We start from the raw sequence: 110,292 nt of genomic DNA, 5'->3' as shown, positions 1-110,292 counted from the left end.
CCGATGGGGGCGAGGAAGCCGCAGGTGCCGCAGGAGGCGGGGGCCGCCTGTGCCATGGGGGTCTTCGCGCCGAAGGAGTCCTCCCAGCGGTCGGCCGCGACATGCAGCCCGTACCGGGAGAGCACCCGCGCCCGGCGCATGCCGAGCTCCTCGGCGACGGCCGCGATCGAGCCGCGGGACGGCGCGACCGGCAGCGCCGCCACGGGTCCCTCGGTGACCTCGGCGTCCTCCGCCTCGACGAGCTCCGCCATGTCCTCGGACACGGGAGAGTTCGGCGGCGGCACGTCGTCGCCGGTGTAGCCGGGCTCCAGGCGCAGATCGTCGGCCTCGGTCGGCAGCAGATCGCCGGGCCCGAGGTCGCCGGGGCGCAGCCGCTCGCTCCACGGCACCCACTCGGGTGCGAGGAGGGCGTCGGGGCCGGGCAGCAGCACGACCTCGTCGAGCGTGACGTACTTGGCGCGGGAGGCGCGGGCCACGGTGGCGGCCCAGCGCCAACCCCGGTAGCCGAACTCCTTGCACTCGAAGAGGTGCGTGACGACGCGGTCGCCCTCGACCACCGTCTCGACGTGCTCGCCCACCACACCGGGTGCGGCAGCCTCCTCGGCCGCGGCCCGGGCGATGTCCACCGCCTCGGCGCACAGGCGGTCCGGGGTGCGGCTTCGCGTTGTCGCTGCGCTCACAGGTATCGCTTCTCTCCTACGCCGTCTCACGAGTGCGCCGTCCTGTGTGCGGGAGCGCGGACGGAGCGGACCGGAGGGCCGCGTCGACGTCCGCGCCCGAGCGTTCCGGGCGCACCTACGCCATCCATTCTGCGGGATGGCCGAGAGGCGCGCGGCCGAGAACAACCGCCGCGGGCGCGCTACGCACGCTACCTCCTCTGACGCCCTGCGCCCACACCGACGTACGAGCCGCACCTGGCCGGAAAGCCGACCGGCGTGTCCATATCGGCACTAGTTCGCCCGAACAAGGGGCACCATTGCTGCGTGGCTGCCGGTAGGTCGTCGTTCAAGTCGTCGTCGGGTGCGTCGTCGAGCGCGTCGGACGCGCCGAGCCGCCTTCGCAGAATCGGCCGCGCCCTGCACCTGCCTTTCACCGGCACCGCACGCGGCATCCGCAAGGCGACGCACGCGCACGGCGCGGGCGAGTCGGGGCTCGGGAAACTGATCGAGCTGCACGCGCTGAACGGCGCGGGCGACGTCATGATCACGGTCGCCCTGGCCTCTACGGTGTTCTTCTCCGTGCCGACGGACGAGGCGCGCGGCCGGGTCGCCCTGTACCTGGCGATCACCATGGCGCCGTTCACGCTCCTCGCGCCCGTCATCGGGCCGCTGCTCGACCGGGTGCCGCACGGGCGGCGCGCCGCGATGGCCGCGTCGATGCTGGCACGGGCACTGCTCGCCCTCGTACTCGCGGGCGCCGTGGCGGGCGGCGGGCTCCAGCTGTATCCGGCGGCGCTCGGCGTCCTCGTCGCGTCGAAGGCGTACGGGGTGGTGCGCTCGGCGGTCGTGCCGCGGCTGCTACCGCCCCGCTTCTCGCTGGTGAAGGCGAACTCGCGGGTCACGCTCGGCGGGCTCCTCGCCACGGGCGCGGCGGCCCCCGTCGGGGCGGGTCTCCAGGCGATCGGCCCGCGCTGGCCGCTGTACGGGGCCTTCGTGCTGTACGTGTGCGGGATCTTCCTGTCGTACTCGATGCCGCACAAGGTGGACTCGGCGCGGGGCGAGAGCAAGGCGCTGCTCGTGGCGGACAAGGAGCATCTGCACGGGCCGGCCCGGACCAAGGCGCGCAGGCCGGGCCTTCGGACGGTCGGCCCGGCCGTCACCCATGCCCTCGCCGCGAACGCCACGCTGCGCTGTCTGTCCGGGTTCCTGATCTTCTACCTGGCGTTCCTGCTGCGCGAGCATCCGCTGACCGGGCAGAGCGCGGCCGTCTCGCTCGGGCTCGTGGGCGTGTCGGCGGGGGCGGGGAACGCGCTGGGCACGGCGGTCGGGGCGTGGCTGAAGGCGCGGGCCCCCGAGGTCATCATCGTGACGGTGCTCGCGGTGGTGCTCGGGGTGGCCGTCCTGTCCGCCGTCTTCTTCAGCGCGCTCATGACGGCGTGTCTGGGCGCGGTCGCCGGGTTCGCGCAGGCGCTGGCCAAGCTGTCCCTCGACGCGACGATCCAGCGGGACGTCCCGGAGGCGGTGCGCACGTCGGCGTTCGCACGCTCGGAGACCTTGCTGCAGATGGCGTGGGTGGTCGGCGGGGCGATCGGGCTCGCGCTGCCGCTGAACGGGGTGCTCGGTCTGTGTGTCGCGGCCGCCATCGTGGCGGCGGGCTGGCTCTCCACGGTCCGCGGCCTGCTGGCGTCCGCGCGGCACTCGGGGCCGTCCGGCCGGGCACGAGTGGCGTAGGGCGCAAACGCGACACCAGCTCCCCCACTCGGAGCGGGAGCGGCGGGGCCAGATAGCCTTCCGCCATGACCTCCCAGCGTTTCGCCCAGCGCCACCGCCGCGCCGTTGCCGCCGTCGGTGTTGTCGGCGCCGGACTGCTCGTCCTCTCCGCCTGCGACAAGCCGACTCCGCTGGCCACCGTCACGGTGGACCGCAACTCGGTGAACTCTGAGGCCAGCTGCTACAACGACGGCGATCCCCTGAAGCCGACCGCTCTCCAGGGCTGCCTGAAGGACAAGGGCGCCAAGTCCATCAAGGTGGACCCGGACGCCACGGTCCGCTTCGGCGTCGACCCGGAGATCGCGGACAAGGGCTGGACGCTCCTGATGAACGGCCAGCCGCTCACGGACGCCAGCAAGAAGACGTACCGCACCGTTCCGGGCAGCGTCTTCTTCAACCAGCAGTACGGCGCCTCCGGTTCCGCGACCACCGTCACGATCCTGTCGGGCGGCAACTCCAAGGCGTACGGCCTGTGGTCGTTCAAGCTCGAGAAGGACAGCTGACGAATACCGCAGCCCCCGCACACGTACTGATCGCCACCGCCGTCCCGGCCGAACGGGACGCGGTGGCGGGCGCGCTGCACGATCACCCCTCGCTCGATGTCGTGGCGGTCGGGGTCGGCCCCGCCGCGGCGGCCGCCGGCACCGCGACCGCGCTCACCAGGGCCGAACTCGCGGGCACCCCGTACACGCTGGTCGTCTCGGCCGGCATCGGCGGCGGCTTCACGGCGGCGCCCGGCGCGGTCCTGATCGCGGACGCGATCACCGTCGCCGACCTGGGCGCCGAGACCGCCGAGGGCTTCGTCCCCGTCACCGAACTCGGCTTCGGCACCGTCACCCACACGCCACCGGAATCCCTCGTGCGGGACCTCGCGTCGGCCGCCGCCGCCACGGTCGGCACCGTGCTCACCGTCTCCACGGTCACCGGCACCGCCGACCGCGCCGCGCTGCTCGCGCAGCGCCACCCGGGCGCCGTGGCCGAGGCGATGGAGGGCTTCGGGGTCGCCGAGGCCGCCGCCGCGCACGGCGTGCCGACGGCCGAGATACGCGCCGTCTCCAACGCCGTCGGCCCCCGCGACCGCGACGCCTGGCGCATCGGTGACGCGCTCGCCGCGCTGGCCTCCGCCTTCGGGAAGACCGCGCCCGTACTGGAGAGTTGGAAGAACACATGACCGACACCGCAGCGGGGGCCGAGACCGCCCGCATCGCCTTCTCGCCCTGCCCGAACGACACGTTCGTCTTCGACGCCTGGGCCCACGGCCGCGTCCCCGGCGCCCCCGCGCTCGACGTGACCTTCGCCGACATCGACATCACCAACGGCGTCGCCGAACGCCGCGAGGACGCGTACGAACTCCTCAAGGTGTCGTACGCGGTCCTGCCGTACGTCCTCGACGACTACGCGCTGCTGCCGTGCGGCGGCGCGCTCGGGCGCGGCTGCGGCCCGCTGGTGCTGACCCGCGAGGCGGGCGTGGACCTGTCCGACAAGCGCGTCGCGGTGCCGAGCGAGACCTCGACCGCGTACCTGCTGTTCCGGCTGTGGGCGGCCGATGTCGTCCCCGGCGGCGGGGTCGGCGAGATCGTCGTCATGCCGTTCCACGAGATCATGCCCGCCGTGCGCGACGGCAAGATCGACGCCGGGCTCGTCATCCACGAGGCCCGCTTCACGTACCAGAACTACGGCCTGCACAAGCTCGCCGACATGGGCGAGCACTGGGAGGCCACGACGGGCCTGCCGATCCCGCTCGGCGCGATCATCGCCCGCCGCGACCTGGGCGCCGAGAAGCTGCGCTCCTACGCGGACGCCGTGCGCACGTCGGTCCGGATGGCCTGGGAGGACCCCGAGGCCAGCCGCCCGTACGTCATGGATCACGCGCAGGAGATGGACCCGGCCGTCGCCGACCAGCACATCGGCCTGTACGTCAACGAGTTCACGGCCGACCTCGGCGAGGACGGCTACGCGGCGATCCGCGGTCTGCTGACACGCGCTGCCGCCGAGGGGCTGGTCCCGGCGCTCGGCCCGGACGCGCTGTCCTTCCCGTAGCGCGTCGGACGTCGCGTCAGACGTCCAGTTGGTCCGCCACCGCCCGGAGCAGGCCGGCGATCTTCTTGCCCGCCGTCTTCTCCGGGTACCGGCCGCGCTCCAGCATCGGCGTGATGTTCTCGAGCAGCGTCGTCAGGTCCTGGACGATCGACGCCAGTTCGTCCGGCTTGCGGCGCTGCGCCGCCGCGATCGAGGGCGTCGGGTCGAGGATGGTGACCGAGAGCGCCTGGTCACCGCGCTGTCCTGCGACCACACCGAACTCGACGCGCTGGCCGGGCTTGAGGGCGTCGACGCCTGCGGGAAGTACGGAGGAATGCACGAAGACGTCACCGCCGTCGTCGCGGGAGAGGAAGCCGAAGCCCTTCTCGCTGTTGAACCACTTGACCTTGCCGGTAGGCACGTGAAGTCCTCGTCCTCGTACTAGAAGAAATCGCTGGATAAAGCGGCTGGATAGCAGGACAGCGGGCCGTGGTCCGACCCGCCGTCACCAAGACTATTGGTCTCGGGCCCGGTGACAAGATGTCGCCCGAGGGTTCGCCCGCCGGTCTCCGCCCGTCCGTCCTAGGCCCGTGTTTGTCTCTCTGCGCTGGGAACTACCCTGGTGGGGTGCGCGACAAAACCCAAGCCAATTCCGCGGTGGCCGAGACCGGTCCCGGCGACGGCCTCGTGAAAGCCGGCGGCATCGTCTTCGTCGTAGGAGCGATCGCCACCCTCGTCACGGTGGCGCCGCTGTTCCTCCACACCGACCCGTTCCCGCCGATCTCCTACGCGGTGTGCATGCTGATGGGCGTCGGGTTCATCGTCGCCGCGGCAGGCGTCCTGCGGGGCATCGCCGCGCAGCGCCGTCAGGCACGCTCCGCCACGTAACCCGCCAGCCAGGCCGGGAACCCGGTCAGGTCGTCGAGCACCACGTCGGCGCCCGCCTCCCGCAGTTCGGCGGCGTCGCACGGTCCCGTCGTCACGCCCACCGACAGCGCCCGCGCGGTGCGCGCGCCACGGACGTCGCCGACATGGTCGCCGACGTAGACGCTCGCACCGTGCTCGAGCAGCGCCCGGCCCTTGCCCTCGGCCCACAGGTCGCCGATGACGGCGTCCGCGTCGATGCCGAGGTGCGCCAGGTGCAGCTTGGCGTTCGGCTCGTACTTCGCGGTGACGACGATCGCCCGGCCGCCCGCCGCGTGCACGGCGGCGATGGTCTCGCGCACACCCGGCATCGGCAGCGTCGGCTCGATGGCGTATGTGGGATACATCTCACGGTAGCGGTCGGCCATGGCCGGGATCCGCTCCGGCGGGCACCAGTACGCCAACTCCTCGGTCAGCGGCGGCCCCAGGCGCGAGACGATCAGATCCGCGTCGATCCGCATCCCCGTCTCCTCGGACAGCGCGACCCAGGTGGCGCGGATGCCGGGCCGGGAGTCGATCAGCGTCATGTCGAGGTCGAAGCCGACGGTCGGGCCGGTGGGGCCGGCGGACGTGGGGTCTGCGTGGGGAGCCATGGGGCCCATTCTGCCTCTCCGGCCCCAGCTCCCCCGAAGCCGATCGTCGACGGGGACGGCTTCCCCACAGGCGATCCCAGGGGCACCATGGGCGCCCATGAACCACACCCGCCCCGCCCTCGGTGCCGCGCTCGCCCTCTCCCTCGCGCTCGCCCTCTCCGCCTGCGGCTCGGACGACGACGACAGCGCCGCCAAACCCGCCGCCAAGGCCTCCGGCAGCCACACGGTCGACACCGCCATGGGCGGCGTCAAGGTCAAGAACGGTCCCGAGCGCGTGGTCGTCCTGAACGCCGCCGGGCTCGACTCGGCGATCACCCTCGGCATACGCCCCGTGGGCGCCACCGGGTCGGGCGCCGAGCAGCCCTTCCTCTCCTACCTGCCCGCGGCGAAGACCAAGGGCATCACCGAGGTCGGCGAGCGGAACAGCCCCGACCTCAAGAAGATCGCCGGGCTGAAGCCCGACCTGATCATCGGCGACAAGGCCCACGACGGCCGGCGCTACAAGCAGCTCACCGCCATCGCGCCCACCGTCCTCACCGGGGCCGCCGACGACGCGTGGAAGCGGAACTTCCGCGTACACGCCGACGCGCTCGGCGAGAAGACGCGGGCGCGGGAGGTCGCGGCCACGTACAAGAAGCACGTCGCCGCCGTCACCAAGGCCGTCGGCGGGGCGGGCGCGGCGGCGCGGACCGAGGTCAACGTCGTCCGGTTCGTCGCGGGCTCCGACATCCGCATCTTCGGCGGGCGGACCCCCGCCGCCACGGTCCTGTCCGACGTGGGCCTCGGCCGCCCCGCGATCACCAGGCAGGCCAGGGGCGGACTCTCGTACGACGTGGGGCCCGAGCGGATCGGGCAGGCGGACGCGGACGCGATCTTCACGTCGACGTACGGGAACGCGGGCCTGGCCAAGGTCGCGGAGGCCACCACGAGCGGGCAGTGGCGCGGCATCAGGGCGGTGCGGGACAGCCGGGTCTACAACGTCAGCGACGAGCTGTGGGCCCAGGGCGTCGGCTACACGGCGGCCGAGCAGATCCTCTCCGAGGTGCGGTCGGATCTGGGGGTTTGAGGGCCGGCTCTAGAGCCTGGGGGAACGTGCCCGCCAGACCAGGTAGAGCGCGGAGGCGAACGCCGCGCACCGCAGCACCCACGGCCATGTCTCGTCGAGCGCGCCGCTGAACCGGCCGTCGGCTATCGGATCGCCCCACCGGCCGTCGCCGCGCCCCCACAACCAGACGATGCCGCCGAGCACGGCGACTGCCGGCAGGCCGAACACCGCCCACTTCTTCTGGCCCAGGGTCAGCTGCCGGGACAGGTAGACGACGGCCCAGCCGATCAACAGCACGAGGACGTTGCCGAGGACGGCGCCGACGACCAGGGCGACGGCGGCGAGCAGCAGGAAGGGCTGGGTGAAGGAGCGGCCGAAGGAGGCGCGGGGGGTGCGGGGGCCGCGGCGGGGCCGGATCAGGCGGCGGGCCCAGGAGGAGCCGGGGGCCGCGCCGTCGTCGACGCCGCCGTCCTCGTCCTCGTCTCCGTCGTCCGCGTCGTCCGCGTACTGCTCCTTGGTCCTGGCCGGTTCGGGGATGGGGCGCTTGCGGAGGTCGGGGCCGCGGTCGGCTCCCGGCGGCTTGAGTATGTCCGGGATCTCGATGCCTCCGACGAATCCCGGTACGTCGTCGACCTCGGCGCCCGGTACGCCGCTGCCTCCGGCGCGCCACCAGTCGGCGGTCTCGATCGTGCCCAGTTCGTCGGTGCCGGCGAGGTGGACGGGGGCGGGGCCGTCGTCGGCGTCCACGGGTGGCTCGTCCGGAACGGCCTTGCGGCGTACGCGGGGTGCACGAGAGGCGCGGGGAGCGCGGGTCTTCGGCACGATCCGGCCGAGGGTTCCCTTGCCCTGGTCGGGCTCGTCGCCGCCCGAGTCGCCGAAGTCATAGGTGCCGTCGCCGTCCTTCGCGCCGGCGACGATCTGGTCCGGGGTCCCGATCCGGCCGATCAACCTCCGTACGGCGGCGGGGCTTTCGGCACCGCCCGCCGCGCGGCGCCGGTCGATCTCGGTGCGGAGGTCCGCGACGAGGCGCATGCGGGCCGACGACGGCAGTTGCCGCGACTGGGCCAGGTCTCCGACCTTGCTCAGGTAGTCGAAGACGATCTGATCACTCTCGATCCCCACGAAGTCCCCTCCGGGGTGGCGCTGTTGACGTTCCGACGGTATCGCGAATGCATTCGGCGGACCGCTTCCCGGTCCCTGGTGGTCGCGGGTGGGGTGGGGGCGGTGGGGCCCGGGTGGTCGCGGGTGGGCCGGGGCGGCGGGTGCGGGGTGGGCCGGGGGCCGCGCCTGCGCCCGTGCCGGGAACCGGGAACCGGGCCAGTTTCCTCGCCCATCTCCCACCCCGGCGACCGCAACACGTCAAACGCGTCCACCCCGGCAAACCGCAACAAAGGGGCACGGCAACCGCACCCGCTACCGTGGGTGGGATGAGCAGCGACGAGCAGACGCCCGCGGCAGCACCCCGCTCCCTCGCGGAAGCGCTCCGCGCGCGCGACGACGGGTCCCTCGCGGCGCTCCTGCGCTCGCGCCCCGATCTGCTCGGCCCCGTGCCGAACGACATGACGCAGCTCGCCACCCGCGCCGGCACCCGCGCCTCGGTGATCCGCGCCCTCGACCGCCTGGACCGGTACACACAACAGGTGGCGCAGGCCCTCGCGGTGGCCCCGGACCCCACGACGTACGACACGCTGGAGACCCTCCTGCCCGGCGAGGACTCCGCCGCCGCGCTGCCCCGCGCCGTCGGCACGCTGCGCGGCCAGGCCCTCGCCTGGGGCGACGGCGACCAGCTGCGCCTCGTCCGCACCGCCCGCGAACTGCTCGCCCCCACCCCCCAGCACCCGTCCCCGACCGGCCTCGGCCCGACCGTCGCCGAGGCCACGTCCGGGATGTCGCCGGGCCGCGTGCAGGACATCGTCGCGGCGGCGGGCCTGCCGTCCACGCACGACCCCGTGTCGGCCATCGCCGCGCTCACCGCCCTGTTCACCGACCCGCCCCGGATGTCGGCGCTGCTCGACGAGGCGCCGGCCGAATCCGTCGACGTACTGAACCGGCTGGTGTGGGGCCCACCGTACGGCCAGGTCACGGCCCAACCGGCGGCGCATCTGCGGTGGTTGCTCGACCGCGGCCTGCTCGTACCGACCACCCCCGGCACCGTGGTGCTGCCCCGCGAGGCGGCCCTGCACCTGCGCGGCGGCCGGGCGCACCGCGAACTCCAGCCGCTCGCACCCCCCGTACGGGAAAAGGCGACGCACCGTCCACAGGTTGTGGACGCCACCGCCGCCGCCGAGGCGTACACGGCGGTGTCGACCGTCGAGGAGCTGCTGAAGGACTGGGACGAGGGGGGACCCGCCGTTCTACGCGCGGGCGGCCTCAGCGTCCGCGACCTCAAGCGCACCGCCGTCGCCCTCGACAGCCCCGAGCCGACCGCCGCCTTCTGGGTCGAACTCGCCTACGCCGCGGGCCTGCTGGCCTCCGACGGCGAGGCCGACGAGCGGTACGCCGCCACACCCGCGTACGACGAGTGGGTGCTGCTGCCGCCCGCCGAGCGCTGGGAGCGGCTGGTCGCGGCCTGGCTCCCGGCGACCCGCACCGCGGGACTCGTCGGCGGCCGCGACGGCAAGGACCGCACGCTGTCCGCCCTCGGCCCGCACCTGGACCGTTCGGCGGCCCCCGAGGTACGCAGCCGGGTCCTCGCCCTGCTGCTCGGTGAACTGCCGGAGGGCGCGTCCCCCGAGCCGGACTCCGTCGTCGAACGCCTCACCTGGGAGCGCCCCTCCCCCGCCACCCTCGACCTGCGCACCCGCCTCGCCCAGTGGACCCTCGCCGAGGCCGAACTCCTCGGCATCACCGGCCGCGGCGCCCTGTCCGCGCACGGCCGGGCGCTGCTCACCCATCAAGCCCCGCCACCTCAAGCCCCTGCGGCGATTGAGCAGCGGGGGCCGGGGCAGAGCCCCGCGACCTCAACCCCGGCCGACCCCACGTCAACGGCGGGCGCACACCACCACCCCCTCACCCCCGCGGAGGCGGCTGTCACCGCCGCCCGCGCCGCGAAGCTGCTCGCGCCGCTGCTCCCCGAACCGCTCGACCACGTCCTCCTCCAGGCCGACCTCACGGCGGTCGCGCCCGGCCCACTGGAGCGCCCGCTCGCGGACGCGCTCTCCGTGCTCGCGGACGTCGAGTCGAAGGGCGGCGCGACGGTCTACCGCTTCACGCCCGGCTCGGTGCGCCGCGCGCTCGACGCCGGCCGCACCGCATCCGACCTCCAGACCTTCCTCACCGAGCACTCCCGTACGCCCGTCCCGCAGCCCCTCGCGTACCTCATCGACGACGTCGCCCGCCGCCACGGCCACCTGCGGATCGGCGCGGCCTCCGCGTACGTGCGCTGCGACGACGACGCCGTGCTCGGCGAGATCCTCGCGGACAAGCGGTCCGCAACCCTGCGCCTGCGCCGCCTCGCGCCGACCGTCCTCGCGGCCCAGGCCGACCCCGGCACGCTCCTCGAAGGCCTGCGCTCCATGGGCTTCGCCCCGGCCGCCGAGACCCCCGAGGGCGACGTCCTGATCGCCCGCGCGCACGCCCACCGCACCCCGGCGCGCACCGCGCCCGACCCGGTCCCGGACGGCCCGCCGCTGCCCGACGACACGCTCATCGACGCGGCGCTGCGGGCGATCCGCGCGGGCGACGCCGCCTCCACCGCGCCGCGCAAGCAGGCCCCCGCCCACCCCGGCAACGGCGAGCTGCCGCGCACCGGCTCCGCCGAGACCCTCGCCACGATGCAGGCCGCGGTCCTCACCGGCGAGGCCCTCTGGATCGGCTACGTCAACGCGGAGGGCGCCGCGAGCCAGCGCGTCATCGCCCCCGTCCGCGTCGAGGGCGGCTTCGTCACGGCGTACGACCACACGGCCGACGAGGTCCGCACGTATCCGCTGCACCGCGTGACGGGGGTGGCGGAGCTCTCCGACCAGTGACGCCACCCGTCTGCCGGGATGCGGCACACTGGAGGTTTGGCCCGTGCGGAAGGAAGTGCGTACGTGAACGGTCCACTCATCGTCCAGAGCGACAAGACCCTGCTCCTCGAGGTCGACCACGAGCAGGCCGACGCCTGCCGCCGGGCCATCGCCTCGTTCGCCGAGCTGGAGCGGGCTCCCGAGCACATCCACACCTACCGGGTGACGCCGCTCGGGCTGTGGAACGCGCGGGCCGCCGGGCACGACGCGGAGCAGGTCGTGGACGCGCTGGTGGAGTTCTCCCGCTACCCCGTGCCGCACGCGCTGCTCGTCGACATCGCCGAGACGATGGACCGCTACGGCCGCCTCACGCTCAGCAAGCACCCGGCGCACGGGCTCGTCCTCACCAGCACCGACCGGCCGGTCCTTGAGGAGATCCTCCGCTCGAAGCGGATCCAGCCGCTGGTCGGCGCCCGGATCGACGCCGACACCGTCGCCGTGCACCCCTCCGAGCGCGGCCAGATCAAGCAGACGCTGCTGAAGCTGGGCTGGCCCGCCGAGGACCTCGCCGGGTACGTGGACGGGGAGGCGCACGAGATCGCGCTCGACGAGAGCGAATGGTCGCTGCGGCCCTACCAGAAGCAGGCCGTCGAGAACTTCTGGCACGGCGGGTCCGGTGTCGTCGTGCTGCCGTGCGGCGCCGGTAAGACGCTGGTCGGCGCCGGGGCCATGGCCGAGGCGAAGGCGACCACGCTGATCCTCGTCACGAACACCGTCTCCGCGCGGCAGTGGAAGCACGAGCTCGTGAAGCGGACCTCGCTCACCGAGGACGAGATCGGTGAGTACAGCGGTACGAAGAAGGAGATCCGGCCGGTCACCATCGCGACGTACCAGGTCCTCACGACGAAGCGGAAGGGTGTGTATCCGCACCTTGAGCTGTTCGACTCCCGTGACTGGGGGCTCGTCGTGTACGACGAGGTGCACCTGCTGCCCGCGCCGGTCTTCAAGTTCACGGCCGACCTTCAGGCGCGGCGGCGGCTGGGTCTTACGGCGACGCTCGTACGTGAGGACGGGCGCGAGTCCGACGTGTTCTCGCTGATCGGGCCGAAGCGGTTCGACGCTCCGTGGAAGGAGATCGAGGCGCAGGGGTACATCGCGCCGGCGGACTGTGTCGAGGTGCGGGTCAATCTGACGGACTCCGAGCGGCTCGCCTACGCGACCGCCGAGGCCGAGGAGAAGTACCGGTTCTGTGCGACGACGGCCACGAAGCAGAAGGTGACGGAGGCGCTGGTCCGCAAGCACGCGGGGGAGCAGACGCTCGTCATCGGGCAGTACATCGACCAGCTCGACGAGCTGGGCGAGCACCTGGACGCGCCGGTGATCAAGGGCGAGACGACGAACGCGGTGCGCGAAAAGCTGTTCGACGCGTTCCGGGAGGGCGAGATCTCGGTGCTGGTCGTCTCCAAGGTGGCCAACTTCTCGATCGACCTGCCGGAGGCGACGGTCGCGATCCAGGTGTCCGGCACGTTCGGCTCGCGGCAGGAGGAGGCGCAGCGGCTCGGGCGGGTGCTGCGGCCGAAGGCGGACGGGCACGAGGCGCGGTTCTACTCCGTCGTAGCCCGGGACACCATCGACCAGGACTTCGCGGCGCATCGGCAGCGGTTCTTGGCGGAGCAGGGGTACGCGTACCGGATCGTCGACGCGGACGACCTCCTCGCGGAGAGCTGACCCGTCGCTCCTGTTGCGGCCGACCGTTCCTACGCCACGGGGCTCCGCCCCGGACCCCGCGCCTCAATCGCCGGCGGGGCTTGATCCGCCCACCGCTTTGAGCGGCAGTGATGAGGGCGCTAGGCCCAGAGCACGGTGCAGGCGACCAGGGTGTACGGGGACGCCAAGGGTTGTTGCCACCACGGGAGGTGGAGGTCCAGGTTGCCCTCGTGGGGCAGGAGCCACATGGCCTACGACACCGGGCCTACGAAACCTGCCCCTTGAACCGGCGGAGCCGCAGGCTGTTGCCGACCACGAACACCGAGGAGAAGGCCATCGCCGCCCCCGCGATCATCGGGTTCAACAGACCCGCCGCGGCGAGCGGCAGCGCCGCCACGTTGTAGGCGAAGGCCCAGAACAGGTTGCTCTTGATGGTGTTCAGCGTCCGCCGCGACAGCCGGATCGCGTCGACCGCCGCCCGCAGGTCACCGCGTACGAGGGTGAGGTCGCCGGCCTCGATCGCCGCGTCCGTCCCCGTGCCCATCGCGAGCCCGAGGTCGGCTTGTGCGAGCGCCGCCGCGTCGTTGACGCCGTCGCCGACCATGGCCACCGAACGCCCCTCGCCCTGAAGGCGCTTGACGACGTCGACCTTGTCCTGCGGGAGCACCTCGGCGATGACGTCCGCCGGGTCCGTGATGCCGACCTCGGCGGCCACGGAGCGGGCCACGGCCTCGTTGTCCCCGGTCAGCAGCACCGGCCGGAGCCCGAGCCCGCGCAGCCGCTCGATCGCCTCGGCGCTGGTCTCCTTGACCGCGTCGGCGACCTCCAGGACCGCGCGCGCCTCACCGTCCCAGGCCACGGCGATCGCCGTCCGCCCGGCCGCCTCGGCCTCGGCCTTCGCCTTGGCGAGCGCCTCGGTGAGGTAAATCTCCCACTGCGTCAGCAGCTGCTCACGGCCGACCAGCACCGCGTGCCCGTCGACGACGCCCTGGACGCCGAGGCCCGCGACGTTCACGAAGTCCTCGGGCGTCGACAGCGTGCCGACCTCCGCGGCCGCGCCCGCCGCCACGGCCTGCGCGATCGGGTGCTCGGAGGCGTGCTCCAGGGCCCCGGCGAGGCGCAGCGCCTCGGCGCGCTCGACGCCCTCGGCGGTGTGCGCGTCGAGCAGGGTCATCCGGCCGGTGGTGACGGTTCCGGTCTTGTCGAGGACGATCGTGTCGACCTGACGGGTGGTCTCCAGGACCTCCGGGCCCTTGATCAGGATGCCGAGCTGGGCGCCGCGGCCCGTGCCGACCATGAGGGCGGTGGGCGTCGCGAGCCCGAGGGCGCAGGGGCAGGCGATGATCAGTACGGCGACGGCGGCGGTGAACGCGGCGGTCAGCCCCGCGCCGTTGCCGAGCCAGAAGCCGAGCGTGGCGACGGCGAGGGCGATGACGACCGGGACGAAGACCGCGGAGATCTTGTCGGCGAGCCGCTGGGCCGCGGCCTTCCCGTTCTGGGCGTCCTCGACCAGCTTGGCCATCCGGGCGAACTGGGTGTCGGCGCCGACGCGGGTGGCCTCGACGACGAGTCGGCCGCCGATGTTCAGGGTGGCTCCGGTGACGGGGCTGCCGGCCGCGACCTCGACCGGCACGGACTCGCCGGTGAGCATGGAGGCGTCGACTGCGGAGGAGCCCTCGACGACGGTGCCGTCCGTGGCGATCTTCTCGCCGGGCCGCACCAGGAAGCGGTCCCCGACCTTCAAGTCACCCACGGGGACGGTCTGTTCGTGGCCGCCTTCGTGGAGAACGGTGACGTCCTTGGCGCCCAGTTCGAGCAGGGACCTGAGCGCGGCGCCCGCCTTGCGCTTGGAGCGCGCCTCGAAGTAGCGGCCCGCGAGGATGAAGGCGGTGACTCCCGCGGCGGCCTCCAGGTAGATGTTCCCGGCGCCGTCGCTGCGCGCGATGGTCAGCTCGAAGGGGTGCGTCATGCCCGGCTCGCCGGCCGTGCCGAAGAACAGCGCCCACAGCGACCACAGGAACGCGGCCGAGGTGCCGACCGAGATCAGCGTGTCCATCGTCGCGGCGCCGTGCCGCGCGTTCGTGAACGCCGCCTTGTGGAAGGGCCAGGCCGCGTACGTGACGACGGGCGCGGCGAGGGTGAGCGACAGCCACTGCCAGTACTGGAACTGCAGGGCCGGGACCATCGCCATCGCGATCACGGGGACCGCGAGCACGACGGCGGTGATCAGGCGCTGGCGCAGCGGCCGCAGCTCGTCGTCCTCGGCGTCCGCGGACTCCCCGTCCTCCTGCGCGGCGGGGGGCGTGGGCTCGTGCGCCGTGTAGCCGGTCGCCTCGACGGTGGCGATGAGGTCCGCGACACCGACGCCGTCGTCGAAGGTGACCTTGGCCTTCTCGGTCGCGTAATTGACGGTCGCCTCGACGCCGTCCATGCGGTTCAGCTTCTTCTCGATGCGGGCGGCGCACGACGCGCAGGTCATGCCGCCGATGGCGAGTTCCACCTGTCCCGGTGGGGCGACGGTCTGCGCCGACATGGTGCCTCCTTGGTGAAAGAGTACCCGGGGCGGGTAACCCGTGACGAGATCCATTTATACCCCTAGGGGGTATCGATTCGCAAGGGCAGAGCCGACTTGACTTGATACCCCCTAGGGGTATCTTCGTGACTACGCCCGCCGGGTCGACCGGCAACCAGCAGCCGAGGAGCCGTCATGCACACCGGACTGAAGATCACCGCCTTCGCCGCCGCCGTCGCCGCCACCTTCGGCACCGCGTACGGGGTGGGCGCCGGGGTCGCCCCCGTCACCGCCGAGGACCGGCCGGCCCCGCGGCACGGCCACGAGGAGGAGCGGAAGGAGGCGACACCGGACGGCGGCCACGGCGAGCACGGCGGGGCGACCGCCCCGGCCTCGGACGTCACGCCCGGCGGGCTCCAGGTCTCCGAGCGCGGCCACACGCTCGACCTGGAGAAGGACCGACTGGCGGGGCGCACGGGCGAGATCCGGTTCACCGTCCGCAAGGACTCCACCGGCAAGCCTCTGACCTCGTACAAGAAGGAGCACGGCAAGGAGCTGCACCTGATCGTCGCTTCCCAGGACCTGACCGCCTACCGCCATCTGCATCCCGTACGGGCCACGGACGGCACCTGGTCCACGCCGGTCTCGCTCCCGAAGGCGGGCGACTACCGGGTCTTCGCGGACTTCACCCCGCGCGGCGAGAAGGAGGGGCTCACCCTCGGCGCGAACCTCGGGGTCGCCGGGGCGTACGCGCCGGCCCCGCTGCCGGAGCACGCGACGACGGCGAAGGTCACCGACGGCTACGAGGTGAAGGTCGACGGGGAGCTGAAGGCCGGCCGCGCGAGCGAGCTGACGCTGAGCGTCGCCAAGGACGGGAAGCCGGTCACCGATCTGGAGCCGTACCTCGGCGCGTACGGGCACCTCGTCGCCCTGCGCTCCGGTGACCTGGCGTATCTTCACGTTCACCCGCACGAAGGCAGGCCCGGCCCCGAGGTCTCCTTCACGGCGACCGCGCCGAGCGCCGGGACCTACCGGCTCTTCCTGGACTTCAAGCACGACGGAGAGGTCAGGACGGCTGCGTTCACTGTGCACGCGGCGTAGTCTGGGGACATTGGACTAGACCTATCTACACCGTGACAGGAGCCCCATGAGCGAGCGTGCACTCCTGGAGGTGATCGCCCTCGACGCCGAGGACGCGGTCGCCGCCCGGGCCGGAGGTGCGGACCGGCTCGAGCTGGTCACGGACATGGCCGCGGACGGGCTCACGCCGTCCGTCGAGACCTTCTCGGCGATCCGCGAGGCCGTGGACATCCGGCTGCGCGTGATGCTGCGGCTCACCGACGGGTTCGCGGCGGGCGACACCGGCGCGCTCGTACGGGCCGCGAAGGCGCTGCGGGCGGCGGGGGCGGACGAGTTCGTGCTCGGGTTCCTCGACGAGCAGGGCGGTCCGAACCTGGCGGCGGTGGAGGCGCTCGTGGCGGAGCTGGACGGCTGCCGCTGGACGTTCCACCGGGCGATCGACCGGGCCGCCGGCCGTGACGCGCTGCGCAAGCAGTTGGCCGATCTGCCGGGGCTCGACACGTACCTCACCGCCGGGTCGGCGGACGGGGTCGATGCGGGGCTCGACGTGCTGCTCGCGGAGGCGGGGCGCGCCGCGGCCGGGGAGCCGGGGTACGAGCAGCAGATCCTGGTGGGCGGGGGACTCCGTCTGGACCATGTGCCGGGGTTGCGGGCGGCGGGGGTGTCGGCGTTCCACATCGGCGGGGCGAGTCGCCCCGCGGGGTGGTCGGCTCCGGTTTCGGCGGATGCGGTGCGGGTGTGGCGGGAGGCGCTGGACGGCTAGGGGCTCCGCCCCGGACCCCGCGCCTCAATCGCCGGCGGGGCTTGATGTGCCGGTGCAGGCCGATGCCGTCTCGCCTTGGGCAATCTGCCGCCTTGGGCGGCAGGGTGGGCAAGGCGGCCCCCGGTGCCGCGCAACAGGGTGGGCGGCACCGGCCACGGTCAGCCCAGTTGCGGCGGCAGCGGAGTCGTGTGGGTTACCAAGAGGCCGGATACCGCGCGCGTGAGCGAGACGTAGAGGCGCCGCAGGCCCGTGCGTTCGTCCGGCTCGCCGTCGACCACGGCCGCCGGTTCGTCCAGGACCACGTAGTCGTACTCCAGGCCCTTGGCCAGCGACGCCGGGACCAGCGTCAGCCGGGCGTCCGCCGTCGTCTCCTCGCCGGGAGCGAGATACCCGAGCCCCGCCTCCGCCAAGGCCAGCGCCAGCGCCCCGCACCGCGCGTCCGCCGCGATCAGCCCGACCGACCCCTCGTTGCGCAGCGCCTCCACGCACGCCGCCACCACGTCCCCGTCCCCGCCCACCGGCCGCACCTCGAAGTCCCCGGGGTTCTCCCGGACCGAGGCCACGGGCGCGAGCCCCGGCGCGATGTCCGGCAGCAGCCGGGACGCGTACGCGATGACGTCCGTCGGCACGCGGAAGCCCGCCGTCAGCTCCTCCACGACCGCGTCCGCCTTCCCGAGGTGGGACAGCGCCTCGTCCCAGCTCCGCGTCGCCCACGGGGTCGTCCCCTGCGCGAGGTCCCCGAGCACCGTCACCGAACCCGTCGTCGCGCGCCGCCCCACCGCCCGGTACTGCATCGGCGACAGGTCCTGCGCCTCATCGAGCACCACGTGCCCCAGCGAGTGCGTCCGCCCGATCAGATCCATCGCCTCGTCGATCAACACCGCGTCGGCGGCAGCCCACTTGGCGCTCTTCACGCTCCGCGCGGGCTTCGCCCACAGCACGGTCTTCTGCTCGTCCTCGTCGAGCAGCCCGGCCGCGTGCTCGGCGAGGAAGTCCGCGTCCGACAGCAGCCGCAGCACCAGCTTCGCCGGATCGACCGCCGGCCACACCTCCTTGACCACGGCCTTCACGGCGGCATTGCGCGCCACCGCGTTCTGCACCCGGTCGTCCGGCGCCTCGCCCGCCCGCTCCATCTGCACGAGCACGGCGTGCGCGATCCGCTGCGGCAGCGCCTCGCGCGCCGCCCCGTACCGCATGTCGCGCGCCATCAACTCCCGTACGATCTCCTCCAGTTCGTAGGAAGCGACGCGCCAGCGGCGTGAACCGCGCACCACCACGAGCCCCTCGCCCGGCAGCGCGATGTGCGAGCGCAGCGACCGCCGCAGCACCTCGGCCATCCGCGCGTCGCCCTTCACGAGCGCGGCGGCGGGATCGTCGACGCCGCGCACCTCCACGTGCGCGACGAGGTCGTCTACCGTCGCCTGTTTGACCTCCAACTCGCCGAGTGCGGGCAGCACTTGCTCGATGTAGTGGAGGAAGGACGCGTTCGGCCCGATCACCAAGGTGCCCGTGCGGGCGAGACGTTCCCGGTGCGCGTAGAGGAGATACGCGACGCGGTGCAGGCCCACCGCCGTCTTTCCGGTGCCCGGACCGCCCTGCACGCACACGGATCCGGCGAGCCCGCTCCTGACGATCTCGTCCTGCTCCGGCTGAATGGTGGCAACGATGTCGCGCATCGGGCCGACACGCGGCCGCTCGATCTCCTGCTGGAGCAGCTTGCTGGTCTGCTCCGCCTCCGTCGGGTCGGTGAGGTGCTCGTCCTCGTACGCGGTGAGGTCGCCGCCCGTGTAACCGAAACGGCGGCGCAGCGCGACGTCCATCGGGTCCTTCTTGGAGGCCCGGTAGAAGGGCTGCGACACGGGCGCGCGCCAGTCGATGACCATCGGGTCGCCCTCGGCGTCGTGCACGTGCCGCCGCCCGATGTAGAACTTCTCGCCCTCCGCGCCCTCGGCGACGTCCGCGCCCGGGGCGTGCAGATAGTCGAGGCGGCCGAAGAACAGCGGGGTGTGGCTGAGGTCGGCGAGGGCCTTGATCCGCTCGTCGATCTGGTGCTGGAGCACCTCGGCGTTCACCCAGTTCGCGGTGACGTCGCGGATGTCGAGCGCCTCCGCGTCCTCGCGCATCGCGCGCAGCGCGGAACGGGACGAGACCAGGTGCGTGCGCTCGCGGTCGAGCGGCGAGGTCGAGGGTGCGGACGACGACGGTGACGTGCTCACGGGGTGCTGCCTCCGGTTCCGGGTACGCGTGTGCGAGGTCCCGGCCGGTTTCCGTCCGGTCGGCGGCGCTCCGGACTGCCGTCCGGGGGACGGACAGGGAGGCGGGCAGACGGGCGAGTGTACGGGACGGCTGCCGCCGGGATCCAACGGTTTTCTTCCGGTCGACCGGAGAGTGGCGGTCGACCGGCCGTCGGCCGCGGGGCTCTGCCCCGGGCCCCGCTGCTCAATCGCCACAGGGGCTTGATTCGGCGGTACTAAGGTCGATCCCATGACGGACGACGACCACACGGCCTTTCCGGAACTGCGTGAGCGCTGGGCCCGTGCCCTGCGGGCCGCGACCGCGGACGCGGAGCTCGACCCGTATCCGTACGCCGACAATCTCCTGGCCCGGTGGTCCGAGCCGCAGCGGAAGTACCACACGGTCGAGCATCTGGCGGCGGTGCTCGACCACATCGACGTGCTGGCGGAGCACGCGGAGCGGCCCGAGCTCGTACGGCTCGCGGCCTGGTTCCACGACGCGGTGTACCGGCCCGACCGCTCGGAGAACGAGGAGCGGTCCGCCGCCCTCGCCGAACGCGCCCTGACGGAGGCCGGGTTGGCGCCCGGGGCCGTCGCCGAGGTGGCCCGTCTCGTCCTGCTCACCGTCACCCACGACCCGGACGAGGACGACACCGACGGCGAGGCGCTGTGCGATGCCGACCTGGCGATCCTGGCCGCGCCCGCCCCCGCGTACGCCGCGTACACCAAGGCCGTCCGCGCGGAGTACGCCTTCGTGCCGGACGAGGCGTTCCGCGAGGGGCGCGCCGGGGTGCTGCGTCAGCTCCTCGGTCTGCCACGGCTGTTCCGCACGCCGCACGGCAGGTCCCACTGGGAGTCCGCCGCCCGCGAGAACCTGACCGCCGAGCTGGAGTTGCTCACTCCCTGAAGCAGTCACTGAAGCAGTCACTGAAGCAGTCACTGAAGCAGTACGTGCCGCGCTGCGTGTGAACGGCGTACGAACGGTTCTCGACGGGCCGCCGGTCCGGGAATGCCACCTGTCACGCCCAGGTTGGCTCCTTACATGTCCCCACAGCCCAGTCCAGACTCCCCCGACTCCCCAGCCCCCCGCTCGAACGCCCGGATGCCGCTGGCCGTCTACATCCTCGGCCTGAGCGTCTTCGCCCTCGGGACCAGCGAGTTCATGCTCTCCGGGATCCTCCCCGCGGTCGCCGACGACATGGACGTCACGATCCCGCAGGCCGGGCTGCTGATCTCGGCCTTCGCGATCGGCATGGTGGTGGGCGCCCCGCTGCTGGCCGTGGCGACGCTGCGGCTGCCCCGCCGGACCACCCTGATCTCGCTCATCACGGTGTTCGGCCTCGGCCAGGTCGCGGGTGCGCTCGCCCCGACCTACGCGGTCCTGTTCGCCTCCCGCGTCGTCTCCGCCCTCGCCTGCGCCGGCTTCTGGGCGGTCGGCGCGGCGGTCGCCATCGCGATGGTGCCGGTGAACCAGCGGGCCCGCGCCATGGCCGTGATGATCGGCGGCCTGTCGATCGCGAACGTGCTCGGCGTCCCCGCGGGCGCGTTCCTCGGCGACGGGCTCGGCTGGCGCGCCGCGTTCTGGGCGGTGGGCGTCGCCTCCGCCATCGCCCTCGTCGGCATCGTGACGCTCGTGCCGAAGATCCCGCTGCCCGCCGAGCGGCCGCGCCTGAAGCGGGAGTTGAGCATCTACGCCGACCGTCAGGTGTGGCTCTCGATCGCTGTCACCGCGCTCGCCGCAGGTGGCGTCTTCTGCGCGTTCAGCTATCTCTCGCCGCTGCTGACCGATGTCGCGGGGCTGGCCGAGAGCTGGGTCCCGGCCGTCCTCGCCCTGTTCGGGCTCGGCGCCCTCGCCGGTACGACGCTGGGCGGGCGGATCGCCGACGCGCACCTCTTCGGGGTGCTGCTGACCGGCATCACCGCCTCGACGGTGTTCCTCGCGGCGCTCGCCGTGCTCGGCCACTTCGCCGTGGCGGCGGTGCTGCTGTCGTTCCTGCTCGGCTTCTCCGCGTTCTACACGGCGCCGGCCCTCAACGCCCGGATGTTCAACGTCGCGGGCGCCGCGCCCACGCTGGCGGGTGCCACCACGACCGCCGCGTTCAACCTGGGCAACACGGGTGGGCCGTGGCTCGGCGGCACGGTCATCGACGCGGGGCTCGGGTATCCGGCCACGGCGTGGGCCGGCGGCGCGATGACGGTCGTGGCGCTCGCGGCGACGGTGGTGTCGTTGCGGCTGCACCGGCGGACGCGGTCGAAGGTCGTGACGGGGTCCGGGGCCGTGGCCGCGGCCGACACCGGGAGCGTGTCCGACGTCGCGGGGCTCCGCGCCTCAAGCGCCGGCGAGGCCTGACATCGCCGACGGGGCCCGAGGTCACCGGCCGACAGCCGGGATCACCCGCGTTTCCGCCTCCGCAGACCCGCCTCCGTGAGTCTGCGGACCAGTTCCTTCGAGCCGATCTCGACCGCCCCCGCGCGCACCGCGTCCGCGTACCGGTGCGACGGGATGTCGTAATGGTCGCGCTCGAAGGCGCGCGGCGGCACCCCCAACCGTTCGGCGAACGCGTGCAGTTCGTCGTAGGAGACATCGCTGACCAGGTGCGACCACATGCGGTCGTGCCCCGGCCAGTTCGGCGGGTCGATGTAGACCGTCACGAGCGCGTCACCCCGTCACCGAGCCGAGGCCGCCGATCGGCGCCACGCTCACGCCCGCCTCCGAGCACACCCAGTGCGGGTCCGCGCCCAGCTCCGGCTCGACGTCCAGCGCGTGCGGGGCCTCCGCGCCCGAGCCGGGGCCGCACACCGGGCACAGCGGCCAGCGGCCGTGCCGCTCCAGGATCCCGTCCTTGACGTCCTGGGCGACGAGACCGGTCACGAACTCCACCCCCTCCGGCCACTGCTCCACCCACCAGCGCCGCGAGACGATCGACTCCTCCACCAGCGAGACGATGTCCGGATCCGCGACGTCGCCCGCCTTCAGATCCGCGAGCACGAGCGCGCGGGCCGCGTGCAGGGCCTGCTCCAAGGGGCTGATGGTGTCCATACAACCAATTGTGTGCCATACGGCACGGCCGAAGGACTCTTGACCCCGGCCCCGCCCGAAAATATCTTTCAATACGTGAGCAATGATGTGAAGGAAAGTTTCGGCGGGGACGCGCCACCGGCACCCGCGGCCCTCGCCGCGAAGGTGCGCACCCTCGCGCCCTCCATGACCCGGTCCATGCAGCGGGTCGCCGAGGCGGTCGCCGGGGACCCGGCCGGTTGCGCCGCCCTGACTGTCACCGGACTCGCCGAGCTCACCGGCACCAGCGAGGCCACGGTGGTGCGCACCGCCCGCATCCTCGGGTACCCCGGCTACCGGGACCTGCGCCTCGCGCTCGCCGGGCTCGCCGCCCAGCAGCAGTCGGGGCGGGCGCCCGCCGTCACCGCGGACATCGCCGTCGACGACCCGCTGACCGACGTCGTCGCCAAGCTCGCCTACGACGAGCAGCAGACCCTCGCCGACACCGCCGCCGGACTCGACACCGCGCAGCTCGGCGCCGCCGTGACCGCCATGGCGGGTGCGGGCCGCGTCGAGATCTACGGCATGGCGGCCTCCGGCCTCGTGGCCCAGGACCTCGCGCAGAAGCTGCTGCGGATCGGCCGGCACGCGTACGCGCACTCCGATCCGCACCTGGCCGTCCACAACGCGGTGACGCTTCGCGCGGGGGACGTGGCGGTGGCGATCACCCACTCCGGCACGACCGGGGACGTGATCGAGCCGCTGCGGGTCGCCTTCGAGCGCGGCGCCACCACGATCGCGATCACCGGGCGTCCGCGCAGCCCGGTCTCGCAGTACGCCGACCACATACTGACGACGTCCATCGCCCGGGAGAGCGAGCTGCGGCCCGCGGCGATGTCCTCGCGGACGAGCCAGCTGCTCGTCGTGGACTGCCTGTTCGTGGGCATCGCCCAGCGCACGTACGAGACGGCGGCGCCGGCGCTCTCCGCGTCGTACGAGGCGCTGGCCCACCGCCATCAGCCCGGTCCGCGGGGTGGGCGCCAGTGATGTCCGCCCGACCGCTCCCCACGCCACGGGGCTCCGCCCCGGACCCCGCGCCTCAATCGCCGGCGGGGCTTGATTCGGCTCGGCTCATCAAGCCCCTGCGGCGATCGAGCAGGCCTTTCAAGCCCCTGCGGCGATTGAGCAGCGGGGTCCGGGGCAGAGCCCCGCGGCCATGACGCCGTCCCAGCGCAACGAGACACCCGCCCACACAGAGAGCCGCCCCTCACGATGACCGCCACCCCCGACGCCACGTACAGCGACCTCCGCGCACAACTGGCCACCCTCACGACGGAGGCCTTCCGGCCGGAACTCGCCGAGATCGACCAGCTCTCCACGCTGGAGATCGCCAAGCTGATGAACGGCGAGGACGCCACCGTCCCCACCGCCGTCGCCGCCCAGCTCCCCCAGATCTCCGCCGCCATCGACGGCATCGCCGACCGCATGGCCCGCGGCGGCCGCCTGATCTACGCGGGCGCCGGCACCGCGGGCCGGATGGGCGTCCTCGACGCCTCCGAGTGCCCGCCCACCTTCAACACCTGGGACGGCCAGGTCGTCGGCCTGATCGCGGGCGGCCCGTCCGCCATGGTCAAGGCCGTCGAGGGCGCCGAGGACTCCAAGGACCTCGCCGCCGCCGACCTGGCCGGCATCGACCTCACCGAGAACGACATCGTCGTCGGCATCTCCGCCTCGGGCCGCACCCCGTACGCGATCGGCGCCGTCGAGCACGCCCGCACCACGTACGGCGCGCTCACCGTCGGCCTGTCCTGCAACGCGGACAGCGCGCTGGCCGCCGCCGCGGACCACGGCATCGAGGTCGTCGTGGGACCCGAGCTGCTCACCGGCTCCACCCGCCTGAAGGCGGGCACGGCCCAGAAGCTCGTCCTCAACATGCTGTCGACGATCTCCATGATCCGGCTCGGCAAGACGTACGGGAACCTCATGGTCGACGTGCGTGCCTCCAACGAGAAGCTGCGGGCCCGCTCCCGCCGCATCGTCTCCCTCGCCACCGGCGCCGACGACGCCGCCATCGAGGCCGCGCTCGCCGCGACCGACGGCGAGGTCAAGAACGCCATCCTCGTCGTCCTCGGCGACGTCGACGGCCCGACCGCCGACCGGCTCCTGACGGAGTCCGACGGCCACCTGCGCGCCGCACTCGCGGCCGCCGCCACCAAGTAGTCCCGAACGAACCACCCGTCCCCGAGCACCACCTGCACAGCAAGGCAAGACGCACCATGGCCGATAACGCCGAGAACAAGAACCGCGCCGTCGCCGCCGCGATCCTCCCGCTCGTCGGCGGCGCAGCGAACGTCACCTCCGTGGTCCACTGCATGACCCGGCTCAGGCTGGGTCTCGCGGACCGTTCGCTCGTCCAGGACGAGGCCCTCAAGGCGCTTCCCGATGTCATGGGCGTCGTCGAGGACGAGACGTACCAGATCGTGCTCGGGCCGGGGAAGGTCGCCCGGGTCACGCCCGAGTTCGAGACCCTCGTGGAAGAGGGGAAGGCAGCGGCCCCCGCCCCGGCGCCCGAGCCCTCCTCCGCGCACTCCGCCGACGGCCTCGCCTCCCAGGGCGCCGCGATCAAGGCGCAGCAGAAGGCAAAGAACGCCACCCCGTTCAAGCTCTTCCTGCGCAAGATCGCCAACATCTTCGTGCCGCTGATCCCGGCCCTGATCGGCTGCGGCATCATCGCCGGGCTCAACGGCCTGATGATCAACCTGGGCTGGCTGCCCGGAGTCACCCCGGCCCTCGGCGCCATCGCCTCCGGCTTCATGGCGCTGATCGCGGTCTTCGTCGGCTACAACACCGCCAAGGAGTTCGGCGGTACGCCGATCATCGGCGGCGCCGTCGCGGCGATCATCGTCTACCCGGGCGTCGCCGACATCTCGGCGTTCGGGCACAAGCTCGCCCCCGGCCAGGGCGGTGTGCTCGGCGCGCTCGGCGCGGCCGTGCTCGCGGTCTACATCGAGAAGTGGTGCCGCAAGTGGGTGCCCGAGTCGCTCGACGTGCTGGTCACGCCCACCCTCACGATCCTCATCTCCGGCCTGGTCACGATCTTCGGCCTGATGTTCGTCGCGGGCGAGGTATCCACCGCCATCGGCACGGGCGCCAACTGGCTCCTGGAGAACACCGGCGTCTTCGCCGGCGCGGTCCTCGGCGGCCTCTTCCTCCCGCTGGTGATGCTCGGCCTGCACCAGGCCCTGATCCCCATCCACACCACGCTCATCGAACAGCAGGGCTACACAGTGCTGCTGCCCATCCTGGCGATGGCGGGCGCTGGCCAGGTCGGCGCGGCGATCGCCGTCTTCAAGAAGCTCAAGCACAACCACTCGATCCGCAAGACCATCAAGTCGGCGCTCCCCGCGGGCTTCCTGGGAGTGGGCGAGCCCCTCATCTACGGTGTCTCGCTCCCGCTCGGCCGCCCCTTCGTCACGGCGTGCATCGGCGGCGCGGCGGGCGGCGCGTTCATCGGCGTCTTCTCGATGCTCGGCTACCAGGTCGGCTCCACCGCGATCGGCCCGTCGGGCTGGGCGCTGTTCCCGCTGCTCGACGGCAACCACGGCCTGGGCGTGACCGCCGCGATCTACCTGGGCGGCCTGCTCGTCGGTTACGCCGTCGGCTTCCTGGCGACGTACTACTTCGGCTTCACGCAGGACATGCTCGTCGAGTTCAACCAGGACGTCGACGCGGGCGAGTCCCCCGAGGCGCGGGCCGAGGAGGGCCCGTCGGCCCCGGTCCTGGATTCGGACCCCGCGCCCAAGGACCCGGAGCCGAAAGAACCGGCAAAGGTCTGACACCGGTCACCACGAAAGGGCGGCACCCCACGGAATGGGGTGCCGCCCTTCTCGTACGTACGAACTAGCGGAGCGGCTCGTAGGAGCCCAGGTAGTACACGCCCGACTCCTGGGGCATCTCCGTCAGACCGCTCGACGCCTGCAAGGCCTCCCACCCCTCGTTCGACATGATCACGGTGCCGGAGTCCGGAACCGGATCATGATCGGCAGCGGATGCCACAGGAGCGCCCACGCCCGCCAAGGCCGCCACCGCCAGAGTCGTCGTCAGTACGCGCACACGCAGGCTGCTCATCATGCCCACCCAACGAGCCGCGTCACCCGCGGGTCACCGCTCCACATGCGCCCCGCCCCGCCCTCCCGCATCCTGGCCCCATGGCTGACAGCACCCTTTCGAAGATCTCCTGGAACGAGTTCCGCCCGGACCGGCGCCGACTGACCGCGGGGGCCGCGCTCACCGGTGTCGGCACGCTCACGGCGATGGCCGGGGTCGGCGTCCTCGTCTACGAGCTGGCCCGCGCGGGCCGCAACTGGACCGGCTCCTGGGAGGTCCCGCCCTCCGAAATGGCCACCCGCGCCTTCCACCAGGCGCAGGCCGCGGCCACCAGCGCCACCCGTGCGGGCCGCGACACCTGGCAGAGCTTCTCCGAGCAGTCCTCGGCCTGACCGGTCGGCCGAAACCCGCGCCCGAGACCCTTCGCCACGGGCGCGGGTTTCGGCTGCCCGGAGGCTCAGCCCCCGCGCCGCCCCTCGTGCAGTACGGCGACGATCCGCATCGCCGTATCGAAGTTCACGCGTCCGAGGTCGACGAGCGGATACCCGGCCTCGCCCGCCGCCGACACCGGGTCCACCCGCAGTGACGGCAGCACGATGCTCAACACTGCGGTCTCCGCCCGTAGTTGCGCGACCACCTCCTCGACCACCCGCAACCGCTCCGCGCTCCGCACCGCCATCACGCACTCCTCCACTCCCGGTTCCACGTTCGCCACACAGAGTGACCGACCCCGCTCTACGCTGGCCAGGGGCAGCGGCCCAACAGACACCGCTGCTGGACCGGGAGTTGATGCACGTGACCGGACCGAAGGACCTCGACCCGTCGTCGCGCCGCGTAATGATCGGCGAGGAACTCCGCCACACCCGCGAAAGAGCGGACCTCACCCAACAGGCCCTGGGTGAGCTGCTGTTCGTCAGTGGCTCGTACGTGGGCCAGATGGAGGCGGGAACGCGGCGCATCCTGCCGGACATGGCGGCCCGCCTCGACGAGGAGCTGGGCACGGGCGGCTTCTTCGTCCGCAACTGCCGCAAGGCGAACCGGTCCCGCTTCCCCGACCACTTCGCGGAGGCGGCGGAGGCGGAGGCCATGGCGACGGCCATCCGTCAGTACGCGGCCCTGCTCATCCCCGGCCTGCTCCAGACACGCTCGTACGCGGCGGCGGTCTTCCACGCGTACCAGCCCACCGCTCCGGACGACCGGGTGGACGGTCCTGGACGAGGCGGCACTGCGCCGCGCGGTCGGCGGACCACAGGTCATGGCGGAGGCCCTGCGTCACGTGGCGGACCTGGCGCGGCGCCACCGCGTACTGGTGCAGGTCCTGCCGTTCGGCGCGGGCGCGCACGCGGCGATGGAGGGCTCAGTCAAGCTGATGGAGTTCGAGGACGCCCCGCCGCTCTCCTTCGTCGAGGCCCCCGACATGGGCAGGCTCACCGACGACCCGGCCACGGTCGCCCGCCACACCTTCATGTTCAACCTCCTCCAGGCGACGGCGCTTTCGCCCGTGGATTCCCTGGCCCTCATCGAGACGGTGGCGCAGGATTACCCCCATGAGGAACTACATCCCTGAGTACGACCGGAACGACGCCGCCGCCTGTAGCTGGCGCAAGTCCAGCTACAGCGGCGGCAGCGGAGGCGACTGCCTCGAAGTCGCCGACGCCCACACCCCGGCGACGGGCATCGTGCCGGTCCGCGACTCCAAGAACCCCGACGGCCCGAAGCTCGTGCTCCGGGCGGAGACCTGGTCCGCGTTCATCGCCGACCTGCGGCGCACCCCGTAACCACCGCCCCGAGGCTCAAGCCCCGCGCCCCGAGCACTGCTTTCATGGATTGGGAGGTGGGTCTCAACCCACCCTCCCACCCTGCGAGTTGAGGAAAGCAGACACTTTTCGTCACCGGCTTGCCACGGAGGGTGACGACGCTCTAACGTGCCCGATAACCGAACGACCCCCGCCGGTGCGCCAACACCTAACGGGGGTCTATCCACCGAGATCTTGCAGAAGGAGATCCCGTGGCTGACGCCCACTTTAGTGCCGCCCCCGCCCCCACGCACGCCGCCTCGGCGGCCCCCGAGCCGCATCCGGCCGCGAATCCGGGCTACGGGAAGCGTTCCGCACCGGACCAACTCCCCCGAACAGGCGAGGACTTCGCACACCTGCCTGTACGGGAGGCGTACATCGCCGGGTACATCGACCGCCTGCCCGACGGCTCGGACATCTCCGTGAAGACGCTCGCCAAACACCTCCCGTACGGCCAGGCGGCACTGCGCACGGCCCTCAACAACCTGCACCGGGCAGGCCACTTGAGGCGAGGCCGGGAACACATCCAGGGCTCGGGAAGCGCCCGCTGGGTCACCCGCAGCTGGTTCTCCCGCACGGCGCGCGGCGACGCGTGGTGGACGGCGTACGTACGAGGCGACGTACCGGAAGAGGCGACCTCACAGGCGCAGGAGGAGGCGCCGGAAGAACCCGAACCGGCCCGGGGCTCCACCCCCACCCGCAGCCGCGCACTTACGCTGCTCGCCGCGCTCGGGCGCACGGCACCGTCGCTGGCCCTGTCGGCGGCGGAGTGCGCGCGGCTCGCACCGGAGGTGGAGGCCTGGTTCGCGCGGGGCGCGACGGAGGCGACGCTGACGCAAGCCCTGACAGCGGGCCTACCCACCCCGGTCCACAGCCCTGCGGCTCTCCTGACCCGCCGCCTGCGCGACAAACTCCCGCCACCACCACCCGAGCCCCGCAGGTCTCTGCGCCTCCTGGAATGCGGAAAGTGCGGCGCTCCCGGCCGCCCCGAGGCCCTGCCGGGCGGCTTCTGCACCCCATGCAGCAGCATCCTCCCCGCCTCCCCGCCCGCGGGCATGCTCACCCCGGAAGCCGTCCGCGCCCGCGCCGCGGAGATCCGAAGAGCGGTGATGGCATACACGCGGGAAGGAACCCGCGTATGACGCACCGGCCCTACCTTGCCGCCCCACACCACCAGACGTACAGTTTTCTGTACGTACGGGATCCCGTACAGGACGGAGGAGCCGCGATGCGCACCATGACCTACACCGAGTCCCGCGCGAAGTACGCGGAAACGCTCAACGCGGTCGTCGACGACCGTGAGGAAGTAATAGTGACTCGCGCGGGCCGGGAGCCGGTCGTCATCGTGGCGCTCGACGAGTACGAGTCGCTGAAGGAGACGGCGTACCTGCTGCGCAGTCCGGAGAACGCGCGGCGCATCCTGGCCGCCATCGACGACCTGGAGAACGGCGGCGGTACGGTCAGGGAGCTGCTCGATTGAAGCTCGTCTGGCAGGAGAAGGCCTGGGCCGACTACGTGCGGTGGCAGGAGCAGGACCGCAAGGTGCTGAAGCGCATCAACGCGCTGCTCCAGGACATCGCCCGCAACGGCTCCGACGAGGGCATCGGCAAGCCTGAGCCTCTGAAGCACGGCTTCCACGGTTACTGGTCCCGCCGCATCACCGACGAACACCGTCTGATCTACAAGGTCGTCGAGGACGAGGTCCGCATCGCGGCCTGCCGCTACCACTACGGACGATGAAACGCCCCGAGGGCGGCACCGTCTCGCGTGGAGACCGTGCCGCCCTCGGGTTACGGACGGGCTGAACCGGAACCGGCTCAGAAGTCCATGTCACCGCCCGGCATGCCGCCACCGGCGGGAGCGGCGCCCGCCTTCTCCGGCTTGTCGGCGATAACGGCCTCGGTCGTGAGGAACAGCGCGGCGATGGACGCGGCGTTCTGCAGGGCAGAGCGCGTGACCTTCGCCGGGTCGATGATGCCCTCGGCGATCATGTCGACGTAGTCACCCGTGGCGGCGTTCAGACCGTGACCGACGGTCAGGTTGCGCACCTTCTCCACGACGACGCCACCCTCGAGACCACCGTTGACGGCGATCTGCTTGAGCGGGGCCTCAAGGGCGAGCTTCACGGCGTTGGCGCCGGTCGCCTCGTCACCCTCGAGCTCCAGCTTCTCGAAGACCGCGGAGGCCTGGAGCAGGGCCACGCCACCACCGGCGACGATGCCCTCCTCGACGGCCGCCTTCGCGTTGCGAACGGCGTCCTCGATGCGGTGCTTGCGCTCCTTGAGCTCGACCTCGGTGGCCGCGCCCGCCTTGATGACGGCCACGCCGCCGGCGAGCTTGGCGAGGCGCTCCTGGAGCTTCTCGCGGTCGTAGTCCGAGTCGCTGTTCTCGATCTCGGCGCGGATCTGGTTGACGCGACCCTGGACCTGGTCGCTCTCACCGGAGCCGTCGACGATCGTCGTCTCGTCCTTGGTGATGACGACCTTGCGGGCGCGGCCGAGCAGGTCGAGACCGGCGTTCTCCAGCTTGAGGCCGACCTCCTCGGAGATGACCGTGCCGCCCGTGAGGATGGCGATGTCACCGAGCATGGCCTTGCGGCGGTCACCGAAACCCGGGGCCTTGACGGCGACGGACTTGAAGGTGCCACGGATCTTGTTGACGACCAGGGTCGACAGGGCCTCGCCCTCGACGTCCTCGGCGATGATCAGCAGCGGCTTGCCGGACTGCATGACCTTCTCGAGCAGCGGAAGGAGGTCCTTCACGTTGCCGATCTTCGAGTTGACGATCAGGATGTACGGGTCCTCGAGCGAGGCCTCCATACGCTCCATGTCGGTGGCGAAGTACGCCGAGATGTAGCCCTTGTCGAAGCGCATGCCCTCGGTGAGCTCGAGCTCCAGACCGAAGGTCTGGGACTCCTCGACCGTGATGACGCCTTCCTTGCCGACCTTGTCCATGGCCTCGGCGATGAGCTCGCCGATCTGGGTGTCGGCGGCCGAGATGGAGGCGGTGGAGGCGATCTGCTCCTTGGTCTCCACCTCCTTGGCCTGCTCGAGGAGGGCGGCGGAGACGGCCTCGGTGGCGCGCTCGATGCCGCGCTTGAGGGCCATCGGGTTGGCGCCGGCGGCTACGTTGCGAAGGCCTTCGCGAACGAGCGCCTGGGCCAGGACGGTCGCGGTCGTCGTGCCGTCACCGGCGACGTCGTCCGTCTTCTTCGCGACCTCCTTGACCAGCTCGGCGCCGATCTTCTCGTACGGGTCCTCGAGCTCGATCTCCTTGGCGATGGACACACCATCGTTGGTGATCGTGGGGGCGCCCCACTTCTTCTCGAGGACGACGTTGCGACCCTTGGGGCCCAGGGTCACCTTGACGGCGTCGGCGAGCTGGTTCATGCCGCGCTCGAGGCCGCGCCGTGCCTCCTCGTCGAACGCGATGATCTTGGCCATGTGAAGTGGTCCTCCCGGACGGGGTGGCTAACGCAAAAGGACCGTGCTGGTGCCCGCGACGGACGGCCTGCGGGCCTTGTGGCTCCTTGCACCACCCGGCCCCCGGACCTCACCGACCCGATCCAAGTTTTGTCACTCTCACTCGGAGAGTGCTAAGCCCAATGATTAGCACTCGACCCCTGCGAGTGCAAGGCCGTACCACAAGAACCGCACGTCGGTGCAGGCAGCACAAAGGGCCCGCCCCCGGCTACCCGGGAGACGAGCCCTCCATGACGTGCGACGTACAAGCTTCCAGTCTGACGCGCGCGTTCAGCCGGCGGCCACGCGGACCATGTCCGCCTGCGGCCCCTTCTGGCCCTGCGAGATCTCGAACTCGACCCGCTGCCCCTCCTCGAGGGTGCGGTAGCCGTCCATCTGAATCGCGCTGTAGTGGACGAAAACATCCGCACCACCGTCGACCGCGATGAAGCCGTACCCCTTCTCCGCGTTGAACCACTTGACGGTGCCCTGAGCCATGCCTAACTCCCCTATTACTGGCCCTTGCGCAGGACCGCACTTCGCGGACCCGGGTCAGACCTCACGCCCCATGGGATATGGGGGTGTGCGCCGGAACGCGTCGACCGCGGCTGAATGTATCTGCCCAACTGCCGTCTGCAACAGGTCAATCGGACGAGAATTCTGGGCACGCCAGATCGGGGAAACCGGGCCAACTCACCGGATCCCCGGGCAACTCGGGCCGCGTAAATGCCGTAAAAGGCCCGAAAGGGCTGGACACTTTGGCTGCTTCTTGTCGGGGTGCGGGCGAGAACTCATATGCGCCCGTCATGCACCGCTCGGGGAAACGCAGCAGCTTCCCCAACTGTACCGCGCTCAACCATGCAGAATTGCCCCCTCCGCTTCTCTCGCGGAGGGGGCAATTCGGGTAACTCTGTGTAGACCTACAAAAGATCAGCCGCCCGCGACGGCGGGAATGATCGAGACGCCGGCGCCGTCCGGCGTGGCCGTCTCCAGACCCTGCTCGAAGCGGACGTCGTCGTCGTTGACGTAGACGTTCACGAAGCGGCGCAGCTTGCCCTGGTCGTCGAGGACGCGGGCGGCGATGCCGGTGTGGTTCTTCTCCAGGTCGGCGATGACGTCGGCGAGGGTGGCCCCCTCGGCGGCGACCTCGGAGGCGCCGCCGGTGTAGGTGCGCAGGATGGTGGGGATACGAACGTTGACGCTCATGGCGGTAACTCCTGTTGCTACAAGTGTCGGTCGGGCTCGGAGTCGGACTCAGAGGTCGGCGGCGAGGCCGGCCTCGCGGAACGCGTCCAGGTTCGGCCGGATGGTGGCGGTGGCCTGAGAGGAGTCGGCGACCGCGTCCAGCGTCTTGAGCCCGTCACCGGTGTTCAGGACGACGGTGGTCAGCGACGGGTCGATCTGGCCCGCCTCGATGAGCTTCTTCGTGACGCCCAGGGTCACACCGCCGGCCGTCTCCGCGAAGATGCCCTCCGTGCGCGCGAGCAGCTTGATCGCGTCGACGACCTGCTCGTCGTTCACGTCCTCCACGGCGCCGCCGGTGCGCCGCGCGATGTCGAGGACGTACGGGCCGTCGGCCGGGTTGCCGATCGCGAGGGACTTGGCGATGGTGGTCGGCTTCTGCGGGCGGACCACGTCGTGGCCGCCCTTGTAGGCGACGGAGACCGGGGAGCAGCCCTCGGCCTGGGCGCCGAAGAGCTTGTAGGGCTTGTCCTCGACGAGGCCGAGCTTGATCAGCTCCTTCAGGCCCTTGTCGATCTTCGTGAACTGCGAGCCGGACGCGATCGGGATGACCAGCTGGTCCGGGAGCTGCCAGCCGAGCTGCTCGCAGATCTCGTACGCGAGCGTCTTGGAGCCCTCGCCGTAGTACGGGCGCAGGTTGACGTTGACGAAGCCCCAGCCCTCGCCCAGCGGGTCGCCGATGAGCTCGGAGCAGAAGCGGTTCACGTCGTCGTAGTTGCCCTCGATGGCGACGAGGTCACCGCCGTAGACACCGGCCATGACGACCTTGCCCTGCTCCAGGTCGTGCGGGATGAACACGCACGAGCGGAAGCCGGCGCGGGCGGCGGCGGCGCCGACGGCGCCGGCCAGGTTGCCGGTGGAGGAGCAGGAGAGGGTGGTGAAGCCGAAGGCGCGGGCGGCCTCGATGGCCTGCGCGACGACGCGGTCCTTGAAGGAGTGCGTCGGGTTGCCGGAGTCGTCCTTGACGAACAACTTGCCCTCGGCGACGCCCAGTTCACGGCCGAGGTTGTCGGCCTTGACGAGCTTGGTCCAGCCCGGGTTCAGGTTCGGCTTCTCGGCGACGTCGGCCGGGACGGGCAGCAGCGGGGCGTAGCGCCAGATGTTGGCGGGTCCCGCCTCGATCTGCTTGCGCAGCGCCTCGGGGTCACCGACGGGCAGGTCGTACGCGACTTCGAGGGGTCCGAAACACTCGGCGCAGGCGAAGACGGGGCCGAGCGGGACGACGGCGCCGCACTCACGGCAGGAGAGGCCGGAGGCCGGTCCCAGGTCGACAGCGTCGACGGCGGGGGCGGAAGCGACGGTTTCGGTTGCGACGGTCTGTGCAGCCATGAGAGGCGAGGCCCTTTCTCCTCATCTTCCTCGCGACGCATCTCGCCACGAGACGGATTTGGCACCTTCACTAGCCGGGAGCCTCGCGGGCGCACTGCGATGTGCGGACGAGACCGGCTGGAGGGTTGCCGGGGCTTCAACGGGCCGTATCCCTCTGCCCCTCTGGATGAGCGGTATTCGATTGTGTGGATTCAGTTGTGTACGACGGGCGACCCCCGACATGCGATGGTCACCGGCGTTGTTCAAGACTGTAACCGAAGGCCCGGACCCTTGAGATAGTCGTCCGAACCGCGAGATGGATCACATGGTGATCCTTAGGGAAGGAACCCAGACCGTGCTGGAAGAGGTCGAGCGCTGGCTGAACAGGCGCTCCTGGTCCGTGGCGGACCATCCGCTGCACCGGTTGATCGCCGCCAAGCACGCGTCGGGACAGACGGTGAGCGTCGTACTGCCCGCGCTGAACGAGGAGGAGACGGTCGGCGAGATCGTCTCCGAGATCCGGCGGACGCTGATGACGGACGCGGTGCCGCTCGTCGACGAGCTCGTCGTGATCGACTCCGGCTCCACCGACCGCACCTCCGAGGTCGCCGCGGCGGCCGGCGCGCGCGTCGAGCACCGGGACACGATCCTGCCGCGGGTGCCGGTCAGGGCCGGCAAGGGCGAGGTGCTGTGGCGCTCCCTGTTCGTCACTTCCGGTGACATCGTGTGCTTCGTCGACGCCGATCTGCAGGAGTTCTCCGCGGACTTCGTCTCGGGAATCGTCGGGCCGCTGCTCACCGAGCCGGGCGTGCAGTTCGTGAAGGCGATGTACGACCGTCCGCTGGCCGGGGCCGCCGGGCAGGGCGGCCGGGTGACCGAGCTGATGGCGCGGCCGATCCTCAATCTGCACTGGCCCCAACTGGCCGGGTTCGTCCAGCCGTTGGGCGGCGAGTACGCGGCGCGGCGCTCGCTGCTCGAACGGCTTCCGTTCCCGGTCGGGTACGGCGTGGAGCTCGGCCTGCTCGTGGACGCGCTGCACACCGTGGGCCTCGACGCGCTCGCCCAGGTCGACGTCGGCGTACGCAAGCACCGGCACCAGGACGGGCAGGCGCTCGGCCGGATGGCGGCGGCGATCTACCGCACGGCCCAGCTGCGCCTCGCGCGCGGGCACCTGGTCAGGCCGGTGCTCACGCAGTTCGAGCGCGGCGACGAGGGCTTCGAGCCGCGCACCCACCCGGTCGACACGGAGGAACGCCCGCCGATGATCGAAATCGGTGAGTACGCGGAGCGTCGCGTGGCATAAGCACGGACAAATCGTATGTTTTGCCTAAATTGCCCTTTATGTTGCTTAAACATCTCCAGGGCAAGGCGGCCTGTGCCGTCACCGCCGCCCTCGCCGCCTGCATGGCGGGACTGGCACCGAGCCCCGCCTCCGCGGATGTGGTCTCCCCCTTCGCCAAGCGCTACGACGAATCGATCTACGGCGACTTCAAGACCATCGGCAACACGGTCATGGGCTGCCCGACGGACGACGCCACCATGGCCGCGCGCTGCGCCGTCGCCGCGAACGGCGAGGGCAAGGACAACAACAACACGTTCAACATGCAGCGGATCAACACCGCAGGGACGACGGACGGCTACGGCTCCAGCACCGGCCGGGTCACCGTCCCGCCCGGCGCCGAGGTCGCCTACGCCCGCCTCTTCTACGGCGGCAACGACGGCACGTACAAGGGGCCGAGCGGGGCCCAGATGAAGCGCTGCGACATCTCCGGCGCCGATGTGGACCCCTCGCCCGGCGACCCGCTGGACGCGGCCCCCGCGGTCGGCGTGAACGGCGCGGCCCCGACCAAGGTCTCCCCCGAGAACCTGGTCAAGGACCCCGCCTCCACCAGAGGCCCGCACTACTACACGGGCGAGGCCGACGTGACGAGCCTCTTCAGCGGGGTCACCGGCACGGGCACCCCGGTCCCGGTCTCGGTCGGCGACATCTGGGCGCCCACCGGCAAGGGCTGTGTGGCGGGCTGGTCGATGACCGTGGTCTACAAGTACGACTCCCCGAACGAGACCTACGCCCCGGACCGCCGCAACGTCTACATCTACGGCGGCCACGTCCTGCAGCGCTCCACCTCCCCGGCCACCCGGGTCACCGTGGACGGCTTCTACCGGACCTCGGGCACCCCGCACGCGAGCGTCACCGCGTACGAGGGCGACTGGAACACCCCGGGCGACAAGTTCGCCGTCGGCGGCCAGAACATCCCCGAGGCGCACACCGGCAACACCAACAACTTCTTCATCTCCGAGGACGACGGCGCCCTCGACCCGAAGATGGTCAACAACCTGAGCATCGACGCGAAGGAGTTCGACGTCACGGGCAGCCGCTCCACGCGGGCCGCCGGGGCCGAGCCGATCCCGGTCGGCTCGACCTCCACCACGCTCGACTTCTCCACCAAGGGCGACACGTACGTCCCCTCGGCGCTCGCCCTGTCCGTACCGGTGCCCGACCTGGAGATCTCCAAGACGGCGAGCCCGGCGAAGGTGGAGCCCGGCGACACGGTCACGTACACGGTGAAGGCGAAGAACGTCAGCCGGCTGCCGTACCCCAACGCCAAGTTCACCGACGACCTCACCGAGAACCTCGACGACGCGACGTACAACGGCGACGCGAAGGCAAGCATCGGCGACGTCGACTACACGAGGCCGAAGATCAACTTCACCGGTGACATCCCGGCCGGACAGACCGCTACCGTCACGTACTCGGTGAAGGTCAACGACCCGGTGAGCGGCGACGGCAAGCTCACGAACAGCGTCACCGCCGACACCCCGCGCACCAACTGCGAGGAGGGCTCCACCGACGAGCGCTGCGGCATCGCGCCCGTTATCGAGCGGGAGGCACCGGCGCCCTCGCCGACCAGCCCCGAGCCGACGCCGACCCCGACGAAGCAGCCGGGTGAGCAGACGACCGAGCCGACACCGGCCCCGTCGGCGAGCAGCCACAGCCCGCAGGCACGGCCCACTCCGCCGAACCCGCCGAGCTCCGGCGAGATGGCCGAGACCGGCACCGACTCGAACCTGCCGCTGTACGGCGGGCTCGCCGTCGCGCTGTGCGGGCTCGGCGCGCTGATCCTCGCCGCGGTCCGCGGCCGCAAGGACTGACCCGAGCGCGACCTTCGTATACGGCCGGGCCCCCGACGGGGCCCGGCCTTACGTTTGAACGTTTCCGGGCCGGGCTAGCGTGCCCGTATGAGTTCCACGACGCATGGTGCTGCTGAGGTTCTCGTCGCGTCCAACCGCGGCCCGGTCTCCTACGTCGTCGACGACGCGGGAGAGATCGGGGCGAAGCGCGGCGGGGGCGGTCTGGTGTCGGCGCTGAGCGTCGTCGAGGACAAGCTGTGGGTGTGCTCGGCGCTGAGCGAGGGCGACCGGGAGGCGGTGCGCCGCGGCGTCACCGAACCCGGGGTGCGGATGCTGGACATCGACGCCGAGGTCCACACGGACGCGTACAACGGGATCGCGAACTCGGTGCTGTGGTTCGTGCACCACATGCTGTACCAGACACCTCTGGAGCCGTCGTTCGGCCCGGAGTTCCGCCGCCAGTGGGCGTCCTACGAGGCGTACAACCGGGCCTTCGCCGAGGCGCTCGCCGAGGAGGCGGCGCCGGGCGCGACGGTCGTCGTGCAGGACTACCACCTGACGCTGGTGCCGGGAATGCTCCGCGAGCTCCGCGACGACCTGCGGATCGGGCACTTCTCGCACACGCCGTGGGCGCCCGTCGACTACTTCCGGATGCTGCCCGACGACATCGCCGAGCAGGTCCTCAGGGGCATGCTCGGGGCCGACCGCTGTGCGTTCCTGACCCGGCGCTGGGCGGACGCCTTCACCGACTGCTGTACGCATCTCGTCGGCGGCACGTCCGGCACCCGGATCGGGGTGCACGGGCTCGGCGCGGACGCGGACTTCCTGCGCGAGCGGGCGCACCGGGACGACGTGGAGGAGCGGCTGGCGGCGCTGCGGGCGCAGATCGGCGGGGACGGTTCACGGAAGGTGATCGTCCGAGTCGACCGCACCGAGCTGTCGAAGAACATCGTGCGGGGGCTCCACGCCTACGAGCTGCTCCTGGAGGAGCGGCCCGAGTGGCGCGAGCGGGTGGTGCACGTCGCGTTCGCCTACCCCTCGCGCCAGGACCTGGCCGTGTACCGCGACTACACGGACGAGGTGGCACGGGTCGCGGAGGCCATCAACTCCCGCTTCGGTACGGAGGGTTGGACACCGGTCGTGCTCCACGTGAAGGACGACTTCGCGCGCTCGCTTGCCGCCTACCGGCTCGCCGACGTCGCGCTGGTGAACCCGATCCGGGACGGCATGAACCTGGTCGCCAAGGAGGTGCCGGTGGTCTCCGACGACGGGTGCGTACTGGTGCTCTCGCGGGAGGCGGGGGCGTACGAGGAGTTGGCCGAGGACGCGCTGACGGTCAACCCCTACGACGTGAACGGGACGGCGCGGGCGCTCGCGGAGGGACTCGCCATGCCGGTCGACGAGCGGGCGGAGCGCACGAAGCGGCTCGCCGCGGCGGCGACGGCGCTGCCGCCGGGGCCGTGGTTCCTGGACCAGCTAGAGGCGCTGCGCCAGGGCTGACAGGAACGCGGCCAACTCCGCGGGGCCCGCCACCAACAGGTCCGCCCTGTCGGCGAGTTCGGGCACGACCGTGTCCGCCGCCACCAGGAGGCCCGGCACCCCGTCGGAGCGGAGCTTCTCCACCGCCGCGAAGGCCGGGAGGTCGCCGAGGTCGTCGCCCGCGTAGAGGACGGACCGGGCGCCCACCTCCCGTACGTACTCGGCGAGCGCGACGCCCTTGTCGACGCCGGGCGGGCGCAGCTCCAGGACGAGGCGGCCCGGTTCCACGATCAGGCCGTGCCGGGCGGCGAGTTCCGACAGGGGGTCGCGGAGGGCGTCGAAGGCGGCCTGCGGGTCGCGGGCGCGGCGCGTGTGGACCGCGACGGCACGCCCCTTCTCCTCGACATACGTGTCGTGCCACAGGCCCAACTCGCCGAGTACGCCCGGGAGTTCGGCCCGGACGGTAGCCACGCCCGGGTGCGGGGCGGGGGCGGTGACCGTGCCGGTGACGGCGTCCCAGCGTTCGGCGCCGTAGTGCCCGAGGACGACGAGGTGCTCCAGGCCCGGGACGCCGGCGAAGCCGCCGTGGCGGACCGCGGTGCCGGCCGGGCGGCCCGTGACCACCGCGACCGCGGCGACCTTCGGGGCGAGGGCGGCGAGGGCGGGGACCACGGTGGGGTGGGCGCGGGCCTGGTCGGGGTCGGGGACGATGGGGGCGAGGGTGCCGTCGAAGTCCAGCCCGACGATGCCCTGCCGGGGGTGGGCCAGGAGGGCGTCCAGGCCCTCGCGTCCGGCGGTCGTCCGTGGGGCGTGCTCATGGCTGACCATGCCGTTGACGATAGCCGGGGTTGACGTCTCGGGGCTCCGCCCCGGTGGGGCTAGCGCTCGCGGCGCCGCGCGTCCCGGACCCGTCTCAAGCGATTGACGGTCACCGGGGCGAACTCCAGGGCGCGGGGGTCGTCCAGGAGGGCGTTCAGGAGTTGGTAGTAGCGGACCGGTGCCAGGTCCAGGTCCTCGCGGATCGCCCGCTCCTTGGCCCCCGGCGAGGCCCAGCCCCGGCCCTCGAACACGAGAACCGCGCGCTCACGGGCGCCGAGAGGATCCATGCCCGCCACGCTACTCCGCGGATTCCGCGGCCGCCGCGTCGTTCTGGATCGAGCCGAGCGTGCCCGCCGCGCTGCCCTGCGGCGTGACGGTGGAGCCGATCTGCTTCTTGATCTCGGCGCTGACCTCGGGCCAGGACGTCTTGTTGGCCGGGTAGTACGTGGCGCCCGCGAGCTCGTCGATGAACGGCCGCAGGGACTTGTCCTTGGCCGATGACGTCATCGCGTCCGACGCGGAGACCGTGACCGGCGCGACGGTGTACTTGCGGGAGAAGTCGAGGACGTTCTTCTTGTTGTAGGCGTAGTCGAGGAACTCCCCGGACTCCTTGGGGTGGCCGCCCTGCTTGAACGCCATCATCCAGTCGGTGACGCCCATCGTGGACTTGGGCGTGCCGTCGGGCCCGGGGATCGCCACGTCGCCGTAGTCGACGCCCTTCGCCTTCGCCATGTTCATCAGCGTGGGGTGGCCGGACAACATGCCGACCTGGCCCTTGGCGAAGGCCTGGAAGGCGGGCGTGCGGTTGAGCTCGCCGGGGGCGGTCGGGCCGGTGAGGCCCTTGCCGACCAGGTTGTTCTTGAGCCAGGTCAGGGCCTCGACGTTCTTCTTGTCGTCGAGGGCGTAGGAGCCGACGTTGTCGGTGTAGCCGCCGCCGTTGCTGAGCATCCAGATCAGCGTCTCGGCCTGCGCCTCCTCGGTGCCGAGCGGCAGCGCGAAGGGGTAGCGCACGCCCTGCGCCTTGAGCGCCTTGGCGTCGGAGACGAGGTCGGCCCAGGTCTTGGGCGGCGTGATGCCGGCCTGCGTGAAGAGCTTCTTGTTGTAGAAGAGGCGGCGCGTGGAGGCGGCGAACGGCATGCCGTACTGCGCGCCCTTGATCTCGCCCGCCTGGCTCATCTGGCCGACGAAGTCGGCCTGCACCGGCACGGAGAGCAGCTTGTCGACGGAGTACAGCTTGCCCGCGGCGGCGTAGTCGGCGTACGCGCCGATCTGCGCCATGTCGGGCGCGTGGCCCGCGGCGACCATGTCCTTGACCTTCTCGTCGACGACGTCCCAGGTGTAGACGTCGACGTCGACCTTGATGTTCGGGTGGTCCTTCTCGAACCCGGCGACGACGTCGTCCCAGTACTCCTGGGAGCCGTTGGCCTTGGAGTCGCCGTAGTCGGCCGCGACCAGCTTCAGCGTGACGGCGTCGTCGGAGTCGCTCCCACAGGCGGTGAGCAGCGACGACGCGGCCACCACCCCGAGCGCGGCCGCCACGGTCAGAGTCGTCCTCCCCTTGCGCACTGCCGCACTCCACCCTTGTCCTTCACGCCACAGGCCTGTCCCATGGTCACCTGGAAGGTCTACACCACATGGGCGCCGGAGCGGAAACGAGGGGGCGACTGGACTAGACCTCTCACGGGTGGACGCGCGAGACTGTCCCCCGTGAAACATGTCATCGCCCTGGACGTGGGCGGCACCGGTATGAAGGCCGCCCTGGTCGGGGCCGACGGCAATCTGCTGCACCAGGCGCGCCGTGCCACCCAGCGCGAACGCGGCGCCGACGCGGTCGTGGAGTCGATCCTCGACTTCGCCGCCGAACTGCGCGCGTACGGCGAGCGGCACCTCGGCGAGCCCGCCCGCGCCGCCGGCGTCGCGGTGCCCGGCGTCGTCGACGAGAAGGGCGGCATGGCCCTCTTCGCCGCCAACCTCGGCTGGCGCGACGTCCCCATGCGGTCCCTGCTCAGCGAGCGGCTCGGCGGCATCCCCGTGGCGCTCGGCCACGACGTGCGCACCGGCGGGCTCGGCGAGGGGCGGCTCGGCGCTGGCAAGGACGCCGACCGGTTCCTGTTCATGCCGCTCGGCACCGGGATCGCGGGCGCCATCGGCATCGACGGGCGCATCGAGCCCGGCGCGCACGGCTCCGCGGGCGAGATCGGCCACGTCGTCGTGCGCCCCGGCGGCGTCTCCTGCGGCTGCGGCCAGCGCGGCTGCCTGGAGCGGTACGCCTCCGCCTCCGCGGTCACCCTGGCCTGGCAGGAGGCGAGCGGCGAGGAGAAGGCGACCGCGGCGGACTGCGCGAAGGCCGTCGACGCGGGCGACCCGAAGGCGGCCCGGGTCTGGCAGGACGCAGTGGACGCGCTCGCCGACGGGCTCGTGCTCGCGCTCACTCTGCTGGACCCCCGCACGCTCATCATCGGTGGCGGCCTCGCCGAGGCCGGGGAAACCTTGTTCACACCCCTGCGCGCGGCCGTCGCGGAGCGCGTCACCTTCCAGGCGCTCCCCACGATCGTCCCGGCCGTCCTCGGGGACAGCGCCGGATGCCTGGGCGCGGGACTGCTCGCCTGGGACCTGCTCGCCGACGACAACACGGAGGTAACCGCCTGATGGCCACAGCAAAGGTGCTCACCGGCGCCAAGGTGGTGCTCCCCACCGGGACCGTCACCGACGGACGCGTCATCGTCGACGGCACGAGGATCGCCGGGGCCGCCCCCGACGACGCCGAGACCGTCGACCTGACCGGCCACTGGGTGGTCCCCGGCTTCGTCGACATGCACAACCACGGCGGCGGCGGCGCGTCCTTCACCTCCGGCACGCTCGAGGAGATCCTCACGGGCGTGCGCACGCACCAGCAGCACGGCACGACCACCGTCGTCGCGTCCTTCGTCACCGGCAGCATGGACTTCCTCGTGCAGCGCGCCGGGCTGCTCTCCGAGCTGGCCGAGCACGGCGAGATCGCGGGCATCCACTTCGAGGGCCCGTTCATCTCCCCGTGCCGCAAGGGCGCCCACGACGAGACGCTGCTGCGCGACCCCGACCCGGCCGAGGTCCGCAAGCTGATCGACGCCGCCCGCGGCCAGGCCAGGATGGTCACCCTCGCCACCGAACGGCCCGGCGGCATCGACTCCGTGCGTCTGCTCGCCGAGCACGGCGTGCTCGCCGCGATCGGCCACACCGACGCCACGTACGAGCAGACGGTGGAGGCCATCGACGCGGGCGCCACGGTCGCCACCCACCTGTTCAACGCGATGCCGCAGCTCGGCCACCGCGACCCGGGGCCGATCGCGGCGCTCCTGGAGGACGACCGGATCACCGTCGAGCTGATCAACGACGGCACTCATCTGCACCCGGCCGCCCTCGAACTCGCCTTCCACCACAAGGGCGCGGAGAAGGTCGCGTTCATCACCGACGCGATGGACGCGGCCGGATTCGGCGACGGCCGCTACATGCTCGGCCCGCTGGAGGTCGAGGTGAAGGACAGCGTGGCGCGGCTCGTCGAGGGCGGCTCCATCGCCGGTTCGACGCTGACCCTGGACCGGGCGTTCAAGCGGGCCGTGACCGTCGACAAGCTGCCCGTCGAGGACGTCGTCCGGGCCATCTCGGCCAATCCGGCCCAACTCCTCGGCCTCTACGACAAGGTGGGCTCGCTGGAGCCCGGCAAGGACGCCGACCTCGTGGTCCTGGACGCCCAGTTCGAGGTCAAGGGCGTACTGCGCAAGGGCGAGTGGCTGCTCCACCCGTAACTCCCGGCCGGTACAAGGCGGTTGGTCCGTGGCCTGGGCCAACCGCCTTGACTTTGGCATGATCAGGCCCCGTTACTGGAAGTACGTAAGGGGGGTGGGGGCCTGTGATCCTCACGGTCACGCTGAACACCGCACTCGACATCACGTACCGGGTGCGCTCCCTGCACCCGCACGCGACGCACCGCGTCACCGAGGTCACCGAGCGGCCCGGCGGCAAGGGGCTCAACGTGGCGCGGGTGCTGGCCGCTCTCGGTCACGAGGTGACCGTGACGGGATTCGCGGGCGGCGCGACGGGCCGCACGGTTCAGGAGCAGCTGCTCGGCACCCCGGGCGTCGCGGACGCCCTGGTGCCCGTGTCCGGCGCGACCCGGCGCACGATCGCCGTCGTCGACGCGTCCACCGGCGACACGACACAGCTCAACGAGCCGGGCCCGACCATCACGCCCGCCGAGTGGACGGCCTTCCAGGAGGCGTACGCGGATCTGCTGCGCTCCGCCTCCGCGGTGGCGCTGTGCGGCAGCCTGCCGCCGGGTGTCCCGGTCGGCGCCTACGCGACCCTTGTACGGGCCGCGCGGGCCGCCTCGGTGCCCGTCCTCCTCGACACCAGCGGCGAACCGCTGCGCCGCGGCGTCGCGGCGCGGCCCGATCTGGTGAAGCCGAACGCGGACGAACTGGCCGAACTCACCGGGCAGCACGAGCCGTTGCAGGCCATGAAGGACACGCGGCGGCGCGGCGCGCACGCGGTCGTGGCCTCGCTCGGGGCGGAGGGGCTGTGCGCCCTGACGGCAGACGGTGAGTGGCGGGCGCCTGCGCCGGGGCGGCTCAGCGGGAACCCGACGGGGGCGGGGGACTCCGCCGTGGCCGGGCTGCTCTCCGGCCACGTGGACCACTTGCCGTGGCCCCAGCGGCTCGCCCGGGCGGTGGCGCTGTCCGCGGCGACGGTGGTCTCCCCCGTCGCCGGCGAGTTCGACCCGGCGACCTACGAGGACCTGGTGGGCCGCGTCACAGTCGCTGCGGCATGAGCCGTCCAAGCCTTTGCTTTTCAAGCCCCTGCGGCGATTGAGCAGCGGGGTCCGGGGCAGAGCCCCGGGGCGCACGCCGAGTGGCCGTGGCCGGGCCGACTGGCGAAGCCGTCAGCCCTGGGTGAGCCACATGCGGTCGAAGTTGGCGTCGCACTTGTTGCCCTGCTCACAGGAGACCGTGATCGCGTTGGTCCCCTTGGTGAGCTGCACGATGGCCCACGTGTTCGTCCAGCCCTTCTCCCAGTCGCCCTCCTTGGCGCCGGCGAAGTTAGTCATGTTCAGCGGGCGGGACTGCTTCTTGCCGTTCACGTCGATCGTGGCGTCGGAGTCCTTGCCGGGCACCCCGTAGTCCACGTGCAGCTTGTACGCGCCGTCCTTCGGGATGTCGTTGACGGTCCAGGTCAGGCTCGCGCCCACCTTGTTGAACCCGGCGACGTACACCCCGCCGTCGGCCTTCGCGCCCTGCACGTCGGAGGCGGTGGACGTGCCGCCCGCCAGCTTCAGGGTCTTCGCGTCGGTCTTGGGCAGGTCGACCGGCTTCGCGGACGCCGACTTCGAGGGCTTGTCGCTCGGCTGCACCGACTGCGAACCGCCGGACGGCTTGCCGCCGGCCTCGCCCTTGTCGTCACCCGAGTCGTTGCTCAGCATGGCGACGCCGATGCCGATGACGACGGCCGCGACCACGGCGACCGCGCCGATGAGCAGCGCCTTCGTGTTCGGACCACGCCCGCGGCCGCCACCGCGCATCGGCGCCGTCGGCGGACCCGGCTGCGAGGGGACCCCGCCGCCGGGCATCGTCTCGGGAGCCTGATAGTGCGCGTTCGGCTGCTGGTACGCCTGGGTCGGCTGGGTCTGCCCGTACTGCTGCTGCCCGTACTGGCGCTCACCGACCGTACGGATCTGATTGGCCCGGTAGGAGGACCGCGGGTTCGGGTAGCCGTACCCGCCGCCCGCGCCCTCGGGCGGGGTCGCCCCGGCCGCCTGCCCGTCGGCGTACAGATAGCCGAACGGATCGTCGTCCTCGGGCGTGGTGCTCCCGCTGTTGTTGCCGGGCGCCATCCCAGATCACTCCCTACACGTTGCTTACCTCGGCGAGGGTACCCGCTGCGAGTGACCCCACGGCGTGGCCTTGACCTCACCAGGAGCGCGGAACCGCGCCCAATGTAGGGGCTATCCGGCCCGCCTGTGCTGCTTACTGCGGGATCTTTTCTCTACGTACATCCGCTGGTCAGCGGATTGCAGCACTTCCTCCGCCGTCATGCCGCAGTGGGCCCAGCCGATGCCGAAACTGGCCCCTACCCGGACCGCCCTGCCATCCACTCGAATCGGCGGAATGATGGCGTTCCGCAACCTGACGGCGAGGTCCTGCGCGTCCTCGCGGCCGAGCCCGTCGGCGAGCACCACGAACTCGTCACCGCCGAGCCGGGCGACCGTGTCCCCGTCCCGTACGACGCTGGTCAGGCGGCGGGCGACCTCGATGAGGACGGCGTCGCCCGCGTTGTGCCCGAACCTGTCGTTGATCGACTTGAAGCCGTCGAGGTCGCAGAAGAGGACGGCGAGGCCCTTCGTGCCGTTGTCGGCGCCGGAGGCCTCGTCGGGCTCGGGCGCGGCGACGTGCACATGGTGGTCGAAGCCGTCGAACCCCTCGTAGAGGTTCGACTCGTGCGGGACGGGGGCGCCGAAGTCGAAGCCGATCCCGGCCATGTCATCGCCCGCGGCGGCGCCCCGGTGGTCGCCGTAGGCCGCGTCGAGGGAGTCGATGGCGCTCGGGCCCGGCTCCTGGGGGCGGCGGCACAGGCGGGCGGACAGCCGGGCGCGCAGCTCCGCCGAGTTCGGCAGGCCGGTGAGCGAGTCGTGCGAGGCCCGGTGGGCGAGGTGCAGCTCGCGGCGCTTGCGCTCCTCGATGTCCTCGACGTGGGTGAGCAGGAAGCGCGGCCCGTCGGCGGCGTCGGCGACCACCGAGTTGCGCAGGGACACCCAGACGTACGTGCCGTCGCGGCGGGCGAGACGCAGCTCGGCGCGGCCGCCCTCGGCGGAGGTGCGCAGCAGGGTGCCGATGTCCTCGGGGTGCACGAGGTCGGAGAACGAGTAGCGGCGCATCGCGGAGGCGGGACGGCCGAGGAGGCGGCACAGTGCGTCGTTGGTGCGCAGGATCCGGCCGTGCTGGTCGCCGCCCATCTCGGCGATGGCCATCCCGGAGGGCGCGTACTCGAAGGCCTGCCGGAAGCTTTCCTCGCTGGCGCGCAGCGCCTGCTGCTCGCGTTCCAGGCGGACCAGGGCGCGCTGCATGTTGGACCGGAGCCGGGCGTTGCTGATCGCGATGGCGGCCTGGAAGGCGTACATCTGCAGGGCCTCACGGCCCCAGGCGCCGGGGATGCGGCCGTTGCGCGGGCGGTCGACGGAGATCACGCCGAGCAGTTCGCCGCCGGAGGTCCCCGTCGCGTACATGGGGGCGAAGAGGCGGTCGGCGGGGTGCCACTCGTCCTCGAAGCGGGGCGGCGGGCCTGCGGTGAACCACTGCGGCACGTCGTCCTCGTCGAGCACCCAGCCCTCGGTGTGCGGTATGAAACGCAGCTCGCCCCACTGCTTGCCCATGGCGAGGCGGCGGTCCCACGCGTCGCGGGAGCCCACGCGCCCGGTGATCAGGGCCTCGGCCGCGGAATTGCCCGCGAAGGCGGCGACCACCAGATCACCGTCGGGACGTACGAGGTTCACGCACGCCAGCTCGTAGCCGAGCCCGCTCACGACGCCGTCCGCCACGGTCTGCAGAGTGTCGGCCAGACTGCGGGCGGTGTTCATGTCCGCCATCACCTGGTGCAGCTGACGCAGGGTCGCAAGACGGACGTACGGCTCCGACTCGGTCTCCATGCTCAGTTCTCCCCGAGACCTCGACAGCACTCCAGAATTCGGATCGGTTCGCTTCGCACGTGCAGCAGCACGTTCATCAGCAGTGTCGACGCCACTGAATCACAGCGAGCTGTGCACCCGGTACACAGGGTCAACAAATTTTGGCTCCTGTGAGTCAAGTCACAGCAGGAGATGAAGGATTGGGTCGCATTACCGGGTGGGTTCTGTGCGTTTCCTGAACACGAACCGCGCCCATGGTCCTAGGACCGGCCTCGGCCATCGGCCCGATGCGGGGCGCGTGGGGCCGAAGCTAGCGTTAAAGGCGTGTTGAAGACGTCCACCGCCACTTCGGTCCCCTCCCCCACGGCCCCCACGGTCCCCTCCGGGCATGCTGAGGGGGTGAGCAACGACGAGTTCCGTGCCGCCCTGTCCCGCCTGGCCGCGGGCGTCGTCCTGGTGACCTCGCACGAGCCGCAGCTCGACCCCGACGGGCCGGCCGGCGAGGACGCGGGGATGACGGCGACGGCCTTCATGTCCGTCTCCCTCGACCCGCCACTGGTGATGGTGTCGCTGCGCAACAGCTCCCGCATGGACGACCTCCTCGACGACCAGCCGCTGTGGGCGGTCTCGGTCCTCTCGGAGTCCCAGAGCCACATCGCGGGCCGCTTCGCCATGAAGGGGCGCCTCAGCGACCGGCTCCTGTTCCAGGACATCCCGTACGTACGCGGGGAGCACACGGGGGCGCCGCTGGTGGGCGGGGCGCTGGCGACGTTGGAGTGCCGGACGGAGAACACGGTGGTGGCGGGCGACCACACGCTCGTCATCGGCCGGGTGCTGTCGGCCTCCCTCCCGAGCGAGGAGGGCGGCCCCCTCCTCTACTTCCGCGGCAAGTACCGCAACTTGGGGTAGACCTTGAGCCCCGGTTCGGCCAATCAAGCCCCTGCGGCGATTGAGCAGCGGGGTCTGGGGCAGCACCCCAGGACCGCAACGCCGGCGCCGCTGCCGACGCCACGGGGCTCTGCCCCGGACCCCGCGCCTCAATCGCCGGCGGGGCTTGTTTGTCCAGACCCTGGCTTGATTGTCCGGACCCTGCCTGGGTCACCCGGACCCAGGCTCAAGGGCGATCACCAATCCCGGCCGGAGCGCCCCCGCTTTGTTTCGGAGCGGGCCTTCTTCGCCCGGAGGCGGCGTTCGTTGACGCCGCGCGACACACGGGTGGGCCGCCGCGGCTTCGGCGGCGGCGCCGTCGCCTGCGCCAACAGCGCCGCGAGGCGCACCGCCGCCGTCTCCCGGTTGCGCCACTGCGACCGATGCTCCGAGGCCCGTACGGAGATCACGCCGCCCACCAGGCGGGACGCGAGCCGCTCCAGGGCCCGCTCCTTCCACACCGGCGGCAGCGATTCCGTCGCCGCGAGGTCGAAGCGCACCTCCGCCGCAGAGTCGGACGTATTCACGTGCTGACCGCCCGGCCCGGACGACCGCGAGAAACGCCAAAGGAGCTCGGCCTCCGGAAGGACGACCGAACCGCGGATGGGATAGGGACCGGACATGCGTCCATGGTCGCGCGTTCGTACGGCCCGCGTCACCCTTATTTCCGGGCCCCGCGGGCCTCCGGTGGCGTCCGGGTAAAGAAAGTAAAGAGACCTGGAACCTTCCCCACCCCTCACGGCGTTCCTACGGGTACGAGTAGCTTCGGCTGCACACGTACAACCGAGTACGTCCGTATTTAACGAGGGAAGGACTCCCGAACCATGGCAGTAAGCCTGTCCAAGGGTGGCAACGTCTCGCTCACCAAGGAGGCTCCGGGCCTGACCGCTGTCACCGTGGGCCTCGGCTGGGACGTCCGCACCACCACCGGCACCGACTTCGACCTCGACGCGTCGGCCATCGCGGTCAACCCCGAGGGCAAGGTCTACTCGGACGGCCACTTCGTCTTCTTCAACAACAAGCAGACGCCGGACCAGTCGATCGTGCACACCGGCGACAACCGCTCCGGCGAGGGCGCGGGCGACGACGAGGCGATCAACGTGAACCTCGCGGCCCTGCCGGCCGACGTCGACAAGGTCGTCTTCCCGGTCTCGATCTACGACGCCGAGACCCGCACGCAGAACTTCGGCCAGGTGCGCAACGCGTACATCCGGATCGTGAACCAGGCGGGCGGCACCGAGATCGCCCGCTACGACCTCTCCGAGGACGCCGCGACCGAGACGGCGATGGTCTTCGGCGAGCTGTACCGCAACGGCGCGGAGTGGAAGTTCCGCGCCGTGGGCCAGGGCTACGCCTCGGGCCTGGTCGGCATCGCGCAGGACTTCGGCGTGAACGTCTGACGTTCGCCCAGGAGTTGGGGCCGGGCCCCGGCGCGCCGCGCACAGCGGCGGGCCGGGGCCCGTTTCTTTCGGCCACACCCATCGATTAACGGACAATCACCGGTGCTATTCGGACACGAACCGGCAAAGTTTTGACAGGTCTCTGTCACCGGACTGATCGCGGATGCCACTCTCCCTCCGAACCCCCCACGCACCCATCCCCACACGGGTACCTAAGGAGTCCGAGTGAGAATCCGCTCTACCGCTCCCCGCCTCGCCGCCCTCGCCGCGTCCGCCGCCATGGTGGTCGTCGGTGTCACGGCCGGCACCTCGGCCACCGCCGCCACGGATCGTGCGGCAGGCGCCACGGCGTCCCCCCTCAGCGCCTCCCAGCGGGCCACCGCCCTCAAGGACGCGCAGGCCGAATCCGCCACGACCGCGCAGAAGTTGAAGCTCGCCGACGGCGAGAAGCTGGTCGCCCGCGACGTCGTCAAGGACGCCGACGGCACCACGCACACCCGCTACGAGCGCACCTTCGACGGGCTGCCCGTCCTCGGCGGCGACCTCGTCGTGCACACCGCCAAGGGCGGCGACCTCAAGGGCACCACCAAGGCGCGCAAGAGCTCCATAACCGTGGCGTCCACGGACGCCGCCACCAGCGCCGCCGCCGCCAAGAAGTCCGCCAAGTCCGCCGCGGGCGACTCGGTGAAGGGTGCCGCCGCCGGCTCCGCGCACAAGGTCGTCTGGGCCGCCGACGCGAGCAAGGCGCCCACCCTGGCGTACGAGACCGTCGTCAAGGGCACCCAACGCGACGGCACGCCCAGCGAGTTGCACGTGATCACCGACGCCGACAGCGGCAAGGTGCTCTACCAGTACCAGGCCATCGAGAACGGCACCGGTACCAGCATGTACAGCGGCTCCGTCAGCGTCGGCTCCACCGCCGCGTCCGGCGGCTACGACCTGGTCGACGGCGCCCGCGGCGGCCACAAGACGTACGACCTCAAGGGCGGTACGTCCGGCACCGGCACCCTCTTCCACGACGCCGACGACAAGTGGGGCGACGGCACCGCGGCCGACCGGCAGACCGCCGCCGTCGACGCCGCCTACGGGGCCTCCGCGACCTGGGACTTCTACAAGGAGTCCCTGAACCGCAGCGGCATCGCCGGGGACGGCAAGGCCGCGTACTCCCGCGTCCACTACGGCAGCGCCTACGTCAACGCGTTCTGGGACGACAGCTGCTTCTGCATGACGTACGGCGACGGCATCGGGAACACCCACCCGCTGACCTCGCTCGACGTCGCCGGTCACGAGATGAGCCACGGACTGACCTCCGCCACGGCGAACCTCAACTACAGCAAGGAGTCCGGCGGCCTCAACGAGGCGACGTCCGACATCCTCGGCACCGCGGTCGAGTTCCACGCGAACAACTCCGCGGACGTCGGCGACTACCTCATCGGCGAGAAGATCGACATCAACGGCGACGGCAGCCCGCTGCGCTACATGGACAAGCCGAGCAAGGACGGCAAGTCCGCCGACGCCTGGTCGCGCACCACCGGCAACCTCGACGTGCACTACTCGTCCGGCGTCGCCAACCACTTCTTCTACCTGCTCAGCGAGGGCAGCGGACAGAAGACGGTCAACGGCGTGAACTACGACTCGCCGACCTCCGACGGCTCCACGGTCACCGGCATCGGCCGGGACAAGGCCGTGCAGATCTGGTACAAGGCGCTCTCGACGTACATGACGTCCACGACCGACTACGCGGCCGCGCGCACGGCCACGATCAAGGCGGCCGGTGACCTGTACGGCGCGAGCAGCACGGAGGCGACCACCGTCGCCGCCGCCTGGAAGGCCGTGAACGTCAACTAGCCGGATCCGGCCTGCCGTTCCCGTACAGCCAGTTCTCCCAGACCCCGGCAAGGGCCTCGCCCTTGCCGGGGTTCTTCCGCTCCACGTACGCGGTGAAGTCGTCCGTGCCGGCGTTCTTGTACTTGTACTCCCTCGCCCAACTCTTCAGCAGGGCGAAGAAGTCGGCGTCGCCGATCGTCCTGCGGATCTCGTGCAGCACCATCGCGCCGCGGTCGTAGACCGGGTCGTCGGAGAGGTGCGCGGCGTTCGGCGGCTTCGCGGGCGGGAAGGCCCAGACGCCGTCGCTCGCGGGCCGCTTCATGATCGCGTCGAAGGTCTCCTGCGCCGTGTCGCCGCCGTGGTCCTCGTCCCACAGCCACTCCGCGTACGTCGCGAAGCCCTCGTTCAGCCACATGTCGCGCCAGGACTTCGGGGTGACCGAGTCGCCGTACCACTGGTGCGCCGTCTCGTGGACGAGCAGGCCGAGGTCGGGGGCGCCGGGGTAGACGGGCCGGTTCTGGGTCTCCAGGGCGTAGCCGACGTCGCCGGCCCGGTCGACGATCGCGCCCGTGGACGAGAACGGGTACGCGCCGAACCGCTTCGCCTCCCAGTCGACGACCTCCGGCAGCCGGTCGAGCACCTTCGCGCTCGCCTTCGCCTCGGCCGGGTCGACGGCGGAGTACACGGGAATCCCGCCGGGCGTGCGCCCCTTCTCGGTCTGGAACTCGCCGACGGCCACGGTCGCCAGATAGCTCGCCATCGGCTGCCGCACCCGCCAGTCGTACGCGGTGCGCCGCCCGTCGGACGAGCCCTTCGCGCTTCTCAACTCCCCGTTGGACACCGCCTGTACGCCGTCGGGGACCGTGACCCGGATGTCGTACGTCGCCTTGTCCGACGGGTGGTGGTTGCCGGGGAACCAGACCATGGAGCCGGTCGGTTCGCCGAGGGCGAGCGCGCCGTCGGCGGTGCGCAGCCAGCCCTCGCCCGTGCCGTCCGGGTCGGTGATCGTGACGGGTTCGCCGTCGTAGCGGACGGTGACGCGGAAGGTGTGCCCCTGGGGCAGCTCCTCGTGCGGCCGCACGGTCACCTCGTGTCCGGCGCGGCTGGCGACGGCCTGCTCGCCGTCGACGGTGACCTTCCGGACCGTGAGGCCCTTCAGGTCCAGGTTGAACGCGCTGAGCGCCTGGTCGGCGGTCGCGGTGATCTCGGCGGTGCCGGAGAGGTGGTGCGCGTCCGGGTCGTAGGAGAGGTCGAGGGCGTAGTGCCCGACGTCGTAACCGCCGTTGCCGAGCTTGGGGAAGTACGGGTCGCGCAGGCCGGAGGCGCCGGGGGTGCCGTGGACGCCGCCGTCGCACGCGGCGACGGCGGCGAGGACGCTGAGGAGGACGGCGGGGAGGCGGAGTCGGCGGCGCACGCCGAGATCTTATGGCCCGCTTGCCCCGGTACGGGTGTCCTGCTGTCCGCCGGTCGAGGCGCCCGGTCGGGGCGGCTACAGGACGGCGATCCCCAACGGCCGTTCCCCCGCCGCCAGTCGGCGGGTGTCGCCGCTGTCGATGTCGACGACGGTGATGCCGTTCCAGTAGCCGTCGCGGGTGAAGCCGCCGGTGACGTACGCGGTCCTGCCGTCCTCGGAGACGGCGACGTCCTCGTGCGGACCGTCGAGCGGGATCACCTTCTCCTTGCCGCCGGGCGACCGGACGGTGAGCGAGGGGCCCTCGTCCTCGGACGGATCGATGGGGCCCGTGCCGACGGCGAGGAGCGTCCCCTCGGGGGTGATCGTGACGCCGTGCTGATGCGTGTTGGCGGTCATCCGCTGGATGCTGGAGCGCCCGGTGTCCGGGTCGACCACGACGAGCCGTTCGCCCTCGAAGGGGAAGAGCAGCTTGCCGTCGGAGGGCCGCACGGCGGCGTAGTGCGGCTTCAGCCACGAGCCGAGGCCGCCCTCGGTGCCGTACGGGGCGACCTCGATGCGGCGGGTGTCGCCGCTGCGGGTGTCGAGGACGGTGACGTCGAAGGAGTCGTGATCGGTGGCGTACACCTGGCGCCCGTCGCGCGACACGTCGACGTCGAAGGGCCGGCGCCCGACGGAGGTGGTGTCGACGACCTTCTCGCTCTTGGTGTCGACGGTCTCCACCGTCCCGTTCCCGTCGGGGACGTTGACGCCCACGTACACGTGGTCGCCGTCGGGCGCGAGGGCGATGCCCATGCCGCCGCCGCGGTACTCGCCGTCGGTGACCGGGCCGAGGCCGTCGGTCTCGTACGGGATCAGCGCCTCGCGCTTCCGGCTGTCCGTGTCGACGACCGCGACGCCCTCCGCGGTGGCGACCCAGGCCCGGCCGTCGTCGCCGACGACGAGCCCGTACGGGGCGTGGCCGACCTTCACGGAGTCGAGGACGCCCTTGCCGGGGGCCGGGTCGACGAAGGAGACCGTGTCGGCGCCGAAGTCGGCGAGGAGGAGGGTGCCGTCGGGGGTTTCTGCGGGTTCGGTGGCCTCGGGGGACTGCCGCTGCGTCGGCGAACTCGCCTTACGGGGAGGGGTGTTGGCTTCGTCCTGCTTCGCGGCGCACCCGGTGGCGAGGACCGCGACGGCGATCGCCGCGAGGGCCGCGCGCCTCACCGTACGGCCCGCAACAGGCCGGCGATCTCGGCGAAGCCGCGGCGCTCGGCGTGTTCGAGGGGGGTCGTGCCCTCGCCGTCGGGCAGGTCGGGGCTGGCGCCCGCCGTGATGAGCAGCTCGACGATCTCCTGGTGCGCGCGGCCGCCGTCGCCGAGGATCACGGCCTCCAGCAGGGCGGTCCAGCCGAGCCGGTTGACGTGGTCGACGTCGATGTCGGTCTCGCGCAGGACGGCGCGCACGTAGTCGACGTGGCCGCGTTCGGCGGCCGGGATGACGGAGATGCCGCCGAACCGGTTGGTGACCTTCAGGTCGGGCCGGGCGGGCAGCAGGGCGCGCATCATCTCCACGGAGCCGGTGACACCGGTGGCGAGCCACGCGCTGTCGTCCCGGTCGTCCTGGGCGTTCGGGTCGGCACCGGCCGCGACGAGTGCCTCGGCGGCGGCGACGTGGTCGTTGACGGAGGCCAGCAGGAGCGGTGTACGGCGGTGCGCGTCACGGGCCTCGACGTCGGCGCCCGCCGCGAGCGCGGCCCGGACGGCGTCGGCGTCACCGTGCGCGGCGGCGACGAGGAGCGTTCGGTTGTTCTCGGTGTGCTGCATGGTGCGGCTCCATAGGTCCCCTGCGCGCCGCAGGATCGTGCCGTTCTTCGGTATCAGATGGTCCGCGTACATTCTTCAAGCCTTTGCGGCGATCCAGCACCGGGGTCATTTCAAGCCCCTGCGGCGTTCGAGCGGCGGGGGCCTTTCAAGCCCCTGCGGCGTTCGAGCGGCGGGGTCCGGGGCGGAGCCCCGAGGCCGCAACACCGTTGCCGGTGGAACGCGCCCCGGAGCCGGGACACCGGTTACTTGAGGGTGGCGACGCCCGCCTGGGCGAACTTCTCGTCCAGGTCACCGGAGGGCGCCCCGGCCACACCGATACCCGCGATGGGCGCCTTGTCGGCGGCGACCGGCGCCCCACCCGCGAGGAACAGCGTGCCAGGAATGTCCTTCAGGTTCGGCGCCTGCTCAAGCCGCTTCGTCAGCTCGGACGTCGGCGCGTTCCAGGACACCGCGGTGTACGCCTTCTTCACGGCGGACTCCGGCGACTGCGGACCCGCACCGTCACCGCGCAGCTCGACGATGGTGTTGCCGTTGCGGTCGACGACGGCGACGGAGACCTTCTGGTTCTCCTTCTTCGCGGCCTTCAGAACGGCCTGCGCGGCGTCGGTGGCGGCGTCCACGGTGAGGTGCTTGGACTCGAAGGTGTTGCCGGCCTTCGCGGCGGCGGGCTTCGCGGCGGCGGCCTGCGCGGCCGGCTCCGAGTCAGCGGCGCTCGCCGAGTACGCGCCGAACCCGCCGACGGCGATCGCGGCGGCCAGCGTGGTGCCGGTGACGATGCGGGAGCGCTTCGAGATCTTCTTGGCGTGCTGCATGGGAACGACTCCTGGGTGAAGGGGAGGAACGCGAGTAGAGGGAGGAGAGGTCGACCGGGAGGCGCTTGCCGTTCCGCCGTCCCGCTCTGCCTTCAATCCTGGGTCCGCAACCGGCCCCCACCCCTCGACGGACCGGCTCTTCGCGGCGCGCCGGGCGGTCGACGGCGGGGTCATCCGATCGGTTGACCCCAGGGGCGTACAACCCGGTGACAATGGGATTGTTTGCCCAGGTCGACGCCGTGAGGAGGTGCGGGCACCGTGACCCGGAACCGACCGGAGCACGCCGACAACGGCGTCCACCACAGCGACGGCTACGACACCGACATCCGCCGCCTCACCGCGGTCATGCACGCCTCGTTCTTCCTGCTCCTGGCCGTGGCCCTGGCGCGCTTCCTGCTCCGCCACTCGCACGACGGGCGCACCCCGTGGATCGTCGCGCTCTCGGCGGTCCTGGCGCTCGTGTACGGGGCCGGGCTGGCGCGGGGCGTCGCGGAGCGGGCCACGGGCGGGCAGCGGGCGTGGCTGACGCTGGTGGTCGCGGTGTGGGTGGTGCTCGTGGTGCTCGCGCCGAGCTTCGCGTGGTGCGCGGTGCCGCTCTTCTACACGGGCCTGCGTACGCTGCCGACCCGTGCCGCGCTCGTCCTGGTGGGGCTCCTGACGGTGCTCGTCATCCTCGCCCAGCTGCGGCTCGCCGGGCGCCTCGACCCGGACCTGCTGCTCGGGCCGCCGGCCGTCGTGGTGATCGCCACCGCCGTGTTCCTGCAGATGAAGCGGCAGGCCGCCCGGCAGCGCAGGCTCATCGACGACCTGATACGCACCCGCCGCGAACTGGCCGCGTCCGAACGCCGCGAGGGCACGCTCGCCGAGCGGCAGCGGCTCTCCATGGAGATCCACGACACCCTGGCGCAGGGCCTGTCCAGCCAGCAGATGCTGTTGCAGGCGGCGCAGCGGGTGTGGGAGGCCGACCCCGGCAAGGCCCGCGCGCACGTGGGCACGGCCGCGTCGATCGCCGAGCACAACCTCACCGAGGCGCGCCGCTTCGTGCACGATCTGGCCCCCGCCGATCTGGCCCACGGCCTGACGGAGGCGCTGCGGGCGGTGGCCGGGCGGGAGTCCGGCGACCGGCTCACCGTCCAGGTCCGCGTCGACGACGACGGCCGCGCGGCCCGGCTGCCCGACCGGGTGCAGTCGGCGCTGCTGCGGATCGCGCAGGGGGCGCTGGCGAATGTGCGGGAGCACTCGGGGGCAGGCGGCGCGGTGATCACGCTGACGTTGCTCGACGACCAGGTCGTGCTGGACGTCGCCGACGACGGGCGGGGGTTCGATCCGGCCGCCCTGCCCGCCGGGGGTGCCGGGGTTCGGGGGCACGGGATTCCGGCGATCCGGGCGCGGGTGCGGCAGTTGGGGGGCCGATTGTCGCTCGAGTCGGCGCCGGGCGAGGGGGCGGTTGTCTCCGCCTCGATCCCGCTGTCACCTGCGACGGGGTCGCGCTCGCGGGGCTCCGCCCCGGACCCCGCTGGCTCTCGTCCGACGGCGGGGCTTGATTTCACCGACCCGAACCGGAGTACACCGTCATGACCCAGCCCATCCGCATCCTCCTCTGCGACGACCACGTCGTCGTTCGTGCCGGGTTGCTGGCGCTGCTCGACAGTGCCGCCGACATCGAGGTCGTCGGGGAGGCCGGGACCGGGGAGGAGGCACTGGCGCTCGTCGCGAAGCTCCGGCCCGACGTCGTCCTCATGGACCTCCAGCTCGGCGAGGGCATGGACGGCGTGGAGACCACCCGCCGCCTCACCGCGACCCCGGAAACCGGGCGGAGCCCCCACGTGCTGGTCCTGACCACGTACGACACCGACGCCGACATCACCCGCGCCATCGAGGCGGGCGCGACGGGCTATCTGCTCAAGGCCGAGCGGCCCGAGGAGCTGTTCGCCGCGATCCACGCCGCAGCGGAGGGCCGCACCGCGCTGTCCGCCCCGGTGGCGAGCCGCGTCATGGCCAATATGCGCAAGCCGCGGCCCACGCTCACCGACCGCGAGCGCGACATCCTCGCCCAGCTCGCGCACGGCCTCGGCAACCGGGAGATCGCCAAGGCCCTGTTCATCAGCGAGGCCACGGTCAAGACCCACCTGGGCCGGATCTACGACAAGCTCGGCGTGGACACCCGGGCGGGCGCCGTCTCGGTGGCGAAGGAGCAGCGGCTGCTCCCGTGAGGACCGGGGCCCGCGCCCGTGCGGACCGAGGTCCCGCCCGTGACACCATCTCTACGTGCTCGACATCGGTTACGCCCTCTCCCGCCGCTTCCCGGACCCGCCGCAGACGGACTACCGGCGCGCGGACGTCCACGCGCTGCGCCACGACCTGTTCTGCGGTGATGTGTACCTGGCCGACACCAAGGCCGACCAGGAAGTGTCCACAGCCTGGGGATGGGTGCCGGTGCTCGACTTCGCGTGGGCGCTGTGCGACATCGTTGAGCAGCTGGACAGGGACCCGCGCGGCAGCCGCTCCGCCACGCCCCAGCTGGCGGAGCTGGACTTCACGGAGTCGAGCGACCGGATGCTCTTCGAGCGCCGCTTCGGCTGGGTGGACATCGAGGCCGACTGGATGCCGGCCGAGGAGCCCGCGCTGACCTTCTCCCACTCGGCGCTGCGCCGCGAGGCCCGCGACTTCCTGCACGACCTGCTCGCCGATCTCACGGACATGCACGAGGACCTCGCCGACAACCCGGCCGTGTGGGACCTCCAGGCCCGGTTCCCCCGCGTCCCGTAACCGACCGACGCGACCGGCCCGGGCGACCCACGGCGCCTACTCCACCCGCACCCCCAGCTCCGCCGCGAACAGCCCGGCCAGGTCCATGAGTTGGGCCGGTGAGATCACCGCGCCGCCGAGTCTGTCCACGCCCCGCGCGATGCCCAGCTCCGCCGCGTCCCGCAGGTCGACGTCCGCCAGGGTCGCCGCCGAGAAGTCGGCGCCCTTCAGCACGCAGCCCGCGAACTCCACCCGCTCCAGGCGCGCGCCCCCGAAGTCCGGCTCCACCAGCACGCAACCCTCGAACACGACGTCCTTGAGGCGCGCCTTCCGCAGGTTCAGGTAGTCGATCTTCCCGCCCCTGATCACCACCCGCTCCAGGGCCGCCCCGTGCAGCTGCACCCCGCCGAGCCGGGCGTCGACCACCTCCACGTCCCGCAGCGTCGCCTCCGCCAGGTTCGTCCCCACGCCCCGTACGTCGGTGAGCGCGGAGTCGATGAATCTGGCCCGCGCGAGGCCCGCCTCGTCGAGCGCGCACGCCGCCAGCGCGCAGTCCATGAACCGCGCGCCGATCCCCTCCTGCCCCGAGAGGTCGACGTCCCGGAACTCCACCCCGTCGTAGTCCCCGTCGGGTTCGAGCCCCCGCCCCTCCCACGGCACCAACGGAGGCAGCCGTACCTGGGGCCGCCGCGCCTTCTTCACCTTCGCCGGAGACCGGCCCGTACCGCCACGCCTGTCGCTCATGGCCCCATGCTGCACGCCGCCACTGACAATCCCCGCCCGACCCCAAGTGACCTGCGCAAACGGCGCGATGTCACATCCGCGCCCGACCCGGACGTCGTATCCGTGAAGGCCGTCCGCACGCCCCGATCACGTACTCAGGAGCACCCATGCGTCACCCCACCCCCGCCCTCACCGTCATCGGCGGAGGGTTCGCCGGGCTGACCGCCGCGATCACCGCGGCGGAGGCGGGCGCGCGCGTCACCCTGCACGAATCGCACCACACGCTCGGTGGCCGGGCCCGCACCGCCGAGGGCCCCCACCTCACCCACGAGGGCCCGCACGCCCTCTACAACGGCGGCCCGCACTGGACCTGGCTGCGACAGCGCGAACTGCTCGGACCGCTCGCCCCGATCCCGCCGCTCGAAGGCGCCCGGCTGCGCTTCCACCGCGACGGCGCGCTGCGCCGCACCCCGCCCGCGGGGCTCCTGCGCCTCCTGCGCCACAAGCCCGAAAGCGCGCCCGTGGACGAGGACTTCACCACCTGGGCCACCCGTCTGGCCGGTCCCGACGCGGCCCGCGCCGCCGCCCACTACACGGCCGTCGCCCTGTTCCACCACGACCCCGGATCGCTCTCGGCCCGCTTCGTCCAGGAGCGCCTGCGCCGCACCGCCAAGGTGCCGCCCGAGGCGCGGTACCCGGTCGGCGGCTGGTCCACGGTCGTCGACCGGATGGCGTCGCGCGCGTGGAACCTCGGCGTGCGCATGGAGACCCTGAGCCGGATCGACACCCTGCCCACCGGCACCCCGGTCGTCGTCGCGACCTCGCTCGACGCGGCCCGCAGGCTCCTCAAGGACCCCTCCCTGACCTGGGACAGTGGCCGTACGACGCTGATCGACCTGGCCGTGCGCACCCGGCGCGGCGACGCCTTCGCGGTGTCGGGCCTCGACTTCCCGGCCTGGATCGAACGGTTCACCGCGCAGGACAGGTCCCTCGCCCCGCACGGCGAGAGCCTGGTCCAGGGCCAGGTCCCGATCGCGCCCGACGAGTCCAGGGCGGACGGTGCGGCGCGCGCCGACGGACTGCTCGACCTCGCGTTCCCCGGCTGGCGCGAGCGCACGACCTGGCGGCGCGACGCCGTCGCCCAGGGGCGCACAGGGGCCCTCGACCGCCCCGGCACGACCTGGCGGGACCGCCCCTCGATCGACCGCGGCGAGGGCGTCTATCTGGCGGGCGACATGGTGGCGGCGCCCGGCGTGCTCAGCGAGGTCTCCTTCACCAGCGCCATCGAGGCGACGACGCTGGCGCTGCGGCGGCCCGCCCGCACCCGCGGCCTTGACCTCAACCGAGCTTGAGGTCGAAGACTGGCGCAGGTCACCGAAACCCGCCCGCCAGGGATCGCACCCCGCCCACCTGGAGCTGTCATGCACGCCATCCGCCTGCACGCCTTCGGCCCCGCGGAGAACCTCACGTACGAGAAGACCGAGGACCCCGAACCGGGCCCCGGGCAGGTGCGGATCGCGGTCGCGGCCGCGGGCGTGCACCTGCTGGACACCGCGATCCGCTCCGGCGTCCAGGGCCCGCTGCCCGCCCTCCCCGAACTGCCCACGATCCCCGGCCGCGAGGTCGCCGGCACCGTCGAGTCCCTCGGCCCGGACACCGCCCCCGGCTGGCTCGGCAAGCACGTCGTCGCCCACCTCGGCATGGTCCCCGGCGGCTACGCCGAGCTCGCCGTCACGGACGCGGACCGGCTCCACGAGATCCCGGCGGGCCTGGACCCGGCGGGCGCCGTCGCCATGATCGGCACGGGCCGCACGGCGCTCGGCATCCTGAACTTCACCACCGTCACCCCCGACACGGTCGCGCTCGTCCCGGCCGCGGCGGGCGGCATCGGCACGCTCCTCGTGCAGTACGTGAAGCACGCGGGCGGCACCGTGATCGCCCTGGCGGGCGGCCCGGCGAAGACAGCGGCCGCCCTGGCGAACGGCGCCGACCTCGCCCTCGACTACGACGACCCCGACTGGCCCGCCGCGGCGCGCGCGTTCCTCGGGGACCGGGACGCCACCGTCCTGTTCGACGGGGTCGGCGGCCCGACGACCGAGCCCGCCCTCGACCTCCTCGGCCCCGGCGGGCACCACCTGATCTTCGGCTGGTCCGCCCAGGGCATCGCCGCCGACGAGGGCCCGCACCTCCTCGACGAGGCCGAACTCGCCCGCCGCGGCCTCACCCAGGAGCAGGTCCTCGGCCCGGCGATGATGCGCAAAGCCGGCGGCACCAACCCGATACGCACCCTCGAACTCGCCGCCCTCGACCACGCCTCCCGCGGCATCCTCACCCCCGCCGTCCACCCCTTCCCCCTCACCGAGGCATCCACCGCCCACCACGCCCTGGAGACCCGCGCCACAACGGGCAAGGTCATCCTGCTCCCAAGCTGAGCCACTCAAGCCCCGCCGACGATCGAGCCTTTCAAGCCCCGCCGGCGATTGAGGCGCGGGGCCCGGGGCAGCGCCCCGAGGCGTCAACGCCGCCTCAGCGCAACCTTTTCTCGAACCAATGGTGCGCGTACGGCTCGTCGTTGAACGCCGCAACCTCCTCGAACCCATACGCCCGGTACAGCCCAACCGCCTCGGGCAGCGCCTTATTGGTATCGAGCCGAAGAAGCTCCGCACCGTGCCGAGCAGCCCGCCCCTCCAGCTCCGCCAGGAAACGACGCGCGAGCCCAAGCCCCCTGACCCGCGGCGCCACCCACATCCGCTTCACCTCGGCCGCCCCGCCCGCCGGAAGCTTGAGCCCGGCACACCCGACCGGCTCCCCGTGCAGCCTCGCCACGACGAACTGACCACGCGGCGGCCGGAGTTCACCGGCATCGGGCAGCAGGCTCCGCGCCGGATCGAAGCCCGTGTCGAACCGTTCCTGGAGCTCGGCGAAGTAGCCACGCAGGCACAGCTCGGCATCGGGATGGTCCGGGGCGACGTCGTCCAGCGTGACCGTGCCCGCCGTGAGCAGCCGGTCCACCTCGGCCATGGCGGCAACCAGGCGACCGCGCTGCGCCGTGCTCAGCGGGGCCAGCAGCGAGCCCGCCGCCTCGTCGCTGCGCCGGTCGAGCAGGTCCCACTCGGCGCGTCCGCGCTCCGTGAGCCGCGCGGTGCGCACCCGGCGGTCGCTCTCCAGCGGTTCCACCACCACGAGGCCGTCCGCCTCCAGGGCGCGCAGCAGCCGGCTGACGTACCCGGAGTCGAGCCCGAGCCGCTCCCGCAGCTTGCGCACGTCAAGGGGCGCCCCGACCTCACCGATCTCCCACAGCAGCCGGGCCTGCCCGTAGGGCCGCTCCGTGCCGTGGAACCGCTCCTGGAGCACGCCGACGCGCTCAGTGACCACACGGTTGAACCGCCGTACCCGCGCGACGTCGCCGACGCCGCCGTCCTCACCCTCACTCATCCTCTGACTCTAGTCAGAGAATGAGTGGGCACGCCACCCTAGGCCGCGCCCACCGACTTCAGCGCCTCGTCCGTCAGCCGGTACACCGTCCACTCGTCCTGCGGCCGCGCGCCCATCGCCTCGTAGAACGCGATGGACGGGGCGTTCCAGTTCAGCACCGACCACTCCAGGCGCTCGTAGCCGCGCTCCACGCAGACCCGCGCCAGCTCCGTGAGCAGCGCCTTGCCATGGCCGCCGCCGCGCGCCGAGGGACGCACGTACAGGTCCTCCAGGTAGATGCCGTGCACGCCGCGCCACGTCGAAAAGTTCAGGAACCACAGCGCGAAACCGACCGGCTCGCCGGTCTCCGCGTCCTCGGCGATGTGCGCGTACGCCGCCGGGCGCTCGCCGAAGAGCGCCTCGCGCAGCTGCTCCTCGCTCGCCCGCGCCTCGTGCAGCGCCTTCTCGTAGTCGGCGAGCTCGCGGACCATGGTGTGGATGACGGGGACGTCGGCAGGGGTGGCGGTTCGAATCATGGCGGCAGACTAATCGGCGCCACCGACATCCGGCCGCCGGGGACTGACCGGTGAGACGGCGCTACTGAGCGGCGCGCCCCCGCAGCCGCCGCGCGATCTCCAGGTCCACCGCGCCGAGCTCCCGCCCGTCCTCGATGTCCCACAGCGCGTTCTGCAGCACCCGGCCCAGCGTCCACGCCCGCGCCCGCTCCCGGTCGAGACCGAGGACCCCGCTCATCGCGTCGAACCGCCACTCCGCCTCGTCCGGTTCGAACCGGTTGTTCAGCGCGGGCCACAGGTCGAAGCCGGGATCCCCGGCCAGCGGCTTCGGGTCGATCGCGAGCCACGGTTCACGCCCAGCGGCCAGCACGTTGTCGAAGTGCAGGTCCCAGTGCAGCAGCCGGTCCCCGACCTCGTCCGCGACCTCCCGCACCGCGGCCGTGCAGTCGGCGAGCAGCGCGCGCGCCGCCGGATCGGCCACCCGGCCGAGCGCCTCCGGGGCGTCCGCGAGCATCCGCGCGGCGATGTCGGAGAGCCGCCGCATGCCTTCGGGGGCGGGCCCGGCCGTGAGCCGCGCGAGCAGCTCGGCGATGACCAGGACGGCCTTGCGGGAGTCCTCGACGCTGCTCAACATCCGGTCGGAGTCGAGCCGTTCGAGCAGCATCGTGCCCGTCCCGCCGTCGTGCGCGAGGAGCCGCACGGAGCCGTCGCCGTCCCACGCCCGCAGCGCGACCGGCTCACCCTCGGTCTCCTCGTCGAGCACCTGGAACTTGAGGGCCGCGGGACCCCCGCCGCCCACCACGGGCACGACGAGCGCGGCCATCCCGTGCATCAGCGGCCCGTCGACCGTCAGATCCCAGCGCTCCAGGAACTCCTCCACGCGCGCGGGCAGCGCCGCGACGAACGCGCGGCCCGCCTCCCCCGCGTACTCGTACTGCGACTCAACAAGGCCCACCGGTACGTCGATCACGCCCGCAACCCTAGGGCTTGTCGTTTGGATCAGGCCGGATCAGGGAGCGGGGCCTGGTGCGTGCGATCGCAAGGCGGAGGAGGGAGGCGACGCGGAGCGTCGTCGACCGACGACAACGCCGCGAGCGTGCGTGCCAGGCCCCGCGAGCCCGGCCTGATCCAAACGACAAGCCCTAAGTCCTGCCCCGCCCCCGGGGCCCGTCAATTTCCGGGGACACCCGCGTCCTCCAGCACCCTCCCGAACGCGTCCTCGTCGTACATCGCCTTCTCGGGGGTGACCTTCTCGCCGTCCACGTAGACCGTCGGCGTGCCCTCGACGCCATCGGCGCGGAACTTCTTCATCGCCGCGTCCACGAACTTCTGGTACTTCATGTCCTTCACCGCGCCGTCGAACGTGCCGGAGCGCAGCCCGTCGACCGTACCGGCGATCTTCAGCAGGAAGTCGTCCGTGTACGCGTCCGTGGTCTCGTCGGCGGGCTGGTTGGCGAAGACGGCGGAGTGGTAGACGGGGAACCTCCCCGCCGTCACCGAGGCGCGCAGCGCGTTCGCGGCCTTCACCGAGCCGTGCCCGTTGAGGTTCTCGTCGAGGAACGAGGCGATGACGTACTCGACCTTCACGTCGCCGTCCTTCACCGGCCCCGTCAGCGCCCGGGCGCCGCCCTGCTCGAACTTCTTGCAGTAGGGGCAGCGCGGGTCCTCGTACACCTTGACCGTGTGCCGGGCCTCCGCGTCGCCCACGACGATCACGTCGTCGCCCGCCACGCGCGCGTGGAGCTCCGCCAGCTCGTCGGCGTCCTCGGCCGGCTTCACGGAGGGGGTCGCCTTCGCGGAGGCCGGGGCCGAGGTCTCGCCAGCGTCACCACCGCCTTCATCGCCGCAGGCCGTGGCCGCCGCCCCGAGCAGCACGACCGCCACCGCGGCGGCCCGCAGCCGACCCGAACCCCTGGCTCCTGCGCTCACGATCCGACTCCCGCTCGCCCCGCGCTCATCCCGTGACCACCTCACAGGCGACATATGCCACGAAACCATCACCTCCCCCCTCCCGCATTCCGTCGCCGCCCAGTAACGTCCCGCGCCATGAGCAACGGCATCAGCGGCCCCGGTGGCCCCCGCGACACCACCGGCACGATCAACGGCGGCATATCGTTCTGGTACGCGGACGACGGCATCCCGCTCACCCGCGACCCCCTGCCCGGCGACGCGAACGCCGACGTCGTCATCGTCGGCGGCGGCTACACGGGCCTGTGGACGGCGTACTACCTGAAGAAGGCCGCCCCGTTCCTGCGCATCACGGTCCTTGAACAGAAGTTCTGCGGCTACGGAGCCTCCGGCCGCAACGGCGGCTGGCTCTACAACGGCATCGCGGGCCGCGACCGCTACGCCAAACTCCACGGCCACGACGCGGCCGTCCGCCTCCAGCAGGCCATGAACGAGACGGTGTCCGAGGTCATCGACGTCGCCCGCGCCGAATCGATCGACGCGGACATCCACCACGGCGGCGTACTCGAAGTCGCGTACACCCCGGCCCAGTTGGCCCGCCTGAAGTCCTTCCACGAAACAGAACTCACCTACGGTGAGAAGGACCGCACACTGCACGGCGCCCGCGAGACCGCCGACCGCATCCGCGTCGCCGGCGCCGTCGGCTCCACCTGGACCCCGCACGGCGCCCGCCTGCACCCGGTGAAACTCCTCAAGGGCCTGGCGGCGGCGGTGGAGGCCCTGGGCGTGACGATCCACGAGTCGACGCCCGTCACGGAGATCAAGCCCAAGCACGCGATCACCCCGTACGGGACCGTCCGCGCCCCGTACATCCTGCGCTGCACGGAGGGCTTCACCGCCTCCCTCAAGGGCCAGCGCCGCACCTGGCTCCCGATGAACTCCTCGATGATCGCGACGGAACCGCTGTCGGCGGCCCAATGGGAGTCGATCGGCTGGGAGGGCCGCGAAACCCTCGGCGACATGGCCCACGCCTACATGTACGCCCAGCGCACGGCGGACGACCGCATCGCCCTCGGCGGCCGCGGCGTCCCCTACCGCTACGCCTCCCGCACGGACAACGACGGCCGCACCCAGCCCAAGACCATCGACGCCCTCTACGAGATCCTGACCCGCTTCTTCCCCCAGCTCACCGGCATCGGCATCGACCACGCCTGGTCCGGCGTCCTCGGCGTCCCCCGCGACTGGTGCGCCACCGTCACCCTGGACCGCTCGACGGGCCTCGGCTGGGCGGGCGGCTACGTCGGCTCGGGCGTGGCCACGACCAACCTGGCCGCCCGCACCCTGCGCGACCTCGTCCAGCAGGACTCCGGCCAGTCGGGCTCCACGGACCTCACCACGCTCCCCTGGGCCAACCACAAGGTCCGCAAGTGGGAACCGGAACCCCTGCGCTGGCTGGGCGTCCACGGCATGTACGCCACGTACTACGCGGCGGACCGCCGCGAACTGACCACCCACTCGTCCGACTCGTCACGCCTCGCGCGATGGGCGGACAAGGTCGCGGGCCGCTAGCTCCTAGGGCCTGTCGTTTGGATCAGGCCCTAGCCCCGCGTGCACTTCGGATACTTGGCTCCCTCGGCGCACTGGTTGTAGTCGCCGAGGCTGACGTCGACCTCTTCCTGGTCTCCGCCCTTGGCGCGGACCTGCAGCTCGTACTCGGTGTGACAGCTGCGGGTCCGCTTCGAGCCCTTCTTCTTCGTCTTGCACTCGCGGTCCGTGTTCTTGCTGACGACGGTGCCGCTGACACTCTTCGACGAACTGCTGCACCCGGCCAACGGCACGGCGAGCACGGAAACGGTGACAAGAGCGGCCAGAACGCGCTTCATGCGGTGATCTCCCCCGAGCGGACGCCACGGATAAAAAAACCCAGGCTCACTGCACGTGACCTGGGCTTTTCCGGAGCCCCCTGTCGGATTCGAACCGACGACCTACGCATTACAAGTGCGTTGCTCTGGCCATCTGAGCTAAGGAGGCAGCCCGAGCAGTGTAACCAACGTCAGCCGCGCGTCCCTCGAAAATTTCCTCGAAGGTCGCGTGGTCCGGGGTACTGACAAACCCACTGCCCGCCGCTTAAAGTCCGAGCAGTTCACTCGCGTGGACTACACCAGTGCTTCACCGTCGTGGCGCAAGCCGCGCCCCGACGGCCACCACCTTTACTCGGATCGTCCGGCACGTTCCTGCCGGTGAAGGGGGCTTCACAGCCATGGCTTCTGTCACGTTCGACAAGGCGACCCGTGTCTATCCCGGGTCCACCAAGCCCGCGGTCGACGGCCTGGACATCGAGATCGAGGACGGCGAGTTCCTCGTCCTCGTCGGCCCGTCCGGCTGCGGAAAGTCGACCTCCCTGCGGATGCTCGCGGGTCTCGAGGACGTCAACGGCGGTGCGATCCGCATCGGCGAGCGCGACGTCACGCACCTGCCTCCGAAGGACCGGGACATCGCCATGGTGTTCCAGAACTACGCGCTGTACCCGCACATGTCCGTCGCCGACAACATGGGCTTCGCGCTCAAGATCGCCGGCGTGAACAAGGCGGAGATCCGGACGAAGGTCGAAGAGGCCGCGAAGATCCTCGACCTCACCGAGTACCTGGACCGCAAGCCGAAGGCCCTCTCCGGTGGTCAGCGCCAGCGTGTGGCGATGGGCCGCGCGATCGTGCGTGAGCCGCAGGTGTTCCTCATGGACGAGCCGCTGTCGAACCTCGACGCCAAGCTCCGTGTGTCCACGCGTACGCAGATCGCGTCGCTCCAGCGCCGCCTCGGCATCACCACCGTCTACGTCACCCACGACCAGGTCGAGGCCATGACGATGGGCGACCGTGTGGCGGTGCTCAAGGACGGTCTGCTCCAGCAGGTCGACACCCCGCGCAACATGTACGACCGCCCGGCCAACCTCTTCGTCGCCGGCTTCATCGGCTCCCCGGCCATGAACCTGGTCGAGGTCCCGATCACCGACGGCGGCGTGAAGTTCGGCAACTCCGTCGTCCCGGTCAACCGCGACGCGCTGAAGGCCGCCTCCGACAAGGGCGACACCACGGTCACCGTGGGCGTCCGCCCGGAACACTTCGACATCGTCGAGACGAACGGCGACGCCGCGAAGTCCCTCGCCAAGGACGTCTCCGACGCCCCGGCCGGCCTCGCGGTCTCCGTGAACGTGGTCGAGGAGCTCGGCGCCGACGGCTACGTCTACGGCGCCGCCGAGGTCGGTGGCGAGCACAAGGACCTGGTCGTCCGCGTGAACGGCCGCCAGGTGCCGGAGAAGGGCGCCCAGCTGCACGTCGTGCCGCGCGCCGGTGAGACCCACGTGTTCTCGACCTCCACGGGCGAGCGCCTCTCCGACTGACGGCCTGCCGACCGACGGCCCGCCTGACGGCCCGGGGTTCGCGCAACCAACCGCGAGGGCCCCGCACTTCGGTGCGGGGCCCTCGCGCGTTCGCTCGCCATTGTCGACAAATACCCTGGCAACTCGGGCATTTGGCCCTGCTTCGTCAACGCGTATGCAACAAAACCTCTTTGCTCGTCCCTCATCAGAGTGACCAAATGTCGCCAAATCATCACCGAGCGCTACGCTCACTCGCGTGACGCACTCTGCCAACTACACCCAGAAGTCGCGCCGAGCCCGGGGCCGGGGCCCCGCCCGCCGCGCCGCCCGTACGCTCGCCTTCGTCCTGCCGGTGATGCTGGTGCTCTCCGGGACGCTCGCGGTCACCCGAGTCAACTGGTCGGGGAGTTCCTCGGAATCGGTTCTCACGGCCTCCTCACAGGACGTCTCCAAGCGTGCGAAGTCGCGCGCCCCCCAGGACGTGCTGCGCGACCGCCTTCTCCTCGAACTCCAGGAGGACAACCCCGGCGTTGCACTCACGCATCTCCAGCAGGAGATCGACCGCCGCCCCTCGCTCGCCCGGCACTGCATGGCGATCGCCAAGGCGCTCGGCCGGGCCGCCGTGGAGACGTACGGACCCGCACGCGCGCAGTCGTTCGCCCGTCCCGTCTGTGACACCTCGTTCGCCTCGGGTGTGGCCGGCTTCCGGGCCTGAGCACCGGACCGGCCCCGAGGCCGCGAACCGGTCCCGAGCCGCGCTCGACCGCCGAGCCGCTGGCGTTCCCGCGGGCCGTGCGCACGTACAGTTCCGGTCATGACGACCGCTGAACCGTCCGCGCACGGCCCGCTTCCGTATCCCCACCGCCCCACCCAGGCCGTGGTCCTGGCCGGCGGTCAGGGCTCACGGCTGCGTCCGTACACCGACGACCGGCCCAAGCCGATGGTGGAGATCCCCGGCACGGGCACGCCGATCATCGGCCATCAGCTGACCTGGCTCGCCGAGGAGGGCGTCACCGACGCGGTCGTCTCCTGCGGGCATCTCGCCGAGGTGCTCCAGGAGTGGCTCGACGGGGCGGAGTTGCCGCTGCGGGTCACCACGGTCGTCGAGAAGGAGCCGCTGGGCCGCGGCGGCGGTCTGAAGTACGCCGCCGCGCACCTGCCGCACCAGGAACAGCCCTGGTACGCCACGAACGGCGACATCTGGACGCGGTTCTCGTTGCGCGAGATGGCCGACTTCCACCATGAGCGGGAGGCGACCGCGACCCTCGCGCTGGCCCGCCCGCGGATCCCGTGGGGCGCCGTGGAGACGGACGCGTTCGGCCACATCACCGACTTCATCGAGGCGCCGCCGTCGCCGTATCTGATCAACGCGGGCGTGTACGTCTTCGCTGCCGAGTTCGCCTCGCTGCTGCCGGACCTCGGGGACCACGAGCGCACCACGTTCCCGCGGCTGGCCCGCGCCAAGCGGCTGGCCGGCTTCCAGCTCCCGCAGGGCGCGTACTGGCGGGCGATCGACACGGCGAAGGACCTCACGGAGGCCGCGAAGGAGCTTTCCGCACAGGGCCGTTGAGGGCCTTTCCGGCACGCCGATGGGCCCCGCACGTGATGCGTGCGGGGCCCCATCGGCGTAAGGGGAGGAGGCGCGCGTTACTCGCCCAGCAGGCCGCCCACCAGGCCCGGCTTCTGGCTGTCCTGGCCGCCGGACGACGTGCCGCCCGAGCTCGGGGAGCCGCCGGAGCTCGACGGCGGCTGCTGCTGCGGCGCCGACTGCTGGGGCGGGGCCTGGCCCGCGGTGGTGCCCTGGGTCGGCGTCGTCGTGGTGCCGCTGGTGCCGCTCGTGGCGCTCGCGCCCGCGGTCGCCCCGGCGGAGCTGGGAGAGCCGGACGGGCTCGCCGTGGCGCCCTGCGACGGCGCGCCGGAGGACGAGGCCGACGGGCTCCGGGTGTGCTGGCGCTGCGGGGAGCTGCTGCCGGGCTCCGAGGGGAGCGGGGAGCCGGGCACCTCGTTGCGGGGCGCGTCGCCGGGGCCCGGGGCGGTGACCCGGTCGGCGTCGCGGACGGCGCCGCCGAGGACGGAGCCGATGAGCAGCGTGCCGCCGATGACCAGGGTCGCGACGACGGTGCCCCGGCGCAGTACGTAATTGCGCAGGTCCCACAGTGCGGCGCGCGGTCCGAGCCGCCGCCAGGCGCCGCCCGCGAGTTTTCCGTCGATGGAGTAGACGGGGGCGCCCGCGATGATCAGCGGGGACCAGGCGGCGAGGTAGATGATGTCGGGCGCGTCGTAGGCGGGGACGGTCTTCCAGCTGACGGTGACGAGCAGCGCCGCGGAGAGCAGCGCGCCGACGCTCGCGGCGAGCCGCTGCCACAGTCCGAGGACCGTGAGGACGCCGACGATGACCTGGAGGAAGGCGATCACGAGGCCGGCGCCGACGGGGTGCTGGAGCGCCCAGTCGCGGAGCGGTTCGGCGAGGGCCCAGGGGTGCAGCGAGTGCAGCCACTTGACCATCGAGCCGCGCTCTCCGCCGTCGAAGTAGACGGGGTCGCAGAGCTTGCCCATGCCGGCGTAGATGGAGATGAAGCCGAGGAAGACGCGCAGCGGGAGCAGCACGACGCCGAGGTTCATCCGGCGGCCGGGATAGTAGGCGTGCCGGACGGGGCCGTAGCGGCGGGCGGCGGTACTCTCGCCGTCTGCGCCGCCGTCCCTGCCGCCGTCCGGCGAGCCGATCCGCACGTCGAACTCGTCGTCCCCGTACGGGACTTGCTCGAGCTCGCCGGTTTCCTCGAAGGCGCTGCCGGACTGGCGCATGCGCGGCAGGATCCGCGTGGGCGTGTCCGCCCCGCCCTGCCAGGGGCCGACGGTGGGCGTCTCCTGGGTGGACCCGTCCGTGGGCGAGTCGCGGTAGAGGCCGAGGTCGTCGGCGAAGTCGCGCTCGTCCACGCGCGGGATGACCTGGGTGGCGCCGCCGTCGTCCGGTTCTCCGGAGCGGCGCGCGCCCTGCAGGAGCCCGCTGGTGTCGAGGCCTCCGCCGGCTCTGACGACGGGGCGGCGCCGCCTGGCGCCGGGCGTCCCTGCGGCGGTGATGACGGGAATGCGGGTGGTCGCCGCGTCGGCTCCGGCCACGCCCGTGGCGCTCAAGTGCCGTGAGATGCGCGGGAGTTGCGACTGCTGCGCCGTGGGGAGCTGCACGCGGAAACTCGCGTGGTTGACGATGACCTGCGCCGGATCGCACGGAACCTTCACCATGCTCAGCGCGGGACCGTCGTCGAATCCCGACGTGCGGTCACCCGAGGGTGTGCGGGGCGTTCTGGTGTCCACACTCATCTAACCGAGTGATGTGTGTTTAGGACACTGCCTCGGCCCCACCGAAATGTCCGGGCCCCGTCAAGGTCGCGGGCCTGTCGAACGACAGGCCCGCGGGCCCGGACGGCGGGGCGCGGATCAGGCGCGGCGGCGGGCCGCCTCGTAGAGCACGACGCCCGCGGCGACACCGGCGTTCAGCGACTCGGCGCCGCCCGGCATCGGGATGCGGACGCGGTAGTCGCAGGTCTCGCCGACCAGGCGGGACAGGCCCTTGCCCTCGCTGCCGACGACGATGACGACGGGACCGCCGAGGGCCTCCAGGTCGCCCACGGTGTGCTCACCGTCGGCGGCGAGGCCGACCACCGCGATGCCCGCCTTCTTGTACTGCTCCAGGGCGCGGGTCAGGTTCGTGGCGCGGGCGACCGGCGTGCGCGCCGCGGTACCGGCCGACGTCTTCCACGCGCCGGCCGTCATCCCGGCCGCGCGCCGCTCGGGCACGACGACGCCGTGGCCGCCGAAGGCGGAGACGGAACGGACGACGGCGCCGAGGTTGCGCGGGTCGGTGACCCCGTCGAGCGCGACGATCAGCGGGTCCTCGCCCTCGTCGTACGCGGCGGCGGCGAGGTCCTCGGGGAACGCGTACTCGTACGGCGGGACCTGGAGGACGAGGCCCTGGTGGTTGAGGCCGTTGGTCATGCGGTCCAGCTCGGGGCGCGGAGCCTCCATGAGGTGGATCCCGCCGCGCTCACCGGCGACCTGGAGGGCCTCGCGGACCCGCTCGTCGTTGTCGATGAACTGCTGCACGTACAGGGTCGTGGCGGGCACGCCGCCGCGCAGCGCCTCGACGACCGGGTTGCGGCCGACGACCATCTCGGCGGTGGACTTGCCGCGCGGGCCGCCGGTGCGGCTCGTCGGGCGGCTCTGGGCGCGCTTGGCCTTGGCGTTGGCGGCACGCTGCTTGGCGTGGCCCTTGCGCATCTCGGCGGGCGGCGTGGGGCCCTTGCCCTCGAGGCCGCGGCGCCGGTTGCCACCGCTGCCCACCTGCGCGCCCTTCTTGCCGGACATGCGGCGGTTGCTGTTGGCGGCCATGACCTACCTGTCTCTTACGACTGCGTCTACGGATGTGTGCGTACGTCTATGAAGTGTGCCGCCCGGAGCGCCGGGCGGCACATTCGGCTGCTCAGCGGTCCTCAGCCGAGCGTCCAGCGCGGCCCCGAGGGGCTGTCCTCGATGCTCAGACCGGACTGCTTGAGCCGGTCGCGGATGGCGTCGGCGGTGGCCCAGTCCTTGCGGGCGCGGGCCGCCTCGCGCTGCTCCAGGAGGAGCTTCACGAGGTGGTCGACGACACCGTGCAGGTCCTCGCCGCTGTTGTCGGACGCTCCCGCCCACTGCTCGTCGAGCGGGTCGAGGCCCAGGACGCCGAGCATGGCGCGCACCTCGGCGAGGCGGGCGACGGCGGCTTCCTTGTCGTCGGCGGCGAGGGCGGAGTTCCCCTGCCGTACGGCGGTGTGCACGATGGCGAGCGCCTGCGGGACGCCGAGGTCGTCGTCCATGGCGTCGGCGAACGCCGGGGGGACCTCGGCGGCGGGCGCGACGGTGCCGCCCGCAAGTTCGGTCACCCGCTGCACGAAGCCCTCGATCCGGCCGAACGCCGACTCGGCCTCGCGCAGCGCGTCCTCGCTGTACTCGATGGTGGAGCGGTAGTGCGGGGTGCCCAGGTAGTAGCGGAGGACGATGGGCCGCCAGTGCTTGACCATCTCGGAGACGAGGACCGAGTTCCCGAGGGACTTCGACATCTTCTCGCCGGACATCGTGACCCACGAGTTGTGCACCCAGTAGGTCGCGAAGTCGTCGCCGAAGGCCTTGGCCTGCGCGATCTCGTTCTCGTGGTGCGGGAAGATCAGGTCGATGCCGCCGCCGTGCACGTCGAAGGCGGTGCCCAGGTACTTGTGGGCCATGGCCGAGCACTCCAGGTGCCAGCCGGGGCGGCCCCGGCCCCACGGCGTCTCCCAGCTGGGCTCGCCGGGCTTGACGGCCTTCCACATGGCGAAGTCGCGCGGGTCCCGCTTGCCGGTCTCGCCCTCGCCGGAGGGCTGCAGCAGGTTGTCGAGCTCCTGGTTGGACAGCTCCAGGTAGCCGGGGAAGGACCTGACGTCGAAGTAGACGTTCCCGTCGGCCTCGTACGCGTGGCCGCGCTCGATGAGGCCGCGCATCATCTCGACCATCTCGGTGACGTGGCCGGTGGCCCGCGGCTCGTAGGTCGGGGGGAGGCAGCCGAGCGCGGTGTACGCGTCGTTGAACGCGCGCTCGTTCTCGTACCCGATCGACCACCAGGGCCGGTTCTGCTCCTCGGCCTTCTTGATGATCTTGTCGTCGATGTCCGTCACATTGCGCACGAACGTGACGTCGTAGCCGCGGTACGCGAACCAGCGGCGCATGATGTCGAAATTGAGCCCCGACCGGATGTGGCCGATGTGCGGGGCCGCCTGGACGGTGGCGCCACACAGGTAGATCGAGACACAGCCCGGTGTGAGGGGCTCGAAGTCACGGATCTGCCGGGCGCTGGTGTCGTACAGGCGAATAGTCACGCCTCCAGGGTAGTAGGCCCGGACCCGTGCCATGGCCTCCGGCCGGTACCGGGCCATCGCCCGGGCCACCCGCCCCTGCGACCCCTCCCCGGGCCCCGGCCACGGGGCTCCGCCCCGGACCCCGCTGCTCAATCGCCGCAGGGGCTTGATGTGGTCAGACTCGCCCGACGACCTTTCGCGCCCGCACACGGACGACCACCCGTTCGGCGTCCTGGGATGACGTCGGGTTGAAGTCGGCGTACTTCTTGCCCGTGTACTTCAGTGACAGTTCGTCGATGAGGGCCTGACCGCCCTCCGTCGTGATCTCCGCCGTGCCGCGGATCTCGGCGTACGCGTACGGGTTGTCGGCCGGCTGCACCATCACCGTCACCCGCGGGTCCGCCCGCAGGTTCTTCGTCTTGCGGCGGTCCACGGTCGTGGAGAACAGGACGTCGTCACCGTCCCGCTTGGCCCACACCGGGGAGACCTGCGGACTCCCGTCGGGCTGGATGGTGGCGACAGCGATGAAGACCTTGCTGTCGAGCAGTGCCTTGAGCTCGTCGGACAGCTGGGCTGACATGGCCTCACTCCTTCTCGGGGGACGGTTGGCGCGTACCCGATCCTCCGGGAACGCACCCGAGCGGGCCGGTATTTCGTCGCTCTGTTCGCACGGGTGTCACGAAACGGGCGAGCCCCGCCGCCGCCAGCGGCACCACCGCGAGCGCCGACCACAGGACGGGCGCGGGGAGCGTGAGGAGCGCGCCCGTCGCCGCGCTCCCACCCAGCACGGCAAGGCCCGACACGGAGGACAGCGCCCCCGTCGCGAGGCCCAGATGCCGTTCGTCCACCAGATCGGGGACGAGCCCGCGCGCCGCCGGGACGAGCAGCATCTGGCCCAGCGTGAGCAGCACGACCAGCGCGCAGGCGGGCAGCAGCGCGTACGGGGTGCGGTCCGGGAGGTACGGGGACGTGGCCGCGACCGCCGCGAACCCCGCCGCCACCAGCAGCAGGCCCGCGGTCAGCGCGGTCCGCGGCGCGATCCGGGCCGCCGACCAGCGCGTGACGGGCAGCTGGGCGCCGACGACGAGCAGCGAGGACAGCGCGAAGAGCAGGCCCACCGCGTCCTGCGAACCGGTGGCGCGGGTGAGTTCGACGGGCAGCGCCAGGTACAGCTGGTTGTAGGCGATGAGGTAGCCGCTGTACGCGAGGCAGAGCGCGAGGAAGCGGGGGTTCGCGAAGACCGTGCGGGCGCCCCGCATGCGTCGGGTGCGCACCGGCTCGCGGCGCGGCATCAGGCGCGCGTGCCCGGCGAGCACCCCCACGAAGACGACCGCGCCCGCCAGGCACGCCGCCCGGAACCCGGCGTACAGCAGCGCCGTGCCGAGCAACGGCCCGAGGAACGCGCCTGCCTGCCCGGCCGCCGAGAAGACGCCGAGCACCTGGGCGCGCGGCTCACCGGTCGCGTGCTCGTGACGGACGGCCTCCCGGGCGGCCTCCGACTCGACGGCCGGCGAGAACAGCGCGGCGGCGAACCCGACGAGCACGACCGCGGCGACGACGGTGACCGTGCTGCCCGCGAAGGCGAGCCACACGAACCCGGCGATCCGCAGCAGACACCCGGCCAGCACGACGGGGCGCGGCCCGAACCGGTCGGTGAGCGCGCCCCCGACCACGAAGAGCCCCTGCTGGCTGAAGGTCCGCAGCCCGAGCACGAGGCCCACCGCCCAGCCGGCGAGTCCGATGGTGTCGGCGAGGTGGGTGGCGAGGTAGGGCAGTACGGCGTAGAAGCCGATGTTGAAGGCGAGTTGGGTGCCGGCGAGGAGGCGGAGGTATCCCGGCAGTCCCCGCAGCACCGTCGTTGCGCTCCCGGGGGTCCGGGGCGGAGCCCCGTGGCCGGTCACCGTCGCCGCCCGAAGACCCCGGACGACACCAGCACCACGACCGCCCCCACGCCGGCGAGGCCCACCGCAGGCGCGAGGACCGACCACGGCGCCCGCTCCGCGTACGGCAGGTTCTCCATCAGCAACCGCCCCCACTCCGGCGTGGGCGCCTGCGTACCGAGCCCCAGAAAACCCAGGGACGCAAGCGCCAGGGTCGTCGGCGCGAGCCGCAGCAGCGCGTGCCGCCCCACCGTCGGCACGACCGCGCTCAGCACATGGCGCCGCAGCACCTGCCACCGCCCGGCCCCCGAAGCACGCGCGGCGACCACGTACCCGGCCCCCCGCTCCGCCTCCGCGACGGCCGCCGTGTGCGCGGCGAGCGGCGCCCATCCGACCGCCGCGACGGCGACCGCGGCCCCGGCGACCCCCGCCCCGAACAGGCCGGTGACCAGGAGACCCGCCAGGATCGCGGGCATCGCGTTCGCCACCTCCGTGAGCCCGGCCGTCCACCGCATGAGCCCGAGCCCGACGCCCACCACGAAGCACACCGCGCAGACGGCCGCCGCGACGGCGAGCGTGCGCAGCGCCCCGTGTCCGAGCCGGGCGAGGACGTCGCGGCCGAGCGCGTCGGTGCCGAAGGGGTGCGTGCCGGAGGGACCCGCCAGCCTGGCGGCGAGGTCGACCTGGAGCGGGTCGCGGGTCAGCCCCCAGGCGATGACGGCGAGCAGCACGGCAACCAGCGCCCCGGCGGCGTACAGCCGCCCGCGCCCGCCCCCGCGCACCCGCGCGAGCCCCGGCAGCGCGCCCGCTTCGAGCGCGGGACCGAGCAGCCGGCGCCGTACGAGGCCCACGGCCACGGCCGCCACCACGCCCAGCGCGAGCAGCACCAGCAGGCAGCCCTGGAGCAGCGGCAGGTCGAGGTCGAGCGCGGCGGCGACGGCCGTGCCGCCGAGCCCCGGGATCGCGAAGACCGCCTCCACGGCGGCCGCGGCCCCGGTGAGCCCGACCACCGTGAGGCCCGCCTGCGGCAGCACCGCGGGCAGGGCGCGCCGCGCCGCGTGCCGGGCGATGCGCGAGCGCGGCATGCCGTTGGCCCGCGCGGTGCGCACCCACGGTTCGGCGAACGCGGCGGGCAGCGCGTCCTGGGCGAGCCGCCCGAGCACGGCCCCTGCCGGGATGCCGAGGGCGAGCGCGGGCAGCACGGCGGACGCGGGCGAGGCCCAGCCCTGCGCCGGGAACCAGCCGAGGCGCACGGCGAACAGCGTGGCGAGGACGGAGGCGAGCAGGAATTCGGGGAGCGCGGCGAGGATTCCCGCTCCCACCCCGTGCGCGGGTTCGGGCCGCGCGCGCCGGAGCGTCGGCAGGCACAGCGCCACCGCCAGGACGACCGCGACCACCATCGCGTACGCCATGAGGGACACGGACACCCAGAACGCGGAGCCCACGTCGGAGGCGACATCGGCGCCGGTCACCCAGGACGCCCCGAGATCCCCGTGCGCGAGCCCGCGCAGCCACTGGCCGAGGAACGTGAACGGCCCCTGGTCCAGGCCGAGTTGGGCCCGCACCTCGCCGAGCTGCTTCGGCGTCGTGGGCGCGTCCCCGTAGCGCGCGTGCAGCACCGTGAGCGCGGGGTCGGTGCGGGTCAGCCACGGCAGCAGCGCGGTGAGCACAAGGAGCCCGGCGGCGGCGCCCACCCGGCCCACCGTCACGGACAGGCGATTGCCGGCACGGTTCATCAGGCGTGCGTCTCCAGACCGACGAACTGTCGCTCATAGGGGTCGAGGACGACCCCGCGCACCCCGGCCCCGACGCCCTGCAGATGCTGTTCGTGGACGATCGGCACGGCCGCGTCGGTGCCGAGGATCGCGGCCTCGGCGCGCAGCATCGCCCGGTGCCGCGCCGCCCCTTCGAGCCCCGCGGCCTCCCGCACGGCGAAGTCGACGCGGCCGTCCCTCAGCTGCGAGATGTTGAAGCTGCCCCCGCTGGTGAAGTCGGAGGCGAAGTACGAGACCGGGTCGCCGGTGTCGAGTGCGGTGGACCGGGACATCAGGAACGCGTCGTACTCCCCGTCGAGCGCGCCCGATTCGAGGCGCGCGTAGTCCTTCACGACGAGCCGCACCGCGAACCCGGCGCCGCGCAGCTGCTGCTGGAGCGCGGCGGCGACCTCGGGCAGCTCGGCGCGGTTGGTGTACGTGGCGAGGGTGAGCGTCTGCCCGTGCGGCTTCGCCGCCTTCGCCCGGCCGGTGACGGGCAGCTGCTTTCCGTCGGCCCAGGCGAAACCGGGGCCGAGCAGGCCCGTGCCCCGCGTGGCGTACCCCTCGTACACGCTGCGGGCGAGCGCGGAGGTGTCGGCGAACTCGCGGACGGCGGCGCGCAGTGCGGGGTCCGCGAGCGGGCCGGTGCGCGTGTTCAGGTACAGGGTCGTGGTGCGGACGGTGGCGACCTTGCGCGCCCGGTCGCCGAGGACGAGCGCCTGCGCGGCGGGCACGAACTCGGCGATCTCGATCTGCCCCGAACGCAGCGCGTTGGCGCGGGCGTTGTTGTCGGCGACGAAGGAGACGTCGAGGCCGCGCGCCGCGGCCTTCCCGCGCCAGTGCCCGTCGAACCGGTCGAGCGTCGCGGACACGGCCCCGTTCACCTCGGTCAGCGCGAACGGGCCGGTGGCGGTCCCGACGGGGTCGACACCGCCGCCCTTCTTGCCGTACGCGGCCGGGGAGAAGACCGCGAGCGACGGGTTGGCGAGCCGCGCGGGCAGCAGCGGGTCGGCGGTGCCGGTGGTGATCCGGACGGTCCGCTCCCCCGTGGCGCGCGCGGTGAGCCGCATGTCGCTGAGCACGCGGGGCTGCGTCTTGGCCTGCCCCGCCCGGGTGAGCGCGTGCTGGACGGCGTCGGCGGTGACCCGTCCGCCGTCCTGGAACCGGGCGTCGCGCAGCGTGAACTCCCAGGTGGTGGCGGACGTCCGGGTCCACTTCTCGGCGAGCGCGGGGTGCACGACGCCGGCGGTGTCCATGCGGGTGAGCCCGTCGACGACGGCGAGCCGGCTGAGCAGCAGGCCGTCGTCGGTGTACGGGGAGAGGCCCTGGGTGGGCGCGAAGGCGAGGTCGACGGCGATCCGGCCGCGGCGCGCGGTCCCGGTGAACGAGCCGCAGGCGGACGTCAGCCCGATCCCGGCCGCCGCCAGCAGAAGGCCGCGGCGCCGCATCAGCCGACGGACGCGGGGACCGGCGCGGGCAGCGGGAGCTCGAAGTGCACGATGCCCTGGCCGCCGTCCGGCAACTCCCGCTCGTCGCACACCTCTTGGGCGATCGAGCGCCAGAAGGGCTCGGCGCCGGGGACGGCGGGGTCGGTGTGCAGATAGAGCGCCTCGTACCCGCCGACCCCGGCCACGAAGCCGGTCAGCTCCCGCACGAGGTCCCGCGCGAGCCCGTTCCTGCGGTGCTCGGGGCGTACGTAGATCCGGCACAGCTGGGCGGTGGAACCGGAGGGGAAGCGGTCGGCGACCCACTGGGGGTTGGGCGGGGCGGCGGGGCCGCGGTCGCGGACGGCGCCGGTGGCGGCGATCTCGCCGCTCTCGCGGTGTTCGGCGACGAGCAGGACGCACCGCTCGGGGCGCAGGTAGTGGGCGACCGGGTCGATGATGTCGGCGTGCCAGCGCGGCACGTACCCGGAGCGCAGGTCGCGGTAGACGGTGTCCAGCATGACGGCACGGGCCTCGTCCACGTCGCCGTCCCCGGCCACGCGGATCACGTATTCACCCATCGCCGCCTCAGCCCGACCGACCTCTCATTGCCCACCCATGCTAACTGCAACCCATACGCAACAAGCCCACGGGCCCCTCCACCCCACCGCCACCACGGCCTCGGGGCTCCGCCCCGACCCCCGCGCCTCAATCGCCGGCGGGGCTCGATACGCCCACACGCCTACCGGACTCGATGCGCCCGTACCCCCGCCCACCCGCCCCCTCCAGGGGCGTAGGCCCCACGGGGTGCCGCACCCCGCGGCCAACAATCTGCCGCCACCACGGCTCCCCACCCGAGACGGCCGACCCCGCCACCACCTTGGGCAATCTGCCGCCGAGGGCGGCAGGGTGGGCAAGGCGGCCCCCGGTGCCGCGCAACAAGCAACGACGGCCCCCGCCACGGGTCAGGTCCCGGCGCGAGCCACCAGCGCCGTGGCCACCGCCATCAGGCCCTCGTCACGGCCCGGGAAGCCGAGGCCGTCCGTCGTCGCGCCCGACACGGACACCGGCGCCCCGGCCGCCTCCGACAACACCTTCTGCGCCTCGTCCCGCCGCTTGCCGATCTTGGGCCGCGGCCCGACGACCTGCACGGCCACGTTCCCGATCACGAACCCCGCATCCCGCACGATCCGCGCCGCCTCGGCCAACAGCACGACCCCACTCGCCCCGGACCACTCCGGCCGCCCCGTACCGAAGTGCTGCCCCAGGTCACCGAGCCCGGCAGCCGAGAACAACGCGTTGCAGGCCGCATGCGCCACCACATCCGCATCGGAGTGCCCGGCGAGCCCCGGACCGGAGTCCTCCCACTTCAGCCCGGCACACCACAGCTCACGCCCGTCCTCGAAGGCATGGATGTCCGTCCCGATGCCGACCTGCGGCAGCACGACACCCGCGATCCCGGACCCCTCAGAAGCCATCGTTCGCCCTCCTCCGGGCCAGAACCGCCTCGGCCAGCACCAGATCGAGCGGCCGCGTCACCTTGAACGCCTCCTCGTGCCCGGGCACGAGGACCACCTGGTGGCCGAGGTGCTCGACCATCCCGGCGTCGTCCGTCACATCCTCGGTCACCGTCTCGTGCGCCCGCACGAGCGTCTCCCGGTCGAACCCCTGCGGCGTCTGCACGGCCCGCAGCTTGGCCCGCGAGGGCGTCGCCACGACGGGCTCGGGCGAACCGTCGGCGGACGGCACGACCTCCTTGACCGTGTCCGCGAGCGGCAGCGCGGGAACAACGGCCGGAGCCCCGTCCCGTACGGCCTCGATGACCGCGTCGACCGTGTCGACCGGCACGAGCGGCCGGGCCGCGTCGTGCACGAGCACGATGTCGATCCCGGCGGGCAGCGCCGCGAGCCCGAGCCGCACCGACTCCTGCCGGCTCTCCCCGCCGGGCACGACGACGAAGTCGGTGCGCTCGGGCAGGGCGTGATCGGCGAGCAAGGACTTCACTTCGGCGGCGCCGTCGGGCGGCGCGACGACCACGACGAGGGAGACGGCGCGGGACGCCGCCATCGCCCGGACCGCATGGATCAGCATCGGAGTACCGCTCAGCGCGCGCAGCGCCTTGGGAGCACCCGGACCGAGGCGCACGCCCCGTCCAGCGGCCGGAATCACGGCCGCGGTGCGTACTGCGCTGCCTACGGGACGCGTTTCGTCAGACATCGGTTCCGTTCAGGTTTGTGCGCTCGGGAGAGGTGGGTATGGCCACAGCATGCCGGGCGCGACGCCTTGACAGGGCCCTTCCGTGACAGTCCTGGTCGAGCCAGATTGCCCGGGCCCGGCACGCCAAGCAGTACGGGTATCGAGCAGTCGAGTACCGGCCCGGGCGTGCGGTGGGGACATGGGTACGAACATGCCGCAGTGCCCGGCGACACCGTGAGGGTCAGCGGGCACTACGGCATTGTTTCCATACGCGGCAGTCGCGCGTATCAGGACGCGAGAACCTCGTCGAGCAGGGCCTCGGCCTTGTCCTCGTTCGTGTTCTCCGCGAGTGCGAGCTCGCTCACCAGGATCTGGCGAGCCTTGGCGAGCATGCGCTTCTCACCTGCGGAGAGTCCGCGCTCACGCTCCCGACGCCACAGGTCACGGACCACTTCCGCGACCTTGATGACATCGCCGGAGGCGAGCTTCTCCAGGTTTGCCTTGTAACGGCGCGACCAGTTCGTGGGCTCCTCGGCGTACGACGCGCGCAGCACCTCGAAGACCCGGTCGAGCCCGTCCTGACCGACCACATCACGCACGCCGACGAACTCCGCATTGTCCGCTGGCACACGTACCGTCAAGTCGCCCTGGGCGACCTTCAGCACCAAGTAGGTCTTGTCCACGCCTTTGATCTGACGAGTTTCGATAGCCTCGATCAGCGCGGCCCCGTGATGGGGATAGACCACGGTGTCGCCAACCTTGAACGTCATGTGACAGGTACCCCTTCCGTGGCTATCCAGTCTAACACGGAAACTGCGGGTTCTGAATGGCGTTTTCGCAGGTCAGGGCATATCTCGGGGCTTGACAACTCCATCGGGAACGTGCTGCGGAGGGGTAGTGGAGGACGGTATTCGCAGGTCGGAGCCGTTCTTCGAGGAAGCCGAAACGAGTACGCTACCGCCGCCGCGACCGGCCCTCCAGGGGCCGAAAGTCCCGGTTTGCCTGCTTCGAAGCGATGAACTTTCGCTACTCCGTTCAGGGCCCCGGAGACACGTTCGAGTCGAATCGGGAATTGATCTTCGCCAATCGGTGTCCGCCGTGATCGTTTTTCCGGACCCCCGCGCATTCCTTACCGGATATCCGCCCCGGCGCCTGGACAGGCCTTATGTGAATGGTGAACAAGAGGCTCGCGTGACCCAATGACAACCCTGGGGAACATGGGGTGAACGGAGCGCGGACGGGGCGGCCGGGGAGGGTGTCACGAGCTGAGGGGCGGGTCGGGTGCGGCGGCGCGGGAACGGCTCGGTAACCTAAGGCCGCTGACAGACCCTTAGGGCGGCTTTACACCCGCCGCCTTGCCCGCCCACGTTCAAGGAGTTGCCGCCGCCGTGAGCAGCAGCCTTCGACGCGGCGCCCTCGCCGCCGCCGCCATCGCGTTCTCGATCGCCTCGCTCGCCGCGTGCGGCGCCGGCAACAACGCGCAGACACTTGAGGTCAAGCCGGACAACGCCGCGACCTCGGTCGGCGACATCAAGATCCAGAACGCCACCGTCATCACCCAGCCGGACCGCGAGTCCAAGGGCCCGGCCGTCGTCACGGGCACGCTCTTCAACAACGGGAGCACCACCCAGACGCTCGACGCGATCACTGTCGACGGCGTCGGCAAGTCCGCCAAGCTGACGGACGCCAAGGGCGCCTCGAAGATCACCGTCCCGGCCGGCGGCTCCGTCGTCCTCGGCGGCAAGGGCAACGCCTCCGCCGAGCTGCCCAACAGCCGCACCGCCGTCCTCGACGGCAACGCGCAGCGGATCACGTTCTCCTTCAGCAAGGCCGGAGACGTGAAGCTGAAGGCGTTCGTGGTGCCGGCCGACAGCTACTTCAAGAAGTGGGGTCCGAGCGAGGTCCCGGCCGCGCCGGGCGGCTCCGCGTCGCCGACGGCCTCCACGTCCACGTCCACGTCCGCGACGCCGGACGACAAGGCCTCGGCCTCGACGGGGGCCTCCACCTCCGCGACGGCCTCGGAGTCGGAGCACGCGGCGGGTCACTGACGCACGCGTACGGCGGAGGGGCGGGACCCGATGGGTTCCGCCCCTCCGCCATTCACGTCACGGGGCTCCGCCCCGGACCCCGCGCCTCAAACGCCGGCGGGGCTTGATCGGCTGTTTACGGCTCGAACTTGTAGCCGAGACCGCGCACCGTGACCAGGTATCTCGGCGCCCCCGGGTCCGGCTCGATCTTGGCGCGCAGGCGCTTCACGTGGACGTCGAGCGTCTTGGTGTCGCCCACGTAGTCCGCGCCCCACACCCGGTCGATCAGCTGCATACGGGTCAGCACACGACCGGCGTTGCGCAGCAGCATCTCCAGGAGGTCGAACTCCTTGAGCGGGAGGTCGACCTTGCCGCCGCCCACCGTCACCACGTGCCGGTCGACGTCCATGCGGACGGGGCCGGCCTCCAGGGCCTGCGGGGCGACCTCCTCGGGCTCGCCGTGGCGGCGCAGGACGGCCCGGATGCGGGCGACCAGCTCACGCGAGGAGAACGGCTTCGTCACGTAGTCGTCGGCTCCTATTTCCAGGCCGACGACCTTGTCGATCTCGCTGTCCTTGGCGGTCACCATGATCACCGGGACGTTGGAGCGGCCGCGCAGCTGGCGGCAGACCTCGGTGCCGGGCAGGCCCGGCAGCATCAGGTCGAGCAGGACGAGGTCGGCACCGTTGCGCTCGAACTCGTCGAGGCCGTCGGGTCCCGTGGCCGCGATGGCGACCTCGAAACCCTCCTTGCGGAGCATGTAGGAAAGGGCGTCGGAGAACGACTCTTCGTCCTCTACGACGAGCACTCGGGTCACGGAAGGACCTCCGGGGCGGCAGGAGTGGCAGGAATGGATTCGTATGCGGTTGTGTCGTCGGGCCCGTGTGCGTCGTCTTCGTCGCGTACGTCTCCGGGGCCACTGGTGCGGGATGTCTTGGTCTGTGTCGAACGTGAGCCGCGGGGCGAGGCCGCCTCGGGCAGCCGCAGCGTGAAGGTGGAGCCCTGTCCCTCGGAGCTCCACACGGTGACTTCCCCGCCGTGCGAGGCCGCTACGTGCTTGACGATGGCGAGGCCGAGGCCCGTGCCGCCGGTGGCCCGGGAGCGGGCCGGGTCGACGCGGTAGAAGCGCTCGAACACGCGCTCCTTGTCCTTCTCCGAGATGCCGATGCCCTGGTCGGTGACGGCTATCTCGATGCGGTCGCCGCCGCCCGCCGAGACGCGGCGGGCGGCTATGCCCACGCGGGTGCGGGCCGGCGAGTAGTTGACGGCGTTCTCGACGAGGTTGCCGAGGGCGGCGGCGAGCTGCCCCCGGTTTCCCCATACGCGCAGGTCGGCGGTGCCTCCGGCGGCCATGGTGATCTGCTTGCTCGCGGCGGGCTGGCGACAGCGGTCGATGGCCTCGGCGACGAGTTCGTCGACGCGCACCGGCTCGGCGTCCTCCAGCGGGTCGTCGTTCTGCACCCGTGAGAGGTCGATGAGCTCCTGTACGAGGCTGGTGAGCCGGGTCGCCTCGTTCTGCATGCGGCCGGCGAACCGCTCGACGGCCTCCGGGTCGTCGGACGCGTCCATGACGGCCTCCGACAGCAGGGAGAGCGCGCCGACCGGCGTCTTCAGCTCGTGGCTCACGTTGGCGACGAAGTCGCGCCGTACGGCCTCGATGCGCCGGGCCTCGGTGAGGTCCTCGACCAGGAGCAGCACCAGGCGGGAGCCGAGCGGGGCGACCCGGGCGGACACGGCGAGCGCGTCGCCGCGCCCCGTGCCGCGCCGCGGCAGGTCCAGCTCGACCTGGCGTATCTCGCCGTCGCGCCGGGTGTCGCGGGCCATCTGCAGCATCGGCTCGACCGCGAGCTTCCCGCCGCGTACGAGACCGAGGGCGTACGCCGCCGAGCTGGCCTTGACCACGCTGTCCGCCTCGTCGAGGACGACGGCGGAGGAGCGGAGCACGGAGAGCACGGTGTCGACGCCGGGCGGCAGGACCGGGTCCGTGTGCAGGGAGGTGCGGGTGGGGCGCTTCTGGTCGCGTTCGCTCCAGCGAAACGCCAGCATGGCGATGACGCCGGTGCACACTCCGGCGATCGCTGCCGCTGCGGCGACCGCCGCGTTCACGTCCATGTCTTCAGGTTATGCGGCATGGACCGCTCCTCCACAGCCATCCGAGTGGCAGCTCGAACACTCGTCGCCCAGAGTTCACCTTGGGTACGGGGTCGATTCACTTGTGGTGCCGGATTCGGACGCGTACAGGACGGAACGTGGGAGCGTGGGGCCAACCGGGTCCCAACGAAGCCAGGTACAGAGAGGGAACGCCGTATGCGTGACGCGTACCACGAGGAACTTGACTCGATCGGCGAGGGTCTGGTCGAGATGGCCCGCCTTGTCGGGTCGGCGATCGGGCGCGCCACCACGGCCATGCTCGACGCCGACCTGAAGCTCGCGGAGACCGTGATCGCATCCGACCAGAAGGTGGACGATCTCCAGCACGAGCTGGAGGCGCGGGCCATAGCCCTGCTGGCCCGCCAGCAGCCGGTGGCGACGGATCTGCGGATCGTCGTGACGTCGCTGCGGATGTCGGCCGACCTGGAGCGCAGCGGTGACCTCGCCCAGCATGTCGCCAAGCTGGCCCGTCTGCGGTTCCCGGAGCGGGCGGTTCCGCACGACCTGCACGCCACCATCCTGGAGATGGGACAGCTGGCCCAGCGCCTGATGGCGAAGGCGGCGGAGGTCATCATCACCAAGGACGTCGATCTGGCGATGCAGCTGGAGCAGGACGACGACGAGATGGACCAGCTGCACCGCACGCTGTTCCAGCACCTGATGGACGAGAAGTGGAAGCACGGCATCGAGACGGCGGTCGACGTGACACTGCTCGGCCGCTACTACGAGCGCTTCGCGGACCACGCGGTGTCGGTGGCGAAGCGGGTCGTCTACCTGGTGACGGGCGAGCACGCGGACGAAGTGCAGGGGCAGCCCCAGCCGCAGCCGGTCGAGGGGGCCTGACCTCTCCGAGTCGTACGGGAAGGGCCCCGCGCAGTGTGTTCGCGCGGGGCCCTTCCGTCGTCGCTTCGTGCGGTCGGCCCGTACGTCGAGCTCGCACGGTCAGCCCGTACGTGGAGCGGGTGCGGTCAGCAGGACCCGCCGCACTGGCACGGCGCGCCCGACTGGCAGCCGCAGCCGCAGCCCGCTCCGCATCCGCAGGCTCCGAGCAGCACCAACTGGGGTACGGGCGGGGTCACTTCTGCCGGCACTTCGGGGGTCCGGTCCGGCTTCGGGGAGTCGGCGGCCATGGTTTTCCCTCCTCGACGGGTCTCCGCGGTGGAGTCCTTCCCCCATTGCATGCCCACCGGGGCGGGCGCATCAACGGCGCACGCGCGCGCGGCAGTTGCCTCGTCGGGGGCGGGCGGGTCAGGGGCGGTCCAGGCCCCAGGTCTGCAGGGCGTACGGGCGGCCCTTCTCCTCGCCCATGACCAGCGGCACGTCGTCGAGCAGCCGGAAGCCCGTCCTGGTGGCCACGGCGACGCTGGCGGAGTTCTCGGCCTCCAGCTCCAGGACCACCCGGCTCGCGCCCAGTTGCTCGAAGGCGTACGCGGCCACCACCCGCACCGCCCGCGCCGCGAGGCCGCGGCCGCGGTGCGCCGGACCGACCGCGTAGCCGATCTCCATGCCCTCGGCGGTGGGCCGCAGCATCACCTCGCCGAGCGGGGCGCCGCCGTCGACGGTGATGGCGAGCAGGATCGACGCGCCCTCGGCCCGCCGCTGCCTGCTCCGGTCCAACTGTGTGCGGGCCGCCGCGGCGTCGAACGGGGAGGCCATCGGCGTCCAGTACGCGACGTCGGGGTGGTCGAAGAGCCCCGGCATCGCGGCGAGGTCCGCCTCGCTCCAGTCACGCAGAACGAGCCCCTCCCCCGACAGCTCCAACCGCTCCGGAAAGGACGTACTGACACTGCTCACGGCGACGGACCTCCCTGGCCTGTTCGGACGCCGCAGCATAACCAGCCATCGCCCCGGCCCACCCCCCAATTTCCGGGCCCCGGCTACCATCCGCCCATGATCGAGGTGCGCGCAATGGCCCTGGAGGACGTGACCGCGGTGGCCGCGTTGCGGGTGAGCGGGTGGCGGGCGGCGTACGCCGGGATCGTTCCGCCCGGCTACCTCGACGCCATGTCCGCCGAGGAGGACGCGGCCCGGCGACGCCGCCGCTTCCGGTCCCCCGCCAACCGGACCGCCAACCTCGTCGCCACGGACACCGGCACCGTCATCGGCTGGGCCGCCGTGGGCCCGCTCCCCGACCCCGCGGCCGGCGAACTCCTCGCCCTCTACGTACTGCCCGAACGCACCGGCTCCGGCGTGGGCCGCCTCCTCCTGAACGCCGTCCGCTCCCACGCCGCCGACCTCGGCTTCCACCGCCTGGACCTCTGGGTCCTGGCAGCCAACACCGAGCCCAACACTTCTACGCCCAGGCCGGCTTCACCCCCGACGGCACGGAACGCATCGAGACGTACGCCGACGTCCCGCTCCGTGACGTGCGGTACACGAGCCCTCTCTCGTAGGCCGGAGCATGCGTGCCCGCCGCGGGCGCCGTCGAACGGCACTGTCGCCCAGCGCCGCGAGGTGGCGGTCGCGTAGCGAGACCCGGGCCGGTGGCGCCGCCGCGGTGGCCAGGGCCAGCTCGGGCAGGCAGCGCTTCAGTCCGGTGAGGCCGGGCTCGTCGAGTGGGACGCGGTACCCCTGGCGCCGGGCGTCGACGTGGGCGTCCCGCTCGCAGACAAGGACGCCGAAGCCTTCTCGGAGGAGCCCATTGGCGAGTGCGAGGCCGCCCAGGCCCGCTCCCACGACGACGATAGGTGCTGACGATGCATCGCCGGAGGTCCCAGACGGGCCCCGGAGCGCGAAAATGCCCCTGCGCCGCGCCGTATGCGCAGCTCAGGGGCATGATCACGAAAGCTACTTCTTCTTGCCCTGGTTCTTGACCGCCTCGATGGCCGCCTTCGCCGCGTCCGGGTCCAGGTACGTGCCGCCCGGGTTGAGCGGCTTGAAGTCGGCGTCGAGCTCGTAGGAGAGCGGGATGCCGGTCGGGATGTTCAGGCCCGCGATGTCGGCGTCGGAGATGCCGTCCAGGTGCTTGACCAGGGCGCGCAGCGAGTTGCCGTGGGCCGCGACCAGGACCGTCCTGCCCGTCAGCAGGTCCGGGACGATGCCGTCGAACCAGTACGGGAGCATGCGGACGACGACGTCCTTGAGGCACTCCGTCTGCGGGCGCAGCTCCGGCGGGAGCGTCGCGTAGCGGGGGTCGGAGAACTGCGAGTACTCCGCCTCGCGGTCCAGCGCCGGCGGCGGGGTGTCGTAGGAGCGGCGCCACAGCATGAACTGCTCCTCGCCGAATTCGGCGAGGGTCTGCGCCTTGTCCTTGCCCTGGAGGGCGCCGTAGTGGCGCTCGTTCAGGCGCCAGCTGCGGTGGACCGGGATCCAGTGGCGGTCCGCGGACTCCAGCGCGAGCTGGGCCGTGCGGATCGCGCGCTTCTGGAGCGACGTGTGGACCACGTCGGGGAGCAGGCCGGCGTCCTTGAGCAGCTCACCGCCGCGGACCGCCTCCTTCTCGCCCTTCTCGTTCAGGTTGACGTCCACCCATCCGGTGAACAGGTTCTTCGCGTTCCACTCGCTCTCGCCGTGACGGAGGAGGATCAGCTTGTACGGTGCGTCGGCCATGGGGCCGAGCCTAATCGACCGCTCCGGCGCCCGCCGATTGACGGTCCCCGTCAATTGAGTGGCCCGCACGATTACCCGGCCCGTAAGTTACGTAAACCTTCCGCACTACTTACACCGGCCCCCGGGGGATGCACCCATGTCAGTCGCCTCGCTCAGACGTGCCGCCAGGGAGTCCGTGGCCGGGCTGCCGCGCGAGTTCTGGTGGCTGTGGACCAGCACCCTCGTCAACCGGCTCGGGAACTTCGTCCTCACGTTCCTCGCGCTGTACCTGACCGCGTCGCGCGGCTTCTCGGCCGCGTACGCCGGTCTCGTCGCCTCGCTCATCGGGCTCGGCGGCGTCATCGCGTCCGTGCTCGGCGGGGTGCTCGCCGACCGGCTCGGGCGGCGGCCCACCCTGCTCGGCGCGCAGCTCGCCACCTCGGCGACGGTCGCCGCGCTCGCCTTCGTGCGCGACCCGGCGTGGATCGCGGTGACCGGCTTCGCCCTCGGTCTCGCCTCGAACGCCTCGCGGCCCGCGATCCAGGCGATGATGGCGGACATCGTGCGTCCCGAGGACCGGGTGCGGGCGTTCTCGCTCAACTACTGGGCGATCAATCTGGGGTTCGCGGTCTCGTCCGTGTACGCCGGATTCCTCGTCGCGCAGAGCTACACCCTGGGCTTTCTCGTCGAGGCGGCGATGACGCTCGCCTGCGCCCTCGTCGTCTTCGTGAAGGTGAAGGAGTCGCGGCCGACGCGGACGGTGGTGCCGGGCGCGCCGTCGAGCCCGGTGGTCACCATGGGGACCGTGCTGCGCGACGGGCGCTTCATGCTGATGGTGGGGCTGTCCTTCCTGGTCGCCGTCGTGTTCACGCAGAGCTCGGTCGGGCTGCCGATCGTCATGGGCGAGAACGGGCTGAGCAGTTCGGACGTCGGGCTCGTCGCCGCCGTCAACGGTGTCGTCATCGTCGCGCTGCAGATTCCGCTGACCCGGTTCATCGAACGGCGTGATCCGGGGCGACTGTTGACCGTTTCGTCGCTGTTGATCGGATACGGCTTCGCGCTCACCGCCCTCGCCGGGTCGATCGCCGCGTACGCGCTCACGGTCGTGGTGTGGACGCTCGGCGAGATGATCAACGCGCCTACGCAGTCGGGGCTCGTGGCCCGCCTCTCCCCCACCGAGGGGCGCGGTCGTTACCAGGGCGTCTACACCATGTCGTGGTCGGCGGCGGCCCTCGTCGCCCCGCTCGCGGGCGGCTGGGTGATCGATTCGGCGGGCGCCGGATGGCTGTGGGCGGGGTGCGCGGTCCTCGGCACGGTGACGGCGATCGGCTACTGGGCGCTGATGCGCGGGCTGCCGGACGCGGAGCCCACGAGGCCCGTCGCGGCGGCGCCCGTGGAGCCGGAGAGCAGCCCTGCCTGACATCCGGAACAGCCCGGCTTGACCGGGCAGTTCGGCGGGTACGTGACCGTACATGGCCGAACCCCCAAGGACCTCCTCCAGAACTGACGAACCGCCCAGAACGCTGGTGGGCGGCGTCGAGGTCGACGTCCCCAACAGCATTCCGGCGATTCGCGCCGCGCTCGACGCGAAGCAGCGCTCCGAGTTCGACAAGGCGATCAACGCGGCGGGGGTCGGCGAGATCCACGCCGTCATGCGGCACTGGATGCTGGAGGCGGTGCCGGACCCGGAGGCCGACGCGATCCTCGCCCGGCTCGCCCGCGACGAGGCGGAGAGGCGGGGCCCGGCGTGAGCCGCAGACGCAGGCGCGCCGCCTGCCGCGTCGCCTACGCACCGCCCGCCGACGACACCCTCGCCAAGATGGCGAACCCCGATGCCTTCCGCGCCGAGATGGCCCGCACGCTGTCCCACGATCCGTACGGCCACGGCTCGACGACGGTGTGCGGCGAACGCGACCGCCGCGAGGCGACGGTCGGCGGCGCGATAGTCCTCTACTACGTCTCCGGGTCGGTGCTGACCGTGACGGTGGTGCGCATGGTGGCGCTCAACTAGCGCGCGACCAGACCTACTTGGCGGGGCGCTGGGTCAGATGCGTGAACGCGTCCAGGTTGCGCGTCGACTCGCCGCGCGCCACCCGCCACTCGTACTCCTTGCGGATCGCGCTCGCGAAGCCTAGTTCGAGGAGGGTGTTGAAGGAGCCGTCCGCCGCCTCCAGGACCGAGCCGAGGAGCCGGTCGATCTCGTCGGGGGTGACGGCCGCGAGCGGCAGTTTGCCGGTGAGATAGATGTCGCCGAGCTGATCGACCGCGTAACTCACTCCGTACAGGCGCAGATTGCGCTCCAGGAGCCAACGGTGCACCCCGGCCTCGTTCTCGTCCGGGTGCCGGATCACGAAGGCGTTGAGCGAGAGACTGTGCCGCCCCACGCGCAGGGACAGCGTCGTCGAGAGCTTGCGGGTCCCGGGCAGCTTCACGACGTACGAGCCGGGCTCCGGGCTCTCCCACTCCAGCTCGGCGTCCTTCAGCGTGGACTCGATGACGTCGTGTGCCTGTCGCTGGTCAGCCATGGTGCGAGGGTACGTGACGACGCCTGGCCTGCATCGCCGCCGTATAGACGTCCGCCGTGGCGGAGGCCGCCGTGTCCCAGCCGAAGGAGAGCGCGTGGCGGGCGGCCGCGTCGCCCATGGTGTTCACCAGGTGGGGGTGGTCGGCGAACTCGCGGAGCACGCGCGCGTAGCGGGCCGGTTCGTGGCCGTCGACCAGGAAGCCGGTCTTTTCGTGGCGCACGGCCACGGGGAGGCCGCCCACGGACGCGGCGATCACCGGCGTACCGGCGGCCTGGGCCTCTATGGCGACGAGCCCGAAGGACTCGTTGTAGGAGGGCATGACCAGGACGGATGCCGCGCGGAACCAGTCCGCGAGCTGCTCCTGGCCGACCGGCGGCTGGAAGCGGACCACGTCGGCGACGCCGAGCTTCGCGGCGAGCTTGTGGAGGGCCGCCGGCTTGGCGAGGCCGCTGCCGCTGGGGCCGCCGACCACCGGGACGACGATCCGGGAGCGCAGCTCCGGGCGCTCGTCGAGGAGGACCGCGACGGCCTTGAGGAGGATGTCGGGGGCCTTCAGGGGCTGGATGCGGCCCGCGAAGAGGGGGACCAGGGCGTCCTGCGGCAGCCCGAGGCGGGCGCGGGCGGCGGCGCGGCCGTCGGCGGGGCGGAAGCGGTCCAGGTTCACGCCGGGGTGCACGACGGCGACGCTGCCGGGGTCCGCCTCGTAGTGGCGGACCAGCTCGTCGGCCTCCTCCGCCGTGTTCGCGATGAGGCGGTCGGCGGCGCGCACGATCTGGGTCTCGCCGATGACGCGGGCGGCCGGCTCGGGGGTGTCGCCCTCGGCGAGCGCCGCGTTCTTGACCTTGGCCATGGTGTGCATCGCGTGCACGAGGGGCGCGCCCCAGCGCTCGGCCGCGAGCCAGCCGACCTGCCCGGACAGCCAGTAGTGCGAGTGGACGAGGTCGTAATAGCCGGGCCGGTGGCCCGCCCACGCCTGCATGACGCCGTGCGTGAAGGCGCACAGCTGGGCGGGCAGGTCCTCCTTGGCGAGGCCCTCGTAGGGGCCCGCGTCCACATGCCGGACGAGGACGCCGGGGGCGAGCTCGACCTCGGGCGGCAGGCCGCCGGATGTGGCGCGGGTGAAGATCTCGACCTCTATGTTGATCGCCGCCAGCCGCTTGGCGAGCTCGACTATGTAGACGTTCATGCCGCCCGCGTCGCCCGTGCCGGGCTGGTGGAGGGGCGAGGTGTGCACGCTGAGCATCGCGATGCGGCGCGGGCGCCGATGCGCACCGGGGAACCGCAGCAGGGCCGGAGCAGCCCCGGAGCGGCGGAACCTGGTCACGTACTGGCTCACGTGGCGGGCCCTCCTTGGTGGGCGTACTGCGGGCACGACGACCGGAGGGCACAGGCCCTCTTCCAAGGGGGGAACGCCGGAGTCGGCTGCTCCATTTCCACTTTGCCGAATCATTACCGTACGGGTCTCAACCAAAGCTCCCCATTGCGCAGCGCATACCCTTTGGGGCATGAGCCCGCGCCCCTCCTCCCGCCCCGTGGGAACCGTGACGCGAGGCACCACCAACCCCAATCGGCTGCGCCGCATGGACCGCTGGATCGCGGCCGTGCACGGTGCCGCGCTGCGCCGCGCCGACGACCCGGTGGCGGTCGACCTCGGCTACGGGGCGGCACCCTGGACCGCGGTGGAGCTGCTGGCCCGGCTGCGCGGGGCGGCGCCGCACGCGCGCGTGGTCGGCATCGAGATCGAGCCGGCGCGGGTCGCCGCGGCGAAGCCGTACGAGCGGGAGGGGCTCGAATTCCGGCACGGCGGCTTCGAGCTGCCCCTGGAGGCGCCGCCGGTCCTGATCCGCGCCGCGAACGTGCTCCGCCAGTACGACGAGGAGCAGGTCGCCGCCGTGTGGGAGCGGCTGTGCGCGCGGCTCGCCCCGGACGGCCTCCTCGTGGAGGGCACCTGCGACGAGATCGGGCGCCGCCACGTGTGGGTGGCGCTCGGCCCGGAAGGCCCGCGGACCGTGACGTTCGCGACCCGGCTCGGCTCCCTGAGGACACCCTCCGACCTGGCCGAAAGGCTCCCCAAGGCGCTCATCCACCGCAATGTCCCCGGCGAGCCGGTGCACGCCTTCCTGCGCGACTTCGACCGGGCGTGGGCGGCGGCCGCGCCCTACGCCTCGTACGGCGCGCGGCAGCGCTGGATCCGGACGGTGCGCGAGCTCTCGGGGGACTGGCCCGTGGTGGACCGGCCGGGGCGCTGGCGGCAGGGTGAAGTGACCGTGGCGTGGGGGGCGTTGGCGCCGCGAGGAAACGGCTGAGACACGCCGGGCCCAAGGGAACGATCTCGGCGTCCCGTTCGTCGGAGCGTTCGGGGAATGTCGTACGGGTCTGTCGCATTCGGGACGCGCGTGGCACCATCCCCCGAACGTGCGCAAGTTACTGACGGTAAATCAGGTTCGTCTCGGCTGTGGGGGCAGGGAGCAGATGAGCAAGCGGAGCACGACGACGAAGGCAGCCCTGGCGCTGGTGTGCGCCGTGACCGTACTGACGCCGACGGGCATGGCGTACGCGGATCCCGCGCCCTCCCCCTCGCCCTCAAGTCCACCGAAATCGGCGGACCTTGAGTCCGTCCGCAAGAAGATCGACAAGCTGTACCACCAGGCCGCGGTCGCCACGGACGAGTACAACGCGGCGGAGGAGAAGGCCGCCGACCAGTCCGACCAGATCGTGAAGCTGGCCCGGAAGATCGCCGCGGGCCAGGCGGAGCTCGACAACCTCGAGGGCCGGGCGGGCGCGGCGGCCCGCGAGCAGTACCGCACGGGCGGGATCTCCCAGGAGGCCCAGTTCATGCTCGCGGGCGACCCGAGCCGCTTCCTCGACAATGCGGGCCGCGCCTACCAGGGACAGCAGGCCACGCGGAACCTGATCTCCCGCCTCGGCAGGACGCAGGACGACCTGGAGAAGTACGCGGACGTCGCCTCCGCCAAATGGAAGGCGCTCGACGAGGGGCGCAAGAAGAAGGCCGCCGCGAAGAAGCGGATCGAAAAGCAGATCAAGGCGGCGCAGAAGATCGAGGACAAGCTCGCCAAGAAGGAGCGCGAGCAGCTGCGGCAGCTGGAGGAGGCGGCCGAGCAGAAGGCGCAGACGGAGTGGCTCTCCTCGGGCGTCCTGAAGGAGATCGACGGCAAGGCGTCGGCGGCCGGCAAGAAGGCCGTGCGCTACGCCTCGGAGCAGCTGGGCAAGCCGTACGTGTGGGGCGCCGAGGGGCCGAAGTCCTTCGACTGCTCGGGCCTGACCTCGCAGGCGTGGGCGTCGGCGAAGCGGCCGATACCGCGCACGTCGCAGGAACAGTGGAAGCAGCTCAAGCACATCGACATCAAGGACATGCGCCCCGGCGACCTGATCATTTACCACGACGACGCCAGCCATGTCGGGATGTACATAGGCAAGGGGGCGATCATCCACGCGCCCCGTCCGGGGCGGAACGTGACGGTCGCGGGCGCGGGTTCGATGGCGATGCTCGGGGTGGTCAGGCCGGACGCCTGAGCCTTCTGGCCCGGCACCTGAGCCTCCACGGACCGGCGCCCGAGACCCGCACCCGGCGGCCCGACGTCCCATGCCGGACATGGCTCCAGATGGGTGACGTGTCCCACGTGACCTACGGCACGCGGCGCCCCGCGGTTCCGGCGCCGCGGCGTGACCTTCGTCATCTTCGAGCCGCCCGACCAGGGACGGAACCCACTCAATTCCGGTGCGGGAGGCGGCATATGACGCGGGCCGGTTGCCGCTCACCATTCCGTTCGGACGTCGGCTAGCGCTAAGGTCCCCGTCGGTGGTGCGAGGACCTTCGTCCCACCGTGCCCTCGGGGGGAGGGAAGGAAACCGAAGCGATGCCCGTACCCGTACCGCGGCAGAGAGCGATCCCGGCCGTGGAAGGTGGTCAGGCTCAGGACGCGCACACCACGACCGACACGCACGACCCGCAGGACGAACGGCCGACCACCGACCGCCCTGCCGCCAACGACATACAGAGCGCCGAGCACGACCTGGAGACCCCGGCCGACGACGCCGCTCACGCGCCGGCACCCGCCGACCGTGACGCCACCGGCCTGACGATCCTCGTCATAGAGGACGACCCGGCGGGCTCCCTCAGCATCCCCGAGGTGCCCGACGCCGCGGGCAAGCCGATCCGCGTGCGCACCGCGCGCAACCTCACCGAGGCCGAGCGGCTGCTCACCGACGACGTCAGCTGCGTCCTGCTGGACCTCGCGCTGCCCGGCACGAAGCCGGACCGGACGGAGCCGGAACACCACGACGAGCTGGGGACGCTGCGGCACCTGCTGCGGCTCGCCCCGCACCGGGCCGTGCTCGCCCTGACCACGTCGGGCGACGCCGAGCGCGGCGCCGAGGCGGTCCGGGTCGGCGCGCAGGATTACCTGTTCCGCGACGAGCTGGACTCCCGGCTGCTCGGCCGGGCCATCCGCTACGCGGTGGAGCGCAAGCGCGCCGACATCGCGCAGCAGGGGCTCACCGAGTCCCGGCTGCGCGCGCAGGAGAACGCCCGTCTGGAGCGCGGTCTGCTGCCGACGCCGCTGCTCGACGGTTCGACGCTGCGCTTCGCCGCCCGCTACCGCCCCGGCCGCTCCCGCGCGCTGCTCGGCGGCGACTTCTACGACACGGTGCGCACGCCCGACGGCACGGTCCACGCGATGATCGGCGACGTCTGCGGGCACGGCCCCGACGAGGCGGCGCTCGGCGTCGAACTGCGCATCGCCTGGCGCGCGTTGACGTTCGCAGGCCTGTGCGGCGACGAGCTCCTGTCCACCCTCCAGCAGGTCCTGGAGCACGAGCGCTCCGACGACGAGATCTTCGCGACGCTGTGCACGGTCGACATCGCGCCGGACGGCCGGCGCGCGGGCCTGTGCCTGGCGGGCCACCCGTCACCGCTGATATCGACCCCCGGGCGCCCCGCGGTGCTGCTCCCGTACGAGAACAACGGCCCGGCCCTCGGGCTGCTGCCGAAGGCCCGGTGGCCGCGCATGCAGGTCGAGTTGGGCCCTTCGTGGAGCCTGATGCTCTACACGGACGGGCTGATCGAGGGCCGGATCGGCGAGGGCAGGAAGCGGCTCGGCCAGGAGGGGATGGTGGAGATGATCCGCCGCCAGCGCGAGCAGGGCCTGTCCGGCGAGGGGCTGCTCGAGGCCGCGATGAACGAGGTGCGCGATCTCAACGGGGGCGATCTGACGGACGACGTGGCGGTACTGCTGCTCGACCGGTGACCGGGTGGGCCGGGGGCCGAGGTCAGGGGCTCAGGGGCTCAGGGGCTCAGGGTCGAACGGGTGCTTCAGCGGCCGCCGTTGTACGGACCGTACGGCCCGTCGCTGCTGGAGCCGCGGCCCTTGCGGCCCCCGCCGCCACCGCTGATCTGCTTGACGGCGGGCCGCACGTCCACCATGTAGACGATGGTCGCGATCAGCCCGATGATCGGCAGGAACGACAGGATCGGGAACAGCAGGTTCACGACGAACGCGATCCCGAGGATGATCAGCCAGAATGGCTTGGTCTTCTTGTCGGCCGCCCGGTAGGCGTCCTCGCGCCGGATGGCGGCATCGACGAGCGCGAAGCCACTGAAGATGATCAGGGCCATGCTCAGCAGCCACATCACATTGGCGAACCCCTGCATCAGCACAACGCCACCACCAGAATCGACGTACGGAACCTTCCGACCAGGCCACGGTACCGGTACAACGGGCCGGACACTTCACAAGTGCCCGGCCCGTCGACGCAGGTCCTACTTGGCGGGCGGCGTGGAGCCGGACGCCGGCTTCTTGGCGGGGGTGGTCGTCTTCTTCGCGGTGGTGGTCTTCTTGGCCGCGGGCTTCTTGGCGGGGCCCTGCTTGGCCTCGGCGGCCGGCGCGTCCTTGGCCTGCACCTCGTCGGCCTGCGCCTTCTCGGCCTCCGGCTCGGCGTCTGGCTCGACGGCCACGGCGAGCTCGGTGATCTCCTCGGCGGCCTCGCCGCGCCACGCCTTCACGGCCTCCTCGCCGTGCTCGGCGACCTTCTCGTACGTCTCGCGCGCCTTGACGGCGGCCTCCGCGGCGTAGCCGACGCCGCGCAGCGCGAACTCCTGGGCGCTCTCGCCGAACTTCTTCAGGTCGGTGTCGAGGCCCGCGACCAGCTCGTTCACCCTCGCCGTGAGGGTGGCCTGGGCCTCCTTGGCGCGGGCGGTCGCCTTGTCCTGCACGTCCTTGGGGTCGGTCCGGCGCACGGACTCGAAGCGGGCGGGCGCCTCGCTCCGCAGCTGCTCGACGATCCCCGGCACCTTCTTGGCCTGCTGGTACGCCAACTCGGCGGTGCCGGCGGCGAAGTAGAGCGGGGTCGGGTCGGTGAGGGTCTTGCGCAGGTCGTCCTTGATGGCCATGGCGTGGTCCTCCCGGATCACATCAACTGCTGCTTGAGGGCTGGGCATCGCCACTGTCGGGATCACGGTCACTGTTGCCGGGCTCGCCGTCGCTGCTGTCGGGCCCGCCGTCACTCTCGCCGGTTCCGTCGCCGTTCTCGTGCCTGAAGGCTTCGTAGATCTGCAACAGCACCTGCTTCTGACGCTCGTTGAGCGAGGGATCGGCGAGGATGACGGCGCGCGTCTCCACCTCGATCCGCTCCCGCTCGGCGTCGAGAATGCCGGCGTGCACGTACAACGTCTCCGCGGAGATCCGCAGCGCCTTGGCGACCTGCTGGAGAACCTCCGCGCTCGGCTTGCGCAGCCCGCGCTCGATCTGACTCAGGTACGGGTTGGACACTCCGGCCGCGTCGGCGAGCTGACGGAGCGACAACTGCGCGTTGCGACGCTGCTCGCGCAGGTATTCGCCGAGACTTCCGACGTTGAGCGATGCCATGTGTCGATGGTGCCGCACCCGCGCTAACTTTTGCAAGCGACTGCTTGCAAAAGTGTCCCGCGCCACGCGCAGACCCGGATCAGGGCGCCGCCACGAGAGTGGCGGACGCCGGACTGCCGGACTGCGCGGCGGGCGCGGCCGGTCGTCGCGGCAGGAGCAGCGCGACCAGGAACGCGGCCCCGATCAGGCCGGCCCCGACGGCGAACGCGAGCCGGTATCCGCCGGTCAGCGCGGCGGCCCGCGAACCTCCGGCCACGAGGAGGGAGTCGGCGCGCGCGGCGGACAGGGTCGACAGGACGGCGACGCCGAGCGCCATGCCGATCTGCTGGGTGGTGTTGAACAGGCCGGAGGCGAGGCCCGCGTCCGCCTCCCCCGCCGCGGACATCCCGAGGCCGGCGAGCGCGGGCAGCACAAGCCCGCCACCGGACACCAGCAGCATCACGGGCAGCAGATCGGCGACGTATTCGCCCCGCACCGGCACCCGGGCGAGATACCCGAGCGCCCCGGCGAGCAGGACGAGCCCCGCGAGCAGCACCCGCCGCTCGCCGAACCGCGCGGCCAGCCGGGCCGAGACGCCCAGCGAGACCGCGCCGATCAGCACGGCGGCGGGCAGCATCGCGAGGCCGGTCTCCAGGGCCCCGTAGCCGAGCACCTGCTGCATGTAGAGCGCGGCGAGCACCTGGAAGGCGAACATCGCGGCGAGGGTGAGGATCTGCGTGACATTGGCACCGACGACGGCGCGTGAGTGCAGGACACGCAGCGGCATGAGCGGCGTACGGGCCCGCGCCTGGCGCACGACGAACGCGGCGACGAGGACGAGCCCCGCCACGACCGCCCCGGTCGCCCGCCACGAGCCCAGCCCGTACGCCTCGATGCTGACGACCCCGTAGATCCCGAGCATCAGCCCCGCCGTGATCAGCAGCGCACCCCACGCGTCGGCGCCGGCGCGCAGCCCGATGCCCCGGTCGCCCGGCAGGGCGATGACCGCGAGGGCGAGGACGGCGGCGCCGATGGGCAGGTTGATGTAGAAGATCCAGTGCCAGTCGAGGACGTCGGTGAGTACGCCGCCCAGGACCTGCCCGATCGAGGCGCCCGCGGCGCCGGTGAAGCTGAACACCCCGATGGCGCGAGCCCGTTCGCGGGGATCGACGAAGAGCGTGACGAGGATCCCGAGCCCGACGGCGGCGGCCATCGCGCTCCCGACGCCCTGGAGGAAACGCGCCGCGAGCAGTACGGCGGGGGCGGTGGCGAGCCCCGCGAGGAGCGACGCCGCGGTGAACACCCCGGTGCCGACGAGGAACATCCGCTTGCGGCCGAGCAGATCGCCGAGCCGCCCGGCGAGCAGCAGCAGGCCGCCAAAGGCGATGAGGTAGGCGTTCACGACCCAACTCAGGTCGCCGGCCGAGAAGTTGAGGTCGCTCTGGATGGCCGGCATGGCGACGGTGACGATCGACCCGTCGAGAATGATCATGAGCGTGCCGGTGGCGATGACGCCGAGGGCGAGCCAGCGGGAGCGAGTAGCTCCCCCGGCGGGCGGCACGAGTGGAGCGGGCATTGCAGACATGACTGTGCCCTTCGGTCGATCCGCCACCCCTGCCGGGCGGCGCCGATGAAACGACCGTAGCAGATAGTTTTGTTGCAGACGATATTCTTCGGAACGACTTATCGACTACCCTGGGCCCATGACCGCCATGACGCCCGCCCCCACCCGGACCAGGCCCGACCTCTCGTACCTCCTGGACCACACGAGCCATGTGCTGCGCAGCCGGATGGCCGCGGCGCTCGCCGAGATCGGGCTGACGGCGCGGATGCACTGCGTGCTCGTGCACGCGCTGGAGGAGGAGCGCACGCAGAACCAACTCGCGGAGATCGGCGACATGGACAAGACGACGATGGTCGTCACGGTCGACGCCCTGGAGAAGGCGGGGCTCGCGGAGCGGCGGCCGTCCAGCACGGACCGGCGGGCGCGGGTCATCGCCGTCACGGAGGAGGGCGCGCGCACGGCCGCGCGCAGCCAGGAGATCGTGGACCGGGTCCACGAGGAGACCCTCGCGGCGTTCCCTCCGGGCGACCGGGAGACGTTCCTGCGCCTGCTCACGCACCTCGCCGAGGGACACCTGAGCGCTCCCGCTCCGAGCCCGGTGGGGGCGCGGCGGGCGCGGCAACGGGGGTAGCGGGGGCGCTCAGCCGTACCAGCGCCCGACACCCTCCGCCAGCTGCCGGAACCCGTCCTTCGCGGTGCGCACGGCGACCGCCTCCAGCGCGTCGGCGGACTCTCCGGCCACGATCCGCCGCACGTTCTCCTCGGCGAGGATCCGCTGCGTGGCCACGATCTGCCCCGCGGCGATCCGGGCCCGTACCACCGGTCCCCCGAGCGCCTCGGCGAGCGCCCGCTCGGAACGCTCCTGATACCCGTACAACCGGGCGACCAATTGCGGCGTCCCGTACAGCAACCGCTGATACGCGAGCACCGCCGGGTGATCGCACAGCCCGGTCACCGGGTCCCGCCGCCGCAGCCCCTCCAAAAAGTGCCGCCGCAACGCCCCGAGCGGCGACTCCCCGTCCTCCCTGCCCGCCACGACCCGCGCCGCCTCATCCTCGTGATCCGCGAACTGGTGGAGGACGAGGTCCTCCTTCGCGGCGAAGTACCGGAACAGGGTCGGCTTCGACACCTCGGCCGCCGCGGCGACCTCGGCCACGGACACGCTGTCGTACCCCTTCTCCATGAACAGCCGCACAGCGGTCTCGGAGAGCGTCTGCCGGGTGCGCTGCTTCTTGCGTTCACGGAGGCCGGGGGCGCGGTCGGTCATGAGAAGGAGCGTACGTCCCTCGGCTCAGGCCGCCGCCCGCCGACGCCACTCCGGCACCTGGGCCACCAGCGCCCACAGGTCGTCGAAGTGCTTGACCCACATGCCGACGGCGGGCTCGTCCTCGGGACGGCGCTCGGCCGCCAGGACCGTCAGATCGGTGTCGTACCCCTTGGGGTCGTAGTACTGCGTCCGCAACGACATGCGAGAGGACAGGTCGTACAGCCCGTGCAGGACGCGCTTGCGGTTGAAGATGCAGAGCTTGTGCAGCGGCGGGCCCGCGACGACCCGGTACTCGCAGTGCACCTCGACGTGGCCGAGCCGGGTCAGCCCCTCCGCGAGGTGCGAGAGGATCTGGTCGTACTCCTGGCACTTGCGCTCGATCCTGTCGCGGAACTCCGGGGCGTCCTCCGCCGTCCCGTCCGCGCCGACCCGCGACGGCACGAACATGGGCAGGGAGAAGTCCGGCACGATCATGCGCACCGTGACCCGGCGGGTCGGGCCCGGCGCTTCCGCGAGCCGTTCGAGCCGGTGGTACAGCTCGTTGAAAAGGGTCTCCCCCGTGTAGCCGTAGAAGCTGATCTCCACGCGCCGGGACTCGAAGGCGTCGGCCACGAAGTTGCCCAGGTTGCGGGAGCTCGCCTCCACCCGGGCGGGCAGCCGGCTGGCGGCGGTGAGCTCCTTGAGCGCGTCGTACAGGACGAAGGCGACGAGGCTGAGCAGAGCGCCGCCCAAGAACGCCTTGCCTTCCAGTGCGTCCCCGAGCGGGGTGACGAACTGGGCGGTCAGCCCGGTGACGAAGACGACCAGGAGCAGCACGCGTACGGCCGTGGGCTCGACCCGTTGCTGGAACCTCCGCAGCGACCGGGCGATCCCGCCCCTGCCGCCTGCCGCGCCGTCGCCCCCGTCGTCCGACATGCGCAGCCCTCCCCCGGGTGCCGCCTATTTCATGTCATGGTCCGCGTGCGGCAGGGCCAGGGCAAGATACGGGTTGGTCGCACCCGCCGCCCCTGAGGGCATTTTCAGCCAGGCCAGCGCCTTGCGAAGCGTCGTCGTGTACGAGCCGACCGCGCGGCGCACGTTCGGGGCGTCCAGGCCGGAGCCGGTCACCAGGCGGTCAAGGTCGACGTAGGCGGAGCGGACCACTTCGAGGCCCTGGTAGACGGGGATGTCGTCCTGCCAGCCGTCTGTGTACTTGTCCGGCATCCGCTGGGACCAGCGGGCGTACATGCGCTCCCGGACCTCTCGGGTGGTCGGCGTCAGATGGATGTGGCGCACCAGGTCGTAGAGCGGGTCCCCCACCATGGCCATCTCCCAGTCGATGAGGGTGAGGCCTGTTCTGCCCTCGCGTCTGACCAGGTTCCAGGGGTTCAGGTCGCCGTGCAGCAGGCCGTGGGGGCGCGGCTGTACGTCGTGCCGCAGCAGCCGGGCCTCCAGCTCGTCCTCCGCCGGCAGCCCGAGACGGGCGGCGAGGTCCTTCGCCGAAGGCGCCAACCCGCAGACCATCAGGTGCAGTTGGCGACACAGCCACGGGTAGAAGCTCAGCCCGTCCATCTTCTGCGGCTTCACTTTGATCTCGGTCTCGGCGAGTTGGCACAGCTGGTCGACCAGATCGATCACCTCGCCGGGCAGCAGCCCGTGTTCCGGGTGCTGCGGGCCGCCGCGGGCGCGGTGGTGGCCGGCGTACGACTGGATGGTGAACTGGTCCTCCAAGTCGCTCGTCCCCAGGGCGAGCACCCGGGAGATGCTGACCTTGGCGCCCGATTCCTCGATCGCCCGGAGCACCTCGTGCTCGTTGAGGAACCTCGGCTCGATCGGGGTGACGGCGTCCGCCACCTTCCGGCGCACCATGACTCGCCCGAAGCCCCTGACCTCGACGAACGTCCCCAGGTGCGACGTCCCCTTGAAGACGTGCGACGCCGGGGCGACGCCCTCCGCCCACAAGGCTTCCTCGACGTGTTCCGGAGGGAAGTCGTCCAACAGCGGGAGCCGATCGTCCGGCTCCCAGTGGATGGAGGCGGAGAAGACCTTGCCCCGGTGCCGGCCGCCCCTGGCCACCCGCCACCGGTAGAGCAGCGGCTCGATCGCGGAGGGCGTCAGCACGTTGCGCAGCCTCAGCGGGCGTGAGGCCACCTTCAGGGCACGGTGCACCTCGGCGGCCGCCCGCTCCAGGTCGCTCTGGCTGAACCGCTTCTCGAGCGATCCGGCCGCCCTGATCACATCCGGGTACACGGACTGCGCGTGCTCGAAGTCGATGTAGTGCCGCAGGTCGGAGTCGAGCCCTTCGACCGCCTCGGGCCGGACGCTCCACATCGCCTTGTGCCAGTGCTCCACGACCTCGTCGCGCTGCTCACGGGGGTAGTCCATGCGCACCAGATGCACCGCCAGGTCGTGCAGCGGGTCCCCGTACGTCGCCAGCTCCCAGTCCACCCAGAGCAGCAGAGGCTCGCCGTCGTGCGTGACGATCACGTTCCCCCGATGCAGATCGCCGTGGAGGAGGTGGAACGGGCGGGGGGTCATCTTCGGCGCCCAGTGCTGGTAGAGCCGCAGCGCGTTCTCCGGGACGCCGAGCGCCACGAACAGCCCACCGAAATCAAACCAATTGGGCCGCCGGATCTGTTCCTCCGCCTGCGTCAGGAGCATCCTCAGGAATCCCCTGCTGTCCCCGTCCTTCGGCCAGTAGTCGGGGCGGGCCGGGAGGGAGTACTCGGGCACCCGTGCCATGTCCGCGAGCAGCTCGGCGAATGCCTGGATCAGCTGTGGGTCGACCCGGTCACCGTTCCGGCAGATGCTGGAGAGGGGGGTGCCCTCCAGGTAGCTGTGGACCGCGCCGCCCTCGAACCGGTCGAGGCACTGCGGCACCGGCCCCCCGCTGCCCCGTAACGCCTCCAGGACCCCCTGCTCGTCGCGCCATGTCCTGATCACCACCGGGGCCACGCCGGTCCTGCGCTGCCGAACCATCACCTTCGAGCCGAGGGGACGTTCGAGGGCGAGCGCCTCCTCGTCGGTCAGCCGCACCACATGGTTGAGATTGTGGTGACCGCTCGTCCGCTCTCCGCTGTGCTGGGCCCGTTCCACGACACGGCGCCAGACGTCCGCGACTCGCTCACCGGCAACCACATCCGGCATCGGGCCACTCGGGGCGATGACAGCGCCCACACGCCGCTCCTGAATACTCATGCAACGGGCCGTAACAGGGCCACACAGTAGCGCCGATGCGGGCCCCTCACGACCGGAGTGAGCAGAGTGAACGGTCTCGGAGGTGTAAAGGAACACGCAGAGGGGTATGGCGTTCGAACCTCGATCGACTCAGTCCGTCTTTCGGTGCGCCTTCAGCGCGCACTCATCGCGCCAAGTGGTTCCAAACCGAGTTGAACCACGCCTGCCAGCTCCCCAGGAACTCCGACCCCCGCGAATCCGGGTTGTCGTCCCTGACGTAGTGCGTGAGCTTGGCGCCGAGGCCCAGCACGTCCAGCGCCTCGACCGTCACCTCGTCGTCGAGGACGATGGGCCGCTGGATGACCTCGTACGGGCCGTGCAGCGCCTGCGAGCCGTTGACCAGGTACAGCTTCGACGTCGGCGTGAGCATCACCTGCCGGATCTCGATGTCCGCGGACTCCACGAGCCCCTCGGCCTCCAGCTGCCGCAGCTCCGTCTGAAGGGACGTGCTGTGCCGTCGCGTGATCTCCAGCAACCGGTCCTTCAACTCCGCGGTCAGCCGCCCGTCCGGGTCGTCCAGGGCCCGCGGATAGGGCAGGTCGAGCGACTCGTCGGGCAGCAGCATCCGGATGGTGATGCTCTGAGGCCCCACCTCGCCGAGCCTGATCCGCTCGATCTGGCCCTTCACCTGCATGTCGAGCGACTCCGACGTCAGGGTGAACACGTCGAGCAGCACCTCGGGCCCCGCGAACGCCTCGTCGAAGAATCCGCGCAGCGTCACCCGTCCCTCGATCGCCGCCCGTGCGGTGTACGACTGAGCCTCCTGCGCCCGGACGACACGGGTCCCGCTGCCCTGCCTCGACTCGATCCAGCCCTCTGCGCGCAGTTGCTTGAGCGCCCGTTGCACCGTGTCCCGGGAGACGTCGAACTCCTCGGCCAGAGACCGCTGCGCCGGCAGCAGGGAACCCAACGGGAACACGCCGCCGGCCATCTGCGAGCGCAGCTCCGCGACGACACGGAAGACCGCCTTGCCGCCCGTGGCCCCGCTCTGGCTGCTCGTCACAGGGGGAACGTACCTCCGTCAGCCCAACGGCACACCGAAATCAGTCAACTTCCCTACCTATCCGGGGTGCTGATTAACGATCTGTCGGGCCGGGGAAGACCAATCCAAGTCCAGCAGCCCAATTGGACTGTTTGGCCCGACAGTTGAAGGGTGGGGACCCGTGAATCCGATACCGCAGTTGCTGGCGACCGTGCTCGGCTACGGTCTGGAGCTGTTCATCCAGTCCGAGTACGGGGGCCTCGGACTTTTGGCCCTCGCCGCCCTCACCCTGCTCCTGTCGGCCGAGCGGAGGTCGACCGCCTGGGCGCTGACCGGGGCCGCGCTCGTGTTCCTGGCCCTGGCTCAGGCCTGACCGCGCCGCGCCACGTGCTCCCACAACCCGTCGAACATCGCCTGTTCCCCGTCCACGAAGGCCTCCTGGTCCTGGCCGTTGGAGCGTTCGAAGGGGAACATCTCGGTCTCAAAGCCCTGTACGTCCACGAGTTCCACCGTGTCCGCGCCCTCGTAGTCGTCGATCTCCCGCTCGAACCGGTCCGGAACGTAGTGGCCCACCAGCACTTCCTGCCGGTTCAGGAGGTACACCTTCCGGGTCGGCACTCCGGAGACGAAGCGGAACTCGAAGCTCGCGTCGATGCCGTGGTCCCGCAGGCCCTTGAAGGCGTTGTCCAGCACCATGCGCTGCGAGGCCCACTGGACCAGTCCGCGCTGCCTGACCGCCCGGTCGAGCTTCTCGTCGGATCCCCAACCGGCGGCGGGGGCCGGGTAGTCGACCGGACCGCCCGGCCTCGGCACCACCATCCGCACCCGCACCGACTCCGGCCGCAGCACCCCCTCGTACACCTTCCGCAGCGGCTCCCCGAGGGCCGTCACCAGTGTCTCTCCGGTCAGGCTCGCCACGTCGACGTAGACGTGCGGCGCCTCGAACGCCGCCACCAGGCGGGGGCCGAGGATGCTTCTGGCCGTCTGGGCGCCGAGGGACGGCTGCTGCTGAGGGCGCGACACCGTGGGCGGGCTGCCCTTGCCCAGGTTGGTCAGCAGGCCGTCCACGCGCAGGAGTTGGAGTGCGTTGCGGACCGTGCCCCGCTCCACTCCGAATTCCCGGGCGAGCGCGGCCTGCGTCGGGAGGCGCTCGCCGGGCCTGAGGTCCCCGCCGACGATCCGCTTCCGCAGGGTTTCGGCGATGCCTTCGGCGGTGGGTCTGGGGGCGTTGTCCGTATTGACGTTCGCCACGACGATCTCCCCTCGCCCCCCGACCAAGTCCGTACAACTCTACGGCAGTTGGCTGCCAACTCCACCCGATATGCGGGAAGGGATGAAGGAGGGGATGAGGGAATCGCAGGTCAGTCGCGGTCGCGCAGGATGTCGATGATCGGTTCCAGGGTCGCCGTCACCTGCCGCGCCCCCGCCTCCCGCAGGATCCGCTCCTTGCGGGCATGACGCGCGTAGCCCAGGAACGCGACGCCCGCCTCCCGCGCCGCCACCAGGTCCGTCGCCGCGTCGCCGATCATCAGCGTGGTCCCGGGCGCCGCCCCCATCGCCGACATGGCGCGGTTGAGGCAGTACGGGTCCGGTTTGAGGAGGGCGAGGTCCCGGGTGCGGCCGTAGATGTGCGGTTCGAAGCAGCCGGACAGGCCGCGGTTCGCGATGTAGCGGCGGGCCGCCTCGGCCGAGTTGTTGGTGGTGATGGCGAGGCGCGCGCCGACCGCCGTCCAGGTGCGGATCAGCGGGTCCGCGTGCTGCGTGGGCCAGGCCGAGGCGACGGCGCGCAGTTCCTGTTCGGTCAGCCGGCTCTCCATCTCCAGGACCAGATCGCTGTCCGGCCGCGCCCGGCCGAGGCGGCGCAGGGCCGCGTGCGGGTCCACGTCGGCGCGTTCCTCGTCCGTCAGTACGTCGCCGAGGCCCTGCGCGTCCAGCCACTCCACCTGTTGCCGCGCGATCCCCGACGCCGGGCGGCCCGCGAACAGCCGGCAGATCGGCCCGTCGAAGTCGAAGAGCACATGGCGGGCGCCCGCGATCAGCTCGGCGAGGGTGCCCGACTCCCGCACGTCGACGGTTCCCGGCTCGCGCGCGTCGCCCTGTTCGGTCGTTTCCCGGTCTGACTCGGTCTCTTCTGCCACCGGAACAGTCTGCTTCGTCGTCTCTGAAGTCACTAGGAGAGTGTCAGGTCGGAGGTGATGGTTTCCCATAGGGCGTCGAACCACTTCTGCGACTCCTCCACGAAGGTCCGGTCCCGGTGGCCCGCCCGCTCCTCGAAGGAGAAGAGCAGGGCCTGCGTCCCGGTGGCCGAGAACATCTCCAGCTTGGTGTCGTTGTCGATCTCCTCCTCGCGCCGCGTGACCATGTAGTACGACAGGAGCGCCTCGGACTGGTTCAGCAGATAGAGCTTGACCGGCGGGGTGAACGGGAGGGCCCGGAAGGTCACCCGCACGTCGATGTCGTGCGAGGAGCGCAGGGAGCGCAGGTTGTGGCGCAGCACCTGGCCCTGCGCGTTGCGCGTGGCGAGCCAGCGGTTGTGCACCGCGACCGACTCCTCGTGGTCGACGGCGTCGCTGTCGTCCGGGACCGGCACCGGGAAGGCGAGGTCGATGTCGCGGCTGGGCAGCAGGATGCGTACGTCGAGGGACTCGGGGCGGATGCGGCCCTCGTGGATGTGGCGCAGTGGCTCGCCGAGGGCCAGCATCAGGGTCTCCGAGGTCATGCAGACCGCGTCGATCCGCACGTGGGGGGCGTGGAAGGCCTCGACCAGGCGGGGGGCGAGGGCGACCATGGAGGGCTGCGGCTCGTCGCGGGCGGCGGTCCCCGGGGCGATGCGCGGCGGGCTGCCCTTGCTGCGCTTGCTCAGCAGCCCGTCCGTCTCCAGGAGCTGGAGTGCCTGACGGACCGTGCCGCGCTCGACGCCGAACTCGTCGGCGAGCGTGGCCTGCGTGGGCAGTTGGTCGCCCGGCCGCAGCGCGCCCTCCCTGATGCGCTCGCGCAGCCGGTCGGCGATCTCCTGGGCCGTGAGCCTTCTCCTGCCGTTCAGTGTCGCGTCTGCCATGTCCGCCACGCCCTGCTCCCCTGGATCCCTGAGCCCCTGCCAAGCGGCACAACTCGCCTTGATTTGGCGAGAGTTGTCGCCCTCCTGTTTATATACCACGACCAAGTGGGGACAACTCCAGTGCAGTTGGTCGCCAACTTGGACGAAGGTGGCCAATGGTGGCAACGAAGGAGACCAGGTAAGGCCCAGCCCATCAGCGCAGCAACCCCGAAGCAGGAGGAACCACCATGTCCGTACTGAGCCTCCTCGCCGCGGTGGTCGTGATCACCTTCGAGCAGCTCGCGCAGTGGCACTACGGTCCGGCAGGGTTCGCGGGACTGCTGCTGCTCGCCATCGGCACCAAGGCCAGGAACGCCACCTGCTCTTCCATGGGCGGCGTCCTGCTCGCGCTCACGGTGGCCGGGCCCGCGCTGCACTGACCGGGCGCGCGACGCATCGACCGGGCCCGCGACGCATCGACCGGGCACGTCCATCCTTACGAGCTGAGCGTCAGGTCCTGGCTGATCGTGTTCCACAGGCCGTTGAACCACAGGTGGGACTGCTCCACAAACGTCGTGTCCCGCAGTCCCGCCCCCTGCTCGAACGCGAAGAGCATCTGCTGCACGCCCTCGGCGTCGTACACGTCCACCCGCTCGTGGTCGATCTGCTCGCCCCGTCTGGACAGCGTGTAGTACGCGAACAGCGCCTCGTTGCCGTTGAGCAGGTAGAGCTTGACCGGGGGCGTGAACGGCAGCGCGCGGAACTCCACCGTGACGTCCATGCTGTGCGTGCCCCGCAGGGCCAGCAGGTTGTGGCGCAGCACCTGCCCCTGCGCGTTGCGCTGCGCCAGCCAGTCGCGCCGCAGTCGGCCGCCCATCGCCGCCTCCACCCGCGAGGCCTCCGCCGCCCGCGACACGGGCGCGGCGGCCGGCGGTGGCGCGGGCGTGGGAAACGCGAGGTCGATGTCCCGGCTGGGCAGCAGCACCCGTACGCGCACTCTGGCCGGTTTCGTACGGCCCTCGTGGATGAGGCGCAGCGGCTCGCCCATCGCGAGCGTCAGCGAGACCGCCGTCAGGCACAGCGCGTCGATCTCCACGTCGGCCTGCTCGAAGGCCTCCGCGATGCGCGGGGCGAGCGCCACCATGGTCGGCTGCGGCGGCGCCTCGGGGCCGAGCACCGCGGGCCGCGGATGCCGCGCGACGGTGGCCGGGCTGCCCTTCGAGGCGTTCACCAACAGATGCTCGGTCTGCAGAATGCGCAGCGCCTGGCGTACGGCGGAGCGCTCCACACCGAACTCGCCCGCCAACTGTGCCTGTGTAGGCATCCGTTGGCCGGGACTCAGGCGGCCGGACGTGATCCGGTCGCGCAGCGCGTCGGCCACTTCGCGGTACGTGGGTCGTTCCCGCTGTGACCTGGGCCGTCCGTTGACGGCAGCATGCTCCCCACTCACAACCAAACCCTACAACTTCCCGCCATCTTTGGGGAGTTGAGGTGAAGGTGGTTATGAGCCGCCCTTCAACGGAGATAAGTACCTTTGAGTTGGTGACCAACTTCCCGGACATGGTCGGGGGACCTGAAGTTGGTGACCACGAGGACCACTGGTCCTGAAGGAGGTAGGACAATGCCGCTCTTCGCCATCGTCGTCGCCGCACTCGCCATCGGGTTCGAGCAGCTCATCCAGTGGAAGTACGGGCCGATGGGCATCATCGCCTTCATCGTTCTCTCCGTCGGCCTCAAGGCCAAGAACACCGTGATCAGCGGCATCGGGGCCGTCGTCCTCGTCATGCTGCTCGCCCAGAGCGGCTGACCGGGCTCCCTTCCGGAGGGGAGCCGGGAGCCCGGTCGGTCAGTACGCCCGTACGCGCGCGGGGCCGTGGGGTCAGAACACGTCGGGGC

Annotated in this window: 111 protein-coding genes, 1 tRNA gene, 2 pseudogenes and 1 riboswitch (2 of these 115 running past the window's edge); of the genes and pseudogenes, 52 read left to right on the top strand and 62 right to left on the bottom strand. The window is 71.7% G+C overall.

All coding sequences use genetic code 11. The features are described from left to right. On the bottom strand, positions 1–680 hold the 5' portion of the coding sequence (locus ACIA8D_RS20950) for a DUF3027 domain-containing protein (RefSeq protein WP_399234200.1). The gene continues 250 nt to the left of window position 1, outside the view; 680 of the gene's 930 nt are visible here — the first part of the coding sequence; the start codon lies at positions 678–680; the stop codon falls past the left edge of the window. A 303-nt stretch (positions 681–983) separates the two neighbouring features. On the opposite strand from ACIA8D_RS20950, the gene ACIA8D_RS20945 reads away from it, so the two are divergent. The 4 genes from ACIA8D_RS20945 (at position 984) to ACIA8D_RS20930 (ending at position 4,469) form a co-directional block, all read left to right on the top strand. Continuing rightward, positions 984–2,390, top strand: a complete 1,407-nt coding sequence (locus tag ACIA8D_RS20945) for an MFS transporter (RefSeq protein WP_399234198.1) — start codon at positions 984–986, stop codon at positions 2,388–2,390. Positions 2,391–2,455: 65 nt separating this feature from the next. After that, positions 2,456–2,932, top strand: coding sequence for a DUF2771 domain-containing protein (locus ACIA8D_RS20940; RefSeq protein WP_399234196.1), 477 nt, complete (start codon positions 2,456–2,458; stop codon positions 2,930–2,932). Beyond that, entirely contained in the window at positions 2,902–3,600 is a 699-nt protein-coding gene (locus ACIA8D_RS20935) for a futalosine hydrolase (protein WP_399234194.1), read from the top strand. Before ACIA8D_RS20940 ends, ACIA8D_RS20935 begins: the two co-directional genes overlap by 31 nt. Continuing rightward, positions 3,597–4,469: a 1,4-dihydroxy-6-naphthoate synthase gene (locus ACIA8D_RS20930; RefSeq protein WP_399234192.1), complete on the top strand. Its 873-nt coding sequence runs from the start codon at positions 3,597–3,599 to the stop codon at positions 4,467–4,469. The genes ACIA8D_RS20935 and ACIA8D_RS20930 overlap by 4 nt, the downstream gene beginning before the upstream one ends. 16 nt (positions 4,470–4,485) lie before the next feature. Here the strand turns inward: ACIA8D_RS20930 and ACIA8D_RS20925 are convergent, their stop codons facing one another. Continuing rightward, positions 4,486–4,869: a cold-shock protein gene (locus tag ACIA8D_RS20925; RefSeq protein WP_385769608.1), complete on the bottom strand. Its 384-nt coding sequence runs from the start codon at positions 4,867–4,869 to the stop codon at positions 4,486–4,488. 206 nt (positions 4,870–5,075) lie between these two features. Here ACIA8D_RS20925 and ACIA8D_RS20920 point away from each other — a divergent pair, with 206 nt between their 5' ends. Next, positions 5,076–5,336: a hypothetical protein gene (locus ACIA8D_RS20920; RefSeq protein ID WP_399234190.1), complete on the top strand. Its 261-nt coding sequence runs from the start codon at positions 5,076–5,078 to the stop codon at positions 5,334–5,336. Here ACIA8D_RS20920 and ACIA8D_RS20915 read toward each other — a convergent pair. After that, on the bottom strand, positions 5,315–5,965 hold the full coding sequence (locus tag ACIA8D_RS20915) for an HAD family hydrolase (protein WP_399234188.1): 651 nt from the start codon (positions 5,963–5,965) through the stop codon (positions 5,315–5,317). The two genes, ACIA8D_RS20920 and ACIA8D_RS20915, sit on opposite strands and share 22 nt — an antisense overlap. 97 nt (positions 5,966–6,062) lie before the next feature. Here ACIA8D_RS20915 and ACIA8D_RS20910 point away from each other — a divergent pair, with 97 nt between their 5' ends. Next, on the top strand, positions 6,063–7,031 hold the full coding sequence (locus tag ACIA8D_RS20910) for an iron-siderophore ABC transporter substrate-binding protein (protein ID WP_399234187.1): 969 nt from the start codon (positions 6,063–6,065) through the stop codon (positions 7,029–7,031). 9 nt (positions 7,032–7,040) lie between these two features. On the opposite strand, the gene ACIA8D_RS20905 is transcribed toward ACIA8D_RS20910, so the two are convergent. Next, positions 7,041–8,132, bottom strand: a complete 1,092-nt coding sequence (locus tag ACIA8D_RS20905; protein ID WP_399234185.1) for a hypothetical protein — start codon at positions 8,130–8,132, stop codon at positions 7,041–7,043. Positions 8,133–8,437: 305 nt separating this feature from the next. Here ACIA8D_RS20905 and ACIA8D_RS20900 point away from each other — a divergent pair, with 305 nt between their 5' ends. Together ACIA8D_RS20900 and ACIA8D_RS20895 are read left to right on the top strand one after the other, a co-directional pair. Then, on the top strand, positions 8,438–10,978 hold the full coding sequence (locus ACIA8D_RS20900; protein ID WP_399234183.1) for a helicase-associated domain-containing protein: 2,541 nt from the start codon (positions 8,438–8,440) through the stop codon (positions 10,976–10,978). Between the two features lie 63 nt (positions 10,979–11,041). Continuing rightward, entirely contained in the window at positions 11,042–12,685 is a 1,644-nt protein-coding gene (locus tag ACIA8D_RS20895) for a DNA repair helicase XPB (RefSeq protein WP_399234182.1), read from the top strand. A 244-nt stretch (positions 12,686–12,929) separates the two neighbouring features. Here ACIA8D_RS20895 and ACIA8D_RS20890 read toward each other — a convergent pair whose 3' ends face one another. Next, positions 12,930–15,197: a heavy metal translocating P-type ATPase gene (locus tag ACIA8D_RS20890; RefSeq protein ID WP_399234180.1), complete on the bottom strand. Its 2,268-nt coding sequence runs from the start codon at positions 15,195–15,197 to the stop codon at positions 12,930–12,932. A gap of 174 nt (positions 15,198–15,371) precedes the next feature. Between ACIA8D_RS20890 and ACIA8D_RS20885 the strand changes: the two genes are divergently transcribed. Together ACIA8D_RS20885 and ACIA8D_RS20880 are read left to right on the top strand one after the other, a co-directional pair. After that, entirely contained in the window at positions 15,372–16,277 is a 906-nt protein-coding gene (locus ACIA8D_RS20885) for a hypothetical protein (protein ID WP_399234178.1), read from the top strand. A 46-nt stretch (positions 16,278–16,323) separates the two neighbouring features. Continuing rightward, the gene (locus ACIA8D_RS20880) at positions 16,324–17,019 is read left to right on the top strand and encodes a copper homeostasis protein CutC (protein WP_399234176.1); all 696 of its coding nucleotides are present in this window, start codon (positions 16,324–16,326) and stop codon (positions 17,017–17,019) included. A gap of 158 nt (positions 17,020–17,177) precedes the next feature. Here the strand turns inward: ACIA8D_RS20880 and ACIA8D_RS20875 are convergent, their stop codons facing one another. Next, on the bottom strand, positions 17,178–19,142 hold the full coding sequence (locus ACIA8D_RS20875) for a HelD family protein (protein WP_399234257.1): 1,965 nt from the start codon (positions 19,140–19,142) through the stop codon (positions 17,178–17,180). 361 nt (positions 19,143–19,503) lie between these two features. On the opposite strand from ACIA8D_RS20875, the gene ACIA8D_RS20870 reads away from it, so the two are divergent. Further along, positions 19,504–20,160: a hypothetical protein gene (locus tag ACIA8D_RS20870; RefSeq protein ID WP_399234174.1), complete on the top strand. Its 657-nt coding sequence runs from the start codon at positions 19,504–19,506 to the stop codon at positions 20,158–20,160. Positions 20,161–20,355: 195 nt separating this feature from the next. Continuing rightward, on the top strand, positions 20,356–21,603 hold the full coding sequence (locus tag ACIA8D_RS20865; RefSeq protein ID WP_399234255.1) for a Cmx/CmrA family chloramphenicol efflux MFS transporter: 1,248 nt from the start codon (positions 20,356–20,358) through the stop codon (positions 21,601–21,603). A 41-nt stretch (positions 21,604–21,644) separates the two neighbouring features. On the opposite strand, the gene ACIA8D_RS20860 is transcribed toward ACIA8D_RS20865, so the two are convergent. Together ACIA8D_RS20860 and ACIA8D_RS20855 are read right to left on the bottom strand one after the other, a co-directional pair. Continuing rightward, a complete protein-coding gene (locus tag ACIA8D_RS20860; protein ID WP_399234172.1) occupies positions 21,645–21,905 on the bottom strand; it encodes a DUF4031 domain-containing protein in 261 nt (86 codons plus the stop codon). Between the two features lie 7 nt (positions 21,906–21,912). Next, entirely contained in the window at positions 21,913–22,293 is a 381-nt protein-coding gene (locus ACIA8D_RS20855; protein WP_399234171.1) for a hypothetical protein, read from the bottom strand. 75 nt (positions 22,294–22,368) lie between these two features. Between ACIA8D_RS20855 and ACIA8D_RS20850 the strand changes: the two genes are divergently transcribed. From ACIA8D_RS20850 to ACIA8D_RS20840, 3 genes are all read left to right on the top strand, one after another. Beyond that, complete coding sequence (locus tag ACIA8D_RS20850) at positions 22,369–23,298, top strand: MurR/RpiR family transcriptional regulator (protein WP_399234169.1); 930 nt, start codon at positions 22,369–22,371, stop codon at positions 23,296–23,298. A gap of 225 nt (positions 23,299–23,523) precedes the next feature. After that, positions 23,524–24,471: an N-acetylmuramic acid 6-phosphate etherase gene (murQ, locus tag ACIA8D_RS20845; RefSeq protein WP_399234168.1), complete on the top strand. Its 948-nt coding sequence runs from the start codon at positions 23,524–23,526 to the stop codon at positions 24,469–24,471. Positions 24,472–24,527: 56 nt separating this feature from the next. Continuing rightward, positions 24,528–26,087 (top strand): PTS transporter subunit EIIC, encoded by a 1,560-nt coding sequence (locus tag ACIA8D_RS20840; RefSeq protein ID WP_399234166.1) that lies wholly within the window; start codon positions 24,528–24,530, stop codon positions 26,085–26,087. Between the two features lie 64 nt (positions 26,088–26,151). Here ACIA8D_RS20840 and ACIA8D_RS20835 read toward each other — a convergent pair whose 3' ends face one another. Next, entirely contained in the window at positions 26,152–26,379 is a 228-nt protein-coding gene (locus ACIA8D_RS20835; protein ID WP_399234164.1) for a hypothetical protein, read from the bottom strand. An 80-nt stretch (positions 26,380–26,459) separates the two neighbouring features. On the opposite strand from ACIA8D_RS20835, the gene ACIA8D_RS20830 reads away from it, so the two are divergent. Continuing rightward, the gene (locus tag ACIA8D_RS20830) at positions 26,460–26,750 is read left to right on the top strand and encodes a hypothetical protein (RefSeq protein WP_399234163.1); all 291 of its coding nucleotides are present in this window, start codon (positions 26,460–26,462) and stop codon (positions 26,748–26,750) included. Positions 26,751–26,815: 65 nt separating this feature from the next. On the opposite strand, the gene ACIA8D_RS20825 is transcribed toward ACIA8D_RS20830, so the two are convergent. Then, positions 26,816–27,037: a hypothetical protein gene (locus ACIA8D_RS20825; protein WP_399234161.1), complete on the bottom strand. Its 222-nt coding sequence runs from the start codon at positions 27,035–27,037 to the stop codon at positions 26,816–26,818. A gap of 110 nt (positions 27,038–27,147) precedes the next feature. Between ACIA8D_RS20825 and ACIA8D_RS20820 the strand changes: the two are divergent. The 5 genes and pseudogenes from ACIA8D_RS20820 to ACIA8D_RS20800 all read left to right on the top strand — a co-directional run bounded on the left by ACIA8D_RS20820 (position 27,148) and on the right by ACIA8D_RS20800 (position 29,894). Then, positions 27,148–27,925: pseudogene (locus tag ACIA8D_RS20820) on the top strand (helix-turn-helix domain-containing protein). After that, positions 27,906–28,136, top strand: a complete 231-nt coding sequence (locus ACIA8D_RS20815) for a DUF397 domain-containing protein (protein WP_399234159.1) — start codon at positions 27,906–27,908, stop codon at positions 28,134–28,136. The pseudogene ACIA8D_RS20820 and the gene ACIA8D_RS20815 overlap by 20 nt, the downstream one beginning before the upstream one ends. A 230-nt stretch (positions 28,137–28,366) precedes the next feature. Beyond that, a complete protein-coding gene (locus tag ACIA8D_RS20810; RefSeq protein ID WP_399234157.1) occupies positions 28,367–29,296 on the top strand; it encodes a hypothetical protein in 930 nt (309 codons plus the stop codon). Positions 29,297–29,382: 86 nt separating this feature from the next. Beyond that, complete coding sequence (locus ACIA8D_RS20805) at positions 29,383–29,634, top strand: type II toxin-antitoxin system Phd/YefM family antitoxin (RefSeq protein WP_399234155.1); 252 nt, start codon at positions 29,383–29,385, stop codon at positions 29,632–29,634. Continuing rightward, positions 29,631–29,894, top strand: a complete 264-nt coding sequence (locus tag ACIA8D_RS20800) for a Txe/YoeB family addiction module toxin (RefSeq protein ID WP_399234153.1) — start codon at positions 29,631–29,633, stop codon at positions 29,892–29,894. Before ACIA8D_RS20805 ends, ACIA8D_RS20800 begins: the two co-directional genes overlap by 4 nt. A gap of 77 nt (positions 29,895–29,971) precedes the next feature. Here ACIA8D_RS20800 and groL read toward each other — a convergent pair whose 3' ends face one another. From groL to thrC, 4 genes are all read right to left on the bottom strand, one after another. Further along, positions 29,972–31,597, bottom strand: coding sequence for a chaperonin GroEL (groL, locus tag ACIA8D_RS20795; RefSeq protein WP_266712587.1), 1,626 nt, complete (start codon positions 31,595–31,597; stop codon positions 29,972–29,974). A 309-nt stretch (positions 31,598–31,906) separates the two neighbouring features. Further along, complete coding sequence (locus ACIA8D_RS20790; RefSeq protein ID WP_030576453.1) at positions 31,907–32,113, bottom strand: cold-shock protein; 207 nt, start codon at positions 32,111–32,113, stop codon at positions 31,907–31,909. Between the two features lie 432 nt (positions 32,114–32,545). After that, positions 32,546–32,821 carry a MoaD/ThiS family protein gene (locus ACIA8D_RS20785; RefSeq protein ID WP_399234150.1) on the bottom strand — a complete coding sequence of 92 codons (276 nt, stop codon included), beginning with the start codon at positions 32,819–32,821 and terminating at the stop codon, positions 32,546–32,548. A 48-nt stretch (positions 32,822–32,869) separates the two neighbouring features. Further along, positions 32,870–34,186 carry a threonine synthase gene (gene thrC / locus ACIA8D_RS20780; protein ID WP_399234149.1) on the bottom strand — a complete coding sequence of 439 codons (1,317 nt, stop codon included), beginning with the start codon at positions 34,184–34,186 and terminating at the stop codon, positions 32,870–32,872. 18 nt (positions 34,187–34,204) lie between these two features. Beyond that, a riboswitch (SAM riboswitch) is annotated at positions 34,205–34,359 on the bottom strand. A gap of 161 nt (positions 34,360–34,520) precedes the next feature. Between thrC and ACIA8D_RS20775 the strand changes: the two genes are divergently transcribed. The 3 genes from ACIA8D_RS20775 to ACIA8D_RS20765 all read left to right on the top strand — a co-directional run bounded on the left by ACIA8D_RS20775 (position 34,521) and on the right by ACIA8D_RS20765 (position 38,797). Next, the gene (locus tag ACIA8D_RS20775) at positions 34,521–35,468 is read left to right on the top strand and encodes a glucosyl-3-phosphoglycerate synthase (protein WP_399234147.1); all 948 of its coding nucleotides are present in this window, start codon (positions 34,521–34,523) and stop codon (positions 35,466–35,468) included. Between the two features lie 38 nt (positions 35,469–35,506). After that, positions 35,507–37,318: an isopeptide-forming domain-containing fimbrial protein gene (locus tag ACIA8D_RS20770; RefSeq protein ID WP_399234146.1), complete on the top strand. Its 1,812-nt coding sequence runs from the start codon at positions 35,507–35,509 to the stop codon at positions 37,316–37,318. Positions 37,319–37,405: 87 nt separating this feature from the next. Next, the gene (locus ACIA8D_RS20765; protein WP_399234144.1) at positions 37,406–38,797 is read left to right on the top strand and encodes a trehalose-6-phosphate synthase; all 1,392 of its coding nucleotides are present in this window, start codon (positions 37,406–37,408) and stop codon (positions 38,795–38,797) included. Here the strand turns inward: ACIA8D_RS20765 and otsB are convergent. From otsB to ACIA8D_RS20750, 3 genes are read right to left on the bottom strand one after another with little or no spacing between them, the layout of a single operon-like run. Next, complete coding sequence (gene otsB, locus ACIA8D_RS20760) at positions 38,774–39,604, bottom strand: trehalose-phosphatase (RefSeq protein WP_399234142.1); 831 nt, start codon at positions 39,602–39,604, stop codon at positions 38,774–38,776. The genes ACIA8D_RS20765 and otsB overlap by 24 nt on opposite strands. Positions 39,605–39,654: 50 nt before the next feature. Continuing rightward, entirely contained in the window at positions 39,655–39,882 is a 228-nt protein-coding gene (locus ACIA8D_RS20755) for a DUF3263 domain-containing protein (protein WP_399234140.1), read from the bottom strand. A 10-nt stretch (positions 39,883–39,892) separates the two neighbouring features. Then, positions 39,893–41,161: an ABC transporter substrate-binding protein gene (locus ACIA8D_RS20750; RefSeq protein ID WP_399234138.1), complete on the bottom strand. Its 1,269-nt coding sequence runs from the start codon at positions 41,159–41,161 to the stop codon at positions 39,893–39,895. A gap of 141 nt (positions 41,162–41,302) precedes the next feature. Here ACIA8D_RS20750 and ACIA8D_RS20745 point away from each other — a divergent pair, with 141 nt between their 5' ends. From ACIA8D_RS20745 to ACIA8D_RS20735, 3 genes are all read left to right on the top strand, one after another. After that, a complete protein-coding gene (locus ACIA8D_RS20745; protein WP_399234136.1) occupies positions 41,303–42,244 on the top strand; it encodes an ROK family protein in 942 nt (313 codons plus the stop codon). Continuing rightward, positions 42,244–43,380, top strand: a complete 1,137-nt coding sequence (nagA, locus tag ACIA8D_RS20740; RefSeq protein WP_399234135.1) for an N-acetylglucosamine-6-phosphate deacetylase — start codon at positions 42,244–42,246, stop codon at positions 43,378–43,380. The genes ACIA8D_RS20745 and nagA overlap by 1 nt, the downstream gene beginning before the upstream one ends. A 104-nt stretch (positions 43,381–43,484) precedes the next feature. Next, positions 43,485–44,402, top strand: coding sequence for a 1-phosphofructokinase family hexose kinase (locus ACIA8D_RS20735; protein WP_399234134.1), 918 nt, complete (start codon positions 43,485–43,487; stop codon positions 44,400–44,402). A 111-nt stretch (positions 44,403–44,513) separates the two neighbouring features. On the opposite strand, the gene ACIA8D_RS20730 is transcribed toward ACIA8D_RS20735, so the two are convergent. Both ACIA8D_RS20730 and cdgB read right to left on the bottom strand, forming a co-directional pair. After that, a complete protein-coding gene (locus ACIA8D_RS20730) occupies positions 44,514–45,461 on the bottom strand; it encodes a carbohydrate-binding protein (protein ID WP_399234132.1) in 948 nt (315 codons plus the stop codon). Positions 45,462–45,572: 111 nt separating this feature from the next. Beyond that, positions 45,573–47,270: a diguanylate cyclase CdgB gene (gene cdgB, locus ACIA8D_RS20725; RefSeq protein ID WP_399234130.1), complete on the bottom strand. Its 1,698-nt coding sequence runs from the start codon at positions 47,268–47,270 to the stop codon at positions 45,573–45,575. A gap of 303 nt (positions 47,271–47,573) precedes the next feature. On the opposite strand from cdgB, the gene ACIA8D_RS20720 reads away from it, so the two are divergent. After that, positions 47,574–48,158 (top strand): flavin reductase family protein, encoded by a 585-nt coding sequence (locus ACIA8D_RS20720; protein ID WP_399234128.1) that lies wholly within the window; start codon positions 47,574–47,576, stop codon positions 48,156–48,158. A gap of 215 nt (positions 48,159–48,373) precedes the next feature. Here ACIA8D_RS20720 and arfB read toward each other — a convergent pair whose 3' ends face one another. Further along, positions 48,374–48,799, bottom strand: coding sequence for an alternative ribosome rescue aminoacyl-tRNA hydrolase ArfB (gene arfB / locus ACIA8D_RS20715; protein WP_399234126.1), 426 nt, complete (start codon positions 48,797–48,799; stop codon positions 48,374–48,376). A gap of 201 nt (positions 48,800–49,000) precedes the next feature. Between arfB and ACIA8D_RS20710 the strand changes: the two genes are divergently transcribed. Continuing rightward, positions 49,001–49,576 (top strand): TerD family protein, encoded by a 576-nt coding sequence (locus tag ACIA8D_RS20710; RefSeq protein WP_399234125.1) that lies wholly within the window; start codon positions 49,001–49,003, stop codon positions 49,574–49,576. Positions 49,577–49,855: 279 nt separating this feature from the next. Beyond that, positions 49,856–51,424, top strand: coding sequence for a M4 family metallopeptidase (locus ACIA8D_RS20705; protein WP_399234253.1), 1,569 nt, complete (start codon positions 49,856–49,858; stop codon positions 51,422–51,424). On the opposite strand, the gene ACIA8D_RS20700 is transcribed toward ACIA8D_RS20705, so the two are convergent. From ACIA8D_RS20700 to ACIA8D_RS20685, 4 genes are all read right to left on the bottom strand, one after another. After that, complete coding sequence (locus ACIA8D_RS20700) at positions 51,417–52,817, bottom strand: M1 family metallopeptidase (protein ID WP_399234123.1); 1,401 nt, start codon at positions 52,815–52,817, stop codon at positions 51,417–51,419. The two genes, ACIA8D_RS20705 and ACIA8D_RS20700, sit on opposite strands and share 8 nt — an antisense overlap. Positions 52,818–52,892: 75 nt before the next feature. Beyond that, positions 52,893–54,020 (bottom strand): YncE family protein, encoded by a 1,128-nt coding sequence (locus tag ACIA8D_RS20695; RefSeq protein ID WP_399234122.1) that lies wholly within the window; start codon positions 54,018–54,020, stop codon positions 52,893–52,895. Then, complete coding sequence (locus ACIA8D_RS20690; RefSeq protein WP_399234120.1) at positions 54,017–54,619, bottom strand: ankyrin repeat domain-containing protein; 603 nt, start codon at positions 54,617–54,619, stop codon at positions 54,017–54,019. The genes ACIA8D_RS20695 and ACIA8D_RS20690 overlap by 4 nt, the downstream gene beginning before the upstream one ends. A 242-nt stretch (positions 54,620–54,861) precedes the next feature. Continuing rightward, positions 54,862–55,431 carry a heme-binding protein gene (locus ACIA8D_RS20685; protein WP_399234119.1) on the bottom strand — a complete coding sequence of 190 codons (570 nt, stop codon included), beginning with the start codon at positions 55,429–55,431 and terminating at the stop codon, positions 54,862–54,864. A 345-nt stretch (positions 55,432–55,776) separates the two neighbouring features. On the opposite strand from ACIA8D_RS20685, the gene ACIA8D_RS20680 reads away from it, so the two are divergent. The 3 genes from ACIA8D_RS20680 to ACIA8D_RS20670 are packed head-to-tail and all read left to right on the top strand — an operon-like array spanning position 55,777 to position 58,200. Next, positions 55,777–57,009 carry a sensor histidine kinase gene (locus ACIA8D_RS20680; RefSeq protein ID WP_399234251.1) on the top strand — a complete coding sequence of 411 codons (1,233 nt, stop codon included), beginning with the start codon at positions 55,777–55,779 and terminating at the stop codon, positions 57,007–57,009. Beyond that, positions 57,006–57,644 (top strand): response regulator, encoded by a 639-nt coding sequence (locus ACIA8D_RS20675; protein WP_399234117.1) that lies wholly within the window; start codon positions 57,006–57,008, stop codon positions 57,642–57,644. Before ACIA8D_RS20680 ends, ACIA8D_RS20675 begins: the two co-directional genes overlap by 4 nt. 55 nt (positions 57,645–57,699) lie before the next feature. After that, positions 57,700–58,200: a hypothetical protein gene (locus ACIA8D_RS20670; protein WP_399234115.1), complete on the top strand. Its 501-nt coding sequence runs from the start codon at positions 57,700–57,702 to the stop codon at positions 58,198–58,200. Between the two features lie 36 nt (positions 58,201–58,236). On the opposite strand, the gene ACIA8D_RS20665 is transcribed toward ACIA8D_RS20670, so the two are convergent. Then, entirely contained in the window at positions 58,237–58,923 is a 687-nt protein-coding gene (locus ACIA8D_RS20665; RefSeq protein WP_399234114.1) for a pentapeptide repeat-containing protein, read from the bottom strand. A gap of 146 nt (positions 58,924–59,069) precedes the next feature. On the opposite strand from ACIA8D_RS20665, the gene ACIA8D_RS20660 reads away from it, so the two are divergent. Both ACIA8D_RS20660 and ACIA8D_RS20655 read left to right on the top strand, forming a co-directional pair. Continuing rightward, positions 59,070–60,254 carry an NAD(P)-binding protein gene (locus tag ACIA8D_RS20660; RefSeq protein ID WP_399234112.1) on the top strand — a complete coding sequence of 395 codons (1,185 nt, stop codon included), beginning with the start codon at positions 59,070–59,072 and terminating at the stop codon, positions 60,252–60,254. A gap of 69 nt (positions 60,255–60,323) precedes the next feature. Further along, entirely contained in the window at positions 60,324–61,334 is a 1,011-nt protein-coding gene (locus ACIA8D_RS20655; RefSeq protein ID WP_399234110.1) for a zinc-binding dehydrogenase, read from the top strand. Between the two features lie 94 nt (positions 61,335–61,428). Here ACIA8D_RS20655 and ACIA8D_RS20650 read toward each other — a convergent pair whose 3' ends face one another. The 4 genes from ACIA8D_RS20650 to ACIA8D_RS20635 all read right to left on the bottom strand — a co-directional run bounded on the left by ACIA8D_RS20650 (position 61,429) and on the right by ACIA8D_RS20635 (position 64,760). Continuing rightward, on the bottom strand, positions 61,429–62,337 hold the full coding sequence (locus ACIA8D_RS20650) for a GNAT family N-acetyltransferase (RefSeq protein ID WP_399234109.1): 909 nt from the start codon (positions 62,335–62,337) through the stop codon (positions 61,429–61,431). A 38-nt stretch (positions 62,338–62,375) separates the two neighbouring features. Next, the gene (locus ACIA8D_RS20645; RefSeq protein WP_399234107.1) at positions 62,376–62,852 is read right to left on the bottom strand and encodes a GNAT family N-acetyltransferase; all 477 of its coding nucleotides are present in this window, start codon (positions 62,850–62,852) and stop codon (positions 62,376–62,378) included. A 61-nt stretch (positions 62,853–62,913) separates the two neighbouring features. Next, positions 62,914–63,831, bottom strand: coding sequence for an aminoglycoside phosphotransferase family protein (locus ACIA8D_RS20640; protein WP_399234249.1), 918 nt, complete (start codon positions 63,829–63,831; stop codon positions 62,914–62,916). 170 nt (positions 63,832–64,001) lie between these two features. After that, positions 64,002–64,760 (bottom strand): DsbA family protein, encoded by a 759-nt coding sequence (locus ACIA8D_RS20635; RefSeq protein ID WP_399234105.1) that lies wholly within the window; start codon positions 64,758–64,760, stop codon positions 64,002–64,004. Between the two features lie 117 nt (positions 64,761–64,877). Between ACIA8D_RS20635 and ACIA8D_RS20630 the strand changes: the two genes are divergently transcribed. Then, positions 64,878–66,308, top strand: coding sequence for an NAD(P)/FAD-dependent oxidoreductase (locus tag ACIA8D_RS20630; RefSeq protein WP_399234103.1), 1,431 nt, complete (start codon positions 64,878–64,880; stop codon positions 66,306–66,308). Positions 66,309–66,337: 29 nt separating this feature from the next. On the opposite strand, the gene ACIA8D_RS20625 is transcribed toward ACIA8D_RS20630, so the two are convergent. Continuing rightward, positions 66,338–66,622, bottom strand: coding sequence for a hypothetical protein (locus tag ACIA8D_RS20625; RefSeq protein WP_399234101.1), 285 nt, complete (start codon positions 66,620–66,622; stop codon positions 66,338–66,340). Between the two features lie 74 nt (positions 66,623–66,696). Beyond that, positions 66,697–66,770 (bottom strand) — tRNA-Thr (locus tag ACIA8D_RS20620). Positions 66,771–66,999: 229 nt separating this feature from the next. Here ACIA8D_RS20620 and ACIA8D_RS20615 point away from each other — a divergent pair. The 3 genes from ACIA8D_RS20615 (at position 67,000) to ACIA8D_RS20605 (ending at position 69,685) form a co-directional block, all read left to right on the top strand. Continuing rightward, positions 67,000–68,136 (top strand): ABC transporter ATP-binding protein, encoded by a 1,137-nt coding sequence (locus ACIA8D_RS20615; RefSeq protein ID WP_399234099.1) that lies wholly within the window; start codon positions 67,000–67,002, stop codon positions 68,134–68,136. A gap of 235 nt (positions 68,137–68,371) precedes the next feature. Next, positions 68,372–68,830: a hypothetical protein gene (locus ACIA8D_RS20610; RefSeq protein WP_399234097.1), complete on the top strand. Its 459-nt coding sequence runs from the start codon at positions 68,372–68,374 to the stop codon at positions 68,828–68,830. Between the two features lie 99 nt (positions 68,831–68,929). Then, complete coding sequence (locus tag ACIA8D_RS20605; RefSeq protein ID WP_399234096.1) at positions 68,930–69,685, top strand: NDP-sugar synthase; 756 nt, start codon at positions 68,930–68,932, stop codon at positions 69,683–69,685. 77 nt (positions 69,686–69,762) lie between these two features. On the opposite strand, the gene ACIA8D_RS20600 is transcribed toward ACIA8D_RS20605, so the two are convergent. From ACIA8D_RS20600 to ACIA8D_RS20550, 11 genes are all read right to left on the bottom strand, one after another. After that, entirely contained in the window at positions 69,763–71,430 is a 1,668-nt protein-coding gene (locus tag ACIA8D_RS20600; RefSeq protein ID WP_399234247.1) for a DoxX family protein, read from the bottom strand. 123 nt (positions 71,431–71,553) lie between these two features. Then, complete coding sequence (gene rlmB / locus ACIA8D_RS20595; RefSeq protein WP_399234094.1) at positions 71,554–72,504, bottom strand: 23S rRNA (guanosine(2251)-2'-O)-methyltransferase RlmB; 951 nt, start codon at positions 72,502–72,504, stop codon at positions 71,554–71,556. Positions 72,505–72,605: 101 nt separating this feature from the next. After that, positions 72,606–74,003 (bottom strand): cysteine--tRNA ligase, encoded by a 1,398-nt coding sequence (gene cysS, locus ACIA8D_RS20590; protein ID WP_399234092.1) that lies wholly within the window; start codon positions 74,001–74,003, stop codon positions 72,606–72,608. A gap of 154 nt (positions 74,004–74,157) precedes the next feature. Then, positions 74,158–74,562 (bottom strand): PPOX class F420-dependent oxidoreductase, encoded by a 405-nt coding sequence (locus tag ACIA8D_RS20585; RefSeq protein WP_399234090.1) that lies wholly within the window; start codon positions 74,560–74,562, stop codon positions 74,158–74,160. Between the two features lie 4 nt (positions 74,563–74,566). Beyond that, a complete protein-coding gene (locus ACIA8D_RS20580; protein ID WP_399234088.1) occupies positions 74,567–75,835 on the bottom strand; it encodes an MDR family MFS transporter in 1,269 nt (422 codons plus the stop codon). A gap of 44 nt (positions 75,836–75,879) precedes the next feature. Then, complete coding sequence (locus ACIA8D_RS20575) at positions 75,880–77,598, bottom strand: ABC transporter permease subunit (protein WP_399234086.1); 1,719 nt, start codon at positions 77,596–77,598, stop codon at positions 75,880–75,882. Next, positions 77,598–79,064 (bottom strand): ABC transporter substrate-binding protein, encoded by a 1,467-nt coding sequence (locus ACIA8D_RS20570; protein WP_399234084.1) that lies wholly within the window; start codon positions 79,062–79,064, stop codon positions 77,598–77,600. The genes ACIA8D_RS20575 and ACIA8D_RS20570 overlap by 1 nt, the downstream gene beginning before the upstream one ends. Next, the gene (locus tag ACIA8D_RS20565) at positions 79,064–79,621 is read right to left on the bottom strand and encodes a GNAT family N-acetyltransferase (RefSeq protein ID WP_399234082.1); all 558 of its coding nucleotides are present in this window, start codon (positions 79,619–79,621) and stop codon (positions 79,064–79,066) included. Before ACIA8D_RS20565 ends, ACIA8D_RS20570 begins: the two co-directional genes overlap by 1 nt. Before the next feature lie 384 nt (positions 79,622–80,005). Continuing rightward, positions 80,006–80,518, bottom strand: a complete 513-nt coding sequence (gene ispF / locus ACIA8D_RS20560; RefSeq protein WP_399234080.1) for a 2-C-methyl-D-erythritol 2,4-cyclodiphosphate synthase — start codon at positions 80,516–80,518, stop codon at positions 80,006–80,008. Then, complete coding sequence (gene ispD, locus ACIA8D_RS20555; protein WP_399234078.1) at positions 80,508–81,257, bottom strand: 2-C-methyl-D-erythritol 4-phosphate cytidylyltransferase; 750 nt, start codon at positions 81,255–81,257, stop codon at positions 80,508–80,510. The genes ispF and ispD overlap by 11 nt, the downstream gene beginning before the upstream one ends. Before the next feature lie 266 nt (positions 81,258–81,523). Beyond that, complete coding sequence (locus ACIA8D_RS20550; RefSeq protein WP_266712542.1) at positions 81,524–82,006, bottom strand: CarD family transcriptional regulator; 483 nt, start codon at positions 82,004–82,006, stop codon at positions 81,524–81,526. A gap of 618 nt (positions 82,007–82,624) precedes the next feature. On the opposite strand from ACIA8D_RS20550, the gene ACIA8D_RS20545 reads away from it, so the two are divergent. Beyond that, positions 82,625–83,284, top strand: coding sequence for a DUF461 domain-containing protein (locus tag ACIA8D_RS20545; RefSeq protein WP_399234076.1), 660 nt, complete (start codon positions 82,625–82,627; stop codon positions 83,282–83,284). Between the two features lie 115 nt (positions 83,285–83,399). Here ACIA8D_RS20545 and ACIA8D_RS20540 read toward each other — a convergent pair whose 3' ends face one another. After that, entirely contained in the window at positions 83,400–84,080 is a 681-nt protein-coding gene (locus tag ACIA8D_RS20540) for a response regulator transcription factor (RefSeq protein WP_306321454.1), read from the bottom strand. After that, positions 84,077–85,375 (bottom strand): sensor histidine kinase, encoded by a 1,299-nt coding sequence (locus ACIA8D_RS20535; protein ID WP_399234073.1) that lies wholly within the window; start codon positions 85,373–85,375, stop codon positions 84,077–84,079. The genes ACIA8D_RS20540 and ACIA8D_RS20535 overlap by 4 nt, the downstream gene beginning before the upstream one ends. Before the next feature lie 195 nt (positions 85,376–85,570). Here ACIA8D_RS20535 and phoU point away from each other — a divergent pair, with 195 nt between their 5' ends. After that, positions 85,571–86,257, top strand: a complete 687-nt coding sequence (gene phoU, locus ACIA8D_RS20530; RefSeq protein ID WP_399234071.1) for a phosphate signaling complex protein PhoU — start codon at positions 85,571–85,573, stop codon at positions 86,255–86,257. Between the two features lie 405 nt (positions 86,258–86,662). Here phoU and ACIA8D_RS20525 read toward each other — a convergent pair whose 3' ends face one another. After that, positions 86,663–87,208, bottom strand: a complete 546-nt coding sequence (locus tag ACIA8D_RS20525; protein WP_399234069.1) for a GNAT family N-acetyltransferase — start codon at positions 87,206–87,208, stop codon at positions 86,663–86,665. A gap of 96 nt (positions 87,209–87,304) precedes the next feature. Between ACIA8D_RS20525 and ACIA8D_RS20520 the strand changes: the two genes are divergently transcribed. Then, the gene (locus ACIA8D_RS20520) at positions 87,305–87,883 is read left to right on the top strand and encodes a GNAT family N-acetyltransferase (protein ID WP_399234067.1); all 579 of its coding nucleotides are present in this window, start codon (positions 87,305–87,307) and stop codon (positions 87,881–87,883) included. Positions 87,884–88,012: 129 nt separating this feature from the next. On the opposite strand, the pseudogene ACIA8D_RS20515 reads toward ACIA8D_RS20520, so the two are convergent. Continuing rightward, a pseudogene (locus ACIA8D_RS20515) lies at positions 88,013–88,090 on the bottom strand (hypothetical protein); the annotation flags it as partial. A 111-nt stretch (positions 88,091–88,201) separates the two neighbouring features. Beyond that, entirely contained in the window at positions 88,202–88,963 is a 762-nt protein-coding gene (locus ACIA8D_RS20510; RefSeq protein ID WP_399234065.1) for a phosphoglyceromutase, read from the bottom strand. Positions 88,964–89,099: 136 nt separating this feature from the next. Here ACIA8D_RS20510 and ACIA8D_RS20505 point away from each other — a divergent pair, with 136 nt between their 5' ends. The 3 genes from ACIA8D_RS20505 to ACIA8D_RS20495 all read left to right on the top strand — a co-directional run bounded on the left by ACIA8D_RS20505 (position 89,100) and on the right by ACIA8D_RS20495 (position 90,953). Continuing rightward, the gene (locus tag ACIA8D_RS20505) at positions 89,100–90,362 is read left to right on the top strand and encodes an MDR family MFS transporter (protein ID WP_399234063.1); all 1,263 of its coding nucleotides are present in this window, start codon (positions 89,100–89,102) and stop codon (positions 90,360–90,362) included. A 52-nt stretch (positions 90,363–90,414) separates the two neighbouring features. Then, a complete protein-coding gene (locus ACIA8D_RS20500; protein ID WP_399234062.1) occupies positions 90,415–90,693 on the top strand; it encodes a hypothetical protein in 279 nt (92 codons plus the stop codon). Positions 90,694–90,761: 68 nt separating this feature from the next. Then, positions 90,762–90,953: a hypothetical protein gene (locus ACIA8D_RS20495; RefSeq protein WP_356376001.1), complete on the top strand. Its 192-nt coding sequence runs from the start codon at positions 90,762–90,764 to the stop codon at positions 90,951–90,953. A gap of 13 nt (positions 90,954–90,966) precedes the next feature. On the opposite strand, the gene ACIA8D_RS20490 is transcribed toward ACIA8D_RS20495, so the two are convergent. Both ACIA8D_RS20490 and mshA read right to left on the bottom strand, forming a co-directional pair. After that, on the bottom strand, positions 90,967–91,467 hold the full coding sequence (locus ACIA8D_RS20490; RefSeq protein WP_399234060.1) for a YbjN domain-containing protein: 501 nt from the start codon (positions 91,465–91,467) through the stop codon (positions 90,967–90,969). Next, positions 91,460–92,803, bottom strand: coding sequence for a D-inositol-3-phosphate glycosyltransferase (mshA, locus tag ACIA8D_RS20485; RefSeq protein WP_399234058.1), 1,344 nt, complete (start codon positions 92,801–92,803; stop codon positions 91,460–91,462). The genes ACIA8D_RS20490 and mshA overlap by 8 nt, the downstream gene beginning before the upstream one ends. A gap of 169 nt (positions 92,804–92,972) precedes the next feature. Here mshA and ACIA8D_RS20480 point away from each other — a divergent pair, with 169 nt between their 5' ends. From ACIA8D_RS20480 to ACIA8D_RS20470, 3 genes are all read left to right on the top strand, one after another. Then, a complete protein-coding gene (locus ACIA8D_RS20480) occupies positions 92,973–93,773 on the top strand; it encodes a class I SAM-dependent methyltransferase (protein ID WP_399234057.1) in 801 nt (266 codons plus the stop codon). A gap of 166 nt (positions 93,774–93,939) precedes the next feature. After that, the gene (locus tag ACIA8D_RS20475) at positions 93,940–95,001 is read left to right on the top strand and encodes an NlpC/P60 family protein (protein ID WP_399234055.1); all 1,062 of its coding nucleotides are present in this window, start codon (positions 93,940–93,942) and stop codon (positions 94,999–95,001) included. Positions 95,002–95,345: 344 nt separating this feature from the next. After that, a complete protein-coding gene (locus tag ACIA8D_RS20470; RefSeq protein WP_399234053.1) occupies positions 95,346–96,734 on the top strand; it encodes a PP2C family protein-serine/threonine phosphatase in 1,389 nt (462 codons plus the stop codon). Positions 96,735–96,799: 65 nt separating this feature from the next. On the opposite strand, the gene ACIA8D_RS20465 is transcribed toward ACIA8D_RS20470, so the two are convergent. From ACIA8D_RS20465 to ACIA8D_RS20450, 4 genes are all read right to left on the bottom strand, one after another. After that, complete coding sequence (locus ACIA8D_RS20465; RefSeq protein ID WP_266712522.1) at positions 96,800–97,138, bottom strand: DUF2516 family protein; 339 nt, start codon at positions 97,136–97,138, stop codon at positions 96,800–96,802. 108 nt (positions 97,139–97,246) lie between these two features. Continuing rightward, positions 97,247–97,876: a hypothetical protein gene (locus ACIA8D_RS20460; RefSeq protein ID WP_399234051.1), complete on the bottom strand. Its 630-nt coding sequence runs from the start codon at positions 97,874–97,876 to the stop codon at positions 97,247–97,249. Positions 97,877–97,898: 22 nt separating this feature from the next. After that, the gene (locus ACIA8D_RS20455) at positions 97,899–98,351 is read right to left on the bottom strand and encodes a helix-turn-helix domain-containing protein (protein WP_399234049.1); all 453 of its coding nucleotides are present in this window, start codon (positions 98,349–98,351) and stop codon (positions 97,899–97,901) included. Positions 98,352–98,430: 79 nt separating this feature from the next. Beyond that, positions 98,431–99,906, bottom strand: coding sequence for an MFS transporter (locus ACIA8D_RS20450; protein WP_399234047.1), 1,476 nt, complete (start codon positions 99,904–99,906; stop codon positions 98,431–98,433). 127 nt (positions 99,907–100,033) lie between these two features. Between ACIA8D_RS20450 and ACIA8D_RS20445 the strand changes: the two genes are divergently transcribed. Further along, entirely contained in the window at positions 100,034–100,525 is a 492-nt protein-coding gene (locus ACIA8D_RS20445; protein ID WP_399234046.1) for a MarR family winged helix-turn-helix transcriptional regulator, read from the top strand. 9 nt (positions 100,526–100,534) lie between these two features. Here ACIA8D_RS20445 and ACIA8D_RS20440 read toward each other — a convergent pair whose 3' ends face one another. The 4 genes from ACIA8D_RS20440 to ACIA8D_RS20425 form a co-directional block, all read right to left on the bottom strand. Beyond that, entirely contained in the window at positions 100,535–101,161 is a 627-nt protein-coding gene (locus ACIA8D_RS20440) for a TetR/AcrR family transcriptional regulator (protein WP_399234044.1), read from the bottom strand. 24 nt (positions 101,162–101,185) lie between these two features. Next, positions 101,186–102,076, bottom strand: a complete 891-nt coding sequence (locus tag ACIA8D_RS20435) for a hypothetical protein (RefSeq protein ID WP_399234043.1) — start codon at positions 102,074–102,076, stop codon at positions 101,186–101,188. 24 nt (positions 102,077–102,100) lie between these two features. Continuing rightward, the gene (locus ACIA8D_RS20430; RefSeq protein WP_399234041.1) at positions 102,101–104,287 is read right to left on the bottom strand and encodes a phosphotransferase; all 2,187 of its coding nucleotides are present in this window, start codon (positions 104,285–104,287) and stop codon (positions 102,101–102,103) included. Between the two features lie 214 nt (positions 104,288–104,501). Beyond that, positions 104,502–105,380: a winged helix-turn-helix domain-containing protein gene (locus tag ACIA8D_RS20425; protein ID WP_399234039.1), complete on the bottom strand. Its 879-nt coding sequence runs from the start codon at positions 105,378–105,380 to the stop codon at positions 104,502–104,504. Between the two features lie 160 nt (positions 105,381–105,540). Here ACIA8D_RS20425 and ACIA8D_RS20420 point away from each other — a divergent pair, with 160 nt between their 5' ends. Further along, positions 105,541–105,732: a hypothetical protein gene (locus ACIA8D_RS20420; protein WP_399234037.1), complete on the top strand. Its 192-nt coding sequence runs from the start codon at positions 105,541–105,543 to the stop codon at positions 105,730–105,732. Here the strand turns inward: ACIA8D_RS20420 and ACIA8D_RS20415 are convergent. The 3 genes from ACIA8D_RS20415 to ACIA8D_RS20405 form a co-directional block, all read right to left on the bottom strand. Beyond that, entirely contained in the window at positions 105,723–106,610 is an 888-nt protein-coding gene (locus ACIA8D_RS20415; RefSeq protein ID WP_399234035.1) for a GntR family transcriptional regulator, read from the bottom strand. The two genes, ACIA8D_RS20420 and ACIA8D_RS20415, sit on opposite strands and share 10 nt — an antisense overlap. 110 nt (positions 106,611–106,720) lie before the next feature. Further along, positions 106,721–107,581, bottom strand: a complete 861-nt coding sequence (locus tag ACIA8D_RS20410; RefSeq protein WP_399234033.1) for an HAD family hydrolase — start codon at positions 107,579–107,581, stop codon at positions 106,721–106,723. Further along, a complete protein-coding gene (locus ACIA8D_RS20405) occupies positions 107,530–108,417 on the bottom strand; it encodes a GntR family transcriptional regulator (RefSeq protein ID WP_399234245.1) in 888 nt (295 codons plus the stop codon). Before ACIA8D_RS20405 ends, ACIA8D_RS20410 begins: the two co-directional genes overlap by 52 nt. A 227-nt stretch (positions 108,418–108,644) precedes the next feature. Between ACIA8D_RS20405 and ACIA8D_RS20400 the strand changes: the two genes are divergently transcribed. Further along, positions 108,645–108,836 (top strand): hypothetical protein, encoded by a 192-nt coding sequence (locus tag ACIA8D_RS20400; protein WP_399234031.1) that lies wholly within the window; start codon positions 108,645–108,647, stop codon positions 108,834–108,836. Positions 108,837–108,892: 56 nt separating this feature from the next. On the opposite strand, the gene ACIA8D_RS20395 is transcribed toward ACIA8D_RS20400, so the two are convergent. Beyond that, positions 108,893–109,852 (bottom strand): winged helix-turn-helix domain-containing protein, encoded by a 960-nt coding sequence (locus ACIA8D_RS20395; protein WP_399234029.1) that lies wholly within the window; start codon positions 109,850–109,852, stop codon positions 108,893–108,895. 165 nt (positions 109,853–110,017) lie between these two features. On the opposite strand from ACIA8D_RS20395, the gene ACIA8D_RS20390 reads away from it, so the two are divergent. Next, positions 110,018–110,203: a hypothetical protein gene (locus tag ACIA8D_RS20390; protein ID WP_356375748.1), complete on the top strand. Its 186-nt coding sequence runs from the start codon at positions 110,018–110,020 to the stop codon at positions 110,201–110,203. 72 nt (positions 110,204–110,275) lie between these two features. Here ACIA8D_RS20390 and ACIA8D_RS20385 read toward each other — a convergent pair whose 3' ends face one another. Then, on the bottom strand, positions 110,276–110,292 hold the end of the coding sequence (locus ACIA8D_RS20385; protein ID WP_399234027.1) for a GNAT family N-acetyltransferase. 1,273 nt of this gene lie beyond the right edge of the window; the window shows 17 of its 1,290 coding nt (coding positions 1,274–1,290); the start codon falls outside the window, past its right edge — the gene reads right to left on this strand; the stop codon is at positions 110,276–110,278.

Source organism: Streptomyces sp. NPDC051684, assembly GCF_044453445.1.
GTDB lineage: Bacteria > Actinomycetota > Actinomycetes > Streptomycetales > Streptomycetaceae > Streptomyces.
Note: the sequence above shows the minus strand (reverse complement) of the source record. Positions and strands in the feature narration are given on the sequence as shown.

Excerpts from the sequence above, each read along its gene's own strand:
- ACIA8D_RS20940 (WP_399234196.1), top strand. The coding sequence starts at position 2,456 with ATGACCTCCCAGCGTTTCGCCCAGCGCCACCGCCGCGCCGTTGCCGCC.
- ACIA8D_RS20930 (WP_399234192.1), top strand. The coding sequence starts at position 3,597 with ATGACCGACACCGCAGCGGGGGCCGAGACCGCCCGCATCGCCTTCTCG.
- ACIA8D_RS20915 (WP_399234188.1), bottom strand. The coding sequence starts at position 5,965 with ATGGCTCCCCACGCAGACCCCACGTCCGCCGGCCCCACCGGCCCGACC.
- ACIA8D_RS20910 (WP_399234187.1), top strand. The coding sequence starts at position 6,063 with ATGAACCACACCCGCCCCGCCCTCGGTGCCGCGCTCGCCCTCTCCCTC.
- ACIA8D_RS20900 (WP_399234183.1), top strand. The coding sequence starts at position 8,438 with ATGAGCAGCGACGAGCAGACGCCCGCGGCAGCACCCCGCTCCCTCGCG.
- ACIA8D_RS20890 (WP_399234180.1), bottom strand. The coding sequence starts at position 15,197 with ATGTCGGCGCAGACCGTCGCCCCACCGGGACAGGTGGAACTCGCCATC.
- ACIA8D_RS20885 (WP_399234178.1), top strand. The coding sequence starts at position 15,372 with ATGCACACCGGACTGAAGATCACCGCCTTCGCCGCCGCCGTCGCCGCC.
- ACIA8D_RS20880 (WP_399234176.1), top strand. The coding sequence starts at position 16,324 with ATGAGCGAGCGTGCACTCCTGGAGGTGATCGCCCTCGACGCCGAGGAC.
- ACIA8D_RS20875 (WP_399234257.1), bottom strand. The coding sequence starts at position 19,142 with ATGCGCGAGGACGCGGAGGCGCTCGACATCCGCGACGTCACCGCGAAC.
- ACIA8D_RS20870 (WP_399234174.1), top strand. The coding sequence starts at position 19,504 with ATGACGGACGACGACCACACGGCCTTTCCGGAACTGCGTGAGCGCTGG.
- ACIA8D_RS20865 (WP_399234255.1), top strand. The coding sequence starts at position 20,356 with ATGCCGCTGGCCGTCTACATCCTCGGCCTGAGCGTCTTCGCCCTCGGG.
- ACIA8D_RS20855 (WP_399234171.1), bottom strand. The coding sequence starts at position 22,293 with ATGGACACCATCAGCCCCTTGGAGCAGGCCCTGCACGCGGCCCGCGCG.
- murQ (WP_399234168.1), top strand. The coding sequence starts at position 23,524 with ATGACCGCCACCCCCGACGCCACGTACAGCGACCTCCGCGCACAACTG.
- ACIA8D_RS20840 (WP_399234166.1), top strand. The coding sequence starts at position 24,528 with ATGGCCGATAACGCCGAGAACAAGAACCGCGCCGTCGCCGCCGCGATC.
- ACIA8D_RS20835 (WP_399234164.1), bottom strand. The coding sequence starts at position 26,379 with ATGAGCAGCCTGCGTGTGCGCGTACTGACGACGACTCTGGCGGTGGCG.
- ACIA8D_RS20830 (WP_399234163.1), top strand. The coding sequence starts at position 26,460 with ATGGCTGACAGCACCCTTTCGAAGATCTCCTGGAACGAGTTCCGCCCG.
- ACIA8D_RS20825 (WP_399234161.1), bottom strand. The coding sequence starts at position 27,037 with ATGGCGGTGCGGAGCGCGGAGCGGTTGCGGGTGGTCGAGGAGGTGGTC.
- ACIA8D_RS20815 (WP_399234159.1), top strand. The coding sequence starts at position 27,906 with ATGAGGAACTACATCCCTGAGTACGACCGGAACGACGCCGCCGCCTGT.
- ACIA8D_RS20805 (WP_399234155.1), top strand. The coding sequence starts at position 29,383 with ATGCGCACCATGACCTACACCGAGTCCCGCGCGAAGTACGCGGAAACG.
- groL (WP_266712587.1), bottom strand. The coding sequence starts at position 31,597 with ATGGCCAAGATCATCGCGTTCGACGAGGAGGCACGGCGCGGCCTCGAG.
- ACIA8D_RS20790 (WP_030576453.1), bottom strand. The coding sequence starts at position 32,113 with ATGGCTCAGGGCACCGTCAAGTGGTTCAACGCGGAGAAGGGGTACGGC.
- ACIA8D_RS20785 (WP_399234150.1), bottom strand. The coding sequence starts at position 32,821 with ATGAGCGTCAACGTTCGTATCCCCACCATCCTGCGCACCTACACCGGC.
- thrC (WP_399234149.1), bottom strand. The coding sequence starts at position 34,186 with ATGGCTGCACAGACCGTCGCAACCGAAACCGTCGCTTCCGCCCCCGCC.
- ACIA8D_RS20770 (WP_399234146.1), top strand. The coding sequence starts at position 35,507 with ATGTTGCTTAAACATCTCCAGGGCAAGGCGGCCTGTGCCGTCACCGCC.
- ACIA8D_RS20765 (WP_399234144.1), top strand. The coding sequence starts at position 37,406 with ATGAGTTCCACGACGCATGGTGCTGCTGAGGTTCTCGTCGCGTCCAAC.
- otsB (WP_399234142.1), bottom strand. The coding sequence starts at position 39,604 with ATGGTCAGCCATGAGCACGCCCCACGGACGACCGCCGGACGCGAGGGC.
- ACIA8D_RS20755 (WP_399234140.1), bottom strand. The coding sequence starts at position 39,882 with ATGGATCCTCTCGGCGCCCGTGAGCGCGCGGTTCTCGTGTTCGAGGGC.
- nagA (WP_399234135.1), top strand. The coding sequence starts at position 42,244 with ATGGCCACAGCAAAGGTGCTCACCGGCGCCAAGGTGGTGCTCCCCACC.
- ACIA8D_RS20730 (WP_399234132.1), bottom strand. The coding sequence starts at position 45,461 with ATGGCGCCCGGCAACAACAGCGGGAGCACCACGCCCGAGGACGACGAT.
- cdgB (WP_399234130.1), bottom strand. The coding sequence starts at position 47,270 with ATGGAGACCGAGTCGGAGCCGTACGTCCGTCTTGCGACCCTGCGTCAG.
- arfB (WP_399234126.1), bottom strand. The coding sequence starts at position 48,799 with ATGTCCGGTCCCTATCCCATCCGCGGTTCGGTCGTCCTTCCGGAGGCC.
- ACIA8D_RS20710 (WP_399234125.1), top strand. The coding sequence starts at position 49,001 with ATGGCAGTAAGCCTGTCCAAGGGTGGCAACGTCTCGCTCACCAAGGAG.
- ACIA8D_RS20705 (WP_399234253.1), top strand. The coding sequence starts at position 49,856 with ATGGTGGTCGTCGGTGTCACGGCCGGCACCTCGGCCACCGCCGCCACG.
- ACIA8D_RS20690 (WP_399234120.1), bottom strand. The coding sequence starts at position 54,619 with ATGCAGCACACCGAGAACAACCGAACGCTCCTCGTCGCCGCCGCGCAC.
- ACIA8D_RS20685 (WP_399234119.1), bottom strand. The coding sequence starts at position 55,431 with ATGCAGCACGCCAAGAAGATCTCGAAGCGCTCCCGCATCGTCACCGGC.
- ACIA8D_RS20680 (WP_399234251.1), top strand. The coding sequence starts at position 55,777 with ATGCACGCCTCGTTCTTCCTGCTCCTGGCCGTGGCCCTGGCGCGCTTC.
- ACIA8D_RS20675 (WP_399234117.1), top strand. The coding sequence starts at position 57,006 with ATGACCCAGCCCATCCGCATCCTCCTCTGCGACGACCACGTCGTCGTT.
- ACIA8D_RS20665 (WP_399234114.1), bottom strand. The coding sequence starts at position 58,923 with ATGAGCGACAGGCGTGGCGGTACGGGCCGGTCTCCGGCGAAGGTGAAG.
- ACIA8D_RS20660 (WP_399234112.1), top strand. The coding sequence starts at position 59,070 with ATGCGTCACCCCACCCCCGCCCTCACCGTCATCGGCGGAGGGTTCGCC.
- ACIA8D_RS20655 (WP_399234110.1), top strand. The coding sequence starts at position 60,324 with ATGCACGCCATCCGCCTGCACGCCTTCGGCCCCGCGGAGAACCTCACG.
- ACIA8D_RS20650 (WP_399234109.1), bottom strand. The coding sequence starts at position 62,337 with ATGAGTGAGGGTGAGGACGGCGGCGTCGGCGACGTCGCGCGGGTACGG.
- ACIA8D_RS20645 (WP_399234107.1), bottom strand. The coding sequence starts at position 62,852 with ATGATTCGAACCGCCACCCCTGCCGACGTCCCCGTCATCCACACCATG.
- ACIA8D_RS20630 (WP_399234103.1), top strand. The coding sequence starts at position 64,878 with ATGAGCAACGGCATCAGCGGCCCCGGTGGCCCCCGCGACACCACCGGC.
- ACIA8D_RS20625 (WP_399234101.1), bottom strand. The coding sequence starts at position 66,622 with ATGAAGCGCGTTCTGGCCGCTCTTGTCACCGTTTCCGTGCTCGCCGTG.
- ACIA8D_RS20615 (WP_399234099.1), top strand. The coding sequence starts at position 67,000 with ATGGCTTCTGTCACGTTCGACAAGGCGACCCGTGTCTATCCCGGGTCC.
- ACIA8D_RS20605 (WP_399234096.1), top strand. The coding sequence starts at position 68,930 with ATGACGACCGCTGAACCGTCCGCGCACGGCCCGCTTCCGTATCCCCAC.
- rlmB (WP_399234094.1), bottom strand. The coding sequence starts at position 72,504 with ATGGCCGCCAACAGCAACCGCCGCATGTCCGGCAAGAAGGGCGCGCAG.
- ACIA8D_RS20585 (WP_399234090.1), bottom strand. The coding sequence starts at position 74,562 with ATGTCAGCCCAGCTGTCCGACGAGCTCAAGGCACTGCTCGACAGCAAG.
- ACIA8D_RS20575 (WP_399234086.1), bottom strand. The coding sequence starts at position 77,598 with ATGAACCGTGCCGGCAATCGCCTGTCCGTGACGGTGGGCCGGGTGGGC.
- ACIA8D_RS20570 (WP_399234084.1), bottom strand. The coding sequence starts at position 79,064 with ATGCGGCGCCGCGGCCTTCTGCTGGCGGCGGCCGGGATCGGGCTGACG.
- ACIA8D_RS20565 (WP_399234082.1), bottom strand. The coding sequence starts at position 79,621 with ATGGGTGAATACGTGATCCGCGTGGCCGGGGACGGCGACGTGGACGAG.
- ispF (WP_399234080.1), bottom strand. The coding sequence starts at position 80,518 with ATGGCTTCTGAGGGGTCCGGGATCGCGGGTGTCGTGCTGCCGCAGGTC.
- ispD (WP_399234078.1), bottom strand. The coding sequence starts at position 81,257 with ATGTCTGACGAAACGCGTCCCGTAGGCAGCGCAGTACGCACCGCGGCC.
- ACIA8D_RS20550 (WP_266712542.1), bottom strand. The coding sequence starts at position 82,006 with ATGACGTTCAAGGTTGGCGACACCGTGGTCTATCCCCATCACGGGGCC.
- ACIA8D_RS20535 (WP_399234073.1), bottom strand. The coding sequence starts at position 85,375 with ATGGACGTGAACGCGGCGGTCGCCGCAGCGGCAGCGATCGCCGGAGTG.
- phoU (WP_399234071.1), top strand. The coding sequence starts at position 85,571 with ATGCGTGACGCGTACCACGAGGAACTTGACTCGATCGGCGAGGGTCTG.
- ACIA8D_RS20520 (WP_399234067.1), top strand. The coding sequence starts at position 87,305 with ATGATCGAGGTGCGCGCAATGGCCCTGGAGGACGTGACCGCGGTGGCC.
- ACIA8D_RS20510 (WP_399234065.1), bottom strand. The coding sequence starts at position 88,963 with ATGGCCGACGCACCGTACAAGCTGATCCTCCTCCGTCACGGCGAGAGC.
- ACIA8D_RS20505 (WP_399234063.1), top strand. The coding sequence starts at position 89,100 with ATGTCAGTCGCCTCGCTCAGACGTGCCGCCAGGGAGTCCGTGGCCGGG.
- ACIA8D_RS20500 (WP_399234062.1), top strand. The coding sequence starts at position 90,415 with ATGGCCGAACCCCCAAGGACCTCCTCCAGAACTGACGAACCGCCCAGA.
- ACIA8D_RS20495 (WP_356376001.1), top strand. The coding sequence starts at position 90,762 with ATGGCGAACCCCGATGCCTTCCGCGCCGAGATGGCCCGCACGCTGTCC.
- ACIA8D_RS20490 (WP_399234060.1), bottom strand. The coding sequence starts at position 91,467 with ATGGCTGACCAGCGACAGGCACACGACGTCATCGAGTCCACGCTGAAG.
- ACIA8D_RS20480 (WP_399234057.1), top strand. The coding sequence starts at position 92,973 with ATGAGCCCGCGCCCCTCCTCCCGCCCCGTGGGAACCGTGACGCGAGGC.
- ACIA8D_RS20475 (WP_399234055.1), top strand. The coding sequence starts at position 93,940 with ATGAGCAAGCGGAGCACGACGACGAAGGCAGCCCTGGCGCTGGTGTGC.
- ACIA8D_RS20470 (WP_399234053.1), top strand. The coding sequence starts at position 95,346 with ATGCCCGTACCCGTACCGCGGCAGAGAGCGATCCCGGCCGTGGAAGGT.
- ACIA8D_RS20465 (WP_266712522.1), bottom strand. The coding sequence starts at position 97,138 with ATGCAGGGGTTCGCCAATGTGATGTGGCTGCTGAGCATGGCCCTGATC.
- ACIA8D_RS20460 (WP_399234051.1), bottom strand. The coding sequence starts at position 97,876 with ATGGCCATCAAGGACGACCTGCGCAAGACCCTCACCGACCCGACCCCG.
- ACIA8D_RS20455 (WP_399234049.1), bottom strand. The coding sequence starts at position 98,351 with ATGGCATCGCTCAACGTCGGAAGTCTCGGCGAATACCTGCGCGAGCAG.
- ACIA8D_RS20450 (WP_399234047.1), bottom strand. The coding sequence starts at position 99,906 with ATGCCCGCTCCACTCGTGCCGCCCGCCGGGGGAGCTACTCGCTCCCGC.
- ACIA8D_RS20445 (WP_399234046.1), top strand. The coding sequence starts at position 100,034 with ATGACCGCCATGACGCCCGCCCCCACCCGGACCAGGCCCGACCTCTCG.
- ACIA8D_RS20440 (WP_399234044.1), bottom strand. The coding sequence starts at position 101,161 with ATGACCGACCGCGCCCCCGGCCTCCGTGAACGCAAGAAGCAGCGCACC.
- ACIA8D_RS20435 (WP_399234043.1), bottom strand. The coding sequence starts at position 102,076 with ATGTCGGACGACGGGGGCGACGGCGCGGCAGGCGGCAGGGGCGGGATC.
- ACIA8D_RS20430 (WP_399234041.1), bottom strand. The coding sequence starts at position 104,287 with ATGCCGGATGTGGTTGCCGGTGAGCGAGTCGCGGACGTCTGGCGCCGT.
- ACIA8D_RS20405 (WP_399234245.1), bottom strand. The coding sequence starts at position 108,417 with ATGGCAGACGCGACACTGAACGGCAGGAGAAGGCTCACGGCCCAGGAG.
- ACIA8D_RS20400 (WP_399234031.1), top strand. The coding sequence starts at position 108,645 with ATGTCCGTACTGAGCCTCCTCGCCGCGGTGGTCGTGATCACCTTCGAG.
- ACIA8D_RS20390 (WP_356375748.1), top strand. The coding sequence starts at position 110,018 with ATGCCGCTCTTCGCCATCGTCGTCGCCGCACTCGCCATCGGGTTCGAG.